The sequence below is a fragment of the Flavobacterium sp. UBA5153 genome (genome assembly GCA_002413745.1).
Taxonomy (GTDB): Bacteria; Bacteroidota; Bacteroidia; order Flavobacteriales; family Flavobacteriaceae; genus Flavobacterium.
In genome coordinates, this window is record DHXP01000031.1 from 19,881 (window position 1) to 135,223 (window position 115,343).

The window sequence follows — 115,343 nt, forward strand, 5'->3', positions numbered from 1 at the left end:
GTTTTTCAGCAGACCCTAAGTAAAGAATAACATTGTCATTACAGAGGTCATATTGAGAAATCTTTCGATATTATTTTTGTAACAATAGCTGCTCTTATTGATCTGTACCTGCAGCATCTCTGTCAGTAAGAAATAACAATTTTCCCTGAGCGGGCTTAATTAATTGCATCGGATATTGCATCGGATTATAGTCGCCATACAAAACTTCCTTTAAGGCCGCTGCTTTTTTTTCACCAAAAGCAACAACAATAATTTGTTTAGCCCTATTGATAATGGGTGCCGTTAATGTAATACGATACATGCTTTGAGAATCCAGATAATATGCCGATACCCATTTTACTTCTTCTTTGAGTACGTCCTGACCCGGAAAAAGTGAAGCTGTATGACCATCATCTCCCATTCCCAATAAAATAAGATCAAATATCCCGTTTTCTCCTGCAATATTTTTAATGAACTCCTCGTATTGCAATGCATAATCCTCAGGAGTACTCTTGTTGTGATACATAGGAAATATGTTGCTTTTTGGTATAGCAACATGATCTAAAAGATAATCGGAAGACATTTTTGCATTACTTCGCTCATCCTCAAGAGCAACCCAACGCTCGTCGCCCCAAAAAATATAGACATGATTCCAATCTATTTTTGCCTTGTAATCCGGCATAGCCAAAAGCTTATAGATATCAGCAGGCGATGACCCGCCAGTCAGTGCTACAACAAACCTTCCATGTTCCTGTATTGCGTTTTGTGCCGCTAATACAAAGATATCAGCTGCCTGGGCAGCGATTTCTGCTTTATTATTAAAAATACTTATCACCTTGAATTTTTTATTTTACATTGTTATACAATATTGGATGCCCAGAAATGACCTTGTCGCGCGAGCAGGTCATCTGCCGCTTGAGGTCCCCAGCTTCCAGCTTCGTATTTATGGAAGCTTAATAATTCATCATTTTCCCAGGCCTGCTGAATGGTATCAACCACGTCCCAAGCCTCTTCAACCTGATCCGAACGCATAAATAAAGTAGGATCTCCCAACAAAGCATCCAAGAGTAGGGTTTCATAAGCTTCCGGTGATTGTGTTGAGCATGAAAAATAATCAAAGATCATTTCTGCAGGTTTCAATGAAAGCGACAACCCTGGTTTTTTTGTCATAAACTGCAACTTTATATCCATTGCGGGTTGAATATTGATGATTAACCGGTTAGGGGTCAAACCATCAGTACCATTAGAAAAAGTAGAATGAGGGACAGCTTTGAACTGAATGATAATCGAAGATTGTTTTTCCTGCATTCTCTTTCCCGTGCGGACATAGAAAGGAACACCCTGCCATCTCCAATTATCCAGGTAAAATTTCATTGCTGTAAAGGTTTCGGTAGTCGAATTTGCCGCAACTCCTTTTTCCTGTGTGTATCCCGTTACAGGCTTCCCTTTTATTGAACCCGTTTCGTACTGGCCTCTCACAGTATAATGATTTACCTCCTGCGGACTTATGCGTCGGATGGCTCTTAAGACATCCGCTTTACGGTTTCGGATCTCATCCGCTTCCAATGAGGTAGGTGCCTCCATGGCAATCATAGACAAAATCTGAAGCATGTGGTTTTGCATCATATCCTTTAATGCACCGGCATCTTCATAAAATCCGCCGCGATCTTCCACCCCAACTTCTTCAGCTACGGTGATCTGGACCGAATCAATAAAGTTGCGGTTCCATAGTGGCTCAAACATGGAGTTCCCAAAGCGGAAAGCTAGGATATTTTGCACCGTTTCTTTGCCTAAATAATGATCTATACGGTAAATCTGTTCTTCTTTAAAGGTTTGGGAGAGTAGCTCATTGAGGAGGACAGCAGAACTTTTATTATATCCAAAGGGTTTTTCAATAATGATGCGGTCTTGCTGCGCATTAGCAGCCAATTCCAGTTTTTTAATATTAACGGCGATCGTTTCAATAAAAGCTGGTGCTATCGACAGGTAAAAAAGACGGTTGGCACGTTCCCCAAAAGTCTCATCAATTTCATTCAAGCGCTGCGCTAACACTTGATAGGATTCTTCCTCATCGATATCATTTTGGAAATACTCTATTTTTGAAGCAAATTTCTGAAAATCTTCTTCAGAAGTTATTTTATTTCTGGAAAATTCGTTGAGATTTTCTCTAACATAGCTGCGAAATTTCTCGTCACTGCTCTCTGCCCGACCTAATGCCATAATGGTAAAATATTCGGGCATGTGACCATCGAGATAGAGATTGAAAAACGCCGGAAAAAGCTTTCTTTTTGCTAAGTCACCTGTCGCTCCAAAGATAAGAATGGTGGTAGGCTTAATATTTTTGACATTCTTCATTTTGCTTGATTTAAATTTTATTATTCATTCCAATTCGTATGAAAGATGCCTGGGGCATCTATCCGTTCGTACGTATGCGCTCCAAAGTAGTCCCGCTGTGCCTGAATAAGATTTGTTGGAAGATTCTCCGACCGGTAAGCATCAAAATAAGCTAAAGCATTCATAAGAGCCGCGACAGGAATTCCCTTTTGCACGGCAAATTGCACAGTCTCGCGTATATCCCTTTGATTATTGTTGATCTTCTGGGCAATCTCAGCATCCAGTAGTATATTCTTTAATTGCGGATTCTTAGCAAATGCTGCCCGAAAGTCTTCAAGGGCTGCAGCCCGAATAATACAGCCGCCACGCCATATTTTTGTCACTGTTTCCAGCTTTAGGTCATAATTATATTCTATTGAAGCTTTGCCCAACAGCGCCAAACCCTGTGCATAGGTTATCAAAGTAGAGAAGTACAAAGCTCCTTTGAGTAATTCAATAGTCACAGGTAGATCGAAACTATCATGTTCCGTATTCCAGACCAATTTTGAAGCGGCCTGAATTCTTTCGGGTTTGTTCTTAGACATATCACGCATCGTTACCGCAGCATCAATGGTCGGTACAGGAACCTGCAGATCCATAGCGTTCTGAGAAGTCCACTTTCCAGTTCCCTTAGATTTTGCCCAGTCCGATATAATGTTGACCAGCCTGATGCCGTCCTGATCTGTTTTTTTAAGAATCTGCCCGGTGATTTCAATAAGGAATGATTGAAGTTCGGTTGAATTCCAGTCTTCAAAAATTTTCTGAATCGTGTCGTCATCCAGATCATATCCTCGTTTCATAAGATCATAAATTTCTGAAATAAGCTGCATGATACCGTATTCAATCCCATTATGAACCATTTTAACGTAATTGCCCGCTGACCCATTTCCTAAGTATTCCACACAGGGATCTGCGCCGGCTTTTGCAGCTATTGCTTCAAAAATAGGGCGAAGTCTCTCATAAGCCTGTTTGTCACCTCCCGGCATCATGCTTGGACCAAATCGGGCCCCTTTTTCACCTCCGGAAATACCCATTCCAAAGAAATGAATCCCTTTGGCTGATAATTGCTCAAATCTGCGGTCTGTGTCAGTAAAGTAAGTATTCCCACCATCAATTAGAATATCCCCTTTATCCAAATACGGCAAAAGGCTCTGAATTGCACTATCGACCGGCTTTCCAGCTGGTACAAGCAGCATGATGGCACGGGGCTTCTTCATAAGGCTGACAAATTCCTCTGCAACTGTTGTTGCCTTGATAATATGTCCTGGATTGGCTTCATGCTCAAGCCAATTGACTTTATCTTTATCTAAATCTAAACCTGCCACGGCAAATTTTTGGTCGGCCATATTTAAAAGCAGGTTGTGGCCCATCACGCCAAGACCAACAATGCCAAAATCAAATGTTTTCATAAATAATTCAATTACTAAATTTATTATTGTTTGTATTCTTTGCCACTGCATGGCACTACGCATGTGCCCCATTTTTTAATCTACGGAGCTACTCCAGGATCTGCATTAAAGCTATTAATTACAGGATTTGTGCAACAGAATCTAGCCGATAATCTGATTTTGTTTTGCCGTTCGTTCTTTTTAAATACAGCCAGACCTGGCAGTATTACATGCAAGTTCTAATGCGCTGCAGCTGTAAAAGATAAAAGGCCGGACCAATGCGTAAAGTCCAGCCTTTTAATGTTAAATATTATAATACTGCAGTAGCACTAATTATTGCTTCTTTTAATGCTTTAGCTGCTGCTGCGGGGTCTGTGGCACCATAAATAGCACCACCGGCAACGGCTACTTCCGCACCAGCGGCAACAACCTCTTTTATGGTATCAATAGTTACACCTCCTGCTATTGAGAATGGGACTTTTGCCTGTTTTCCTTCATTAATTAAAGTCTGTACAGAGTATCCCGGTAATGCTTGTTCGTCAAGCCCAGCGTGTAATTCAACAAAAGCAACACCAAAAAAAATTACTTCTTGTGCTCTTTTTACCCTGTCTTTTACTCCAATGGTATCCACTACGACTTTTTTACCATATTTTTTAGCTGCTTCAACAGCTCCCTTAATAGTAGCATCATCTACAGTCCCCATTACAGTCACTAAATCTGCTCCGGCTTTGAAGGCTATTTCTGCTTCTAAAGCCCCTGTATCTGCCGTTTTCATGTCAGCAAAAATTAATTTGTTAGGGAAGGCTTTTTTCATTGCTGTTACTACACTAAGTCCTTCTGCCTTAATAAGGGGAGTTCCTAATTCAATAATATCTACGTAAGGTGCCACTTTACCGGCAAGCTCTAACGCAGCCTCTGTTGTAAGTAAATCAATTGCGACTTGTAATTTTGTCATCTCTAAAATGTTTAAAAAATTAATTATTAAAAAAAAGTTATTCCGAATTGGCGTGTTTTGGCCATAAGTCCTCTTTGCTCAATCCGGATTCTTGCCATAGGGTCATAAATCCCCTCTATGACAAGTAATGTAAATTCTCACTTATCAAATTATAATTAGTCATCTGTATTTCATTTTTTTATAAGCAGGTCACTCTTGGTGCCGATACTTCAAATTCTTACAGTGGTCATTTAAAAAAGGGCGCAAAAAAAATAGAAAGACTGCTTTTGAGGCTTCCCGGATTATGGAATACCTCTGCAGCAATAAATAGTTTGCTCCTCTTTGAAATAAGATTAATTATTGATGCAAAGATAAAGGAGTCTGGAAGGGAGGATGTTATACAAACAGGATTATGCAGTATAAATTTGCGCCAGCTCGTTCTGAAGTTCCGTCGGCGTTTCTTTGAGTTTTGCTCGCACAAATTTATTGAGTGCAGAAGGGGAACTGAACCCCAGATCAAATGCAATTTCTTTGTGTGAGCGATCGGAAAACAATAATTGGCGCTTGATTTCGGTCAGGATCCTGTTATGAATCGCATTAATTGCCGTTTCGCCACAGTGTTTTTTTGATATTTCATTAAGTTTTTTAGGAGTGATTGTAAGTTTTGAGGCATAATACTGAACGGTACGCTCGCTCTTAAACTGTTGGTTTAGGAGTTTTTTAAATCCAATATATACATGCTGGTTTGTCTTTTGGTGTAATATGGGATGCTGGCCATGTATAGCTTCTATGAGCCCTAGTAGAAATACTTTGATATAAAACCGAGCCTGCTCTTTTTTAACAAGGCTGGGATTGTTATAAATACTTTGGATGTTTTTTACAAGAGCAAGCCCCTGTTCAAATTCCTCATTAGAGAGCGCGGTACAATTAAGATTGGCGGAAAGATTTACATTGTAGGCACTTAATTCATTTTTGAGTATATCAGAACAAAACAGTACTTCTTCAAATAAAATAATTTTGCCCTTTAAATCCTCGCTTTTACTCGAGGTAAAGTGAATCTGTTCGGGAAATATAATGGAAATTTTTCCTGCATTGAGAAAATGTATTTTTTCCTCGATCTGAATATCAATTTTTCCTGCCTCAACGATGATAATGCAAAAATGATCGTTCTTATGAGGTTGCTGATAGTCTTCAATATGTGCTGTATTTAAATCAAAAACCCGGAAAGATAAATTTTTATCTTCCACTTTTCGAATGTTTTTCTTGATCTCTAAACGCTTTAAATCCATCTTATAAATTTCTGATTATTATTGCCCGGTAGTTATTACCTAACTTGAAACATAAGTTTTATTTTGCAATGCTCCTCATCCTCAAAATAAACTAATGTGCAATTGTATTGTTATAGGCCTAATTGGCTTTGACTGCAAATTTAATAAAATTACACCCCCTTTTCCCCGATTCTGGTCAGCAAAGCAACAGCTGAACATTAAAAGCTTGCTGCATTGGGCCGACTCTTTAGAAAAAAGTCTTGTCTGACGCTAATTTGGTATGATATAATACCTCAGGCAAAGGTAATGTTCTTCCGGTTCTCCAACAATAAACAAGTTTAAGAATAAACATTAAAAAGCAATATTATGAGTTTATTTCGCAGCTCTTTTTTTTTATAAAATCTTGTCATTGATCAGTAATTTACATTATAAAATCAATTAAATCTTAAACTAGTTCAATTATTTTTAGTAAAACCTGAAATCCGCAAGACTTTATGATTTCAGGCTTGCGGATTTCAGGTGGAATTGAATTAATCTCCTTTAATTAAAGAGGCAGTATTTCTTTTCCTTTTTAATATTTCTCCACATCTTTTTGACTTGATTCGTTATCAATCGATTGATAATCGCGAACATTAGCCGATGTTACTTCGTATTGGGTTATTATCTTACTTTTAGCGTCAATTTTGATAAGGTTTTTGTCTCCAAAATAGTTTATATTGTTTTTTTGATTCCATCTTGCATCGATATTTTTTTGCTTTCTTTTGTTCAGATTTTCATCAAATGATTTGGGAGTTTCTCCTTTTTTATTTGATTATTTTCGTCTTTGGTATTTCGTTGTTTTGGAACTTCTATGAAACTGGCGTCAATAATTTTCACTTCGTTTACTATCCATACTAGTTTCTCTAATGGGTTGCCAAGTTAACTTAGTTTGGTGAGTTGAATATCTTGATCGAAAAATCCGTAATCTCGGTGTCTTTTGAACGGTTTCATGCTTGTAAGACACAAATAGTCTGCAGTTTAAAAAAACTTATCCGTTTTTAGAGGTTCCCTAAATAAAAAAATCCCGTCCCGAAATAATCGGGACGGGATTTATCTATTTTTAATGGCAAACGTTATTTCTTGCTCCACTCCGCAATACTCTCTTTATTCATTTTTACATAATCTTGATTTTTGGCGATTTCGGCTGCTGCAAGCGAAATTTTCGCAGTTTCGATAGCTCCTTTCTTATCACCTTGTTTGGCTTGAATCAATGATTTTAAACGGAAATAATAATACGGTTTGTCTGTATTCATTTCCAAAGCTTTGTCTATATAAGTTCGTGCTTTAACAATATCTCCGCTAAATTGAAACAAATATTGGGCAGATGAAAAATAATCTCCTGCACTTGGCCCTGCTAATGTTTTATCAATGCTTGCCAATGTGTTTTTTTGCGTTGGAACTTCAAACTTAATGGCAACTAATGTATTTTCCCAAGACATTTCTAAATAGGCAAAATTAGCATCCAAATTGCTGATTCCAATGGTGAAACTTTCAAGTTTTCGATCCAGCGTTTCAGGTTTTGCATTGGTTCGCAAAGCTACTTTTGTTTCATCCCAAGTTGTCGGATTTCCCCAATTATCAGTTTTCGAATAGAAAACTATTTCCCAATTATCGGCTTTTGGAGTAGTATAAATGGCATATTTTCCTTTTGCCAACGTTTTGCCGTCAATAATCACATCATCACTGAATGAAATTGTGGTATTTTCATTGGCTCCAGTTCTCCATAATTTTCCAAAAGGTACCAAATCTCCAATAACAGCTCTGCCTCTAGCGTTTGGTCTGGAATAATTAATTTCCACTTCGGTTAAACCTACAACCTGTGTCAATGTTGACTTAGGACTCTGTTGAGGTGTTTTTACTTGTGCCTCAATAGCATAATTAGCAATCATCATTGCCAAAACAAAAATTATTTTTTTCATAGTATAAGATTTAGATGTTTTTTCAAATTTACAAATTCAATTAATTATATGTACAAATTATTGCATAATTTGAAATCACAACCGAGCCACTTTTTCAAAACTCAACTCATCAAAATGATTAATAACAACATCCGCCAGTGATAAATCCTGCAATTTTGAATGTTCACTATTGTAGCCAATACAAAAAATACCTGCCGCTTTTGCGGCTATAATTCCATTGGTGCTGTCTTCAATAACGATGCAGTTTTCTTTAGAAGCGATAGATAAACCAGCCGCATATTCAAATATCGCTGGATGTGGTTTTGATTTTGGAAAATCTTCCCCGCTAACGATATGGGTAAAATACTGATGCAATCCAAATCGTGTAAAAACACGGTCAATCGTCACTTTCGAAGCTGATGAAGCTAATATTAACTGCATCCCTTTTTGATGCAAATCCTTGATTAATTTTTCTACACCTTCCAATAATTCCAGATCTTCTTTATTGTCAAAAGCGTCATTAAACAAGTCTCTTTTTCTCTGAATTAAATCCTCGACATCGTGGCCAATAGGAAATAGTTCTTTCAATTTTTGAAATGTATTTCGGGTTGAATTCCCCATAAATGAAGTAAACATTTCTTCGGTTACTTCAATATTTAATTCTTCAAAATGTTGAAAATAAGCATAACTATGAACGGGTTCCGTGTCAACAATTACGCCATCCATATCGAAAATTACTGTTTGTATCATTTGGGTGTTGGGTATTATTATTATTTTTTATTTTAGGTTAAAATTTCTATCGTCTACAAACTGTGACTGTCTCTCGACTGCGCTCGAGATGACAACTGATTACTTTTTTTTAAGCAAATATCGAATCACGGTTTCGGCAGCATATAAACCGAATAATCCCGGCATATAACTGTTTGTTCCATAAAAAGATTTCTTGTAATTGGATCCATCGGTCATTTTTAAACTGGCATCATCTTGAATTTCCGATGAAAAAACAACTTTTAATTTATCAATTTTTACTTCTTTTAATCGGCGGCGTATCGTTTTGGCAAGAAAGCAATTCACTGTATTGGTGATATCGGCAACTTTTACTTTGGAAGCTTCCATCTTTCCTCCTGCTCCCATTGAGGAAATAATTTTTACTCTTTTTCTTTTGGCGGCAATGATTAAATTCAGTTTTGGCGTTACGCTGTCAATGCAATCCAAAACATAATCAAATTCTTCCGAAACTACCTCGAAAGCACGTTCTGGCGATAAAAATTCCTGAACTCTGGTCAGTTTCAATTCTGGATTTATATCCATCAATCGGTCGCCAACGATGGTAACTTTGGGTTCTCCCACGGTCGAATGCAAAGCAGGTAACTGTCGATTTATGTTCGTAATATCGACCACATCTCCATCAACAATGGTCATTGTTCCCACTCCGGCTCTTGCCAAAAATTCGGCAGCAAAGGAACCAACGCCTCCAAGTCCTACGACCAAAACATTGGCATTTCTCAATTTCATTAATCCTTCGGCTTTAAATAAAAGTTCCGCTCTTTCTGTCCATTCTCCCATTTTGTCATTGCGAGGAGTTGCGAGGCACGTGGCAAAGCAATCTCATCCTCTTTTTTTTAAGTTCTATGTTTTATGACTGTCCGCTTTGCGGACCATCTCTTTTTTATTCGCCACGAATTTCACGAATTAACACGAATTCAAGTTTAATTCACCTGTTTTTTGATAAAAATTAGTGAAAATTGGTGAAATTCGTGGCAAAAATATTTTTTGGTATCATTAACGGATAGTCATATAATATTTTTTCAGAACACAGATAAAAACGGATTTGCTTCCCTCGACTGCGCTCGAGATGACAAAAACGCGGATTATGCTATGCCTGTTCGACCTACGGTCTCGAGTCCCATATTTTCAAAAACTTTATTGTAATTTTTATTTATAATTTCTTGCAATTCATTTAATTCTAATCCCTTATATCTCGCCGCCAATGCATAAACTTCCTGAATTCCTTCCGCAATCGTATCAGTTTCCAAGAAAAACTTATCGTTAGGAATGCTTTTAAAAACAGTTTCCAATTCTGGATTTCGCAATAAATATTTTCCAACCGAAATGTAAAATCCATTATCAATCAATTGTTTGGCGACTTGTTCGTTTTTTGAAAATCCGTGGATTAGCATTGGAACCGTGATATTCAATTTTTTCTTGATTTCGATGACTTCCTGAAAAGCGGCAACGCAATGGATCACGACTGGCTTTTGGTGTTTTTCGGCCAAAATTAATTGTTTTTCGAAAACCAATTGTTGTAAATCAAACGGAATTTCTATGCGTTTATCCAATCCACATTCGCCGACGGCAAGACATTTTTTTTCCTGTAATTTACTTTCTATCGTTTCCAAATCATTTTCCAACCTTTTTTCATCGATATACCAAGGATGAATTCCGATGGAATAAAACGGAATTGCGGCATCAAATTCCTGCGGATATTGATTGACCAATTCCAATACTTCCGGTTGATTCGTGAATTTGTGAGTATGTAAATTGAAGAATTGCATTGGGCAAAAATAATTTATTAAATACAGATTGCACAAATTTTCACGGATTTTTAAATTTTTTATGATGATTCCTGATAAGTTTAGCCCAGATTAAAACGGCATCCTTTTTTATCCCGATCCTTTTCGGGATAAAAAAGATATAGTGGAAAGCTGGAAATAGCTCCTGAAAAACTTTGTAGATTTGCAAAATAGAAATTCACACAATGCTCAAAACCGCTCTCCGCCGCTACATCAACAACTTCAAAGGCTTTAGACGTGAAGTTTGGATTCTTGCACTTATCACTTTTATCAATAGGGCGGGCACGATGGTTTTGCCGTTTTTGTCCAAATATTTGAAGGAAAATTTACATTTTACTTATGGACAAGTGGGCTGGATTATGGTTTCGTTTGGTATTGGTTCAATGCTTGGCTCTTGGCTGGGCGGCAAATTATCCGATAAAATTGGGTTTTACAAAATAATGGTCTTCAGTCTTTTTACGAGCGGAATTCTATTTTTTGTATTGCAATATATCACCACTTTCTGGGGTTTGTGCTTCGGAGTGTTTGCCATTATGTCGGTTTCGGATATGTTCAGACCAGCAATGTTTGTTTCGCTGGGAGTTTATGCAAAACCTGAAAACAGGGTTCGCGCCTTGTCATTAATCCGGTTGGCAATCAATTTTGGTTTTGCCGCTGGCCCGATGCTTGGTGGCCTTATAATTTTGGGAATTGGATACAAAGGATTGTTTTGGATTGATGGCAGCACCTGTATTTTGGCCATTTTGATATTTGCCTTTTTAGTAAAAGAGAAGAAAAAAATACCGGAACTTCATCAAACATCAAGCGAACCCGTTGTAGTAAAATCAATATTTAAGGACAAACCATTTTGGGTTTTCTTGTTTATCAGTTTCACCAGCGCGATGTTGTTTTTCCAAATTTTCACCACTTTACCCCTATTCCATCACGAGCATTTTGACTTATCCGAATTTAAAACGGGATTATTGATTTCATTGAACGGAATTTTGGTCTTTATGTTCGAAATGCCATTGGTCAGTTTACTGGAAAGAAAACAAATTAACAGAATAAAAATCATATTTTTTGGTTCTTTTCTAATGGCAATCAGTTTTTATATTTTACTGATGGATGCTTGGGCTGGAATTTTGGTTATTGGAATCATAATAGTAACTTTTGGCGAAATATTTTCTTTTCCGTTTTCGAATGCATTCGCTATGGGAAGAGCACCAAAAGGTCAGGAAGGACGCTATATGGCTTTGTACACGATGAGTTTTAGCTTGGCACATATTGTAAGTTCAAAGCTTGGTCTCGAAATCATTGGGCATTATGGTTATGGAACCAACTGGTTTGTGATGGGAAGTTTCGGGATTGTGGCGATGCTATTTTGTGTTTGGTTGCAGCGATTGTTGCGAGCGGAAAAGGAATAATCCCCTTAAAACCACAATTTTTATCCTGAACTTAAATTTTAGTTTAATAACTATAAATATAGTTGTATAACTAGAATAATAGTTGTACGTTTGATTTCAAATTACACAACTATGCAAAAACTCACCAACAAAGAAGAAAAAATTATGCAAATTTTATGGAAGCTAAAAAAAGCTTTTGTAAAGGAAGTAATGGCTGAAATCACCGAAGACCAACCTCATTACAACACGCTGTCTACAATCATTAGAAACCTGGAAGAAAAAGGCTTTGTGTCTCATAATGCTTTTGGTAACACACACCAATATTTTCCTGTTGTGAAAATTGAAGACTACAGAAAGCGGTTTATGAATACGGCCATTGATACCTATTTCGATAGTTCCTATAAAAATATGGTGTCCTTTTTTGCTAAAGAAGAAAAGATCTCAGCCGAAGAATTACGCGAGATTTTAGCCATGATCGAAAAAAAGCAATAGTATGGAAACGCTATTCATTTACCTTGTCAAATCCGGTGGTCTTATTGGAATGTTTTATTTGGCCTACTTTCTTTTGTTACGAAAAGAAACTTTTTTCAATAGCAATCGTTGGTTTTTATTATCTGGATTAATCACCTCGGTTCTTTTGCCATTGCTGGTTTTCAAAAAGATAATCTGGGTTGACCCTAGCCCAGCAAATATTGATTGGTCGAAAATTCCAGTAACAACCACTATCGAAAATGACAATTTTGAAATCAATTGGTATTTAGTTTTTGGAATTATTTACGGAATTGGAATAATAGTATTTTTGATAAAATTCGTTTTGGATTTTTATAGTTTATCCAAGGTTTTAAAAGGCAAAACCATTCAACAACAAGCAGATTTTAAATTTATTGACGTAACCGAAAATATTTCTCCATTTTCCTATTTTGATTATATCGTCTATAATTCATCCTTATACAGCACTACGGAATTAGAAAACATATTGGAACACGAAAAAGTACACAGCTCACAAAATCATACGGTTGATGTACTTATTTCGAGATTGTTTTGTGTCTTTTTTTGGTACAATCCGTTTGTATGGTTGTACAAAAAAGCCATCGTTCAAAATCTGGAATTCATCGCCGACAGTGAAGCTTCTAAAATCATATCCGACAAAAAAGCGTACCAATTCACGCTTTTAAAAATAACGACACACGAGAATTGTGTTGCCATTACCAATCATTTTTATCAATCATTAATCAAAAAACGAATCGTTATGTTAAACATAACTCAATCAAACAAAAGGAATTCCTGGAAGTACGCATTAGTGCTTCCAATATTGGGAGCATTTGTATTTTTCTTTCAGGTAAAAGTTGTCGCACAGGAAAAGCTATCTCAAGAAACCAAAACTATAAAAATTGACGAAATCAATAGAAGTTTTCAGGTTACGAAAGAAACCACCAATGAAGCCATCAATTCTGAAATAGAAATTTTCAAAAATAAATTCAAAACCAACATCCTTTTTTCGGAAATAAAAAGAAATATAAAAGGAGAAATAATTGCTCTGAAAGTTTACATTACATCTCCAAATAAGAAAAAAAACACCTATAAACGTTCCGGCAATGAACCTATAAAACCATTTATGATTTTTATAGGTAAACAAAAAAACAATAATGAAATTGTTGGATTTAGCGTTTCTGGTGAAGCTATGAACAAAGAAAACTGGAAAAAAACCGATCAATTTGACCATTATGATATTCCGCCACCTCCTCCACCAACAACAAAGAGAACTACCAAAATCATTAAAACAAAAATAAATGCTAACAATGAAAAGCCAATCATTATAATTGATGGAAAAAGAGCAAATCCTCAAATAAATATTGATGATATAGACTCAAAAAAAATTGCAGCCATAAACATTTTAAAAGGAATCGATGCCGAAGAAAAATATGGTAAAAATGGAAGGAATGGTGTTATCGAAATTTACACAAAAGAATCGAGAGTAAAATTTGTACCAAAAAACATAAAACAAATCATTATCGTCAACGGGAAAAGGACTAATGCTACTAGGGCAGATTTTGATGATATTGACAACAGTTTAATATTAAGTACGACTTTTTTGAAAGAAAAAGAAGCCCAAGAAAAATATGGGAAAGATGGCGAAAACGGAGCTATCGAAATTAGTACCAAAGAAAATGTTGATTTTTTTAAATTCTCGTCAACCAAAGCAAAAAAGGAAGCAACTCAAGACAAAAGTAAAATAAAAAACGACAATCAAGAAACTGCTGCATCCAAAAAGGAATGGCTAAAAACTTATAAAGTAATTTGGGAAGCTCGAGTAAATTTGGAAAGAATGGAAGCCAAAAAAGAACAAGCAAAAGTGGAACTTGAAAAAGCAAGAGTTGCATTGAAATCAAAATTATTCTCAGAATAAAAAAGAAAAGTCAACTGAATTCAGTAGTTTTTTCTACAATTAAATTACAAACAACACTAAACTATTAAAAAACAACCCTATGAAAAAATCAATTATTTTACTTTTTCTGTTAGTATTCAACTTTTCTTTCTCTCAAAACGGAAAAATTCAACTTAAAAACGCCGACTTCAAACCTGGAGAAGAAAACGGATATATTTATAAATTGACTGATGGAATTGCAATTCCGGATAATTCTTTAGTTGCCATTGTTTTTTCTGGAGGTAAAAGAGGTTCTTTTAAAAACAAATATGTTCCATTGTTAAAAAAGGGAGCAGACTATGAATTTTCTACAAAAATTCCTGATTCAACCAGTGTTTTATTCCTTGCCATTGTTGACAGCAAAAACAAAACCGTTGATAATAATGCCGAAAAAGCATACGTGGTTTATCTAAACACTAAAACGAAAAAAGATATAGAAAAGGCAAAATTATCTCAATTGAGTATTTTTTGGGCCGCTAATTATATGCTAAAAACAAAAATTACTCCAGAGGAAATCATTGCTCAATATGAGGATTTGTTTAAACAAAACCCAAAATTAAAGGAAACGGATAATTATTTGGATTATTTGAATTTGAAATATAAGACAAATAAAGAGGAAACTGCTCCAAAATTGACTCAATATGCTGAAAAATCAGAAAAGAGTAAAGAGGAAAAAGATTTAACAAAAGCTTATTCCATTTATTCGAATTTAAAAAATATTGAAAAAACTGCTGTTTTAGAAAAACAAATTTTAGAGCGTTATCCAACAGGAGAATTAGCTAAAAGTAATTTTTGGTATTCTTATTATAACGATAGAACTAGAACAGCTAACTCAACTTTAGAATCACAAAAAAAATATAATGCAATTTTCAGTGACCATTCTAATCAAACAGATGATAATTTTTATTCTCAAATAATCTCATTTTATGCAAAAAATAGAGATACAATAAACATTGAAAAATATGAAAAATTGATTTCAGATAAATTATTTATAACAGGAATGTATAATAATGAAGCTTGGCAGTTAGTCGGCGAAGAGTTAAATGCACCTGCCAAAGAAATTGATTTTGCAGAGAAAATTTCTAAAAAATCGTTGGATTTTGTTAAGGAAAGTATGAATAACTCTAAAGAGAATGGCAATCAATTTCAACTTCAAGGAAGTTACAATATGTATGCAGATACTTATGCCTTAATTCTTTACAAACAAAAAAAATATGATTTGGCATTTCAACTCCAAAACGAAATTTCGAAACTAGATGGACTTGATACAGGAGGAAAAGAAAGATATGCTGCATATATGGAAAAAGTAAAAGGATTAGAATTTACTAAAGAATATTTAGAAAAACAATTGATTGCAGGAACCGATTCGAAAGTGATGCTTAACCAATTGCAAAACATCTATAAAACCTTAAATCTTCCTGAGAGTGAATTTGAAAAAATAAAAGAAAACACTTCAAAAACTGCTTCGCAAAAAGCAAAAGATGAATTAATAAAAACATTTGGTACTGAAAAAGCAATAGACTTTACACTCTCAAATTTGGAAGGCAAGAATGTAAAATTGTCCGACTATTTAGGCAAAGTAGTGGTTTTAGATTTTTGGGCAACTTGGTGTGGTCCGTGTCGTGCCTCCTTTCCAGGTATGCAAGAATTAATTACAAAATATAAAAATGATAATGTCGTATTTTTGTTTATGGATGTTTGGGAAAAAGGCGAGCCAAAAGAAACACAATCAAAAGTTACGAAGTTCATTAGTGACAATAAATATACTTTTAATGTTTTATATGATTTCAAAGATGAAATCGTTTCAAAGTATAAAATTGAGAGTATTCCATCTAAAGTTGTAATCGATAAAAATGGAAATTTTGTATCTCCCAATTTTCATATTTCTCCTGAAAGTTTGGATGCTTTAATTGCAGAAAGTTTAAAAAAATAGCCTGATTACTCAAACATTTCAGTTATTCTATAATTCGGAATTACTTCGTAAGGGTGATATGTTTGTGTGTATTCTGCACTCACAAACAAAAACAGATAGAAATGTCAAATAACAAAAAACCCACAAGATTTCTCCATAAGTCAACTAGGGTCGAAAAGAAAACCATATTTAAGCAACAAAATAACTCGAATGAAAAATTATATAAAGATTGTTTTTCTATTTTATTCTTTTTTCTCTTATTCTCAAAACACTAAAATTATAATTTTAGATGCTGTGCATAAAAAACCATTAGCAGGAGTACAACTTCTTTCTGAAAATGGTAGCTCTATTGGGAATACAAATTCAAAAGGCGAATTTGAAGTTGAGTCAGGCTTTTTTCAAAAATCAGGTATTAAAAGCATTATGATTTACGATTCTGATTATTTGCCAATTGAGTATAAAATTGATGAAATTCCTAATACTGTTTATTTAGAAAAGAGTGAAAATTATGAGTTGAAACCAGTAATAATAATAAAAAAACTTTCTGGAAAATATTTTACCATAAAAGGATATGTAAGAAGTTGGAAATTAGTAAACAATAAACTTGTGAAATATGGAGATGGTTTAATTGAATACCACATTCCTTATGACACCTTGAAGTATAATGACTTTGTTACTGGGATTAAGAACTTTGCAACAGAATATAGAACTTTCAAAACAGATAGCATTAAACCAAAATCTAGGATAATAAGTATTTCTAGATTCGAAAGTTATTTAAATTATCGTATTCCAAAAAGAGACCTCTTGACAATAGGATGGAAACGATACAAATTAGAATCGGTAAAAGATAATTTGTATTCTGTTTTTAAAAAAGATAAAAATGTTGGCTTTGCTATTAAAGATAAAAACAATAATTCAACTGAAATTAATATTAACGAAAGTTTTGAAGGAGAAGAAACAATAAAATTTCTTTTTTGGAAATTTTCAGGAAGCTATAATGTTATTGAAAAATGGATTGATAATGGAGATATAAGACATTTATCATATTCGTTTTCTAGTGAAAAAACATTGATTAAAACTAAAATTAAAGGAAAATTTAATGCTGTAGAAACAATAAATGAAATTTTTATTGATGACAAAATTATTTATAATGATAAAATACCAGAAAAAAGCAAACCCTATATTGATAAAGACTTAAGTTTTTACAACACAGAATACTGGAAAGAACAAATCAAAAAACATCCTTTGCCAAGTGCTATAAATAACCAATTAATAAATGTAAATGAAAATAAAAACAATTATTAGGGGAGATCTTTTTGTTTCATCCCGATGGCTTGGACACAGATTGCAATTCTGTGTTATCGGGTTAGAAACAGAAACTTACTGAAATTATAAAATAGGTAGTTTTATTTTAAACATTATTAAAAAACAATAAATATGAAAAAAATATTTTTCCTTGTTTTAATTTCTTCGATCCATTTAATGTATGGACAAGAAAAAGTCGCCAAAAAACCTGAATACGTTATTGTCATCAACAATGAAATAGTTTCTATGGAAAACAAGGATATGTTAAATCAATGTCTAAAGGTGTATCAGATGATGAAAGAACAATACTATTTGAGAAGTTTGGCAATAAAATTGGGGATAAGGAATTCGTAATAGTGATTGCTCTATATACTGAAAAAGAAAAAATAGAAAACGATAAAAAAACTAAAACCAAAGTAGTTGAAAATAATAGTTTCAATAAAGATGAAGGATATATTTTAAATATAAATGATCTAGCGAAAGAATTTACGTTAGAATTGATTGATGGAAAAAAAATAAAACTTTCAGACTTGAAAGGTAAAATTGTACTTTTAAATTTTTGGGCAACTTGGTGCGCACCTTGTCTAATGGAATTTTATGATATTCCAGCGAAGATTATCGAGCCATTTAAAAATAATGATTTTGTTTTTTTAGCAATCTCTAGCGGAGAAAATAAAGAAACTGTATTAAAAAAGGTGTTGAAATTGAAAAAGGATGGCATTAATTTTAATATCGGAATTGACCCTGACAAAACTATATGGAATGAATATGCAACTCAATCAATTCCCAAAAATTTCTTAATAGACCAAAACGGTGTAATTAAATATGTATCAACAGGAAATGCAGAAGGCAATTTAGAGAAACTGGCTACAGAAATTAGAAAATTATTACAGAAATAAACTTCACACAATTGTTGCGAGCGGAAAACAGTCTAAATTAATTTTTTTGTTACATTTACAATAAAATTTGATCTATGTTCAAAATCCTAGCCCAAATAAACAAGCTTCTCCTTCCCAGTTTTACCAAAAACCGCTTGGATTTGGCCAAAGCCAAGAAATGGCAAATGGTAATCATCGGTTATCGCTATTATGTAACTGTAAGAGCACTAGATTGTTGATTTAAGTTTTTTGATTCAGTCCCGAGACTTCGGGATAAGATTTACAAAAAAATAGATTTAATTTTGATTTCCCATTTGCAAATTACATAATTATACCTATATTTGCACCCACAAAATAGGCCTTGTGGCGCAACTGAATAGCGCACTTGATTACGGCTCAAGAGGTTACTGGTTTGAATCCAGTCAAGGTCACTTAAGAATGGAAAGCTTACACGATAGTGTAGGCTTTTTTTGTATAAATTTGGTTTTGAGCTCGCTCAAAAAACCAAATTTATACAAAAAAAGTTTTTCAATCAGAGATTGAAAAAACTTTCCATTTCCACTACGGAGCTTTGTCTGGATGTTGTGAAGCAAAATCCAGTTCGAAAAAAATTATTAAATTGAAGTGATTTAAACTTTCAAAGAAAAATGACAGACTATTTCCTTGACATTGAATACAAAGACATCATTTATGGTGAACAAGAAGTCAATTTAAAGGAATTTGAATGTTGCACTTTCAACAATTGCGATTTCTCGCAATGTGTTTTTCTGGCAGTTACTTTTATAGATTGCACCTTTAATGATTGTGTTTTTAGTGGAGCAAAAATAAATTATGTCGCTTTCAGGACAGTGTTTTTTAATCACTGTAAAATTGAAGACGTGAATTTTGCGATGTGCGACAAACTGATTTTTGAAATCCATTTTAAGGAATGCATCCTGGATTTCTCCAAATTTTACACCTTAAAAATTAAAGGAACTACGTTTGTCGACTGCAGTATCATCGCCGTAGATTTTATGAGCGCTGATTTGACCCAAGTAATTTTCGATAATTGTGATTTATATCGTTCTGAATTTGGCAAAGCCATTGCCAATAAAGCTGATTTTAAAACAAGCTACAACTATACCATCGATCCAACGAAAACCAAGATAAAAAAAGCTTTATTTTCGCTTGACGGCTTAAAAGGATTGCTTTACAAACACGATATCATCGTGAAATAAATTACAACTTTTTCTCCATTTTGTAGTCTTCCATCAGATAACCGTTTCCAATTTCTATATTTTCTTCTGCGACGATTTCAAAACCCATTTTTTTATAAAAAGCAAAGGCTTTGTTGAATCTGTTCACATTCAATGAAATTGTTTCTGAATGATTTTCTTTGGCCAAAACCACAATGCTGTCCAATAATAATTTTCCCATTCCTTTGCCTTGAGATTCCGGAAGAAGGTACAATTTATGTAATCTGGTAACGTTTTTATCCAAATAATGATGCTCGTAAGAGGCAAAACCAAGACAAACAGCGTCTTCATTTGCCAATATAAAATGATGCCCTTTATTCGCTACATTATCAATCAAAGTTGCGTCAGAATACATCTTTTCCAACATATAATCCAACTGTGCCTTCGACAGAATTTCACCATAAGTAACCGGCCAAGTTGTATAGTCAATTTCTCGGATTGTTTTGAAATCTGCAACTGTTGCTTCGGAAATTGTTATCATATTTGGATGTTCACTTAAAAATTAAAACACGAATTTCACTAATTAACACGAATAAAATTGGTGAAAATTAGTGAAATCTGTGTTTGAAATATATTATTTTTAGAAAACGAAAATGGCTCTTTCGCTCATCATTTCGTTCACTTCATTGGCCACTTCTTCGATTATTTCCTCGTTGGTGTGGTTCATTAAAACTCTATCAATTAAGGCAACAATCGTTTCCATATCTTCTTCAACAAGACCACGAGTGGTGATTGCAGGAGTTCCCACACGAATTCCAGAAGTCACGAATGGCGATTTATCATCGAAAGGAACCATGTTTTTATTCACGGTGATTTCCGCTTTTACCAACGCATTTTCAGCCTCTTTACCAGAAATATTTTTGTTTCTCAAATCAATCAACATCATGTGATTGTCTGTTCCGCCAGAAATAATGTTATAGCCTCTTTTCACAAAAGCATCTGCCATTGCATTGGCATTTTTTTGCAATTGCAAAGCATATCTGAAAAACTCGTCTGTTAAGGCTTCTCCAAATGCGACAGCTTTTGCAGCAATAATGTGCATCAAAGGACCGCCTTGATTTCCTGGAAAAACGGCTAAATCCAATAAATTAGACATCATTCTGATTTCTCCTTTTGGAGTAGTCAAGCCAAATGGATTTGGAAAATCTTTTCCCATCAAAATCAAACCACCTCTTGGACCACGCAACGTTTTGTGTGTTGTAGTCGAAACAATATGACAATGAGGAATTGGATCATTCAACAATCCTTTAGCAATTAATCCTGCAGGATGAGAAATATCGGCGAAAAGAATAGCGCCAACACTATCAGCAATTACTCTAAAACGCTCAAAATCCATATCACGGGAATAAGCCGAAGCTCCAGCGATAATTAATTTTGGTTTTTCTTTTGTGGCGATTTCTTGAATTTTATCATAATCTAATCGTCCAGTCTCTGCATCAACTCCATAAAAAACAGGATTGTATAAACGTCCTGAAAAATTCACTGAAGAACCGTGAGTTAAATGTCCGCCATGAGATAAATCGAAACCTAAAATAGTATCGCCTGGTTTCAAACATGCAAAATAAACTGCTGTATTTGCTTGAGAACCTGAGTGAGGTTGCACATTAGCATATTCGGCACCAAATAATTCTTTGGCTCTGTCAATGGCAATTTGTTCAATAACATCAACTACTTCGCAACCTCCGTAGTATCTTTTGCCGGGATAACCTTCGGCATATTTATTGGTTAAAACAGAACCAGCTGCTTCCATTACTTCATCACTTACAAAATTTTCCGAAGCTATAAGTTCTAGTCCGTGAATTTGTCTGTCTTGTTCCTCTAAAATAAGGTCAAAAATTTGTTCGTCGCGTTGCATTTCTTTGATTTTAGTTAATTTGATGCAAAAATACAAAAAAACGTTTGGTAAATAGTTAGTTTATAATATATTTGATGTGTAATAATTAACAAAATAATTAACAACACTATGCCAATAACAGCCAACGATACCAATAGAAAATCATGGTTAGAAGTGCCTATCGATAGTGATTTCCCTATCCAAAACATTCCTTTTGGCGTTTTTCTTACCAAAGAAAATGTAGTAACTGTAGGATCTCGAATTGGTGATTGTGCAATTGATTTAGGAGCTTTGCAACAATTGAATTACTTTGATGGAATTGAATTGACAGATGACATGTTTATGCAAGATACCTTGAATGATTTTATTTCAGATGGAAAAAAAACATGGCGATTGGTTCGAAATCGTATTGCCGACATCTTTGACGAAAAAAATCCAAAATTACGTGATAATGCAAAAGACAGGGATATTGTCATCTTCAAAATGAAAGATGTTGAAATGCAATTGCCTGTTCTAATTGGAGATTATACTGATTTTTATTCCAGCAAAGAGCATGCTACCAATATAGGAAAAATGTTTCGCAATCCAGAAAATGCATTACTACCCAATTGGCTTCACATCCCCGTGAGCTACCATGGAAGAAGTTCTACTATTATTCCATCTGGAATTCCTGTACACAGACCCTTGGGACAAACTTTGCCAAATGGTGAAACAACGCCAGTTTTCGGTCCTTCACGATCAATAGATTTTGAGTTAGAAACTGCTTTTATTACTACTGATGCCAATATTATGGGAGAAAGTATTCCTATAAATGAGGTGGAAGACTATATTTTCGGAATGGTTTTAATGAACGATTGGAGTGCCCGTGATATTCAAAAATGGGAATGTGCGCCTCTTGGTCCCTTTTTGGCAAAAAACTTTGCGACTTCAATTTCTCCCTGGATCATCACAATGGATGCATTGGAACCATTTAGAACCAAAGGCCCTAAACAAGATCCGGCACCATTCCCTTATTTGCAACAAAAAGGCAAACACAATTTTGATATTAATTTAGAAGTGGCGATACAACCAGAAAACGCTGATGAAACGATTGTCGCCAAATCCAACTTTAAATATATGTATTGGTCCATGAGCCAGCAATTAGCACATCATACCTCTAACGGATGTCGCGTAAACTCAGGCGACATGATGGGTTCAGGAACAATTTCCGGCCCTACTCCAGATAGCTATGGTTCTATGCTGGAACTGACATGGGGAGGAAAAAACCCCATTAAACTCAACGATGGAACGGAACGCAAATTCATAAACGATGGTGACACCGTCATCATAAAAGGGTTCTGTAAAAACAATGGCGTCAGAATAGGATTCGGAGAAGTATCGAGTAAATTGCTTCCTCCATTTGTGCGAAAATAAAAAAACAACATTTCATTAAAATTTTGTTACAAAACATAAAAACTATGTTGTATAACAAAAATAATTGTAATTTTGCCCCGATGAATAAAACAAGTTTACATATAACTTCTATCTCACGGATAAACAGACCTACGACTTCTCCCGAAGTACGGATGCTATAACTATAGTTTCCAAAAAGTGTTTCTTTATTTTTATTCATTTTTCATTTTTATCATTTTGAAATTATCACAATTATCCTTTGGATTTTTACATCCTGAAAATAGTATCATTTTCTGCATATTGACTTATATCACAATTTTCCAAAGATTGAATAATTTCAATAATTTTTTAACACCAATAAACAGCCTTTTTTTTAACCAAAAATTCAACTCTTGAAATGAATATCTCTATCGTTATAACTCAGGAAGAACATTATAAATATTCGCAAGAAATATGCGAAACCATCGAAACATCTGCCCAATTGAGGGGAACCGGAATCGCCAAAAGAACTCCTGAATACATCCAAAAAAAGATGGAACAAAAAGATGCAGTTATCGCCTTAATTGACGGCGTATTTGCTGGCTTTTGCTATATCGAAAGTTGGCAACACGGCAAGTTTGTGGCACATTCTGGATTAATAGTTCATCCCGATTACAGGAATTTAGGCTTGGCCAAAAAAATAAAATCATTCGTTTTTGATTACTCCTTGAAAAAATATCCAGATGCCAAAGTATTCGGAATCACGACTGGTTTGGCGGTAATGAAAATCAATTCGGATTTAGGGTACAAGCCAGTTCCATTCTCTGAACTGACTACGGATCCAAGTTTCTGGGCTGGTTGCAAAACCTGCACTAATTTTGAAATTTTGCAAAGCAAAGACAACAAAATGTGCCTATGTACCGGAATGCTCTATGATCCAAAAGAAAAACCGAAAGACCCACCAAAACATCCGTTTAACGTCCGGATTTGGAACAGATTAAAAGAAATAAAACAAGCATTGTTCTTGAAAAAATAAATCCCCTCCCCAATCCCGCCACTGCGGGAAGTTGAGCAACAAAATAAAAAAAATAAAAGTTATAAATTATTAAATTAAACAAAAACTCTCCTTTGCCAGTAATGGCTCCCTCTCCTTCGGAGAGTTCCGATAGCTATCGGAATGGGGTGAGAAAAAAAACAAACACAATGAAAAAAGTAGTATTAGCATACAGCGGAGGATTAGACACCTCTTATTGTCTAAAATATCTAAAAAACGAAAAAGGATATGAAGTTCATACCGTATTGATAAATACTGGTGGATTTGATGAAGCTGAATTGGAAGCGATTGAAAAAAGAGCCTACGAATTGGGAAGTGCAAAACACGTAAGTCTAAATATTTTAGACAAATATTACGAAAAAGCCATCAAATTTTTGATTTATGGAAATGTGTTAAAAAACAATACCTATCCTTTATCAGTAAGTGCTGAGCGTGTTTTTCAAGCAATGGAAGCCATAAAATATGCAAAATCTGTTGGTGCAGAAGCCATCGCCCACGGAAGCACCGGTGCTGGAAACGACCAAATTCGTTTTGACCTTATTTTCCAAACCATCGCTCCCGAAATCGAAATCATCACTCCTATCAGGGATTTAAAATTATCTCGTCAGGAAGAAGTGGCTTATTTGCAGGCTAATGGCGTTGAATATTCTTGGGAAAAAGCACAATATTCCATCAATAAAGGATTGTGGGGAACAAGCGTTGGAGGAAAAGAAACCTTGACTTCAAACCTTCCGTTACCTAGCGAAGCTTATCCTTCTCAATTGAAAAAAGAAGGAGAAGAAAAAGTAACTTTAGAATTCGAAAAAGGTGAATTGGTTGCCGTAAATGGTAAAAAAGACAAACCATCCAACAATATTGTGACACTTGAAAAACTGGCAAGTGCTTATGCTATTGGCAGAGATATTCACGTGGGAGACACTATCATCGGAATTAAAGGAAGAGTTGGTTTTGAGGCAGCCGCTCCTTTAATTATTATCAAAGCGCACCATTTATTGGAGAAACACACTCTTGGGAAATGGCAACAATATTGGAAAGAGCAACTAGGAAACTGGTACGGAATGTTGTTTCACGAAGGTCAATTCCTTGATCCTGTAATGAGAAACATCGAAACTTTCCTTGAAGACACTCAGAAAACCGTAAACGGAACTGTAACAGTTTCCTTGAAACCATACCATTTTTCATTAGACGGAATCGAGTCTGAAAATGATTTAATGAATACCGGTTTTGGACAATACGGCGAAATGAACAACGCTTGGACATCAGATGATGCCAAAGGGTTTATCAAGATTTTAGGGAATGCCCAAAACATATTTTCATCCGTAAATCATTTAAGTTATGATTAATATTGGAATAATTGGCGGTTCGGGTTACACGGCTGGGGAACTCATCAGAATATTGATGTTTCACCCAAACGCAAAACTTGATTTTGTTTATAGCACGACCAATGCCGGAAAACCTCTTTCGTATGCGCACCACGACTTAATGGGCGATATCGAAATGAATTTTACCGATACCGTGAATCCCAAGGTAGATGTTGTTTTCTTGTGTTTAGGACACGGAAAATCAATTTCATTTTTGAAAAAAAATCATTTTTCAAGCGATACCAAAATTATCGATTTAGGAAATGATTTCAGGTTGACAAAAGACAAAAATTTCAACGGAAAATCTTTTGTTTATGGTTTGCCAGAATTGAATAAAACGGACATTAAAAACGCCCAATTTATTGCTAATCCTGGTTGTTTTGCAACCGCCATTCAATTGGCATTATTACCATTGGCAGCGAACAGTTTGTTGAATGAAGATGTGCATATCAATGCCACAACAGGAAGCACAGGAGCTGGAGTTACCCCTTCGGAAACCACGCATTTCAGTTGGCGTTCCAATAATATGTCGCATTACAAAGCTTTTGACCACCAACATTTGGGTGAAATAAACCAAAGCGTGAACCAATTACAAGAAAGCTATTCAGATGAATTGATTTTTGTTCCCAACAGAGGCGATTTTGCCAGAGGAATTTTTGCAACTTTATACACTGCGGTTGAAGAAAGTTTAGAAGATTTGGTTGCGAAATATGAAGCCTACTATGCTGACCAACCATTTGTAACCGTTACCACTACTAATATCAATATGAAACAAGTGGTGCAAACGAACAAATGTATTATCAGTTTAATGAAAAAAGGAAACCGATTATTGATTACCTCAGTAATTGATAACTTGGTGAAAGGAGCTTCAGGACAAGCGATTCAAAATATGAATTTAATGTTTGGATTGGACGAAAGCACAGGATTGCATTTGAAACCAAGCGGATTCTAGAAATAATTAAAAGATTGAAGAGTTTAATGATTAAAAAATTATTAGGATTCTAAAAAAAGATTTAGAAAATGCTTAAATCTTTAAATTTTTCAATTTTTAAATCTTTAAATAATTAAAAATGAACTTATTTGACGTTTACCCTTTATATAATATTACTCCTGTAAAAGCATTGGATTGCACGATTACAGACATTAATGGCGTGGAATATCTCGACTTATACGGCGGTCACGGTGTGATCTCCATTGGTCACACCCAGCCGGATTATGTTGCCAAATTAAAAAATCAATTGGACAACATCGGATTTTATTCCAATGCGATCCAAAATCCACTGCAAGTGGAATTAGCCGAGAAACTGGGAAAACTTTCAGGTTTGGAAAATTACTCTTTATTCTTGTGCAGTTCTGGTGCAGAAGCCAATGAAAATGCTTTGAAATTAGCCTCTTTCCATAACGGAAAATCACGTGTAATTGCCTTTGATAATTCTTTCCACGGAAGAACATCTGCAGCGGTTGCTGTAACCGACAACAAAAAAATTGTTGCGCCAATCAATGCCCAACAAATCGTTACCTTCTTGCCTTTGAATAACATCGAATTGGTAGAAAACGAATTGAAAAAAGGGGATGTTTGTGCCGTAATTATCGAAGGAATTCAAGGTGTCGGTGGTTTGGACGAAGGTACAACCGAGTTTTTTCAAGCATTGGAAAAAGTATGCGAGACCAATAATGTGATTTTGATTTTGGACGAGGTTCAATCCGGTTACGGAAGAAGCGGGAAGTTTTTTGCACATCAACATCACGGAATCAAAGCAGATATAATCTCGATTGCCAAAGGAATGGGTAACGGTTTTCCGATTGGTGGAATTCTGATTTCTCCAAAATTCACTGCCAGTTACGGCTTGCTTGGAACCACTTTTGGCGGAAGTCATTTGGCTTGTGCTGCTGGAATTGCCGTTTTGGAAGTGATGGAAAAAGAAAAATTAATGGACAATGTGAATGACGTTTACGCCTATTTCCTGGAAGCCATCAAACAAGTTCCCGAAGTTGTAAAAGTAAAAGGAAAAGGATTGATGCTGGGTGCTGAATTTGCTTTTGATGTTTCTGAATTACGCAAAAAACTGATTATCGACAAACACATTTTTACCGGAAGTGCCAACAATAAAAATTTATTGAGAATCCTGCCTCCGTTGACCATTAAAAAGACTGATATTGATACCTTTATCGTGGCTTTGAAAGAAACTTTGGCGGAACTGAAATCATAAAAATGAACACATTATTATCCATAGAAAAACGAAATGCTGTTTTAAGCCGAATGGCGGAACTTCTGGAACAAGAAAGAGCCAATATTAAAGCAGTGAATCAACAGGATTTAAGTAATTATTCTGGTGATGATTTGGCTATGGAAAAACGCTTACTGGTTGATGATGACAAAATTGACGGAATGATTTTATCCTTGCAACAATTGGCTAGCCAAGAAGATCCTGTTGGTGTGGAACGATTCAATTTCGACCACGCAAACGGAATGAAAATCATCAATAAAACGGCAGCTTTTGGAACGATAATGATTATTTACGAATCCAGACCTGACGTGACGGTTGAAGCTGGCGGAATAGCATTCAAATCGGGAAACAAAATTTTATTGAAAGGCGGAAAAGAATCTTTGTTATCCAATTTGAAAATTGTTTCTCTTTGGCATCAAGCTTTGGAAGAAAATAATGTTGCTACGGATTGGGTTGAATATTTGAATTACAATCGGGATGAAACCCAAGCATTTTTGGAAAAACCAACACAAAAAGTGGATTTAATCGTTCCTCGTGGTGGCGAACAATTGATTGCTTTTGTCAAGAAACACGCCACTTGTCCCGTGATTATAAGCGGTCGAGGAAACAATTTCGTTTATGTGAACAAGGAAGCCGATTTAAAAAAAGCATTGGATATTATCATCAACGGGAAAACATCAAACATTTCGGTTTGCAATGCTTTGGACAAAGTTCTAATTGATTCCAATTTAGAAAATTGGGAAGCTTTCGCAACCAATTTGGTTGCCGAATTACAAAAATACAACGTGACCATTTTGGGTGACGAAAGGTTTTCAAAAACAACAAATGTTCCGCAGATTGAGTCCGATTTGATTTGGTATGAGGAATTTTTGGACTATAAAATTGTCATTGGAATCGTAAATTCTGACGAAGAAGCGATTGCAAAAATCAACCAATATTGCGGTGGACATTCGGCTTCGATTATTACCGAAAATGATATAATTGCCCAAGAATTTATGGAACATGTCGATACGGCAGCGGTTTATCACAACGCTTCGACACGGTTTACCGATGGTGGACAATTTGGTCTTGGAGGAGAATTGGCGATAAGCACGGACAAATTGCACCAACGCGGACCAATTGGTTTGCAACATTTAGTTACTAATAAATGGTATATTTACGGAAATGGACAGGTTAGGTAATAATTGCCCGTAATTTTGCGTCCTGATAAGAGAAAATATATTAAATTGAAAATATACTAAATATGAAAATCTACTTATTAATGTTTTTTAGTTTAATAATCTCAAGTTGTAAACAGAAAGAAAATGTCCAAATATTAAATAAAGATTTAATGCTTTATGTAAAAAGATTTATTGAAGAAATTGACAAGAGTAAATATTGTAAAACAAAATATATTACAATTGAAATAAAACACGATAAAATATACATAAGTAATTACAAACCAACTTTGAGAAAAGATTTTTTAGGATGTATGGAATTTGAAAAATCAAATTTATATTTTTATTCTTCTGATGAATATTCGAATTTTATTACAATAAATAATAACAATTTTAAATCTATAGAGAATAATTACAGTAATGAATGTGAGCCACCCAAAGATAAAATTTTATTAATTGACAAAAAAAACGGAAATGTTTTAAAACCATTAAAACTGAATTTAATGAATTTAAATCATAATAAATAAAACCACTAATCCGTGTTTATCCGTGTTTTTGCATTAGCAAATAGGTGTTTATCAGCGTCCAAAAAGTGAAAAAATGAAAAAAAGAATATTATTAAAGCTCGGAAGCAACACGCTAACCAAAGAAACCAATCACATTTCGAGAGGAAAGATTGAAGATATTGGAATGCAAATTGCCGCTTTACAGGACGATTATGAGTTTATTATTGTAAGTTCTGGTGCCATTGCGGCAGCAAAACAGTTTGTAAAACTAGATAATCACGACAAAGATGTTTTTGTAAAACAAGCTTTGGCTTCTATTGGTCAGCCTCATTTGATGCGGATTTACCACGAAAACTTCAGCGATTTGGGTTTGCATACATCACAGTGTTTACTTTCGTATTCTGATTTTGAAAAAGAAAAAACCAAAGCCAATATCGTCAATACGATAAATGTTTTGGTCAAAAACAGTTACATTCCAATCATCAATGAAAATGACACGGTGGCGACGGACGAAATCCAGTTTGGCGACAATGATAAATTAGCGGCTTTGACTGCGGTTTTGTTGAATGTCGACATTCTAATCATTGCCACCAATACGAACGGAATTTACACCAAAGCATCCATTAATAACAAAGTTCCCGAAACCATTGAATTAGTGACTGATTTACAACTTTTGCAAAAAGAAATTGGCGATTCGAAATCTTCCCACGGAACGGGAGGAATGCAATCCAAAATTGATTCGGCGGGGATTGCCAAAGCAGCAAACATTGAAACTTGGATTATCAACGGACTGGAAGACAACTTTATTTTGAAAGCTTTGAAAAATGAGATTGCGTTTACGAAGATTGTATAGGCATCGAATTCAATGCGTTTGAAGGCTAATTCTAAAAGGGGTCGATTTCGACCCCTTATAAAATAGATAATGATGAGTAAAAAGTTAAGGAAAATAATTGTTGATGGTAAAGAAATTACCATTCAAACTTATGATAAGGAAGATTATATTTCCTTGACTGATATGGCTAAAAGCCAATTGCAGGACGTTGTAATTATTAAATGGTTAAGTTTAAAAAATACAATTGAATATTTAGGTGAATGGGAATTATTATATAATCCTGATTTTAATTATACCGAATTCGGTATAATTAAAAATGAAGCTGGTAGCAATAATTTCGTACTATCCGTGAAACAATGGATGGAAAAAACGAATGCAATTGGCCTATCTGCAACTGCTGGTCGATATGGGTCAACTTATGGTCATAAGGATATTGCTTTTCATTTTGGAATGTGGATTAGTCCAAAGTTTCAATTGTACATAGTTAAGGAATACCAACGCCTTAAAGACTTTGAGAGCAACCAGTATAATCTGGAGTGGAATGTAAAACGTATTTTAAGCAAAGCCAATTATCATATTCATACCGATGCAATTAAGAATTATATTCTTCCTAAATTAAGCATAGAAAAGCAACAGGAATCAATAGTTTATGCCGAAGAAGCCGATATTTTGAATTTGGCATTATTTGGATGCACGGCCAAACAATGGCGAGAATTAAATAAAAATCACAACAAGCAAGGGCTTAACATAAGAGACATTGCAAGTATAAACGAATTAGCCGTATTGAGCAATTTAGAAAATCTCAATGCCGAGTGGATAAAAGAAAATCTTCCGAAACAAGAACGCTTTTTAAAATTAAAACAATTGGCAGTTTATCAGTTAGAAGTTTTAAGCAAACACGATTTTGTGAAAAATTTGAAAAAAGATAATTTGACAACAAACATCCAGAAAAATATTGAATAATGTGGAAATAAATTAATTTTACGGCTATTGCCAAAGCAGCAAATATTGAAACTTGGATTATCAACGGCTTGGAAGACAATTTTATTTTGAAAGCTTTAAAGGGAGAAATTGCGTTTACGAAAATTGTTTAAGCCAAAGTTATAAGAAGATTTATGACAAAAATTACAACCATATTAATAATAATTATATCATTTAATTTGAACGCTCAAATTGATGGTGAATTTCGTCATAAAATATGTAAATATGGTCCAAATTGTTTTGCTTATAAATTTAACCAAAATGGAACTTTTGAATTTGATTATAGCCAAGATATATTAGGTAGTGGTACTTTAACTGGAAAATATTTAAAGGCAAAAGACACTCTTAAATTAACTCCTGATAAAGAATATTTTTCTGCTCCGTCTAAAATTATTGAGACAGACTATAAAGATTTAAAATCAACCAAAATTTCAATAATACTTCAAAGAGCCTGTAAAAAAGGAAAGGAAGAAATTGAAAATATAGAATGGTATGTGTCAATAAATGATGGAGAATATATAAAAACAGATAAAACTGGAATACTAATTTTACCAAAAACTAAAATTAACAAAGTTCAAATTAAGGATTTTTTTGAAATTGAAGTAAAGGCTGACGCATTATATAAACTAACAGAAACTATTTTTTATCCAAAATCTGACAACAATAATATCGAAATTTATGCCTCTGAAAGTGACATTGAAATTAATTCCGCAATGTCAGAATGGATGACAAAATTGTTATTGTTAAAAGGGAGAAAATTATTTCCTATAACCTTTGAACCAGAAGAAGCTTTCCTTGGAAAAGAAAAAACTTATTATGAAAAATTTGATTAAAATCAACATAAATACAAAAAAATGAACTTTACCTCCGTACAAAACATAGATTCACTGCAAGAATGGGTGAAACAAGCGTTGAAAATCAAAAAAAATCCGCTTAAACATAAAAAATTAGGAAAGAACAAAACCCTGGGAATGTTATTTTTCAATCCAAGTTTAAGAACCCGTTTGAGTACGCAAAAAGCGGCCTTGAATTTGGGAATGAACGTGATGGTGATGAATTTCACCAATGAAGGTTGGACACTCGAATTTGAAGACGGAGCGATAATGAATAAAGGCGCATCGGAACATATCAAGGAAGCTGCAGCTGTCGTTTCCCAATATTGTGATATCATTGCCATCAGGGCTTTTGCGGGATTGACCGACAAAGAAAAAGACAATGCCGAAACAGTTTTGGCTGGTTTTCTAAAATACGCAACAGTGCCAATTGTAAATATGGAAGGTTGTACTGGTCATCCGTTGCAATCGCTTGCTGACGCCATTACGATGGAAGAACACAAAACTGCACACAGACCAAAAGTGGTTTTAACGTGGGCACCACATCCAAGAGCTTTACCGCAGGCAGTTCCCAATTCGTTTGTGGAAATGATGCAAAAGCAAGAAAATATGGACTTTGTCATTACACATCCCGAAGGTTACGAACTCAATCCTGAAATCACGAAAGATTCCAAAATTGAATACGACCAAAATAAGGCTTTCGAAAATGCCGATTTTATTTACGCCAAAAACTGGAGTAGTTATAGTGATTACGGAAAAATCATTAATTCCGACCCAAATTGGACGGTTTCTGCCGATAAAATGAAACTGACCAACAATGCCAAATTTATGCACTGTTTGCCGGTTAGAAGAAATGTAATCGTGACCGATGAAGTGATTGACAGCGAAAATTCGATTGTTATAGAACAAGCCAATAATAGAACCTATTCGGCGCAATTAGTCTTGCAAAAAATATTGGAAAATGGAAAATAAAAAGCCACTATCCATCATAAAAATTGGTGGAAACATCATCGATAATCCAACGGAATTATCTCAGTTTTTAGCTGATTTTTCGAAGATTGAAGGAAATAAAATTCTCGTTCACGGTGGCGGAAAGTCGGCTACAAAAATGGCCGAAAGCATTGGGTTAACTCCTCAAATGATTGACGGACGACGCATTACCGATACCGCAATGCTCGATGTGGTCGTGATGATTTATGCGGGACAAATCAACAAAAATATCGTGGCTCAATTACAAGCGAATCACACTAATGCAATGGGGTTTTCCGGAGCCGATGGAAATTTGATTCAATCGACCAAAAGAAACCATCCCACGATTGATTACGGTTTTGTGGGTGATGTGCAAAAAGTGAATACCGCTTTATTGGAAACTTTGATTTCCAACGGAATTGTTCCCGTGTTTTGTGCCATCACGCACGATGCCAAAGGACAATTGCTGAATACGAATGCCGACACGATTGCCAGCGAATTGGCGATTGCCTTATCGGAAGTTTTTGAGGTTACATTAAACTATTGCTTCGAAAAACCAGGCGTTTTATACGATGCCGAAGATGATTCTTCGGTAATTTCAACCATCAATCAAGAATTATATTCCAAATTAAAAGCCGAAAAAGCGATACATTCAGGAATGATTCCTAAATTGGACAACTGTTTCAATAGTTTGTCAAAAGGCGTTCAAAAAATAAAAATTGGGCACCATCGAATGTTGAAAGACTCAAAGGCAATTTGTACCACTATTGAATTATAATTAATTTTCATAAACCCGACAGGTTTTAAAAACCTGTCGGGTTTGAACAAAAACAAGCTAAAACCATTTTGAAAAACATAGCAACCCTTACTCAAGAAGCCATTGCGCTATTAAAATCACTGATTGAAACCCCTTCCTTTTCAAGCGAAGAAGACCAAACAGCGCTTTTAATCGAAAACTGGTTTACTCAAAATAACATTCCTTTCGAGAGAGAAAACAACAACATTTGGGCTTACAATAAATATTTTGACAAGTCCAAACCGACTCTTTTACTCAATTCGCATCACGATACCGTAAAACCAAATCAAGGTTACACGAAAGATCCATTTGAAGCAATTGTAGAAGACGGTAAATTATTTGGATTGGGAAGCAATGATGCGGGCGGTTGTTTGGTTTCGCTTATCGCTACTTTTACTCATTTTTATGCCAATGAAAATCTACCTTATAATATCGTAATGGTAGCTTCGGCAGAGGAAGAAAGCAGCGGAAAACAAGGATTAAATAGCGTGCTGAAACATTTGCCTGAATTGGATTGTGCCATCATTGGCGAACCAACATTAATGCAATTGGCTGTTGCCGAAAAAGGATTATTGGTATTGGATATAATTGTAAAAGGCACTGCCAGTCACGCCGCGCACAACAATCCGGACAACCCTATTTACAATGCAATGCCCGTGATTGAATGGTTTAAAACCTTCGAATTCGAAAAAATATCCGAAGTTTTGGGTCCGGTAAAAATGACGGTAACTCAAATATCAGCGGGGAAACAACACAACGTTGTTCCTGCCGAATGCCATTTGGTTGTCGATATTCGGGTGAATGATTGTTATAACAATGCAGCCATTTTAGCTACCGTAAAAGCAAACGTAGCTGCCGAGGTAACACCACGTTCAATGCACTTGAATGCGTCTTCCATTCCCGTTTCACACGGCCTAGTGCAAGCAGGAATCGCCTTGGGAAGAACGACTTACGGCTCGCCTACCCTTTCGGATCAATCGGTAATTAGCTGCCAATCGCTAAAGTTGGGACCGGGGGAAAGCCTACGGTCACACTCGGCAAACGAATTTATTTACATCAACGAAATCGAAGAAGGAATCGATTTGTACATCAAAATATTGACTGATTTCTTTAAAAATAATTAAAAAATTATCCCTGACAGGGTTCAAAACCCTGTCAGGGTTGTTAAAAATAAAAGATATGAAACTTTGGGAAAAAGGAATACCAACAGACAAACAAATAGAACATTTCACCGTTGGAAACGACCGTGAACTCGACTTGGTTCTGGCCAAATATGACGCATTGGGTTCTATCGCTCACGCCAAAATGCTTGAACAAATAGGCCTTCTGACCGATTCAGAAACGGATTCTTTGGTTCTGGCATTAGAAGATATTATTATTGATGTCGAAAAAGGAGATTTCGAAATCGAAGACAGTTTCGAAGACGTACATTCTAAAATTGAGTATTTATTGACAATAAAACTGGGTGATGCCGGAAAGAAAATCCACACCGCTCGCTCCCGTAACGACCAAGTTTTGGTTGACGTTAATTTATATCTAAAAGATGTTGTAACCGAATTCAAATCTCAAGTCAAAACGCTTTTTGACTTGTTAATGGAATCTGCCGAAAAACATCAAAACGTGTTGTTGCCGGGTTATACGCATCTTCAAATTGCGATGCCGTCTTCTTTCGGAATGTGGTTTTCCGCTTATGCCGAAACTTTGATTGACGATATTACGATGTTGAACGCCGCTTTTAAAATCGTGGATCAAAATCCATTAGGTTCAGCTGCAGGTTACGGAAGTTCTTTCCCCATCAACAGAACATTTACAACGAAAGAATTAGGTTTTGAAACTTTAAAATTCAATTCGGTAGCCGCACAAATGAGTCGTGGCAAATCAGAAAAAACGGTGGCGTATGCTATGAGTAGCGTTGCCGCAACCTTGTCGAAATTTTCAATGGATGTGTGCTTGTATATGAGCCAGAATTTTGATTTCATCAGTTTACCTGCTCATTTGACGACGGGTTCCAGCATTATGCCGCACAAGAAAAACCCTGACGTTTTTGAACTAATTCGTGGAAAATGCAACAAGATTCAAGCCTTGCCTTATGAAATTACACTAATCATAAACAACTTACCAAGTGGTTACCACAGAGATTTACAACTATTGAAAGAAGGATTGTTTCCTGCCATTCAAAACCTGAAAGCCTGTCTGGACATTGCCATTTTTGCCATAAAAGACATCAAAGTAAAAGAGCACATCCTCGACGATCCAAAGTATAATTATTTATTTACCGTTGATACTTTAAATGAAATGGTGGTTGCGGGAATTCCGTTTAGAGATGCGTATAAAACCGTAGCCGAACAACTGGAAAACGGCACTTTCAAATCGCCAAAAGAGACCAAACATACCCACGAGGGAAGTATCAACAATTTGTGTTTGGAACAGATAAAAGCTAAAATGAAGAGTGCATTTTAAGAAAAAATGTATTTTTTTGACCAATTTAACAAAAAGACAAAACCGCAAATTCGCAAATAAAATAATTCAATTTATAATTTGCGAATTTGCGGTAATTTATTTTAAAGCAAACAAGAATCTACAACTTTCCCTTCAATTCCCCGGCATCAATATCGTTATGGGAAACATCATAAACTGATTTTCCTCCTTTAATCAACAACAATTGTGGCGATTGGTGAAAAACATTGAATCGGTTTGCAATCTCGCCAGAAATATCACGATGTTCAATCAAATCCAGAAAATACGGCACAACTTTATCGTCTAAATCAAATTCGTTTTCAAACTGTTTTAAAGCAAATCTGCTAATACTGCAACGGGTACTGTGTTTGAAAATCACCACCGGTTTTTCATTGGAAAGTTTTACAATTTCATCCAACTGACCTAAATCGGTTAATGGTATCCAATTAATTTTGCTTTCTGAAGCATTTTGATTTTCCGAACTTCCAAAAATATTCTTAAAAATATTCATTTTTCTTTTGTTTTTAGGACATTTTGTCGTTTGTAAATCCCTGATTACAGATATTTTGTCGTAATTTTAACATTGAAACAACAGTTGCCATTTATTTTCCAAAGTTACTAAAAAAAATGACTCGAGATTAAGGGTCGGACAGGCTAAGCGAATTTTAAACCATAATTTTTAAATTTAAAAAATATGAACATAAATAAATTTACCATCAAATCACAAGAAGCCATTCAACAATCTCAGCAATTGGCTCAAAGCTTCGGGCAACAACAAATAGAAAACGAGCATGTTTTCAAGGCAATTTTTGAAGTCGATGAAAATGTGGCACCTTTTATTTTGAAAAAACTAAATGTAAATGTTCCGCTGTTCGAACAAATTTTAGACAGTACTATTCAGAGCTTCCCCAAAGTTTCCGGTGGCGAAATTATGCTTTCCAGAACCGCAAACACCACACTCAACGAAGCGGAGATCATTGCCAAAAAAATGAACGATGAATTCGTTTCTATCGAACATTTGTTGTTGGCCATTTTCGCTTCAAAAAGTAAAGTAGCACAAATTCTAAAGGATCAAGGAGTAACCGAAAAAGGGTTGAAAGCCGCCATTGACGAATTGAGAAAAGGCGAAAGAGTAACCTCTGCCTCAGCCGAAGAAACCTACAATTCCTTGAATAAATATGCGAAAAACCTCAACGAACTAGCCAAAAACGGAAAACTAGATCCCGTGATTGGACGTGATGAGGAAATCCGACGCGTATTGCAAATTCTGACCCGTAGAACTAAAAATAACCCAATGCTTGTGGGCGAACCCGGAGTTGGAAAAACTGCCATTGCCGAAGGATTAGCACATAGAATTGTGGATGGTGATGTTCCTGATAATCTGAAAGACAAAATCGTGTTTTCGCTTGATATGGGAGCTTTAATTGCCGGAGCAAAATACAAAGGCGAATTTGAAGAACGACTCAAATCAGTCGTGAAAGAAGTAACCGCTGCCGAAGGAGACATTGTTTTGTTTATTGACGAAATCCACACGCTTGTTGGTGCTGGCGGTGGTGAAGGCGCAATGGATGCGGCGAATATCTTGAAACCGGCCTTGGCCCGTGGCGAATTACGTGCCATTGGAGCAACTACATTGGACGAATATCAAAAATATTTCGAAAAAGACAAAGCACTCGAAAGACGTTTCCAAAAAATAATGATAGAGGAACCCGATACCGAAAGTGCCATTTCTATCCTTCGAGGTATCAAGGAAAAATACGAAACACACCATAAAGTCCAAATAAAAGACGATGCCATTATTGCGGCAGTCGAATTGTCGCAACGGTATATTACCAATCGTTTTCTGCCGGATAAAGCGATTGATTTAATGGACGAAGCAGCATCAAAAATTCGAATGGAAATCAACTCCAAACCCGAAGAACTCGATGTTTTGGATCGAAAAATTATGCAACTCGAAATTGAAATCGAAGCTATTAAACGAGAAAAAGACGAAAGCAAACTCAAAGTTTTGGGAATGGATTTGGCCAACCTAAAAGATGACCGTAATGAGGTATATACCAAGTGGAAATCCGAGAAAGATGTGGTCGATAACATTCAAGCCGTGAAAACCGAAATCGAGGATTTCAAATACGAAGCAGAACGTGCCGAACGCGAAGGAGATTACGGAAAAGTAGCCGAAATTCGTTACGGAAAAATAAAAGAAGCCCAAGAACGATTGGATGCGTTTCAAAAACAATTAGCTGAAGATCAATCTGGAGGAACTTCCTTGATCAAAGAAGAAGTAACCCGTGAAGACATTGCCGAAGTGGTGGCAAAATGGACCGGAATTCCCGTGATGAAAATGCTGCAAGGCGAAAGAGAAAAACTCTTGAAACTGGAAGATGAATTGCATCGCAGAGTGGTTGGCCAGGAAGAAGCCATCGAAGCAGTGAGCGATGCCGTGCGACGAAGTCGAGCCGGATTGCAGGATATGAAAAAACCGGTTGGAACTTTCCTTTTCCTTGGAACAACGGGAGTTGGAAAAACCGAATTGGCAAAAGCATTGGCCGAATATCTTTTCGACGATGAAAACGCAATGACCCGAATTGATATGAGCGAATATCAGGAACGCCACAGCGTGAGCCGTTTGGTGGGTGCGCCTCCGGGATATGTAGGCTATGAAGAAGGCGGACAATTGACCGAAGCCGTGCGTAGAAAACCGTATTCCGTGATATTATTGGACGAAATTGAAAAAGCGCATCCGGACACCTTTAATATCTTGTTGCAAGTTTTGGACGAAGGAAGATTAACCGACAATAAAGGAAGATTAGCCGATTTCAAAAACACGATTATCATTATGACTTCGAATATGGGAAGCCAGATTATTCAGGAAAAATTCGATAATTTAAAAGGAAGTATTGAAGACACCACCGAAGCCGCAAAAGCAGAAGTGCTGGGTTTACTGAAACAAACCGTTCGCCCGGAATTCATCAATCGTATCGACGAAATCGTGATGTTTACGCCTTTGACCAATGCCAATATTGCCAAAATCGTGGGTTTGCAACTGAAAAGTGTCACCAAAATGCTAGCGCTACAAGGTATCACGATGGACGCCACTCCGGAAGCCATTGCCTATTTATCCGAGAAAGGATATGATCCGCAATTTGGAGCAAGGCCAGTAAAGCGAGTTATTCAGAGAGACGTCTTGAATAAATTATCGAAAGAAATCCTTGCCGGAAATATTAAAACCGACAGCATTATTCTACTTGATTCTTTTAATGGGGAACTGGTTTTCAGAAATCAGGGAGAATAGGTGAGTTAAACAGTTCATCAGTAAAAAGCTTTGCCAAAGTTTTGAACTTTGGCAAAGTTGACAGAAAGCAGCAATCGAAAGATTGGTGCTTTTTTTAGGAGCATAACTATGGTTTTTCATAACAACTTCCCTCCCGCTGTACGCTGCAATCCACGCCCAAAAGTTTGAGGTTTTAACTGCAATTGGGGCTTTATATTTTGCATATATAAAGGTGTGAATATTGAAACTTTACCACAAAATTATATAACGACAATACTACTTAATAGTTCCAAATTTGTATTGAAATTATTTCAAATAAAAATAATAAATACTAAAATTATGTACTACGAAAATTATTACTTCGGAATGAATATTATTTGGTGGACAATATGGGTAATTCTATTATTTTGGGTTTTTGCAATCCCTTATGATATTCCAGGTCAAAGACGAAAAAAAGATTCAGCCTATGATGTTTTACAAAAACGATATTCTAAAGGAGATATCACAGAATCAGAATATTATGACAAGAAAAAAATCCTAGAAGAAGAATTTCGTAAATCTTAAATTGTTATAAAATGAAAAATAAAGAAAAATTTCCCAAAGCCGCAAATGAGCAAATAGAAAACAAAGATGGATATCCAAAATATCCTGAAAGTGAAGATATTTATAACAAATATGACAAAGAATTTGATATCGATCCAGAAAATATTTCTAAAAAAAAACCATTTGAAATCGTTGATGAAGATCTAGAATGGAACGAAAGTGACATTGATTTGGAACATCCAGAAGATGATTTAGATGTACCAGGTTCTGACCTTGATGATGAGCAAGAAGACATTGGTAGTGAGGACGAAGAAAATAATTTTTACAGCATCGGAGGAGACGATCATAACGATTTAGAAGAAGATAACCATTAATCAAAACACTAAAAAAAATAGGAATTTGGAGGGATCATTCTAATGACCGATCGCAGATTTACACACGAGCAAAGCGAACTGACGAAGTAATCCGTACCCAAACCAACTTCAAATCAAATCATAAAAAATAAAAACACCAGTATTTCACGATGTTCTTATTATGATAAGCATTTTTACAACAACATAAATATTCTATTAATCGGGATTCCAACTCCTCGTTTTAGAATCACACTTTTGTCGGTTACAGTTCCACACGCTGAGTAAGTACTACAATTCTACAATCCAAAACTGGGAAGACATTCTGGGCTGCAACCTGTGAATCTTGTAACTTTTTTTAAAAGTAATATAAAACAATTCCTAAAAGAGAACCTCACCTTTACATGGCTGTTATCAACAGGCAAACAACGGAAAAAACACCATAAAACCAAACACTATGAACAATATATTCAAAGGATTAATAGCGGGTTACGGTGCCAACAAATTAGGCAGTGGCTGTTTTGGCACTATCATCGTTTTTGTAATTATCTGGTTGCTATTGGGGCAATGCAGTTAAAAAATTAAAATTCATTCATTAAAAAAACAGTAACAATTTAATAAAAACAATTATGAGTACAGGTAAAGTAGTATTAGGAACAATGGCAGGACTTGCTATAGGTGGAATTTTGGGAATTTTATTTGCTCCCGAAAAAGGTTCGGTAACGCGCAAACAAATTGTGGATAAAGGAAATGATTATGCAGACGAACTAAAATCAAAATACAACGATTTTGCAGACACCATTTCAGAAAAACTGCATAGCGCAAAAGAATTTGCACTGGAAATGTCCGAAAATGGGAAAGCGGAGTTGGATGATCTAAAAAATATGGATCATACGGAATCAAAATACAAAATATAAACAGACCTATTATGACTGACAATACTACTCCCATAGCAACGCTTTTTGAGCGGGCGGAAGATTACGGCAAAACAACCCTAAATTTGTTGAAGCTAAACGCCATAGATAAATCGGCCGATGTAGTTTCATCACTAGTTTCGCGACTTGCTGTTATTATGACAGTAGTATTCTCAGTCTTAATTGTTTCCATAGGCCTGTCATTATGGATAGGAAAATGGCTTGGTGATGCCTTTTACGGTTTTTTTATAATCGGTGGTTTCTATGCACTTTTGGCCATTCTTCTTCAGGTATTCCGTCATCAATGGCTAAAATATCCTGTTAGCAATTCCATTATTAAACAAATGTTGAAACAAAAAACGGTATGAAAAATAGAAACGAAACAGAGGCATTAAACGAATTGATTATAGCTGAGGAACTGAAATATACCAATGATTTGGAACAACTCAAGGATCAATTTTATGTTGCTTATGAAAGTATGAGACCCATCAACCTCGTCAAAAACCTATTCCACGAAGTAACTGCTTCGCCCGAAATAAAAAGAGATTTGGTCAGCAATGCTATAGGCCTTGGCACTGGATTTCTTACCAAAACCCTTTTGTTAGGCACTTTACACAATCCTGTCAAAAAAGTATTTGGAACAGTGTTTGAATTTGCAGTAGCCAATCTGGTCTCCAAACATTCTGACGGTATTAAATTAATTGGAGGAAATCTCTTGAAACATTTTTTCAAAAAAAGCAAGAACTAAACAAAGGGTAATCCTTAATTCATTGCAAAGACAGTTCTTCAATTAGGATTTAATTGGTCTGGCTTGCCATTAGCAAAACATTTACAAACACGATTTCTCTTCTTATTAGCTACTATTTGTAAATACAATTTATAAATGGATGCCTTTTGCATTCAAAATTTTGGCTAATATTCCCTGATAGTTAGAACGTCCTGTTTATAAACACTAAAAAAAAATACAAATTCCTAAAACCCACAAACAAAAAAAACAATATCCTTACCTTTGTCCCCCATCCCAAAACAACAATCGAAAACCATATTCTTTCGATTGATTTAAAAAATAAGAAATGAAGTTCAAAGGAGTTATTTTTGATTTAGACGGAACACTCGTAAATTCATTGGAAGACATTGCAGATGCTATGAATAGTGTGCTTCAAGACCTCAACTACCCCACTCACAGCTATGACGATTATCAATATTTCATTGGAAGCGGACTTCGAAATTTAGTGGGCAAATCACTGCCTTCCACCCATAATAATGAAAATCAAATTGAGAAATGCTTAAATTTGATGGTAGAAATTTATCGCGATGCTTGTACGCATAAAACAAAACCGTATGATGGCATTGTCGAATTATTAGACTTCTTAATTTCACGAAATATGAAACTAAGTGTATTCTCCAATAAATCGGATGAACTTACTAAGAAAATTGTAGCGGATTTATTTCCCAACTTTTTTGATGCTGCTGTGGGATTAAGCATTGAATCACTCAAAAAACCCAATCCCTTTGAAGCCATAGAAATAAGCAAAAGCTTGGGATTAAACCCAGAAGAAATTATTTTCGTGGGAGATTCCGGTATCGATATGCAAACGGCAACGAATGCCAATATGTTTGCAGTGGGTGTATTATGGGGATATCGACCAAAAGAAGAATTGATTTCAAATGGAGCAAAATATTTATTAAGCCATCCTTTAGATTTAATTCCCATTTTATAACCAAGGATCAAATGGTTTGAATAGTATAAAAACCCTAAAGTCCAGATTTACTCACGAGCGAAGCGTCCCGAAAGTTTCGGGATGAAGAAGTAATCCGTGCCCTTTTCAATAGGATTTAAAATAAAACGTATGTCAAAACGAGACGAATTACATCAATTGCCATTGTATCAAAAAGCAGAACACATTTTTAAAATTACACAAGGATTAGTAGAAATTGTTCCCATTGACAATGAATTTTTACAAGAAACAACGGTCCGATTTATGTTGGAAAATGCGATGATGATACCGGCTAAAATTGCGGGAGCTCAAGCAGTCGAATTGTACGATTTAAAAATGGAAAATGCAACCATTATTCGGAAAGCAGCAAGAGAACTATATGTTCAAGCAGGTAGTTTGCGCTTTGAAGAAGATATCTTGGACAAAGACTACATCCTTTTATTGAGAAAAGAAATTGATGAATTCCGACTCTTATTTATTGATTGGGTCGCTGGTTTTGATGTGTGGAATTATATAAAAGACGATTGGGGATTGTTTAACCCTCCAGGAGTAAATGCACACGATAAAGACCCCGATGAAGACATTCCTTTTAATCCCGATGATCTTTTTGATTTTGAAGATGAAGGAGATAATGAGAATGAGGAAGATTAATTTTTTCGATAACAACTCTAAAAACTGCTAATTAACTTAACATTGACAGGTCACCACAAACAAACTAAAAGCAACTATGAAAACGAAAGATTTTTTTGCAGAAAAAGCAAAAGACTACGATAATGAAGAATCCAGAACACAAAATGTGAGTACAATTGCACAAACAATTTTAAAGGAAGTATCCTTTTCAAAAGAAATGAGCATTATGGACTTCGGGTCGGGAACGGGATTGTTATTGTCTGAAATTGCACCTTATGTGGGCGAAATTACAGCAATAGATATTTCGTCATCAATGATTGAAGTGCTACAATCAAAAAGGAATGCAATAGACTGCCCGCTTCAAATCGTGCAGATGGATTTAACTACAGCAACGCTGGACAGAAAATTTGACTCTATTATTTCGTCTATGACAATGCATCACATAAAAGATACTTTGGCAATGTTTAAGAAGTTCCATTCGCTACTAAAGGATAACGGGACAATTGCAATAGCAGATCTTGACACAGAGGATGGTTCGTTTCACACCGAAGATACAGGAGTGTTTCATTGTGGATTTGACAGAGATGAATTTGTAAAAAGTGCCAAAAGTGCTGGATTTAAAGACATAAAAATCCAAGATGCAAGTACAGTGACAAAACCAACTGGAAACTATTCTGTGTTTTTATTGACAGGCATAAAGTAAATATGAACTTTAAAAAAGTATTTAATAAGAATGAAGTTTATTCTTTAATATTCTAAAAACGTGGGGTTTTATCCAGATTCGAAGTCTCCTGAAGTAAATCATAAAATACAATAAGAACACCAGCATTGAACTGCCCCCAAAAAGTTAGACACTATTTGGGGGTATTTTTATGGAAAGAAAAATCAAGGAGATGGAGATGTTAAAGTCTAATTAAGATTATCTTCCTGTATAATTTGGGCAACCGAAACATTTAATATCCAGGTTAAACTGGTACGTTAATGACAGTTCATAGATTCCACCTGTTTTTCCAATTTTAGAAGTGTTTAAATCGTATGAGAGCCCTAATCTCAAATGATCATATTGCAATCCAGTAAAAAGATTAACCGATGTGAGTAGATGGCTGTCAATACCATTTTTAGAAGGATTAGTAACAGCAGTAGCTCCAAAAAACATTTTTTCAAATAGGATAGACGTTCCTATATCCAGTCGGTTATAACGTCCTTGTTGCATATAATTAGAGGTTACAAACATTTTAGTTGCATACGGAAAGAATGTAACATCAATATAGTCTGCTAGAAGAAATTCATAACCTGTACTTAAGGAGAAGAAAGTGTCCAAAGGCACGTTTCCGTCAGTACTAAACGAAATATTTGGCTTGTTAAGGTGTTTCATAGATAAGCCAATCCAAATATTTTCAGTATTAAAAACCATACCAGCAGTCACATCAAAAAAAGTAACTTTATCATTTCCTAATAGCGGGTCAATTGAGCTTGTATTTAGGATGCCTGTTCTGATATTAATCTGATCTTTTAGTAATAAATTTTGAAAAGCAAATGATTTGAACCCAAAACCAACTTCTAAGGCGGGTCTAAAATCCCAGTCGTCACTTATTCTTACCTTGTAGGCGTAATTAGCATTGATTTGTGTAAAATTATAGTTGGTTACATTTTCTCTTTGATTTAAAACGCTCATGCCAAAACCACTATTCATACTTTCGCTCCAGGTATTAACAAAAGCATAGTCGGTGTCAATTTTTAAATCTAAATCAGGCCATTGTTCCCGGTGAATAACACCTGTATATGTGGTTTCCATAAAGCCTGAAAAACCAGGATTTAAAGTTTCAGGAATTAAAAAATATTGTGTAAAAACGGGATCTTGTGCTCTTAGTTTTGAGTAAAAGCAACACATAATAATTATAATAAATAGTTTAAATCTCATTAGTTGGTCTGCTGCTTTTATTTAATTAATGTGAAGGCGCCATTTTCAATTATGGTATGATTATAAAATGTTTTGGCGGTAAGTTTAAAATGATAATTACCGTTTTCGGCTGCTAAATCTTTAATTTTTCCATTCCATCCACTTATGGTTACCCCCGTTTCACTATGTATTAAGCTTCCCCATGTGTCATAGATGTCTAAAGTCATTTCTATTAAACCTAAGAATTCAGGTGCAAACGAGTCGTTTATTCCATCGTTATTTGGTGTAAAAGCATTTGGCATTATCAGGCTATATCCTTTTTCAACTTTTAAAGAGGTCGTAAAAGTGTATTGACATCCAAAAGGATAAGTAACCGTTTGCTTTATAATGTAAGTGCCTTCTCTAGTATAAATGTGTTCTGGATTTTCCTCATCCGAAAAATTGCCATCACCAAAATCCCAAGAAATATTTGTAAAATCTCCTGTGGCTAAATTTGTAAATAAAACTGGGTCGTAAATAGAATATAGACCATATACGTTATTACCATAAGAACTTGTGGTGAAGTTGGCTTTACCTAAAACAGGTGTATTAACATTATAAGGAAATTCAGCAGTACAACCAAAGCTATCAGTAACACTAAATATAATTAAGCCATTATTTTCTGTATTCATAATTTCATTATTGGTGCCACTAACAACCCCATCAGACCAGCTTAATTGGTACGGCGGAATACCCCCTTTGACATGACCAACAAATGTTTGATGAACATATTTAGTATCGCAGTTAAAATCCGTTATGACTTCAATAGTAGGGGTAAGTTGCTCAAATCTGGTAATTTTCCATGTTTCTGATTTTTTACAACCATTCGCATCAGTTACAGTAACGGTATAATTATCAGGTGGAAGGTTTTTTAAATCTTCGGTTGTGGCACCATTAGACCAAGAGTATGTTAATGGCGGAATACCACCAGTTGCTACTAAATTAATAGCTCCGGTATTAGCATCGACACAATCTAAAGGGTTTGAAACGTCTGCTCGCAACTCTAATGGCAAGGGTTCTATAATGATGAAAGTCTCTTTTATTTCACATAATTTGGCATCCTTAATAGTTACGGTATATTTTCCAGGACCTAAATTATTTCTTTCTATCCCTGCCTTTGGATCATCATCCCAAATCAAAGTGACAGGGGCTTTACCTCCCACAAGGTTTAATCGGATATGAGCATCTCTTTCGCCAAAGCATGAGATTTGTTTGACATCTGGGTTTATAGTAAAAATTGGAGCATTATCTATGATAATAGTAAATTGTTTTACGCAACCTAAAGAATCGGTAATGGTGATTATATATGTTCCGGCAGATAAATTATTTTGTACAAGCCCGGTACCCAAATTGCTCCATTTTATAATGTAAGGTTCGCCAGTTGTAAAAGGAATTCCTCCAGTAATATTGTTAATGGTAATGGAAGCGTTTGCATCGTTATAACAAGCTATTTCTGTTTTTGTGTATTCCAATTTTATTTCATTGTTTTGGTGCAGTACAACTTCTAATTTATCGGTACAACCCGAATTGTCGGTAACCGTTAAATTATAGGTTCCTGCGGCTATATTTCTTAAATTTTGAAGATTGCTTCTAAATCCGTTTGGTCCTGTCCAACTATAGTTGTAATTATAAACTCCGGGTAAAGTTTCGGTTGCTCTACCGCCAATGGTGTTCACGTTAATTTCTCCAGTAGAATATCCGTAACATAGAATATCCACTTGACTTACTAAGTTCACTTCTAATAAAGGAGGCTCTATAATCGTGTAAGTATCCGTAAGCGTATTACACTTGTTGACTTCCGTAATGGTCACTTCATAAACCCCAGGTTTTAAATTAGAAAGGTCTTCTGTTGAAGCATAAGGGTTTCCGTCTTTTGTCCAAACGTAAGTATAGGGCAGTGTTCCTCCTGAAGTTGTTATGTTAATTCTTCCGTCATTTAAACCAAAACACGTTATGTCATTTTTAGCCCCTGAAAATTGGAATAGACTGGGTTCGCTAACAGTATAGCTCTTTGTAAAAGGACAATTACCATTATCGTTAATACTTAAAAAATAAGTTCCCGGTTTTAAATTAGGAATATCTTCATCTGTACTGGTAAATCCATTGGGGCCAGTCCATAAAATGTTGTTGGGTTTACCTGTCGTAAAAGGGGTTCCGCCGGTTACAGTTATGTCAATTGAGGCGTCATTCGACCCAAAACATGTGCCATTTATTTGATTAATCGCAACTTTTATTAATGGGTCAACCGTTACCGTAATTGTAAAGTTTGGACCTGGACAACTTACAGATATTGGCGACACTGTATAGGTTACTGTTGCGGGATTGGCAGTGTTGTTCGTTAATGTTTGACTAATATTTGTTCTAGGGGAAGATTGTGCAGTTGCTCCACTCACTGCACCCGAAGGGTTAACCTTTGGAGTTGACCATACATAAGTAGTTCCAGATGGCACATTATCTGTTCCATTAGTAACAGGACTAACTTGAAAAGTATCACCACTACAAATTTTTAATGACTTTGGCTTTATGATAGGTGAAAGAACTAAATCGACTGTAAAATTTGCTGTCTTTATAGTAGTTCCACAACTATTGGTCACACTAAAAATAGCTTGATAATTTCCACTGGTAGAATAGTTTATTGACCCAGGGTTTAGTGATGTAGATGTTGAAGGGGTGCCTCCCGTGAAGGTCCAAAGATAAGTGAGTTCTGAGCTTGGAGAACAACTTTCTACCACTGTTCCTATGGGGTTGATTGTTGCAGAATTACAAAAATCCGAAATGGGACTTAAAGTAGTAACAGGTTGTTTCTTTACATCTATTGTTTTTGTAATAGACCGGTCTATCCCACATGAATTTCTCGTTGTTAATCTAAGATAGTATGTTCCGGGTGTTATAAAATTAAAAACAGGATTTTTGGAATAGGAACCAGTACTATTTGCAAAACTCCATTGTGCTGGTTTTTTTCCGCAAAAACCTTCATAATAACTGATGACTTCCCAATAGTAACTTTCAACTCCACAACTTAAACTCGTGTCAGTGGTATTTGTGATTTGTAAATCTGTTGAGGCACACGCATTACTAAAGGTAAAGTTAGGCTGCAATATAGGTTCAACACAGATTGACTTAATAACCGAAGTACCTATTCCACAAGGTGTTTTAGCAGATAATGTAATTTTATACGTGCCTGGTAATGAATACACATGACTAGGGTTAACGTCTCTAGAAGGTGCACTTCCATCTCCAAAATCCCAAGTATAGACATTAAATGTGCTACAATCGTTAGTATATCCAGCAATGGTTGTATTATTGAAATAAACAGAGGTATTGGCACATACAATACTATTTACGTTAAAATTTACTGTCGGCACATCTAAAATGATAATTGGGCCAGCTGTAAGGTAAGTACTCCCGCAGGACGTAGTTATTGTTAAATTAACGGTATTGCCACCTGGACAGTTGAATCTTGTAAAAGTATGCGGTATGGGGAAATTTTGAGATGCTTGCGGATTTGTGAAGTTATAGTAGGGAGAGCTTTCTAATTGTGCTTGGGTGTAGTTTGCAACCGTGCCATCACCATAATTAACCTGATATTTTGCATCGGATGGATTGAGTGCCCACGATCCTATAGCAAAATCCATAGGAGCAACAGGTGTACATAAATTGGTAGTGTTACCTGGAGCTATAAGAGCGCCAATTGGGTTATTGGAGTTCTTAACTACATAGGTAATAGAATTATTGCAACTACTACCACCGATTCCGGTAATAACCATATTAAAAGAGCCTAATTTTGTATAGGTATGCATTTTAGGAAAAGAAATATTAGTATCTACACTACCATCACCCCATTCTACATTATACGATGTGATGCAGGATGCTGAACTAGAATTATTGCCAACATTAATAGTGTATTTAATATCCGAATTATTGTCCCCACATTTTTCAAAAGGGGCACTTGAGCCAACAGGCGCATTTAAGTTTACAAATTTCAAATCTGGTTTTTGTTGTACAGAAATAACTTTTGTTATAGAATTGATTCCTCCATTGGTATCCTTGACAGTTAGTTTTACGTTAAAATTTTGAAAACCACACCCAAGTGCAGTAAAGGTATGTGTTGGATTACTGTTATTAGAATTATTTCCGTCTCCAAAATCCCATTGATAAGTAAAAGGAGCATCTCCACTCACATTTGGAGTAAATGTTATTGGAGTTCTAGAACAAGTGTTATCATTATTAAAATTAAAGTCAACGTTGAGCGGTAAAACTAAGGTTTTATAATTTTCATTTTTAGTGGTTATTTTTTTGGTCGGATTACTTTTATCTGTATTACTATATCCATAAATCGAAGTAGCAATTATTAAAAAAAACAGATGTGCAAGAAAAAAAATCTTCCTCATGTAATATAATTCGTTAATTTTGATGATAAAAGTATATGTTTTTTTCAATTAGGCATTATATCAACTCAGATTATTTGATTTTTATTTATGATATACCACTTATAGGGGATAAAAAGTCTCAAAAACTATATTATCATATGAAAATTGTTAGAATTGGTTGTATTCAAAACGCTAATTACTTTTTATCATAGTTCTTATTCTATATTTTATTAATGAGGTTTAAGGTTTTCAAAAAAAAAGGAAAACCCTTTTTTATTTTTGAAGATATTGGAATGTCGATAACATTTGAAGTTAAAAAACTATAAAACCTTATCTTTTTAGATCTTAACGTCAATTTTTTTAACTAACAAAAACACCAGCCTTTCAGCTGGTGTTTTTGTTATATTTTGAAAAACCTAAAATGTCATAAATATTCTGTTTATCGGGATTCCAACGCCTCGTTTTAGAATCACGCTTTCGTCGGTTACTGCCCAAACCGTGGTTTCCACCATTTTCTTGGATTGGTTGTCTTCAAATAAAATCCAGGTTTTAGAATGCTCCAAATTCCCTAAAGCTTGTGCGCGGGTTTCCCCTCGCCTGCTGATGATTTCATTGAGCTCGCCATCGATATCAACAAACAATTCCGGAGACTCAAAACTTGGGAGTTTTTAATTCCGATCCAGCCAACCTTAAACTCCCTTCGAAAACACAGGCGAACGACCAAGGACAAGCATCATGCTGTTTTAATAATTTTTAGTGGGAATTTTGCAAACTAAAGAAACAATAATGTAACTATCAAAACCTCAGTTTCCTGTAATTTTACTGGGCATAAATTAATATGCAATTAATAAAGTAATACAATGAAAAATGTTAATGTAAGTATCGAAGCGTGTTTGGCCTGTATGGTAGAATGCGAAAAATGTGCAACAGATTGTTTAACAATGCAGGGACACGAGGAATGCGTCAAACTTTGCCGTGATTGTGCCGATATATGTGCACTTTGCGCACGTTTATGTGCCAGAGACTCAAAATTCGCTGATGCACTTTGTACTTTATGCGTAAAATGTTGTGAAGAATGTGCCATCGAATGCAATAAACACGATATGGAATGTTGTAAAAAATGTGCGGATGCCTGCAAAAAATGTGCGGATGCCTGCAAAATGTAACAAAATGAAATTGTAAAAAATGAAAAATAGAATTTTTTCTGCCATAATAGTGGCGCTCCTATTGGTTTCTTGTAACCAAAAAAATAAAAAAGCAACAACAAATAACTCGCACATGATGGATAACAATTCCACAATGATGCACAATGACTCTACAATGATGAATAATGATACAAAAATGATGCACGAGAATTCTAAAACTTATTCTTGTCCGATGCATCCCGAAGTACAGGGTAATTTAAACGCTAAATGTCCAAAATGCGGAATGAAATTGACCGTTCCCGTACCTGAATCCTCAGAAAAAAAATAAATAGTTTACTATTTTTACCTATTGAATTCAAATCAGCCATGCTGTTAAATGGCTATGCATGATTTTAAAACAAACTATGACCCATAGCTGTCCACTCTTTAAGACAGCTATGGGATATCATGCCAAAGTTGGCGCGAGCACCCGATAGCGGATTTGCAATCCGTGCCCTTTTCAATAGGATTTAAAATAAAACGTATGTCAAAACGAGACGAATTACATCAATTGCCATTGTATCAAAAAGCAGAACAAATTTTTAAAATCACACAAGGATTAGTCGAAATTGTTCCCGTTGACAATGAATTTCTTCAAGAAACAACGGTCCGATTTATGTTGGAAAATGCGATGATAATACCGGCTAAAATTGCGGGAGCTCAAGCAGTCGAATTGTACGATTTAAAAATGGAAAACGCAACCATTATTCGGAAAGCAGCAAGAGAACTATATGTTCAAGCAGGTAGTTTGCGCTTTGAAGAAGATATCTTGGACAAAGACTACATCCTTTTATTGAGAAAAGAAATTGATGAATTCCGACTTTTATTCATTGACTGGGTTGCTGGTTTTGATGTGTGGAATTATATTAAAGACGATTGGGGATTGTTCAATCCTCCAGGAGTAAATGCGCACGATAAAGACCCCGATGAAGACATTCCTTTTAATCCTGATGATTTTTTTGATTTTGAGGATGATGAAGACGATGAGAATGAGGACGATTAATTTGACAACCCGCTCACCAGTTGGCGAAGTCTCCCGCCTTCGGAGTGATAAAATCAAACCCTAAATCCTCAAACCCAAATTTGAGTATTTTTTGTATTTTTACATTTCAATAATTTTTATATGCTCGAAAATCAATCTAACATTCTGATATATCAAACTGAAGACGGCGTTACGAAAATAGAAACCCGTCTTCTGGACGAAAGCGTTTGGTTAGCCCAATCCCAAATAGCAATCCTCTTTGACAAAGGTAGATCTACAATTGCAGAGCATATTCAAAATGTGTTCAAAGAAGGTGAATTAATCGAAAACTTGGTGTGTCGGGAATTCCGACACACCACTCAACACGGTGCTATTGTAGGAAAGACACAAGAAAAAACGGTACGATATTATAATCTCGATGTCATTATTTCTGTTGGTTATCGAGTAAAATCACATCGTGGTACGCAATTTCGTATTTGGGCAACACAGCGATTGAAAGAATATATCGTAAAAGGATTCGCGATGAACGACGATTTGCTCAAACAAGCTGGCGGAGGCAATTATTTTGACGAATTATTGGCTCGAATTCGGGATATACGCCCCAGGCTGGCGAAGTCTCCCGACTTCGTGCCCATCACTAAATACCATTCCAACTTTATTAACTCTGATTTCTGAACTGTTTTAGTTGCATTGTGTTGTAGCTACGAAGTCGGGAGACTTCCAGCCAGAGCTAAGGCAAATAAATATAATTTATAAAAGACAAGAACAAGAAAAAACAATATTCATACCTTTGGGCATTATGCCAAAATGATAATCGAAAAGTGTAACCTTTCGATTAATTTAAAAAATAATAAATGAAATTTAAAGGAGTAATTTTTGATTTAGACGGAACACTTGTTAATTCACTTGAAGACATTGCAGATGCTATGAATAGTGTCCTTCAAGGCCTCAGCTACCCAACTCATAGTTATGAAGCCTATCAATATTTCATTGGAAGTGGTCTTAGAAATTTGGTAAGCAAATCGTTACCTTCCACCCATAATGATGAAAAACAAATTGATAATTGTTTCCATTTGATGATTGAAGTATATCGTGATACTTGTACGCATAAAACAAAACCCTATGATGGGATTTTCGAATTATTGGACCACTTAATTTCACGCAATATGAAACTAAGTGTATTCTCCAATAAAGCGGATGAGCTTACCAAGGAAATTACAGCTGCTCTATTTCCTAACTATTTTGATCCTATAGTTGGTTTGACTACTGAATCACTAAAAAAACCCAATCCATTTGAAGCCGTGGAAATAAGTAAAAGCTTAGGATTAAAAGCCGAAGAAATAATTTTCGTGGGAGATTCCGGTATTGATATGCAAACGGCAACGAATGCCAATATTTTTGCAGTGGGTGTATTATGGGGATATCGACCAAAAGAAGAATTGATTTCAAATGGAGCAAAATATTTATTAAGCCATCCTTTAGATTTAATTCCCATTTTATAACCAAGGATCAAATGGTTTGAATAGTATAAAAACCCTAAAGTCCAGATTTACTCACGAGCGAAGCGTCCCGAAAGCTTTCAGGACGACGAAGTAATCCGTGCCCAAAACAACTTCGGAAAAAATCATAAATAACAAATTAATTTTTGCAAGATATTTTTTTACTTTTACAAAAAGTATTCCCATCTTAACTTAGCATTGACAAGTCACTACAAACAAACTAAAAGTAAATATGAAAACGAAAGATTTTTTTGCAGAAAAAGCAAAAGACTACGATAATGAAGAATCCAGAACACAAAATGTGAGTACAATTGCACAAACCATTTTAAGGGAAGTAGCCTTTTCAAAAGAAATGGGCATTATGGACTTCGGTTCTGGAACGGGATTGTTATTGTCTGAAATTGCACCTTATGTGGGCGAAATTACAGCAGTAGACATTTCTTCATCAATGATTGAAGTGCTACAATCAAAAAGGAATGCAATAGACTGCCAACTTCAAATAGTGCAGATGGATTTAACTACAGCAACGCTGGACAGAAAATTTGACGCTATTATTTCTTCTATGACAATCCATCACATAAAAGATACATTAGCCTTGTTTAAGAAGTTCCATTCGCTGCTAAAGGATAACGGGACAATTGCAATAGCAGATCTTGACACAGAGGATGGTTCGTTTCACACCGAAGATACAGGAGTGTTTCATTGTGGATTTGACAGAGATGAATTTGTAAAAAGTGCCAAAAGTGCTGGATTTAAAGACATAAAAATCCAAGATGCAAGTACAGTGACAAAACCAACTGGCACTTATTCCGTATTTTTATTGACCGCTAAAAAGTAATACCGTTAACGTGGTTTTAGTAGTGTCAACAACTTTTATTTATATAACTTTGCTCTCACTAATAGAAAAATATTTTTCTGTTGGTTACAATCCCGATAAGTAGAAAACGGTTTTCATCTCACTTTACTTTACACGAATCGTACAAAGAGCCAAGCAGTCAATGAATCTTACCACTTTCAATTCTTTTAAAAACAAAAATTTCAGATTGTTTTTTTCGGGACAATTCATTTCCTTGTTAGGAACTTGGATGCAAAAAACAGCTGTAAGTTGGTTAGTCTATTCCTTAACGCAATCCAAGTTTATGTTGGGTGTTTCGGTTTTTGCCACCCTTTTCCCAACTGCATTATTTTCGTTGTATGGTGGCATTGTGGCTGACCGATATGACCGCTATAAAATATTATTAATCACACAAATTGTATCTTTATTTCAAGCTATTTTAATGACATTAGCCGTTGTATTTTTTAAAGAAAATATAGTTTGGTGGATTATTTCATTGAGTGCAATGTTGGGAATAATCAATGGTTTTGACATTCCTGCCCGTCAATCTCTGGTACGGGAACTCATTGTTGACAAAACCGATTTGCCTAATGCGTTAGCGTTAAATTCATCGATGGTTAACTTGTCAAAACTAATTGGCCCCGCCATTGCAGGTTTTGTTTTGGAACGATTTGGCGATGCCATTTGTTTTGGCAGTAATGCCGTCAGTTTTATTGCCGTTTTAATATCCTTATTTTTGATGCAATTACCCAAACAAGAAATAAAACCAAAAGCCGACAAAAATCTTAAAAAAGAATTTGCAGAAGCTTTTTTATTTATAAAAAATACTCCAGCAATCAGTTCCGCCATCTTTTTCACGGGGCTGATGGGCTTGTTAGTTTTGCCCTTTTCCACGTTGACACCCGTTTTTGCAAAAGATATTTTCAGAGGTTCTGCCTCAACATTAGGCGTTGTTGATGGTGTTATTGGTTTGGGAGCTTTTCTGGGTGCATTGTTTTTGGCCTCTTTAAAACAAGGAACTAATTTAACTCAAGTTTTAGCTAAAAACACCTTTTTGTTTGGCATTGGACTACTATTATTTTCACAAACAAATTTTTATCCGCTGGCGTTATTGTTTTTACTATTTGGCTCTTTCGGAATGATGTCTGTATGGACGATTACAAACACTATTGTTCAGGTCAATGTTCATAATGAATTTCGGGGTCGTGTGATTAGTATTTATTTAATGATATTAACTGCTACGGTGCCCATTGGCAGTTTACTGGTGGGTAGCGTTTCCCATTATATAGGAGTGCAAACCACCATTTTGATTCAAGCAATTCTTGCAATGATAATCTCGGTTTTTTATATAATTTATCTTCGAAAAAAAGAATAAAATATCCTTTATAAGATACAATTCATTCCTAAACCAAAAAGGCACCAACTATTTTGACTCAATATCTCCATTGAAATTAGAGACACATTTAAGGTCAAAAATCTAGTGTTCTAAACCATTTTTAAAAATAAACCACTATGGACTTAAAGTCCATAGTTTCGGTTTAGCAGACTAAAAGTCTGCACGGCTGAAAAACATAAAAAAATTAAACCGCAAATTCGCAAATTTAAGTGAACCCATAAAAGTAAAAAAAATAATTTGCGAATTTGCGGTAAATGTTTTTAGAACCTGAAAGGTAGATGCACTAAAGTGCATAGTTTTAACTATCTCTGTGACCAATAAAAGCGCTTCAATCTTTAAAAAAATAGACATACTATTACCTATCGAGGTTATTTTAATATGTACCTTTATTCATACTTAAAATTAGCTCCTTCAAAAAGGTAAAATTATAATCTAAATTATTAAAGACTATTCTGTCCCCCGAAATTAAGATAACAAATCAAGACTAATTAAGATAGGAATAAAAACCTTAAATAGTATAAGAATAAAAATTCAAAAAGTAAACCTTCATCGACAGGACGCTACGAAAATTACTGTATTATAGCCCAAAATTGTATTCTATATATTTTTAATTGTAATTAATTTGCAAATGTTTATTTTTTAAATACATTTGTGTAATCGATTGCATTATTATTTTTCAGATTTAAATAGATTACTTTTTTCTATTTCAAACCCAAATAATAAAGGCAATATATGTAAAACGCAATTATTCTAGATTTAAAAATATAGCAAAGAGATGAAATTTAAATCAATTAACGTACTATTTATTGCTTTCGCAGTTCTAATGACTAGCTGTTCAAAAAATATTGTCGCCAATAAATCAGAGTCCAATGAAACTTATAAAAACATTGAATTCAAAATGGTAAAAGTCAAAGAACCATCCATTCCGAACAATATGGTAAACATAAAAGATTTTGGGGCAACAAGTGGAGGATATGTTTTAAACACCAAGGCTTTTGCCGATGCAATTGATGCTGTGTCAAAAAAAGGGGGTGGAAAAGTGATTATTCCTCCTGGAATTTGGCTTACGGGTCCAATTATTTTGAAAAGTAATATCGAATTACATGCAGAAACTGGAGCATTAATAAAATTCTCTACTAACAAAGATTTATATCCAATTATCGAAACAAGTTTTGAAGGATTAAATACTTGGCGTTGCATCTCTCCTATTTACGGTAAAAATATTGAAAATGTGGCAATTACCGGAAATGGTGTTTGGGACGGTTCTGGAGAGGTTTGGAGACTAGTTAAAAAGAGCAAACTAACAGAAAGTCAATGGAAAAAACTTATTGCTTCGGGCGGAGTGCTCAATGATAAAAAAGACAGTTGGTACCCTTCACAGCAGTATTTAAATGCTTCTAAAAATGCAGACCAAAATATTCGTCTTGATTTAAAAACCAAAGAAGACTTTGAAGCAATTCGTGATTTTCTTCGCCCAGTAATGGTAAGTATTCAAAATAGTAAAAGAGTACTTCTTGATGGCCCCGTATTTCAAAATTCTCCTGCTTGGTGTATTCATCCATTAATGATAGAAGATTTAATTGTTCGTAATGTAACCGTTCGCAATCCTTGGTTTTCTCAAAACGGCGACGGTCTTGATGTAGAATCCTGCAAAAATGTTCTTGTTGAAAATTCTAGTTTTGATGTGGGTGATGATGCCATTTGTATTAAATCAGGAAAAGACAAAGATGGTCGAGATAGAGGTATTCCTTGCGAAAACATTATTGTTAGAAACAACATCGTTTATCATGGCCATGGAGGTGTAACAGTGGGTAGCGAAATGTCTGGAGGCGTTAAGAATCTGCATGTATCTAATTGTACTTTTATGGGAACTGATGTTGGATTGCGTTTTAAAAGCAACCGTGGACGTGGAGGTATTGTCGAAAACATCTTTATTTCGGATATTTTTATGACCGATATTCCTTCACAAGCTATTTCTTTCGACCTCTATTATGGAGGAAAATCCATTGCAGAAACTTTGGCCGAAGGAGGGAATCAAATTAGCACAAAAATGGTTCCCGTAAACGAGGAAACCCCACAGTTCAAAAACATTTCCATAAAAAACATTACTATTTCGGGAGCTTATCAAGCCGTATTTTTACAAGGTTTGCCTGAAATGAATCTTCAAAATATTGAAATCTCAAACTTAATTGGAAAAGCAGATAAAGGATTTTCAATCATTGATGCCAATGGAATCAAACTTAGCAATATTAAATTGGACATAAAAGACAGTAATGTATTTGACATCTATAACGGTAAAAACATGTCTTTCAACAACATTGAATTTAATTCAACTTCACCTAAAGCAGTTACAATTAATGGAGCGGCTTGCGAGAATATTGAATTAGTTTCATCACCAACATCGGATTATTCCAAAAAAACAACCATTGGGGAAACTGTTCCTAAAGGAGCAGTAAAATTGTAACCAAAAAAATTAATCTATAAACCCGTTGGGAGTAATAAATTTTAATGATTACACTCAACGGGTTAAAAAATAATTTAAACAATGAAAATGTTCAAAAAACAACCCAAAAGCAGTACACTATTTCTTAGTATAATTCTAACGTCATTTTCATTCGTTTTTTCAATTGCCCAATCCAACAAGAACGATAAAACGATAATTAGCACAAAACCATTTGCTGATGGAGTTAATCATTGGTATTACATTAGTGACGAAACTAATATTGTAAATCCAGTTCCCAATCAGCCAAAATACCCTGAATCTGAATACACAAAAATTGCCGATAACATCTTGTATTTTCAACGCGATAATGGTGGATGGCCAAAAAATTATGATATGAGTGCTATTTTAACCCCTGAGCAAATAAAAAATGTAGTTAAAACAAAGTCCATTTTGCATACCACTTTTGATAATGCTACCACTTATACACACATCTATTATTTAGCACAAGTTTATACCCAAACTAAAACCGAAAAATACAAAGAGGCTTGCTTAAAAGGGATAAATTTTATACTCAAAGCTCAATTTTCTAATGGGGGTTGGCCACAATACTATCCATTAGAAAAAGGGTACAGCCGCCACATTACCTTCAATGACGGGGCTTATATGGGTATTATGGATATGTTAGAAAAAGTAATTAACAACGACCCGAATTTTGCATTTGTAGATACTAAAACAAAAACTAAAGTAGCTTCGTCTTATCAAAAAGGAATAGATTGTATCTTAAAAACTCAAATTATTGATCAAGGAAAACTTACCGCTTGGTGCCAACAATACGATGAAAAAAATTTATCTCCAGCTTGGGCCAGAAAATTTGAACCGCCAAGTATCTGCAATGGAGAAAGTTCTGAAATAGTTTTATTTTTGATGAATATCGATAATCCAAATGAAAAAATAATCAAATCAATACAAGGCGCCGTAAAATGGTTTTCAGACTCCAAAATATATAATACAAGAATAGAAACTTTTGATGCACCTCAATTTGATTCAAAATATAAAACAGTTAGCAATGATCGAAGAGTAGTGATTGATTCTACCGCACCTCCTATTTGGACTCGCTATTATGAATTAGGTACAGAAAGACCATTGTTTTGCGACCGAAATAGTAAATACCTATATTCATTTGCCGAGATTAGCCGAGAACGACGCAGCGGTTATGGCTGGTACACTTATGCACCACAAGAAGTATTAGATAAATATACCAAATGGCAACAAAAATGGGCTCCAACCAGTAATGTTTTAAAACCCTAAAAATAAAATAATTTTTTCATTATCGATTATAATTGATACTACTTGTAAAATTATTCCAACCTGTTTTAAAATTTTAATTCTAAATAATTAGACAGTATACAAATACAAATTATTTCTATTTACAATATTTCCTACTCCTTATAAAATCACTATTTTTGCATTCTAAATTTTGCCCTTATGCCAAATAAAAAATACAAAATAGCGGTTATCCAATTGAATTTGAATGACGTTGCCGAAAACAACCTGAAAAAATGTTTAAACTGGGTTCGTGATGCCGCCAATCAAGGTGCCGAAGTCATTTCGTTGCCTGAACTATACAGCAGCCACTATTTTTGTCAAAATGAAGATGTCGATAATTTTGCCTTGGCAGAACCTTTGTACAGCACTTCGTTTACCGCTTTTAGTGCTTTGGCAAAAGAATTGAGAGTGGTAATTATAGTTCCATTTTTCGAAAAAAGAATGGCGGGAATTTACCATAATAGTGCTTATATTATCGATACCGATGGTTCCGAAGCGGGATTGTATCGCAAAATGCACATTCCGGACGATCCTCATTTTTACGAGAAATTCTATTTCACGCCTGGAGACATTGGCTTCAAAGCCTTTCCAACCAATAAAGGAAAAATTGGAACGCTCATTTGCTGGGATCAATGGTTTCCCGAAGCGGCAAGATTGACCGCTTTACAAGGTGCCGAAGTCTTATTTTACCCAACGGCAATTGGTTGGCACCCATTAGAAAAAGAGCAATATGGCGAGAACCAACACGGCGCTTGGATGAACGTGATGAAAGGTCACGCTGTTGCTAATGGAGTTTATGTTGCTGCGGCTAACAGAATCGGCTTGGAACAATATTTACCTGACACGGCTGGAATCCAGTTTTGGGGCTCCTCATTTATTGCCGGCCCACAAGGCGAAATTTTGGCGCAAGCCTCACACGATAAAGAGGAAATTATTATGGCCGAAGTTGATTTAGACTTACAAGAAAATGTACGCCAAAATTGGCCGTTTTTTAGAGATAGAAGAATTGATGCTTTTGGCGATATTACAAAAAGAGCAATCGATTAATTATGAGTGCAACCACCAGAAGATTCCCGGCAGAATGGGAAAAACAACAAGGTATTTTACTTTGTTTTCCGCATAATGGCAAAGATTGGCCTGGGAAATACGAAGCAGTTCAATGGGCTTTTGTCGAATTTATAAAAAAAGTCGCTACTTTCGAGCAAGTTATTTTGATTGTTGCCAATGAAAATCAAAAAGAAAAAGTGGTTGAAATGCTTGAAACTGCTTATGTACAAATGACCAACATATCTTTTATCATTCATAAGACAAATAGAAGTTGGATGCGTGATTCGGGTCCTATTGTAGTGAAAAACGGAGACGAAAGAGAAGCCTTAAATTTTAATTTTAATGGTTGGGCAAAATATAAGAATTTTCAACTGGATAAATTTGTTCCTTCTAAAGTCGCCAAATTTTTAGACATTCCATTAACCCAGATTTTGCACAACGGAAAACCAGTAATCGTGGAAGGTGGAGCCATCGACACCAATGGAAAAGGTACTTTACTCACTTCCGAAGAATGTTTACTGCATCCCGATATTCAGGTTCGGAACCCCAATTTTACCAAAGCGGATTATGAAACTGTTTTCAAAGAATATTTAGGAATTACCAATGTTATTTGGCTTGGCGATGGAATCGAAGGAGATGACACCCACGGACATATTGATGATTTATGCCGATTTGTGAACGAGGATACTATTGTTACGATTGTTGAAAATGATTCAAAGGATAGCAATTATAAACCTTTGCAAGACAACTTAAAACGTTTGCAAAGTGCAAAACTAGAAAACGGAAAATCTCCAAAAATCGTTGTTTTGCCAATGCCAAAAAGATTGGATTTTGACGAACTTCGTTTGCCTGCCAGTTATGCCAATTTCCTGATTTTGAATAATTGCGTCTTGGTTCCTACTTTCAACGATGCAAATGATAGAATCGCTTTAAACATACTTGCTGGCTGTTTTCCTAACAGAGAAATTATTGGGATTAGTGCTATAGATTTGATTTGGGGTTTTGGCACTTTACACTGTTTAAGTCAACAAATTCCCGAATAATTTTATTTTTTACCTAAATTAAAAAAGCACCAACATTTTGCAAAATGTTGGTGCTTTTTTTATAAACTCGCTTAAAAATTGCTAGTCTTTTTTGAATGGAATTTTTTGACCATTAGATAAAATTATCATATCGAAGCCATTTTTACTTTCATTAAATTCGAATTTGAGTCCAGCTTCTTTAGATTCAAAAGTATCTTTTGCAATAAGTTCTACGGTAAACTTTGGATAATCTGTTATTTCAACATTGACGATTCCTCTCTTTTTCGAAAAAACAATTTTTATTGGAGCATTTCTATTGGAGAAAGTGCCTAAATAACCATCCAAGTTTATGTCTTTTTCAACGATTCCCGTGGCTGAAGTCCAACTATTGTTACTTTCATTACTGTCCGGAAATACGTGATCCGGATCTATAGTAATACTTTCAATTTCTTCGGTAGTATTTTGTTTAAATGCCCATTCCTTGTTTTTTTGCCAAATTTCCACGGGTAATTTGACACGGGTAACTTTTCCGCTTTTTGTTTTAATATCCAAAATTACCGGCATCGCCATTTTTTCGAAGTTTCCAATTGTAATGTAAACCCCTAATTTAGGATCATTTTCTACATATTTTATAGAATTTACACCTTGATCCAATTTCCAATTATTCACAAACCATCCTCGCCAGAACCAACTTAAATCCTCACCCGAAACATTTTCGATAGTTCTAAAAAAATCATCTGGTGTAGGATGTTTGTATGCCCAACGCTCTACATAAGTACGAAATGCCAAATCAAAACGTTCGGGGCCCAAAATCTGTTCGCGCAACATCACTAGACCAGCACTTGGTTTTGAATAACATAAAGTACCAATATTGGCTTCTTTCATATTATCCGGAGAACTCATGATCGTTTCTAAATTTGGGTCAGTATATTTTTTTGCATCCTTATGCAAGTCTAAAGGCTTGTCTTTGTATTCTCCTTTGTTAAAATCAACGGAACTTAACGTATTGATAAAAGTATTGAATCCTTCGTCCATCCATCCATATAAACGTTCGTTAGAACCCACCACCATCGGAAACCAGTTGTGACCAAACTCATGATCAGTAACTCCCCATAAATCTTCTCCTTTTGATTCCCAACCACAAAAAACAATCCCGGGATATTCCATTCCACCTTCATTTCCTGCAACATTCGTCGCTGCTGGATAAGAATATTCGAACCATCTTTTCGAATAATTTTCAATTGAAGTTTTAGTATATTCTGTTGAACGACTCCAAGCGTCATTGCCTGCACTTTCTATTGGATAAGCAGAAATCGCCATTGATTTTTTCCCGCTTGGCAAATTAATCCTTGCAGCGTCCAAAATAAATGCAGCAGACGATGCCCAAGAAACATCACGGGCGTTTTTAATTTTAAAATGCCATGTTTTATTGGATTTAGATATTGCATTGGCTGTAGCCGTAACTTCTTCGCCAGAACGAATTACGACTGTTTTATCACTTTGCGAAGCGTTAACAAAACGCTTTTGTTGCTCGGCGGTAAGCACTTCGGGTGAGTTTGCTAATTCTCCTGAACAAACCACAATTTGGTTTGAAGGAACGGTAATATTTACATCGAAGTTACCGTATTCAAGGAAAAACTCCGAGGCACCCAAATATGGATTTGTGTTCCAACCTCTTATGTCGTCATACACGCACATTCTTGGATACCACTGCGCAATGGTGAAAATTTTACCGTTTTTTGTTTCCAAAACGCCCATTCTATCTGAACCTTCATTTGGAGAAATGAAAGAATATTCAATTTTAATTTTAACGATTCCTCCTTTAGATTTCAACTCTTGAGGAAGAAAAACCTGCATCCTTGTATCGCTGATTACAAATTTGGCATTGGTTTCTTTAGTTTTTCCTTTGCTGGTTGTGATAATTTTCACGGATTTTATTTTATCCCCTCCATCAAAAATTTGCCCTTGGGCACCATTTCTGCTTCCGTTAATAGGAATAACGGCATTGCCGCGAGAATCAGATTTGAATAAATTTTGGTCTAATAACATCCAAAGAAAAGACATTTTGTCCGGACTGTTGTTTGTGTAAGTTAGAATATCGGTTCCCGTGATTTCATTGTTTGCAACATCTAATTTGGCAGACAATTGATAATCAGCCCTGTTTTGCCAATATTCAGCTCCGGGCTGACCACTTGCGGAACGGGTAGTTGTACCATCTTTAGTATAAAAAAACGGAGCAAAAGCATCGTAATAATCATACTTAGAAATTTGTTGATTTGCTGTGGAAACAGGAATTTGTTGTGACCATATAGTCGAAATCCCAAATAATAAAGCCAGTTGAAGTATGGCTTTGAAATAATTATTTTTCATTTTGTAAATTTTCTATTGCAAATTAATGAAAAATAAACATATGACTGAAAATAAATTTAAAATTTTGACAAAAATTTATCAATTATACAATTAGCATCATTTTATTATTTCAAATTAAATTTATGAAATATATTTACGTCTTCAAGACTATCATAACCTAACTAGCAACAATTTTGACTACAACAATATCAAACTCCAATTTAACGGCTCAAATAAATCATTTTGGTGCCGAATTATTTTCATTAAAAAACAGCAAAAACAAAGAATACATTTGGGAAGGAAACCCTGCTTTTTGGGGCAAACACTCCCCTATTCTATTCCCTATTGTAGGCACGCTAAAAAACAATTCCTATCACTATAATGGCGCCGAATATCATTTGTCTAGACACGGTTTTGCAAGAGATACGGAATTCAAATTGATCGAAAAATCTGAAAATAGCGTCACATTTTCATTAATCTCATCGGAGGAAACGAGAAAAGTGTATCCATTCGATTTTGAATTGCAAATTATTTATACGTTGGATGAACGCAGTTTGAATATTGAGTATAAAGTTATCAATAAAAGTAAATCACAAATGCCATTTTCCATCGGAGCGCATCCCGCATTTGCTTTGCCAGGAAATTTTGAAAATTATTCACTTGAATTCGAAAACGAGGAATCTTTGGAATATCATCTTTTGGAAAATGATTTGATTTCGTATAAAACAAAAAAACTCGAAGTCAAGAATAAAATATTGCATCTGAATTATCAACTTTTTGAGAATGATGCCTTAGTTTTCAAATCATTACAATCCAAATCATTGACGATTTTGGAAAATTCGAACCCAGTACTGCGAGTTGATTTCAAGGATTTTTCCAATTTAGGGATTTGGACAAAAAAAGATGCGCCTTTTATTTGTATCGAACCCTGGTTGGGTTATTCTGATACAGAAGAAAATTTCGGAAATCTTTTCAAGAAAGAAGGTATTCAAATTTTGAATTCAGGGAAAAGCTTTAAAGCAAAATTCAACATTGAAATTTTCTAACCAATGAAAACTATTTTCTACATTTGGACGATGAACTAAATATAACTGAAGTTCATAAATAAACTTTTCTTCATTCAAAATCCAACTATGCGCAATTTACTTCTTCTGTTACTCTTTATATTTTTATCATCGGGTTGTTCCGGTTATAAAACAACCGAAGATTATGTTTTTCCTTCCAAAATAGAAAAAGCTAAATATATTAAATCTTATAACCAAACACTGAAATTATGGGATGTTCCGTTTGAAGAAACAGATGTAACAACCAGTTACGGTACCGCACATGTCATCATGAGTGGACCAGAAACCGGCGAGTCTGTAATTTTATTCTCTGGTACGGATGCGAGTTCCACCATGTGGTTTCCCAATATAAAAGAATTCGACAAAGGATATAGAGTTTATGCAATCGATTTTCCTTTAGAAGCCGGAAAGTCGATGTCGAGTGTCATTAAATTGAGCAATAAAGAAATTGGTTTTTTTTATAAAGAGGTTTTTGAGCATTTTCACATGAAAAACATTAATTTGGTCGGAATATCGAGAGGTGGCTGGATAGCTACATTTTTAGCATTACAGCCTGATAATAAAATAAAAAAAATGGTTTTACTGAGTCCGGCCCAAACCTTCGGTGGTATTAATAACATTGTCAAAGTCTTATCTGGATTATTGCTCAAAGTATACCCAAGCCATAAAAATTTAAACATTTTTTTTAACTCATTTTCATACTATCCAGATAAAATTAACGGTCTCTTTAAAGAACAACTTTATCTGGCCTATAAATATGGAAATAGTAGACCCCGATTATTAAAAATGTCACGTTTTTCTGATAAGGATTTAAGGTCATTGAAAATCCCCGTAATGGTTTTAGTTGGTGATCATGATATCATGAATAGTGAAAAAATCCTCGAAAAAGCTCATGAATTAATTCCAAATACAGAAACAGCCGTAATCAAAAATGCAGGGCATTTCTTAAGTATTGATCAATCGGAAATAATAAATAAAAAAGTTGTCGATTTTTTAAATAAGAACTAATAATGTTAACTATAGACTTTACTCCTTTCCCTAATGTTGAAACTGAACGTTTGCAATTAAGACGTGTTGTTAAGGAAGATGTAAACGAAATTTTTGCACTTAGATCTAACGAGCAAACAATGAAATACATTCCAAGACCATTGGCAAAAACCAAGGAAGACGCTCTGGGACATATTGCGATGATTGACGAAAAAATAGAAAATAACGAAGGAATAAATTGGGCAATTACTTTAAAAAACAGTCCGAAACTAATTGGAATCATTGGACATTACAGAATAAAACCGGAACATTATCGTGCCGAAATTGGATACATGTTGCTTCCTAAATATCACGGAAAAGGAATTATTACAGAGGCAATAAATTATGTTGTGAATTATGGATTTGAAATAATGAAATTACATTCAATTGAGGCCATTATTGATCCTGAAAATTTTGCTTCAGCCAAAGTCTTGCAAAAAAATGGCTTTGTTAAAGAAGCCCATTTAAAAGAAAATGAATATTTTGAAGGACGCTTTTTGGATACCGTGATTTATTCAATTTTAAATAATCGTTAATTTTAATTCTCACTTTATATAGTAATTTAATGACAAAATAACAAATTCATCTATTCATTATCTATATATTTGACGCCGAAACCAATTCCTTTATAGAAAAATACTCGAAAATTTATCACATGAAAAAACTACTTATTTTAACTATTCTTTTATTTTCTATTCACTCACAAAGCCAAACCTACGTAAAAGTCAATGCGTTAACAACGCTGTTAACAATCCCAAATGTGGGTATTGAAACCAGCATTGGAAAAAAATCAACATTTCAATTTGACATTACCGCTTCTTTTTGGAAATCCCTAAAAGGCAAACCTATGCAATTTTATATTTTTGTCCCGGAATATCGGTATCATTTTCACGAAAAATATAATGGTTTTTATGTAGGAGCAAATGTAGGAGCAACCATTTTTAATTTTCAAAAATGGAATTATTTGAATACTAATGTATACCAAAAGGGAATTGGGTATGTTATCGGAGCAACAATTGGATACCAAAAAAAGATAAATGATCGATTTCTTATTGATTGTTTTTTAGGAGGAGGCTCGCATCAAGGTTTTTATAAAGGCTATTATATTGGTACAAATACTCGTTATGAAACTGCTGAACATTACAACAAAAGTGGGGAATGGCTACCTTATAGAGGCGGTGTTATGGTTTCGTACCGTTTAAATTAAATCGAAATATTAAAACTTTGTAGAAGTGTTTATATACAATTCTTCGACTTTTTTTCTTGCCCAATCCGTTTTTCGCAAAAAAGTCAAACTCGATTTGATACTTGGATTATCAGTAAAGCATTTAATTTTTATCAATTCTCCCAAAGTGTCAAAGCCATAATAATCGACAAGCTGTTCCAAAATTATTTGAAGTGTTTTACCATAAAGTGGGTCTTTTGATTTCGGTTTTTCCATTCAGCAAATTTAAAGCAATTTTAAATAACTATTGACATTTCGTTGTTTTGTTCCTACATTTGCAATCCTATGCTAAAAACAATAAACATACTTAACAAAAGAGCCCGTTTCGATTATGAAATTATCGAAAAATTTACGGCAGGAATTGTTTTGGCTGGAACCGAAATAAAATCCATCCGTTTAGGGAAAGCCAATATTACCGAAAGTTTTTGCGAATTCAGTGGTAATGAACTCTTTGCAATTAATACTTATATCGAAGAATATTCTTTTGGCAATCAATTCAACCATAAAGCGAGAAGCGAACGCAAGCTTTTACTGAATAAACGGGAATTAAAAGGGTTGCTGAGAAGCGTTCAGGCAAAAGGGTTGACCATTGTTCCCTTGAAATTATTTACCAATGAAAAAGGTATGGCAAAACTTGAAATTGGACTTTGCAAAGGAAAAAAAACCTACGATAAACGCGAATCGCTTAAAGAACAAGACACAAAACGTGATCTTGACAGAATAAAAAAGTCCTTTTAAATCATTAATTGAAGTTAAAATAGTTACACTATTTTTTATTTAAAATTATGACTAAATTAGTCAAGACTTTAAAGATCATTCGTAAAAATGAAAACACAACTCAAAAATGCAAGAGAGCAAAAAGGATTAAAAACTCGAGAAGTGGCTCATCTTTTGGGAATCGATCAAGCCTTAATTAGCAAATTCGAAAACGGATCAAGAAAACCAACCAAAGAACAAGTCGTCAAGTTGGCTTCTTTGTTGGGAATTGACTTTGAAACACTTATGGTTGCTTGGCTGAAAGAGAAAATCCTTTATGAAATAGGTCAGGATGAATTTGCCATAAAAGCAATGAATTTAGTTCTTGAAGAAGTTGAAAATAGTAGTACAACCATCAAAAAAACACTTTCCAAAAACTTGCAGTCGATTCTTGACGAAATAGATGTCTTAAAGTCAAAATTGGATCAATTTCGGAAATTTGATAATTCTAAAATTGAGCAAGCTTTAGAATTGGAATACACTTTTGAAAGCAACCGTATCGAAGGAAACACACTTACACTTCGCGAAACAGATTTGGTCATCAACGAAGGTTTGACAATTTCCGGAAAAAGTATGCGGGAACATCTTGAAGCCATCAATCATCAGGAAGCTATTGCTTACATCAAGCATTTGATGGAGAAAAACACTGCCTTAAATGAGCGAGAAGTTTTGTCCATTCACAACTTGATTTTGCGTGGCATTATGCCCGATGATGCGGGCAGATACCGTCGTGTGCAAGTGATGATTAAGGGCAGTTCACATACACCGCCACAACCATTTTTGGTTTCCAAGGAAATGGAAGATTTTTTCCTTTGGTATGAAACCAATAAGAATAATCTACATCCAATAATCTTGGCAGCAGAACTTCACGAGCGTTTAGTAAATATCCACCCATTTATTGATGGAAATGGTAGAACTTCCCGTTTGGTAATGAATCTTATTCTATTGCAAAATGGCTATGTAATTGCCAATATAAAAGGTGATCACGATAATAGAATGCAGTATTACAATGCACTCGAAACCGCTCAAACAAAAAACAACAAAGAAGATTTTATGCTTTTTGTTGCTCAAACCGAGAAAGAAAGTTTAGAGCGCTATCTTGATAGTATTGGTCAATAAAAAATCCCGCAATAGCGGGATTTTTTATTAATTTTTATTTTCTAATAAAGGCACGAATTTAAAATCTCCAAACTCGTGTTTCTCAAATTGTGTTTCATTTTTCCTGATTAGCAAAGTCATTATTTGTTTTTCTTCGCCCAGTGGAATGACCAGCCTTCCTCCTATTTTTAGTTGTGCCATCAAGGCTTGCGGAATTATTGGCGCGCCAGCCGTAACGATGATACTGTCGAAAGGAGCGTGATTGGGCAAGCCTTTATAACCATCCCCAAAAGAAAGATGTTTGGGTCGGATGCCTAATTTTGGTAACAGAACCGATGTTTGCTTGAACAGTTCATTTTGTCTTTCGACACTATAAACCTTGGCTCCCATCAAACACAAAACTGCGGTTTGATACCCCGAACCGGTTCCTATTTCGAGGATTTTATGGTCTTTTTTTACTTCCAATAATTGACTCTGAAAAGCTACCGTATAAGGTTGTGAAATGGTTTGTCCGGCACCTATTGGGAAAGCTTTATCCTGATAAGCATAATCGGCAAAACTGGAATTCAAAAAAAGATGTCTTGGAATTTTCTTGATAGCTTCCAATACATTTTTGTCAATTATTCCCTTTTCTTTCAAAAGAGTTACTAATTGATTGCGAAGTCCTTGATGTTTGGCGGTATCTTTCAAAGTTTAAAATAATATATTTCGGTAAAAATAAACTTTAATAATTCAAAAATCAAATAACAATTTCCAAAACTTTAAACCCTAAACTTCATACTTTAAGCAAATAAATTATATTTTTGTTAAAAATACATTTTATGTTAAAAGTAGGCGTTTTAGGTGCAGGACATCTTGGAAAAATACATTTACGATTATTACAACAATCCGAGAAATATGAATTGGTTGGTTTTTATGATGAAAATCAAGAAAATGCCGATAAAGTTGCCAAGGAATTTGGCTATAAAAAGTTCTCGACAATTGCCACTTTAATCCACGCTGTCGATGTGATTGATATCGTGACGCCAACGCTTTCGCATTACAAATGTGCCAAAGTTTCCATCAAATCCGGCAAACACGTTTTTATAGAAAAACCCATTTCAAATACTGTTGCCGAAGCCGAAGAAATCATTGCTTTAGCCAAAGAATTTAACGTAAAAGGTCAAGTAGGTCACGTCGAAAGGTTCAATCCTGCCTTCAAGGCGACCAAGGATATGATTGAAAATCCAATGTTTATCGAAACGCATCGTTTGGCAGAATTCAACCCTCGCGGCACCGATGTTCCCGTGGTTCTCGACTTGATGATTCACGATATTGATGCGATTTTAAGCGTGGTAAAGTCTAAAGTGAAATCAATTAATGCCAGCGGAGTTGCAGTAATTAGCGACACGCCAGATATTGCAAATGCTCGAATTGAGTTCGAAAACGGATGCGTTGCCAATTTAACGGCCAGCCGAATTTCATTGAAAAATATGCGTAAATCACGCTTTTTCCAAAAAGATGCTTACATCTCGGTCGATTTCTTGGAGAAAAGATGCGAGGTCGTAAAAATGAAAGATGCTCCCGAAATTCCCGGAGATTTTGATATAATTCTACAAAATGCCGAAGGCGTAAAAAAACAAATCTACTTTTCTAATCCTGATGTGGAGCAAAACAACGCTATTCTTGACGAATTGGAATCCTTTGCCGATGCCATCAACAACGACACCACTCCAGTTGTAACATTGGAACAAGCGACGGAAGCATTGCGAGTGGCTTACCAAATTATTGATTGTTTTAAGAAGTAATTAATGGAAAACAAATTAGAAATCAAGTTTAAAAATCAAAAGCAATTATTTGAGATTTTAGAAGATGAAATAAATGTAGACCTAAACACCGAAAAACATAAAATACAATATAATATTCCATTAGAAGAAATTCAAAAAACACAGTATATTAATAAAAATAAACCAGGGAAAACAACATTAATTTTATTTGCATCTTTACTTATAAACGTTAATTTTATCTTGTTAGCTATTTTCGATTTTTATAAGTTTAATCCTGATTTAGTTCAATATATCCTGTTTACTACTTGCTTATTGTTTTTGGGTATTATAAAAAAATTTCTTGATGGTCATAATGAAAAACACATAGATTCCTCTAAACTTTTATACTTTATCTACACTAAAAATAATGCCGTGGAAGTTGATAAATTCATTCAATTAATCTATCAAAAACAAATCGAATTTTTCAGAAAAAAATATTTTAAAATTGACCCTGTTTTACCCTATAATGTTCAATACGAAAGATATATTTGGCTATACAGTAATAAATATATCAATGAAAATGAATACGAAATAATAAAAGAAGATTTAGATAAATTCTTCAATTTTAATCCAACAGTATAATATGAAAACAATAGCCGTAATTGGAGCGGGAACAATGGGCAATGGTATTGCGCATACTTTTGCACAAAGTGGTTTTGCCGTAAAACTTATCGATGTTTCCGAAAAATCATTGGATAAAGGAATGGCTACCATTGCTGCAAATTTAGACCGAATGGTTGCCAAAGGAACCATCACCGAGGAAGATAAATTCAAAACCATCGGCAATATCATCACGTATACCGACATCAAAGATGGTGTTGTTGGCGTGGATTTGGTTGTTGAAGCAGCCACCGAAAACGTGGATTTGAAACTCAATATCTTCAAGCAATTGAACGAGGCTTGTTCGCACAATACGATTTTGGCAACGAATACTTCTTCTATTTCCATCACGCAAATAGGTGCTGTTGTGGTTCATCCGGAACGCGTTATCGGGATGCACTTTATGAATCCCGTACCCATTATGAAATTGGTCGAAATCATTCGGGGTTACAACACGAGCGACGAAGTGACGAAAATCATTATGGATTTATCTGAAAAACTGGGAAAAACTCCAGTTGAAGTAAATGACTATCCCGGTTTTGTTGCCAACAGAATTTTGATACCAATGATTAACGAAGCCATCGAAACATTATACAACAAAGTGGCCGGCGTTTACGAAATTGACACCGTAATGAAACTCGGAATGGGTCACCCGATGGGGCCATTGCAATTAGCTGATTTTATTGGTCTTGACGTTTGCTTGGCAATCTTAAACGTGATGTATGATGGTTTCAAAAACCCAAAATATGCGCCTTGTCCTTTATTAGTCAATATGGTTCGAGCCGGAAAACTAGGTGTAAAATCTGGCGAAGGTTTTTATGATTATAGCGAAAGTAAAAAGGCGGAAAAAATCTCGAAACAGTTTATTTAATATGTCAATCGCACAAAACCTCCTCAAAATAAAATCCTCTTTACCCGAAAACGTAACCTTAGTTGCGGTTTCTAAAACCAAACCCATTCCTGATTTGATGGAAGCTTATGATGCGGGTCAACGCATTTTTGGCGAAAACAAAATCCAGGAAATGGCCGAGAAATGGGAAGCGATGCCAAAGGACATCGAGTGGCATATGATTGGCCACGTCCAAACGAACAAGGTCAAATTTATGGCACCATTTGTGAGCTTGATTCACGGTGTTGATAGTTTGAAATTATTGGAAGAAATCAACAAACAAGCACAAAAAAACAATAGAATCATCGATTGCTTGTTGCAAATACACATTGCCGAAGAGGAAACCAAGTTTGGTCTCGACGAAGACGAACTTAACGAAATCCTGACTTCTTCAACATTTCAGGAAATGAAAAACATTCGAATTGTCGGATTAATGGGAATGGCGACTTTTACGAATAACCAAGAACAAATCAGGAAAGAATTCACCCATTTGAAAACCATTTTTGATAAATTACGTAATGGTGGATCCGGTAGAGACGCACTGCAGTGCGTCTCTACAAAGTGCGTCTCTACGTTGTCAATGGGAATGTCTGGCGATTATCAACTCGCAATTGAATGCGAAAGCACGATGGTTCGGATAGGAAGTCGTATCTTTGGAGGAAGATAATTGTCCCTCGCCTTTAGCCTGTCTTGAGCGAAGTCGAAAGGCTCGGGATGACAACAACAAACTGAATACTCATTTCTGAACACTGAATACCTATTTTGTACGCAATACTTGACATAGAAACCACAGGAGGACAATTTAACGAGGAAGGAATTACCGAAATCGCCATTTACAAATTTGATGGCCACGAAATCGTGGATCAATTCATCAGTTTAGTCAATCCCGAAATCCCTATTCAGCCTTTTGTCGTAAAACTTACCGGAATAAATAATGCAATGTTGCGCTCTGCCCCAAAGTTTTTTGAGGTAGCCAAACGCATTATAGAAATGACCAACGATTGCGTTTTGGTGGCTCACAATGCCGATTTCGATTATCGAATTTTACGTACCGAATTTCGCCGTTTGGGTTATGATTTTAATGTAAAAACACTTTGTACGGTCGAATTATCCAAAAAATTATTACCTGAACAACCTTCGCACAGTTTAGGTAAATTAGTTCGCGCTTTGGGAATCCCAATGGCAGACAGACATCGTGCCAGCGGCGATGCAATGGCAACCGTGAAATTATTCAAAATGCTATTGGACAAAGATTTAAATAAAGAAATCGTCAAAGAGCTCATCAAATTTGAAATTCAAAAGGGAATAGCTCCTAAATTGATGGATATCGTTGAAAGTTTGCCTTCAAAAACAGGCGTTTATTACATCCATCGTGAAGATGGCAGCCTAATGTTTATTGGCAAAAGCCGAAACATCAAAAAGAGAGTCAATCAACATTTCACAGGAATTACAAAAAGTGCCAAGAAAATTCAAAATGAAGTTTTCACCGTGACTTATGAAGAAACAGGAAGCGAATTGATTGCGCTTTTAAAAGAAACCGAAGAAATCAAAATCAACAGACCCATTTATAATAGAATGTCTCCAAAAAGTAATTTTTCTTGGGCAATATATGCCGAGAAAGATGCCAATGGTTATCTGAATTTAAAATTACAAAAAGCGGACGGCAGGAAAAAAGAAATAAAATCCTATACCTCTTTTCAAGAAGGAAAAGACGCTTTGTTTAGAATAAGTTCTCAATACCAATTATGTCAAAAATTGACTGGTTTGTACCAAACTAAAACGCATTGTTTTCAGCATACTATTAACGAATGTGATGGTGCTTGTGTTGGAAAAATCTCTTCCGTAGAATATAATGAACGAGTCCAAACTTTTATCGACAAAAATCTGTTTGAAAACAAAACATTGGTGATTGTGGATAAAGGACGGACAATTACCGAACGTAGTGCTATTTTGGTTGAAAATGGAGTTTACAAAGGTTACGCCTTTTATGATTTGAATTACCAAATCAATACTATCGAAATTTTGAGAAATATCATTATCCCGATGCAAAGCAATCGCGATACTCGAAATAGTATTCAAGCCTATCTCCGTAAAAACAAGTACTTGAAAGTAGTAAATTTCTAGGATGGCTAAATATCTAATTACGATAGTCGGACCAACAGCCATAGGAAAAACTTCCTTGAGTATTGCTTTGGCACAACATTTCAATTGTGAAATAATTTCTTGCGACAGTAGGCAATTTTTCAAGGAAATGCATATTGGAACCGCTGTTCCTTCAACAGAGGAATTAGCTGGAGCACAACATCATTTTATACAAAATAAATCGATTTTTGAGAATTATACCGTTGGTGATTTCGAGAAAGAAGCTATCGCTAAACTGGCTGAATTGTATTTGAACAATGATTTTGTTGTTTTGGTTGGTGGTTCTGGATTGTATGTTGATGCTGTTTTAAAGGGATTTGACGAGTTTCCCGAAATTGATGTTGCGGTTCGTTCAGCAGTAAAACAGAACTATGAAAAATTTGGTTTAGACTATTTACAAACCGAACTAGAAAAACGGGATCCAAATTATTTTAAAGTTGTTGCCAAAGAAAATCCGCAACGTATGATGCGAGGTTTGGAAGTTTGTATCGGTTCTGGAAAACCCTATTCTTCGTTTTTAAACCAGAAGAAAAATAGTCGAAACTTCACTCCTATTCTTATCGGATTGGATGCCGAAAGAAGCGTGATTTATGATAGAATTAACCAGCGCGTTAATAGTATGATAAACGAAGGCTTATTGGCGGAAGCCATGAAATTATTCCCCCACAAGGACTTGAATGCCTTGCAAACTGTGGGTTATAGAGAATTGTTCAGTTATTTTGACGGCGAAATCACATTGGAATTTGCCATCGAAGAAATCAAGAAAAACACCAGACGATTTGCCAAAAGACAACTCACTTGGTTCAAGAGAAATGAAGACACAAAATGGTTTGATTATTTAACCGATAGAAAGGAAATCATAAAACATATTAATGAAACCGTAACTCGAATTCCGGAATAGATTACTTTGTTCCTAGCAATAACAAAATCCTAATTCGTAAATCTAAAATCCTAATTCAAAAATGCCAATAGCTCCAAATTTCACATCCATACTCAGTAAAGATTGGGAAATCAATTTTAAACAATGTATGCCAAACGAGTATTTAAAATATACTGACTTGTGCAACATTTTGCAGTTGACTGCGGCGGAACATTCAGAAATTGGAGGCATTAGCTTTTCGGATATGCAGAAATTCGATCAAGCCTGGGTTTTGAGCAGAATGCGAGTGGAGATTTCAGAATTACCAAAATGGAAAGACATTGTAACAGTAAAAACCTGGATTAATACACTTGAAAATTCCCGTTCCGTGCGTGCTTTGGAAATGTATGTCAATGGAAATAAAATTGTGGGTTCCGAAACTTTCTGGGCGGTTTTTAATACTAAAACCAGGCGACCGGAAGCATTGGCTTTGCCATACGAACATTTTAATTTATATCCTGAAAATAAAGCAACCCATAAAACTTTTTCCAAAATTAATTTAAATAACGACACAGAAATAGTCTTTGAAAAAACCGTTGCCCTTTCGGATTTAGATATTGTAAATCACGTGAATAACGTAAAATATTTGGAATGGTGTTTGGATTTTGTGAATGTAGAATTGATTCTGAATCGGAAAATTGAGAGTTTTGAAATGAATTTCTTAAAGGAATTATCATTGAAAGACAAAGTTGTTATTCATGAAAATCTGACTTCGGATGCAATGATTTTTAGCATAACAAAAGAGGACAAAACGTGTTTTGCTTTGCAACTGAATTTGAAATAAATATTTAAAAATAAAAGCTTCCGGCCTTTGATTGGCTGGAAGCTCTAAATTTTTTTATATCCTACAATATTATTTTTTAACCACCAATCTAAATCCTTCACCGTGAATATTTAGAATTTCCACATTTGGATCTGGTTTGAGGTATTTTCGTAATTTGGCGATATAAACGTCCATACTTCTTGAAGTAAAGTAGTTGTCGTCTCTCCAAATTTTTGTCAAGGCCAATTCTCTTGGCATTAAATCATTCTCATGAAGAATCAACATTTTTAATAGTTCATTCTCTTTGGGAGACAATTTAATGGGTTCTTCATTGTCAAAAGTTAAAAATCGCAGTTTCGAATTCAAATGAAATTTACCAATATTAAATTCAAATTGTACTGGTTCGGCTTTTGTGGCAGAAGATTTTCTTTGAATTATGGCTCTAATTTTCAATAATAATACCTCTGAATCAAAGGGTTTATTCAAATAATCATCGGCTCCGGCTTTATAACCCTTCAATACATCTTCTTTCATGGATTTAGCTGTTAAAAAAATAATTGGCACCTCTTGATTTTTTTCTCTTATTTCTTTAGCTAAAGTATAGCCGTCTTTATAAGGCATCATCACGTCCAAAATGCATAAATCGTACGGATCTTTTTTGAATTTTTCAAAGCCTTCCATTCCATTTTTTGCCAAAGTGACATCAAAATCATTTAGCATTAAATAATCTTTTAGCACTGCACCAAAATTTAGGTCGTCTTCAACTAAAAGTATTCTTTTATTTACATTTTCCATATTTTTAATTTATTAATGGTATTTTTATTATGAAGGTACTTCCTTTCCCCTTTTCACTTTCTACAAAAATTTGACCATTATGGTCATCTACAATCTTTTTTACATAAGCTAATCCTAATCCGTGGCCTTTAACATTATGCACATCTCCGGTATGTTCTCGATAAAATTTTTCAAAAACCCTTTTCTGGGCAACCTTACTCATTCCTATTCCGTTATCTTTTATTTTAATGATTATGAAATCTTTTACATTTTCTGTAAAAACATCAATTTTGGGAACATTAGGCGAATATTTAATGGCATTCTCCAAGACGTTTACAATAACGTTTATAAAATGGGCTTCATTTACCAAAACACTTGTTCGAACGGCATCAAAATGTTTCGTTATTGTTCCTTGTCTATCTTCTAAAATCAAACTTACATGCTCGATAGCATCTTCTATAATCTCTTGGATATTGCTAGATTCCTTGACAATATCTAATTCTTTTTTTTCTAATTTAGAGATTCGCAATACATTTTCAACTTGGGCATGCATCCGTTTATTCTCTTCCTTAATCATTTGCAAATATTTCAAAACCTTTTCCTTATCATCTATGATCTTTGGATTTCTAATGGCATCCAAAGCCAAGTTTATCGTTGCAATTGGAGTTTTAAACTCATGCGTCATATTGTTGATAAAATCTGATTTTATTTCAGATATATGACGTTGACGGATCAACTGGTTCAATGCACTTGTATAAGCAACAATAATTATCAACGTAAAAATGATTGACAATAGGGTTATTCCGATAAGATCTGTTAACAAGAACTTCTTTTTTTGGGGAAATGAAACTAATAATTGATATTTACTATTTCCTTCATTATCAGAAAATATTGGAATCGAATAAGTTGTATTTTTATCATATTTAAACCCATCCGATTTTACTTTTGTTGCCAATCCATTACTATAAATACCATATTCGAATCGTGTCTTTACACCATATTCTTCTAATTCTTTCTTCAAAAGTTTGGCTAAATTCTCTTTTGAAACTCTTTCTTGTATTGGCATCGTGGAAGCAATATCTTTAAAGAAAATTTCAAACTGGGCATTATCCAAGATATCCAAATTTCCTGATTTTTGGATCTTCACATCGGGTACCAAACTTCGCTGAACACTCGAATTATCGATATTTTTATTGTTGTAAACTTCTGTAACACGCTTAGAATTAAAGCTTTTAAATTTTACACTGTCTAATTTTTTATCAAAGAACGTAGAAGAAATGTCGTAATCTTCAGAAATTATACTGTTTGAATATATGATTGTTTTATTGGTTCTAGGATTTTTTTGAACGTAATAAAACTCTAATAAATCATTTTTTTGGGGAATCTTTCCAGTGCTGTCTTTATAATGATTGTACTTGTCATAAAAACTATATGCTTCTTGTTTTTGAAGTTTATTGGCCACATCTCCTATAACTTGTTTAACATGGAATTTAAATTGTTCGTCGTTATTTTTAAATGAAGTATTAAACCAATACACTTGAACTAAAATTATCCCAATTAGGGATAAACTCATCAGCAATACAAGTATTCTAAAAAATAATTTATTCATCGATACAAAATTAGTATTTTAACAGTATAATTAATAATAAATTAACCAAAGATTAACAACAAAGTCCTGAATTATTGAATATTCAAAATTTTAAGAATTTTATCAACTTCTGATTTCGTAGTTTCAGGATTAACATTTTCAATAACATAATCACTTTTTGATATGCGTTGATTATCATTCCATTGTATATCCATTCTTTTCAAAACATTTTCACGAGTGGTTTTGTCTCGTTGAAGTACTCTCTGAATCCTTGATTCCAGTGGTGCGGTAACCGTTATTATCAAGTCGCAATCTTTATAACTGCCGCTTTCAAATAAAATTGCAGCTTCATAAATAACAAATGGAGAATTTTTATGGTCTAAAATCCAGCCTCCAAAATGTTTTTTTACGGCAGGATGAATAATGGCATTGAGTTGTTTTAATTTATCAGGGTTACTAAACACGATTCCGGCCAGTTTTTCTCGATTTAAGATATCGTTTTCAAAAATGGTGTTGCCAAATGTTTTTTTAATCTCATTTATAATTTCTGCCGATTGCATAATTTTTCTTGCCTCATCATCAGCTATGTAAACAGGAATGCCCGCCGCCATAAAATGATTGGCAACTGTGGTTTTTCCACTCCCAATTCCACCTGTTAAACCAATTATTTTTGTCATATTATTTTTTGAAAAACAACTCTGGAAAAGCTTCTTGCGGTTTTTGTTTCAAAATGACAATCTTTATAAATGATTCCAAAAATCCAGTTCCGTAACCATAAAATTGTTTCCAAACCGCTTTTATCGATAAATAGCCAATTTTCAAACTTTTATTTTGATATGTTGACACCAAAAACAGTACCAAAAAGTAACCAAAATACAATTGAAGCAATAAATCGTGATTGAAAATTAATAATAATAGCGCAACAATGAATCCAATTATAAAAACAGATGGAAAGAAAAAAGTGAGTTTGTTATATTTAGGATACCAACTATTCAAAATTGGTCTGGCCTTGCCAAATTTATTCACCTGAACATAAAATTTTTTCCAGTCGATTCTTCTTTTGTGATAGACGAATGCTTTTGGAAAAAGCTTGGTCTCAAAACCTAAATTCCATAATCGTATTGACAAATCAGGATCTTCACCAGGATGAATATTCCCAAAACCGTTAGACGCTTCAAATGCCTTTCGAGACAAACCCATATTGAAACTTCTTGGCTGAAACTTGTCAATCTTCTCGGATCCGCCCCTAATACCACCAGTGGTAAGAAAAGAAGTCATTGCAAAATTGATTGCTTTTTGTATGTCCGAGAAACTGTCTAACGCCTTGTCGGGACCACCAAAACAATCAACGTAATTTTGTTTTAAAGCTTCGGCAACTTCCGTCAAATAGGTTTTTGGAATAATACAGTCCGAATCGAAAATGATAAAATAATCCCCTTTTGCTTTTTTCATTCCGTAATTTCTCGAATTCCCGGGACCGGAATTATCTTTGTAATAATAGGAAATGGTCAGTTTCTCACGATACTTATGTACCACGTCTTCACACTTCAATGAAGAACCGTCTTCCACGATTACAATTTCAAAATTTTCATTATAATCTAACCGTGATAAACTCTCCAAAAGTTCGTCAACTTCATCTGGGCGATTGTAAACTGGAATGATTAAAGAAAATAACATAATCTTGGATTAAGGTTTATACTTTTACACTTGAAAATTTTAACAAAGATAATCTTTATCCATAAAAAAACCACCACGCTTTGCGTGGTGGTTTTGAAATTTATATGTTTAAAATATACTTATTATTTCATTAAACTATGCTCGAAATACCTATCATTTCGTCAGCATCTGCGTCATAATCCACTCCTTCAAATTCAAAGCCAAAAAGGTTTAAGAAATCTTGCTTATATCCTTCCAAATCTCCTATTTCGTGCAAACTTTCTGTAGTGGCTTGTTTCCATAAATTAGCGATTTTTTCTTGAACGTCGGAACGCATTTCCCAATCATCAATTCTAATTCTACCTTTTTCGTCCGTTGGAATTGGGTTACCGGTATAAAGTCTATCATGAAATAAACGCTGAATTTGTTCGATGCAACCTTCGTGAATTCCTTCTTCTTTCATTATTTTATACAATAACGATATGTACAAAGGAATAACTGGAATAGCTGAACTTGCTTGTGTTACCAAAGCTTTATTCACGGAAACAAACGCTTTTCCACCGATAGATTTTAAACTATCCGTAATGGCAAAAGCTGTGGCCTCTAGATGATCTTTTGCACGACCTATGGTTCCTTTTCTGTAAACGGCTTCGGTCAATGATGGTCCAATATATGAATAAGCCACCGTCATTGCCCCTGGCGCAAGTAGATTAGCTTCTTTTAAATCATTCATCCACATAGCCCAATCTTCGCCGCCCATTACGGCAACTGTATTGACAATATCGTTCTCTAGACAAGGTTCAATACTAATATCGGAAACTATTCCTGTATGAAAATCAACGGTTTTATTGGTATAAGTGGTTCCAATTGGTTTCAATACCGAACGATGCAAAACTCCCGTAATTGGATGCTCACGAACAGGAGAGGCCAAACTATAAATCACTAAATCTATCTGACCTAAATCGGTTTTTATAAGATCTAATGTTTGCTGTTTGATTTCGTTTGAAAAAGCATCTCCATTAATACTTTTTGCATACAAACCCGCTTTATGGGCTTCTTTTTCAAATGCAGCCGAATTATACCATCCTGGTGAACCTGGTCTTCCTTCTAATGGAGGTTTTTCGAAAAACACACCAATCGTTGCAGCATCCGATCCAAAAGCAGCTGTAATTCTTGAAGCTAGACCGAAGCCGGTTGAAGCACCAATCACTAAAACTTTTTTAGGTCCATCAATTGGTCCTTTTGATTTGATATATTCGATTTGATTTTTTACATTTTGTTCGCATCCTTTTGGGTGAGCTGTCAAACAAATAAATCCTCTCATTCTTGGTTCTATAATCATATTTGTAAAGGTTATTCGGTTATTCTATTATTCGGTTTTTGAGTTGACAAATATAAGTCATTTCTTTAGTTCAACAAGGCTTTTGCGTGGTTTAATGCCGAATCAGAAACGACGGTTCCCGATAACATTTGAGCAATTTCAACTACTCGTTCCTCAATGGATAATAATTTTAATTCAGATTGTGTGTCTTCTCCAATTGTTGATTTGGAAACTTTGAAATGTGCCGTACCTTTTGCGGCAATTTGCGGCAAATGAGTAATGGCAAATATTTGCATCTCCTGACTCATTTTCTTCATAATTTCGCCCATTCTTATGGCAATTTCTCCTGAAACCCCCGTATCAATTTCATCAAAAATCAAAGTTGGTAGTTTTGAATATTGTGCCAAAATTGCCTTAACGGCAAGCATAATTCTTGACATTTCGCCGCCGGAAGCCACTTTTTTCAATAATCCAAAATCAGTTCCTTTATTGGCTGAAAACAAAAACTGAAGTTCATCTTTTCCGTTTTCGAAATAAGTTGAAGTGGAATTAATGTCAATTTTAAAACGGACATTAGGCATCCCCAAAGTCTCCAAAATCGCAATCAACTTCTGGGATAAAACCGGAATGGAATTCAATCTTTCCCCATGAATTGTATCCGATAAAATATCCAATCCCTCCGTTTTTTGTTGAATTGAATTTGTCAATTCCAGTATTTCTCCTTCTAAATTCCCTATTTCCAAAAGAGCATTTTCCAACTTGGTTTGGATTTCAATCAATTCATCAACCGAGGAAACTTGGTGTTTCTTTTGCAAATTGTAAATCAACTGCAATTTCTGGCTGATTAAATCCAATTGTTCCGGATCATTGATGAGTTTTTCCGAGCAACGATTCAACTCGTCCGAAATATCGTCAAATTCAATAGTTAGACTAGTAATTCTTTCCAACAAGGAATGGTATTCTTGAGAAAAAGAAGCGATTTTTTGCAACGAAACCTTAATTTCATTCAGATTATGAAGGGCTCCAATTTGCTCTTCATTGGCAATAGCCAAAGATTTATCGATTGATTCCTTTATAATTTCGACATTGTTCAATTTTTCAAAATCAGCTTCAAGAGATTCTTGCTCACCGGATTTCAATTGCGCCGCAACTAATTCGTCCAATAAAAAAGTATTGTATTCCAGTTCTTTTGCGGATTCAAATTGTTTTTTAAGAAGTATATTTAATTTGGACTTATCCGATTTATAACTTTTCAAAAGTGCTTGGTAATCCAAAATAGTCTCTTGATTGTTGGCAATTGCATCAATAATTTCGAACTGGACATTCTCATCCGAAAGTTCTTGTGTTTGATGCTGTGAATGAATATCGATTAAAAACAAACTCAATTCCTGCAATTCTTGGAGATTTACCGGGCTGTCATTGATAAAAGCCCTGGATTTTCCCGAAGGTAAAATTTCTCGTCTAATGATGGTTTCATTTTCGTAATCTAAATCATTCGCCTCGAAAAAAGGAAGTAAATTATACTTTGAAATTTCAAAATGGGCTTCTATGACGCACTTTTCTTCTTTGTTTTTCAAAGAAGTCAAATCGGCTCTTTTTCCTAAAACCAGACCCAGAGCTCCTAATATTATTGATTTACCTGCTCCGGTTTCCCCAGTAATAATTGAAAAACCTTTCGAAAAATCGATGGCTAATTTCTCTATTAAAGCATAGTTTTTTATTGACAGGGAAGTAATCATTTATATAGTTTTTGTGATGAGAGGCTAAAATTAATTTATAAATTGAATAAAATCAATTAATATTTAATCAGCACCCATTTACTGGAGTTCAAAGGAGATGTTCTGTTTAAATTATCGACTAAATCCGTGATTGGAATGCTTGGACCTCCAGAAAAAATGGAGACAATTTCGTCTGATTTTGCATCAAAAAATACTCGTGTCAAGAAAGCATTTGGCCTTGATGCATTTAATTTTCCAAGATCGAGTAATGACTTTTTAATTTTTTCTTTAGCCGCTTTCAGGTCTTGACTCATCAAATCCAATCCTGTATGATAGTTATACATAGTTTGTCGCACCTCGGTAAATGCTGGCGATAGCAAGTCGTTTATCAAAAAATATCGGTTTTGATTTCCGTCGGCTTGGTTCCATCCTTTATATCCACTTTGTTGTGCAACATTTAATATATTTTGGGCCGTTTCAAAATACGTATCCCCCGATTCAGTTAAAAAAGTATCGGCATCCATACCTAAAATTACATAACTATAAAAAGAAATTACGGACACAAGATTTGATTCGAAAGAGGTTGGATTAAAATTTAGACTTTCAAACTCGGCATATTTAAAATTAAAATCTTTATCGTTAAAATTTAATATTGGCGAGGCGTATGACGAATTATATATTGGTCTTGAAGATTGCACTTGGATGGTAGCCACAAATTGATCTGAATTATTCGATGAAATAGTGATATACATCGAACAATTTATTTTTTCGTTTTGTTTAAATGTTTGTCCGGTCCAGTGCGTTTGATTCACAAACTCGCTTAATGACGTTTCCAAGGTTTTGAAAACCTGCTGGTTTGCATTAGTTAGTTTTTGCGCATTCACCGTCACGGTACAATTCAATTCTTGGGCTTGAGTAAAACTGAAAATCAGTACTAAAAATAAACTAAAAATATTACGCATAATGTGCTACTACTTTGTTTAATATATCACTGGCAACTGCTTCTTTCGATTTCAATTCCATAGGCTGGACCTTGAAATTTTTATCAATAAAAGTGATTTTATTGGTTGATTTTCCAAAACCGGCACCTTGATCTTGTAAAGAATTCAGAACTATCAAATCTAGGTTTTTTTTCTGGATTTTCAACTTTGCGTTTTCAATTTCATTTTCTGTTTCCAATGCAAATCCAATTAAAAACTGATTCGTTTTAATTTCTCCCAATGAAGCTAGAATATCTTTCGTTTTTTCGAGCTCGATGGTAAAATCATCGGCCGCTTTTTTTATTTTTTGCGAGAATACATTTTTTGGTTTATAATCTGCAACTGCTGCTGCCGCAATCGCCACATCAACATTGGCAAAATACTGATGGCAAGCATCATACATTTCCTGTGCCGAAACTACGCGAACAACTTTTACCAAACTATTCTCAATAGTACAATGGGAAGGTCCGGAAACCAGGATTACCGAGGCACCAAGATTTGCCGCACATTGCGCAATATCAAAACCCATTTTTCCCGAAGAATGATTCCCTATAAAACGCACAGGATCTATTGCTTCGTATGTTGGGCCGGCAGTAATTAATATTTTTTTTCCTTTGAGAGGCAATTTACTTTCTAAATCGGCTTCCAAAAATGCTACTATATGTTCTGGTTCGGCCATTCTTCCTTCGCCGGATAAACCGCTTGCCAATTCGCCACTTTCAGCAGGAATCATTATATTTCCATATTGTTCCAATGCCTTAAAACTCCCAATTGTAGATGGGTGAATATACATATCCAAATCCATGGCTGGCGCAAAATAAACAGGACATTTTGCCGATAAATAAATTGCAATTAAAAGGTTGTCACAAATACCGTTTGCCATTTTCGACAGTGTATTTGCCGTTGCAGGGGCAACAACCATTAAATCAGCCCAAAGGCCTAATTCGATATGGCTATTCCAATTTTCGTTTTCTTCGTCCCGGTTAAAAAAACTGGAATAAACAGGATTTTTTGATAAGGTAGATAAGGTAAGAGGCGTTATAAAATCCTTAGAAGCAGGTGTCATTATCACTTGGACATGTGCACCTGCTTTTATGAAAAGTCGTACTAATGAAGCTGTTTTATAGGCTGCAATCCCACCGGAAATTCCCAGTAAAATCTTTTTTCCGCTTAAAACTGACATTATATATTATTTATTTGCGTCTCTGTGGTAGATTTTTCCCTCTAACCACTCTTGAACTGCCAAAGCGTGTGGTTTAGGTAATTTTTCGTAAAATTTTGAAACCTCTATTTGTTCCTTGTTTTCAAAAACTTCTTCAAGACTGTCATTATATGTGGCAAATTCCTCCAATTTTTCAGTCAATTCCTTCTTGATTTCAGAATTGATTTGATTTGCTCTTTTAGCCATAATTGTTATAGCTTCATATACATTACCAGTTGGCTCTTCAATAATATTTTTATTATATGTTATTGTATTTACTGGAGCATTTGTCTTTCTTAAATCCATGGCTTTATTTTATTTAGTAAAATTTTGTAATTTTTTTTCAATTTGAACCAACATTTGGTCCGCTTTCTGTTTGTATCGTGTATCGGCTTTAAATTTTATCAAATTATTGTATGCCGTTTTTGCAACATTTAGTCGTTCCTCCATTTTCAAAGGAATACTATTTACTCCCAATTGATAAGCCGAATCCAATTTATAATATAAAGCATCTTCCTTGAAAGATGTTCCGGGATAATCTGCTATGAAGTTATCTAAAGCTACCAATGCCGATTTATAATCCAAAATAGTATTGTATCCCTTTGCATTTTCAAACACTTTCTTCTCTATTTTTTCATTTAATACTTTTAACGTTTTATTGGCCTCAACAAAATATCCCGAATTTGGATACCAATCTATAAATGACTGTAACTTGTCTATTGCCTTGAAAGTATCGGCTTGATCTAAACTATATACTGGCGACAGCATCGAGAAGCTTTTTGCTCCCAAAAATGCTGCTTCTTCAATTTTTTCGCTCTTTGGATAACCCGAAACAAAACTTTCAAACTGGTATCCTGCCAAATAATATTGTTTTGTTTTGTAATAGGATTGGGCAAACATATAAAACAATTTTTCGGCTTGCGGTTTTCCTCTGTAGGCGGGTGTAATTTGTTCAAAAAGTCGAATCGCTTTCGAATAGTTTCCAGCATCATATAATTTAGTGGCCATATCAAACTTAATTGCAACATCTTCGGTTTTCAAAGCCTTCTGATATTCACCACAAGAATAAAAAAGGGTAACAACAAGCAATAGAGATATTATTTTTTTCATTTTTTTTCTTTTTTTATGATTTATTGGTTACTCTCAACTTTCAAAAAATCATACCGAAGTTTAGGTGGCAAATTTAGTTATTAATTTAGCCACTACAAAATATATTTTTTGCTAAAAAAAAGGAGGGTTTTTAAGCTATTTTATTGATTTTTTTAACAAATTGATCAATTCTACCAGCTAAGGATTCGTCTACTTTTACCAATGGCAAACGCACCGTGTTTTCTGTTATTCCCAGTGACTGGAACACTTGTTTGATTCCCGCAGGATTTCCTTGTTCGAAAATCATGTCGATACAATCTGAAAAAAGATATTGTAATTTGTAGGCATCATCAACTTTTCGGTTTAGGCCTAATCGTATCATTTCGGAAAATTCTTTTGGAAAACCTTGTCCAATCACCGATATAACGCCAGAGCCTCCAGCTAAAACCATAGGCAAAGCTATCATGTCGTCGCCCGATATTACAAGAAAATCTTTTGGCTTGTTTTTCATCAATTGCATGGCTTGCACCATATCGCCAGCGGCTTCTTTTATGGCTACGATGTTTTTGAAATCATTCGCCAAACGCAAAACAGTCGATGGCAACATATTGCTGGCCGTTCTTCCGGGAACATTATACAAAATAACCGGAATTGGCGAGGCATCGGCAACCGCTTTGAAGTGTTGATAAATCCCTTCCTGTGTCGGTTTATTATAATATGGAGATACTGAAAGTATAGCAACAAATTGTGACAAATCCCTGGTTTTGAGTTCCTCGACAACTTTTAAAGTATTGTTACCTCCCAGTCCAAGCACCAATGGCAATCTTCCATTGTTGGCTTCGATTATGGTTTGAATAACCAATTCCTTTTCGTCGTGTGACAATGTGGCATTTTCCGCTGTTGTGCCAAGTACCACAAGATATTCAACTCCACCGTCGATTGAGAAATTTACTATTCTTTTTAATGCTTCCGTATCAATTGAAAAATCTTTTCTAAAAGGGGTTACAAGGGCAACACCAGTTCCTATTAATGATTGCATATTGGATTATATTTTGTTTAAAATTTTTAAATACCTGAATAATTCGTGAACAAAAACTTTATAATTTTCGGCATTGGTATTGATCATCAAATGATTCAATCTTTTGTCTACAGATGAAAAACCAACCTTAAATTGTGCTTTTGAATTGTGGGTTATGTTTAGTAAAATTGCTTTTTCCACATCGTAATAACTTATTAATAAATCAAATTTTTCATTGATGAAATCCTTAACCTTTGGGTTGGTAATTTCAGCTTTCCAGCTGAGATGTTTAATACCAAATATTGGTTGCGAAAACAGTTCATTTTTTTTCAATTTATCTTTGTAAACGATAATTTTTATGTTGCTTTCGGAAATTCCATTAGCAATTAATTCTTTTACCAAGGCTTCTTTTTCAAAAAAATAGCTTTCATCAACAAGCAATCCAACCGTTTGTATAGAGGCCGTCAGTGTGCTGCTCTTTACATTGTGCAAACTGTTTTTTAAAATTCTTTTTAAAAAAAAATCCTTTATATAGTTTAAAAACATGTTATTTTTACTTGGTTACAAAATTAATTAATTTAAGTCGCATTACAGATGGTAAATCTAAAAAAGTATAATTGTGTTTTAAAACTTTTTGTTATATTCTTAACACTTTTTTTGACTATTTCTTGCGGCAAACAAAATTATCAGGTCTCCAAAATAGAGGGGAAACAAATAACAATTACCGAAAAGGAAAATCAAGTTCCTGACTCGGGCTCGCAGAGTGAGCAGGCTAGGCAAATCGAAAACTTTATCAAGCCCTACCGAGAACACATCAACAAAGATTTAGACAGTGTCTTGGCCTATTGTCCGGAGACATTGGACAAAAGTATGGGGAAATGGCAAACCACCATTGGCAATTTAATGGCAGATGTCACTTTTGAACTAGGAAATTCAGTTTTTCAAACTCGAGAAAAAAGGAATATCGATTTATGTTTGCTGAATCACGGAGGCATTCGTTCCATCCTTCCAAAGGGGAATGTTACCACTAGAACGGCTTATGAAATAATGCCTTTTGAAAATGGTCTTGTAGTTATAGCATTAAAGGGAGAACAAATATTTGAATTGGTCGACTATTTTATCGCAGCCAAAAAACCGCATCCAATATCAGGAATTACCTTTACCATTAGCAAGGATAATGTTGCCAAAAGCATTTTAATTCAGGGAAAACCAGTCGAAAAAGACGCCGTATATTATGTTGCCACCAACGATTATTTGGCAAACGGAGGCGACAGCATGAATTTCTTCAAAAAAGGAATTGCTACTTATGATTTAAATTACAAATTAAGAAATGTGCTGATTGATTATTTCAAGGAAGTAGATACAATTCCTTTAATAACAGATCAAAGAATTTTTTTTACTTATTGAACTTAACCAATTAATCCCTATTGCAGTGAAAATACCACGCTTTTTTGCGTGGATTGCAACGGAAAGCGGGACACGAGCAACGCGAACTGACGAAGTAAATAGCTTCAAAAATAATAAAAATGAAAAGAAGAGATTTTATAGAGAAAACGGCTGCAAGCACGGCTCTGTTGGGTTTGGGTTTAGCTCCGCTCTGTTCGGCTTCGCCTCGGGTGTCGTTGAGCAGTTTTGAATCGGCAGAAGTAAAACACGTAACGATACTTCACACCAATGATGTACACAGTCATATTGACCCTTTTCCGATGGATGATCCGCGAAATCCCAATATGGGTGGCGTTTCGAGAAGAGCTGCATTGATTGAAACCATTCGCCAAGAAAATCCAAATGTTTTGCTACTTGACGCAGGAGACATTTTTCAAGGAACTCCTTACTTTAATTATTATGGAGGCGAACTGGAATTCAAATTAATGAGTATGATGCGTTATGATGCATCAACAATAGGCAATCACGATTTTGACAATGGTATTGAAGGTCTGTATGCCCAAATGCCTCACGCCACATTTGAATTTGTTTCATCGAACTATGATTTAAAGAATACCGTGATGGATGGTTTTGTAAAACCATACAAAATTTTCAATAAAAACGGAATTAAAATTGGAGTTTTTGGTCTTGGAATAGAACTCGAAGGTCTAGTAGATAAAAAAATGTACCAAGAAACGGTCTACAACAATCCTGTCGAAACGGCACAAGAAATGGTTCGGATTCTAAAAAAAGAACAAAAGTGTGACTTGGTTATTTGCTTGTCACATTTGGGCTATAAATACAAGGAAGATCCAAATAAAATCTCGGATTTAAAACTGGCCGAACTCACAAAAGATATAGACTTGATAATTGGTGGTCACACCCACACTTTTCTTGACAAACCCACTATTGCAAAAAATTTGGATGGAAAAGAGGTATTGGTAAACCAGGTAGGCTGTTATGGCATCAATCTGGGGCGAATTGATTTTTATTTTGATAATAACAAGGCAAGATCGCATGAAGCGAAAAGTATTGTGGTTTAAAGACTTGATTAAATAGACCTCAACCGTTTTGAAATCTTTGAGGTCTATTTTTAAAATTACCCCAACATTGCTATAAAATCATCTTCAGAAATAATCGGAATATTTAATTTAACGGCTTTCTCTAATTTTGCCGGTCCCATATTTGCTCCGGCGACAACGTAATCTGTTTTTGCCGAGATGGAACTTCCCACTTTCCCGCCATTGTCTTCAATTGCTTTCTTCAAATCGTCTCTCGAAAATTGTTCGAAAACACCAGAAACAACAAAGGTTTTACCCGAGAGTTTATCCGTGGCATCGGGGTTAATTATTTCGATGGTTTCAAATTGAACTCCATACCCTTTTAAACGGTCAATAATAATTCTGTTTTCTTTATTTTCGAAGAAATCAATCACACTTTGCGCAATTCGTTCTCCAATTTCGTCCACCAAAACTAAATCCATTAAACTGGCCTGACTTAATGCGTCAATACTTTTATAATGTTTAGCTAATTTTTTGGCAACTGTTTCTCCCACATATCGGATTCCAAGAGCATACAAAACCCGTTCAAAAGAAACTTTTTTAGAATTTTCGACTCCTTTTACCAAGTTTTCGGCCGATTTTTGAGCCATTCTTTCCAAAGGACGAATTTGCTCCACGGTCAAATCATACAAATCTGCATAATTATGAACCAAACCATTGTTGAAAAGCAGTGCCACCGTTTCTCCTCCCAACCCTTCAATATCCATCGCTTTTCGAGAAATATAATGCTGAATTCTACCGATTATTTGTGGCGGACAACCATAAAAATTAGGGCAATAATGATTAGCTTCACCTCCACTTCGAACTAATTCCGTGTTGCATTCCGGGCAGTGTGTGATGTATTTTGTAGGTTCGGAATTGGCTGGCCTTTTGCTCAAATCCACGGCAATAATTTTCGGGATAATTTCGCCACCTTTTTCAACAAAAACGGTATCTCCAATGCGAATATCCAACTTTTCAATTTGGTCAGCATTGTGCAAGGAAGCCCGTTTCACGACGGTTCCTGCCAATTGTACAGGTTCCAAATTCGCAACTGGAGTTATGGCTCCCGTTCTTCCCACTTGGTAAGAAATCGAATTTAATCGTGTGGAAACCTGTTCCGATTTGAATTTGTAGGCTATTGCCCAACGCGGTGATTTGGCGGTAAAACCCAATTCATCTTGATATTGAAATCGATTCACTTTTATAACCACGCCGTCAGTTTCATAAGGTAAATTATGTCTGTGGGTATCCCAATAATCTATATATTTGAAAACTTCCTCTAAACTATGAGTCAACTTGGCTTCTTTTGGCACCTTAAAACCCCATTTTCTCGCGGTTTCCAATCCATCAAACTGCGAATTAAAAGACAATTTATTCCCAATTACAAAATACAGTAAACAGTCCAACGGTCTTTTGGCAACTTCGGCACTGTCCTGCAATTTCAAACTTCCCGAAGCCGTATTTCTTGGGTTGGAATAAGGCAATTCCCCAATTTCGATTAATTCCTGATTCATTTTTTCGAATCCTGCAAATGGCAAAATAATTTCGCCACGAACATCAAATTTATCAGGGAAATCACCTTTCAACTTTAGCGGAATTGATTTTATCGTTTTGATATTATTGGTAACATCGTCACCTTGAACTCCGTCACCACGGGTAAGGGCACGCTTTAGTTTTCCATTTTCATAGGTAATGCTTATTGACGCACCATCGTACTTCAATTCGCAAGTATATTCTAATGGAACATCGCCCAACACTTTTTGAATGCGCTTTTCCCAGTCAACTAATTCTTCTTTCGAATAGGAATTATCGAGCGAATACATTCTGTACTCGTGCTTTACAGTTTCAAAGTTCTTTGTAATTGTTCCTCCCACTCGTTGGGTTGGGGAGTTTTCGTCAAAATATTCCGGATGTTTATTTTCCAGCTCTTGAAGTTGCTTTAGTTTCAAGTCAAATTCAAAATCGGAAATCGTTGGCGTATCTAACACATAATAATTATAGTTGTGTTGATTTAATTCTTCTCGTAATTTTTGAATTGTATTTTGAATGTCCATGGAAAATAAAAATTGGCTATTTTAGTTCTTGAAATAAGGGACTAAAATAACCAATTTAAAAGAAACCCACATCAAAAAAATATTTTTCTTCCGATGAAATGAAAAGTGGGTTCCTGACAACCAAAATTTAAATCTTATTGGGAAGAAATAACGGTAAAATTACGATTCAATAATCGAATTTATTTGCTTGTACAATTGCCCGTCGCTCAAAAATGCCCCTTGTTGAATCAATCCAAAAATTGAAGCGTTGCGATCTTCGGTAAATTCTTTTTTGCCTGTTTTCATTTCGATGGTATCGGTAAACATATTGTCGCTCAACCATTGTAAACCTTCTTTTGTTAGAAAATCAACTTCAGGTACCAATGATTTCAAAACTATTGATTGAACATAGGTTTCAAAACAATGAAAAAGAAAAATATGATTTTTAGAAAAATGTTCTAAATATTCAGTTCTGCCAAGAACACCTTCCCAAACCAAATCGGAAAAAACGTCCAGTTCTTGTTCGGCAACTTCGGGTTTCTCAGTTTTAATCTTGTCCCATTCCGCTTTATCGATGGTTTGTGTAGCAAGAAATGTACTGAATTCCTGATTCATTTCTTCAAATTGTTCTTTTGTTAATCTGGAGTATTTCATTATAATTTGAGGTTAGTATTTTTAAAAAGCGATTTTTTCATCAAAAAAAGCCCTCTCCATGAGAAGGCTAATTTAAAACTTTTCGGATAACTACAAAACATATCTAAAGCAAAATTGTATTTGACATCTTGATGATAAACTAACATCATAATTAACTACTAAAACTAAAAAAGAGCATAAAAGTTACAATTAATACTTTTTTTACACTCTTTTTAAATGGAATCTTACTTATTAATAGGACCTGAATTGCTAACAAAGGCAATAAATTTACTATCAGGGCTCCAAGATGGTGTATTGATAGTTCCTTGACCACCATATAAATAGGCAATTACTTTTGGCGCTCCACCTGAAATAGGCATTAATCGAAGCATCACTCTTTTGTAAAATGGATGATCTGTAGGTTCTACAGTATCTACAAATGACATAAAAGCAATCCATTTATTATCAGGAGATACATGTGCAAACCAGTTGTTGTATTGGTCAAAAGTGAGTTGGGTTTGTTCACTTCCGTCCATTCTCATTCGCCACAATTGCATTGTGCCGCTTTCTGTACAATTGTAATAAATATATTTTCCGTCAGGTGAACATTCTGGACCATCAGCCAAACCTTTGGTAAGATGAGTTAATTGAATTTCCTTACCTCCATTTATTGATTTTTTAAAAATGTTGTAAGTTGACCCACTTTCAGGACGTTGAGCGGTATAAACCACTTCTTTTCCATCCCTTGTCCAACCATGCAAATATGACGGTGTTTTCTCAGTTACCATTTTAGGTTCTCCCCCAGTAATTGGCAAATAATAGATTGTGCTTCCCCCACCAGGCAACTCCTCTCTATGGGATGATATTCCTAATAATTTTCCGTCAAATGAAATAACATGGTCGTTGTTGTTTTTCTTTGCAGAACCAGTATTTATTAGAGTTGGAGTATCGCCAGTAAGCGGAATTGTATAAATACCACCTCCTTGATTGAATACCAATCCTTTGTTATTAGGTAACCAGTTTGGAGCTTCAAAACGGCCTTTGTCTTCGTAAACAATTTTTCTCTTTCCGTCAAAAATATTTATGATTTCCATTTTACTTCCTAAAATTCCATCGGTATACCCATTATGATTATCCGGAACGGTTTGTTCTATACGCACATTCCAAGCTTTTCCTTCTTCAACAACGTCTGGATTATGGCTACACATAAAAATACCAACCAAAACCTCATCGGGCATTACCACTGCATCCGTACGCCCAATTTCTTGCAAAGGTTCTCCTGGATTAGCAATTCTCATGATAAATACTTTACCTAATCGCTCTAATTGAATAATTTCTGTTGATCTCTTTTTTGCAAAAATTTCATCTTGTGGATCTCTCATTAAAGCCCCTTTCATGGTTCTCCACTGTAATGCCATTAATCCATCATCATGAATGGCAGCGGTCATGTGCGCTGCATTTTCATCTTCATTCGCCCTAATCATCCATCCTGTTTTTCTATGAACTGGGCTTGCATTGCTTAGGATTTTAAAGTTTCCTGTAAGTATAAAATCTCCTTTAATTTTGTTGTAAACATATTGAAACTCATCTCTGCCAAACCAAACATTATAACCTGCTCCTTTGAGATTATAACTTTGTTCCTCTTTATTAAATATTGTGCTTCCTGCCAATTTAGGTTTGCCAATATCAGCATGGTTATTAAAAATTCCTATTTGATTCTGTGCCATAATAAAAAATGTGCTTAATAATAAACTGAATTGAATGATCTTTTTCATTAGTATTTGAGTTATGTTAAAACTTTTTTAATTGTTAAAATATTATATAAAAATTCGTATTGATTCTACTTTTAATTTTTAAATAACTCAACCATATAATTGGCTGTTCTTGTTACTATATCCAAAAATACTAATTCTTTATTTTGGATTGATATCGATGTTTTAGGAAAAATATTCTTGGATAATTAAAAATAAGACAATGATTATTTACTTGCAAAAATAATTCACTTCAACTCGAGTCCTAAATTTTCCCAATTTAAAAAAAGAAATAGAATTATTTTTACTGCCAATATTGAGGAATTAGCAATTAATTTACTTCTTGTTATCATGCGGTTTTGATTTATAATCAATATCAAATATATTATTTTTTATAATATCAATTTAAAAAAATAACAAAAAAATCCCGTATTCGTTTTTATAAAACGATACGGGATTTTTTATTTAATAATTTAAAAAAAATTATGCTTTTTCAGCAATGATTTCATAAGGTAATTCAACTACAACATCTCTGTGTAATCTGATGCTTGCAGCATATTTACCAGTACGTTTCACAATACCGCTAGTAATAAATTTACGCTCGATTGCTTGACCCGCTTTTCCCAAAGCTTCTGCAATATCAATATTAGTGATAGAACCGAATAATTTTTCACCTCCCGCTTTCGCGAAAATTTTAATTTCCAATGCTTTTAAAACTTCAGCCAATGCTTTAGCGTCGTTAACAACTTTAGCTTCTTTGTGTGCTCTTTGTTTTAGGTTTTCAGCTAATACTTTCTTTGCAGAAGGTGTTGCCAATTGTCCAAAACCTTGTGGTATCAAAAAGTTACGACCGTAACCATTTTTAACATTTACCACATCGTCTTTAAAGCCTAAATTTTGTACGTCTTTTTTTAATATAATTTCCATGTTGTTGTCCTTTGTTATTAGAAGTTAGGTTTCGATTTATTGAAAACCAACAACTGAGTTTTTTAATATTATTTTAGTAAATCAGCCACATATGGCATTAATGCTAAGTGACGTGCTCTTTTTACCGCAACTGACACTTTTCTTTGGTATTTCAATGAAGTTCCGGTTAAACGACGAGGAAGTATTTTTCCTTGCTCATTTACGAATTTCAATAAGAAATCGGCATCTTTATAATCAATATATTTGATACCTGATTTTTTGAAACGACAATACTTTTTAGTTTTGTTAGTTTCTATATTCAAAGGCGTAAGATATCTGATATCTCCGTCTTTTTTTCCTGAGGCTGATTGTTGTAATGTTGCCATAATGATTAAGCTTTTGTAGATTTTAATTTAGTTCTTCTTCTTTCAGCCCAAGAAATAGCGTGTTTGTCTAAACTTACAGTCAAGAAACGCATTACTCTTTCGTCACGTCTAAATTCGGTTTCAAAAGCAATTAAAACTTCTCCTGCAATTTTGAATTCGAATAAGTGATAAAAACCACTTTTTTTGTTTTGGATTTCGTAGGCCATTTTTTTCAGACCCCAATCCTCTTTTGATACCATTTCGGCTCCTCTAGATGTAAGAAAATCTTCAAATTTGCTTACTGTTTCCTTTACCTGGACTTCAGATAAAACGGGATTTAAAATGAAAACAGTTTCATAATGATTCATAAATATGTATGTATTTGTTAAATTGGCTGCGAAAGTAATCATTTTTTTTTAATAAACAAACCTTATTTAATTTTAATCGTCATAAGGTAAAAAAATACGATGAAAATTAGTTTTAAAAAAAAACAAATACTATTTTTACTATCCCAAATCTTAAATAATAAAAATTATGAAACTAAATTGTGTCGTTGTGGATGACAGTTCCATCCAAAGAATGATAATTGCAAAGTTAGTAAATAATCATCCTAATCTACATTTGATTGGTGATTTTTCCAATGCAATTGAAGCTAAAGGCTGCATGTCTATACATAACATAGACTTGATTTTTTTAGATATTGAAATGCCAGTTATTAGTGGTTTCGATTTTTTGGACGGTTTAAAAACAAAACCCCAAATTATTTTCATAACCTCTAAGGCTGAGTATGCCATGAAGGCATTTGATTATGACGCCACAGATTATCTTCAAAAACCAATCGCAATAGATCGATTTAACGCTTCCGTAAAAAGAGCCCTCGATTTGTATTTACTAAAATCTGAAACTCATGAAGAAGATGGCGAGCACATTTTTATTAAAAGCAATCTTAAAAAACTAAAAATTTTTACTTCTAAAATAAAATGGATTGAAGCCTTTGGCGATTATGTAAAAGTAGTTACCGAAGACGACAGCAACTTGGTCCTTTCTACAATGAAATCTTTTGAAAAAGATTTGTCAAAAGACAAGTTTGTCAGAGTGCACAAGTCCTATATTATAAATATAGACAAGGTAGAACGCTTCAATAGTAGGTTTGCTGAAATCGGAATCACGAAAATTCCGCTTAGCAGACACAAAAAAGAAGATCTGGTAAGGGCGTTGGCCATCCATTAATAAAAATCAACATTTATGGTCACTTTTATTGATCTGTATTGTGCCACTGATTCAAAACTATTCAGCATTTTCTGGATAGTTTTTTTTGTGCCCTGCAATGACTGATTTTGCGGAATTTTTATCATTATCGTTCTAATATATTCATTCCGTATTCTTGAAATTGGCGGTTCTTCCGGTCCTAGAACAGGAATAGTCAAGTTTTGCTGCATCACTTGATACAGCCACATCGATCCTTCTTTGAGTTTATCGAAATCCCGGTGTTTTAAAGTCAACTTTATGAGTTTAAAATAAGGAGGGTATTTATAGATTTGCCTTTCGTATAATTGTTCTTTATACATCCCTTTATAATCATTATGAACCACTTGCTGAATGGTATTATGTTCAGGATCATAAGTCTGGATAATCACTTTTCCACGTTTATCAGAACGCCCGGAACGCCCAGAAACTTGTGTCATCATTTGAAAACTTCTTTCAAAAGCCCTGAAATCGGGATGATAAAGCATATTATCGGCATTCATGATTCCCACTAAGCTCACGTTGTCAAAATCCAAACCCTTGGCAAGCATTTGCGTTCCCACCAAAACATCGACTTCCCGGTTTTTGAAACTATCAATGATTTTCTCGAAGCCAAATTTTCCCCGAGTCGTATCCTGATCCATTCGACCCACTTTGGTATTAGGAAATAATTCAACCAATTCTTGCTGAATTTGCTCCGTTCCAAAACCTTTGGTGGTCAAATGAACGCTCGAGCAAGCGTGGCAATTGGTTGGTTTTGCCATTGAGTAACCACAATAATGACAACGCAACTGGTTTTTGTGTTTATGATACGTCAAACTCACGTCGCATTGCGGACATTGCGGCACGTGGCCACAAGTCATACATTCGACAACGGGTGAAAACCCCCTGCGGTTTTGGAACAAAATAACCTGTTCCCCCAAGGATAAAGCGGTCGTGATTTCCTCAATTAAAGTATCGCTAAAATGACCCGACATTTTTTTGCGAAAGTATTTGTCTTTCAAGTCTACCAATTCAATTTCGGGCATCATGACGTTTCCAAATCTTTCTGAAATTTCGACCAAACCGTATTTTCCGGATTGGGCATTAAAATAAGTTTCAATACTTGGCGTAGCCGAACCCAACAACACTTTTGCTTTGTGACTGTTTGCCAAAACTATCGAAGCATCGCGAGCGTGATAGCGTGGCGAAGGATCTACTTGCTTGAAGGTTTGCTCGTGTTCTTCATCAACGATAACCAATCCCAAGTTCGAAAACGGCAAGAACAAGGCCGATCTCGCTCCGATGACGATTTGGGCCTTTGGTGATTGTGCCAATACTTGTTGCCACACCTCTACCCTCTCGTTGTTGCTGTATTTCGAATGAAAAATGGCTACTTTATTACCAAAATAATCGCGCAACCTTCCCACTAATTGAGTTGTCAATGCAATTTCGGGCAATAGATATAAAATTTGTTTCCCTTCCTTAATGTAATCTTCAATGAGTTTTATGTAGATTTCGGTCTTTCCGCTGGAAGTTACACCGTGCAAGAGACAAACCTCTTTTTGGGTAAAATTATCCTTTATTTCGTCAAAAGCGATTTGCTGGGCTTCGCTTAATTGCAATTGTTCTTCCCTGGTTTTCCCCGAGAAATTGACACGATCAACCTGAATATAATATTCTTCGAAAATTTCTTTGTCGATCAATGCTTTCACGATTGCCGAAGTGGAATTAGCTGTTTCGGTCAATTTTTTTACCGTAATTGGTTTTTTCTCCGAAGCACTTAATTGAAAATAACTCAGGACAACTTCCTTTTGTTTGTTGGCGTTTTTCAAGGTTTCAAGCAATTCGCCCAAGCCTTCACCGGATTCATATTTGGAATGTAATTTAACGTATCGGATGAGTTTAGGGGTATAACTTTCCTGCATTTCTTCCTGGAGTACCAGAATATTTTTGTCCATCAATTTTTGGATAACGGGAAATATATTCTTCTTGTTCAAAATATTTATTATGTCCTGCACTTTCAACGAACTTTGCTGCTGCAAGGCTTCATAAACCAGGAATTCGTCGTCCGAAAGCAGACTTTCATCCACAAAAAAAGTCGGTTTTTGTGAAATAATGGTTTCGCTTTCCAGCAAAAGTGCCGAGGGCATTGCACCACGATACACATCACCAATGGCACACATATAATACGATGCAATCCACTGCCAATGGGCGATTTGGATTTCGGTTACAATGGGATTCTCGTCGAGAATTTGGTGAATTTCCTTGGCTTCGTATAAAGCGGGCTTGTTTTCGTGAATTTCGATAACCAATGCCGTGTAGATTTTACTTTTGCCGAAAGGCACCGCCACCCGCATTCCTTTTCTGATATAATTGTATTCAGTTTCAGAAACGCGATAGGTAAAGGTTTTGGCAAGTGATAACGGTAAAATTACTTCGACGAAATGCATTTAGATTTTGGGTTTTGGACTTTCGACTGCGATCAGAGTGACGGTTGGAATTTATGATTTTTCATCTTTAATTTATTTACGGCTGCATTCAATTCGAATCCGAGGAGCAAAATCACGCAGTTGATCCAAATGTAAAACATCACAATCAATAATGTTCCTATGGAACCATATAATTCGTTGTATTTTGAAAAACGTAGCACCCAAATCCCGAAAATATAGGAATCCAAAATCACTAATATGGTAGTAAATACGGAGCCTATCGAAATAAATGCCCTGCGTTTATCGTGTTTGGTACCGAATTTGAAAAGTATGGATATCGTGACTAAAATCATAAGAATCACGAAGGCATATCGTCCTAAAATGATTAGCGGGATCTGCTCGTCCAACACATCCTGAATCATTGTTTTTTGAATAAAGACTTCAAAAACAACAATTATCGCGACGGTTACCAATAACAAAACCGACAATACTAATGACATGCCCATAGCAACTAAATATTGATGCAGAAACCCTCTTTTGATAAGAACGTGCTTTGAGGATTCGAAACCTCCCAAAATACCGTTCAGTCCGTTTGCCATCAGGAAAATAGACAGTATAAATCCTGTGGACAGTAATCCGGAGTGGCTGTTATTGAGAATATCGCTGATTATTTTATAAATTGCATCATAGGTATTTGGCGGCACTCCCTCTTTCACGAATTGAAGGAAATCCAACTGAAATCCCTCTATCGGAATGTATGGAATGAGGTTTAAAATGAACAGTGCAAAAGGGAACAATGCCATAAAAAAGCTGAATGCAATTGCACTGGCATGATATGTTAACGCCCCTTCGGCAATTCCCAGTATATATAATTCCAATAAATCATAAAAAGACAATCCTTGCAACCACGGCAGTTTTATCCTTTTTAGCGGACGAACTAAATTGCGTAATATTCGGATTCTTTCTATTCTTTCTTCAATTTCTTTACTCATAGCTTTCTAATCTTAAAAGGCTTTCAAGCTTAAATCCATATTATAAATTGAATGGGTCAATGCTCCAGACGATATATAATTAACACCGCATTCTGCATAGCTTCGAATCGTATTTTCATTGATGTTTCCCGAGGATTCAGTTTGGCATTTATTTCCAATCAAGCTTACCGCTTTTCGAGTGTCATCGTAATTGAAATTATCTATCAGAATCCTATGAATTCCTTCGCTTTCGAGAATTTCCTTGACTTCATCGAGGTTTCTTGCTTCGACAATGATTTTAAGATCGAGATTGTTTTCTTGGAGATAGGCTTTGACTTTGGCTATAGCCAAGGTAATTCCGCCTGCAAAATCAATATGGTTGTCTTTGAGCATTATCATGTCATAAAGGGCAAATCGATGGTTTTCGCCCCCACCAATTTTTACTGCCCATTTTTCGCAAGCGCGGAAACCTGGCGTGGTCTTGCGTGTATCGAGAATTTGCGTGTTAGTTCCTTGCAATAAATCGACATAGCTTTTAGTTTTAGTGGCAATAGCGCTCATTCTTTGCATTGAATTGAGCACGAGTCTTTCAGCCTTGAGGATGGACTGTGAACTTCCCGAAACCTGAAAAACCACTTCACCGTATTTTACTGAACTACCATCTGTGATGAATGTTTCCATTTTTAGATTAGAATCTACATAATCGAAAATCATTTTGGCGAAAGCCACGCCTGCAATAATGCCGTCTTCCTTGACCAACAGTTTTGCTTTTCCCATTGCCGAAGCCGGAATACAAGCCAATGAGCTATGGTCGCCATCACCCACATCTTCGCGAATGGCGTTTTGGATAATGAGTTGGAGTTCGTTTTCGAATTGTGCTTTGCTAATCATTTTCTGGTGAAATTTACAGAATGCTAAAATACCATTTTATTTGGTGATTTGAAAATTTGTGTTGTTGGCAATTCAGCAATTTGAATATTTATTTGTTTTTATTTTTTTACCGTATTAACGTCTAAACGATTTTCAGTAATTTTTTTATATGACTGTCCGCAAAGCGGACTATTTTTTTATTCGCCACGAATTTCACGAATTAACACGAATTCAAATTTAATTTACCCCGTTTATTGATAAAAATTAGTGAAAATTGGTGAAATTCGCGGCAAAAATATTTTTTTGGTATCGTTAACGGATAGTCATATTTTTTTAAACACTTTTATGTCCTAAAAAAAGTTGATAAAAATCTGTTAAAACAGTGCCTAAAATCACCGGCAGTTATTTATTACCTCTAAAAGTTTTTTTATACCCTATACCCTAAGTAATTGGAACGATTTGTTGTCGCATTATTAAAAGGGCTTAATTATTTGTTTTTCAAATAATTATCTAAATTTATTTAAAAGTAAAATACGACATTATATCGTTTTTACTACTTAAGCTTTTTTTGTAAAAATAATCTTTGGTTTTTTTTACAAAAAAGCAACTTTATATCCGTTAGATCACACCTATATTTACTTGAAATTAAGTGTGTTTAATGCTGTTTAGGATTTTTCAAACGAAAGTTCAACAAAGGCCGAATTAAAAGTTTTACAAAAAAAGCACTGGCAATATCAACGTTCTTGATTTTTTTATATATTTGTTCAAAACCAAGTCGATTAACGTTATTCCAACGTGGAAAAAGTATTTTTATCGGTTAGCTTCAATCCCATTTCAATGTCCCCCAAAAAAAATTATCCGTTATACTTTTTCCCTATTAAGAAAGCACTTAACATACTGCCTAGACATTTAGTTATTTTACTTTTCATAACTATATCGTTACTGTCGAACCTTCAAAAAGGGTATTCGCAAGAAGCAGTTAAGTTTAACAGGAAAACATCAAGAGATGGTCTTTCGCAAAGCTTTATAAAAAATATAATCATAGATCATCATGGTTTTATATGGATTGGCACAGCAGACGGACTTAATAAATACGATGGCTATACTTTTAAAATCTACAGGAGCCATTCTAAAACAAAAGGAAGTTTAAGCAGCAGCAACATTATGACTACTTATGTTGACAAAAAAGGTGTTTTATATGTAGGAACGGATAATGGCGACTTAAATGTATACGATGATAAACTGGATACGTTTACAATTTACAAACATAATTCCAAAAATTCTGAAAGCATAAATTCTAACCGTGTTACTTGCTTGTTTGAAGATCACAATGGCGTTTTCTACGTTGGAACTGAAGGCGGCGGACTAAACGCCTTCGACCGTAAAACCAAAAAGTTTAATCATTTACATTATGACAATACCGTAAAAAACCATCTTATAAGTCCCGTTATAAGGGCTTTAGACGAAGACAAGGAAGGAAATTTATGGGTAGGTACAGAACACGGTATCACAGTAATTAGTAAAGACCGCAAAACATTTATCGATTACAAGCACACAAAAAATCCTAATAGTTTAAGTATAGATGCTATCAGAACTATTTTTGTTGACTCTGAAGGAAAAGTATGGATAGGCACAGCATTTGGTGGCTTAAACCTTTTTGATAAAAAGACTAAAAGCTTTATTCCTTTTAAAAACGATACTACTGATTTAAATAGCCTTTTAGGTGATTATGTTCCCGGGATATGCGAAGCAAAAGACGGCAAAATATGGGTTGCCACTAATTTCGGCATCAGCGTTTTAGACAAGAAAAACTTCACTTTTACCAACTACATAAACGATGCTTTTGATAGCAATTCGCTTCTGGATAATGGTCTTAATGCCATTTTTGCTGATAAGGAAGATAATATATGGATAGGCAGTATAGCAGGACTTTCCATTAAGGAAGCTACAACTTCAAAATTTCCTAATTTTTCTTATAATCCCGGCAAGCCCGAAAGCTTGGGAAGCAAAGAAGTATTTAGCATTTATCAGGACTCCAAAAACCGTATTTGGCTGGGTTTAAGAAACGGGGTTGATTTGTTTAATCGAGAATCAAGAACTTTTAAACATTATAATACACAACCCAATGGGCTTCGTGTAGGTACTGTTACTTCTATTCTTGAAGATAGGTACAAAAAGTTTTGGTTGGGTACTTTTGAACAGGGTCTGCTCTCTTTTAATGTAGATAAAAACACGTATGAAGTATACGAGGGGATTGACCCGGTAACAAATATAAAAGCGCCGATTCGGGATATCTGGTTTATAAGAGAGGATGTAAAAGGAGAATTATACATTGCTTCCTTCAGCAGCGGGGTATATAAGTATAACAGAAATGACAATCAGTTTTATCGCTTGTATTGGCAGGGAAAAAACATCCCTTATCTGGGTACAAACTGCTTTTATATAGATAGCAAAAACAATTTATGGTTGGGGTCAATTCAGGAAGGATTGATAAAAATAAACAAAGAAAAGGGAATATATAAAATATTTAAAAATGACCCTAAAAATAGCAAAAGCATAAGTGATAATTTAATATCAACTATTTACGAAGACAGAAAAGGCAATTTGTGGGTTGGTACCCAGGCTGGCTTAAATATGCTTAATGCCGACAATACATTTACACATTACTCCGAAAAAAATGGACTAGCCAATAATTTCATTAACGGTATTTTGGAGGATGACAAAGGCTCTTTGTGGTTAAGCACCAATAGCGGAATTTCAAAATTTAATGTTGCTGCCAAATCCTTCAAAAACTTCAACATCAATAATGGGTTTGATGATAATGAGCTTTTATCAAGATCTGCATTTAAGCTTAAAAGTGGCGAAATGATTTTTGGCGGGCTAAACGGATTTAATATATTCCATCCCCAAAGACTTACTATCGATAAACAAATACCTAGCGTTTTAATAACAGACTTTAAATTGTTTAATAAAACTGTAAGTCCCGGTGAAAAAAATTCTCCCTTAAAAGAGGTGATTTATGAAACCAAGGAAGTTACCCTTTCGTATAAACAATCTGAATTTTCTTTCGGTTTTGCCGCTCTAAATTTTTCCAGAACCAAAGAAAATCAATATGCCTATAAACTGGAAGGATTTGATAAGGATTGGATTTATATTGGAAAAAACAGGAATGCTTCCTATACCAATATTCCTCCCGGACAATATACATTCAGGGTAAAAGCTTCTAATAATGATGGAATATGGAATGAAGAAGGCGCATCTGTAAAAATCATTATTGTCCCTCCTTTCTGGATGACATGGTGGTTCAGAATACTTTCGATACTAACCGTTATTGGCTGTGCTGTAGGTTTATATTATTACCGTATCAGCAAAATTAAGTCTCTAGGAACGCAATTGGAAAAACAAGTACTTGAACGTACTCAAGAAGTTGTGCATCAGGCCAAAGAATTAGAAACTCAAACAGAACAACTAAAGAATATAAATGTTGCCCTAGAGGAAGAAAGGGAAAGAGCCGAAAAAGCCAATCAGGCAAAAAGTATTTTCCTTGCAACCATGAGCCACGAAATCAGAACTCCAATGAATGGTGTTATCGGTATGACCTCCCTACTCGAAGAAACACCTCTCAATCATGAACAGCAAGAATACGTTAACACTATTCGGGCCAGCGGCGATGCTCTTCTTACGGTTATCAACGATATTTTGGATTTTTCCAAGATTGAATCGGGCAATCTGGAACTTGAAAGCCACGATTTTGACCTTCGTCAGTGCATTGAACAGGTAATGGATCTGCTTGCCGGCAAAGCTGCCGAGCAGGGACTGGATCTTGTTTACCAGATTGATTATACAGTTCCGATTCAAATTATTGGCGACAGTATGCGTTTAAGACAAATACTGATTAATTTATTGAACAATGCACTGAAGTTTACCCATAAAGGGGAAGTATTTGTTAAAGTGAGTCTTGCGAGCGAAAATAAAGAGAATATTGAATTGCTTTTTGAGGTTATAGATACGGGCATCGGTATTCCTGAAGAAAAACTTCCAAATTTATTTCTTGCATTTTCACAGGTTGATTCTTCAACAACACGCAAATATGGGGGGACAGGTTTAGGCCTCGCTATCAGTCAAAGGCTTATTAAGCTTATGGGTGGGGACATTAGAGTAAGCAGTACGCTGGGTAAAGGTTCTACTTTCAGCTTCACTATTAAAAGTAAGCTTAGCAGGAAATCTCAAAGACGGTATGCTCGTTTTGACACAAGCGAAAATGAAGAAAAAAAAGTATTGGTGGTAGACGATAATCTAACTAACCTGACTATTCTTAAATCTCAGTTGAAGATGTGGAAATTAACTCCTATCCTTGCCTCCTCGGGCAAGGAGGCATTAGAAATTATAGACAAAGGAGTCGAGTTCCAGTTAATCATTACTGATATGAAGATGCCAAAAATGAATGGTGTTGAATTAGCCGAAGCGGTAAGAACAAAGATTCCGCAAGTGCCAATTATCCTGTTAAGTTCTGTAGGAGATGAAACCCGAACCAACCATTCACACTTATTTAACTCGATACTGACTAAACCTGTTAAACAACAACAATTGTTTAATTTAATACAAACTGAGCTGAAACATCAAAGCCAGCCCGGCAAACAGGAAGACAAAAAACCATCCTTATTCTCGGAAGCTTTTGCAAAAACCTATCCTTTAACCATTCTTTTGGTTGAAGACAACCTGATTAACCAAAAGTTGGCAATGAAGGTATTGACTAAGCTTGGTTACCAGCCGGAACTAGCCAATAACGGAAGAGAAGCCGTAGATATGTTTACAGAAAAACCATATCACCTTGTATTGATGGATGTACAGATGCCGGTAATGGATGGGCTGGAAGCCACACGCTATATCAGAAAAAATCTTGAATATCAACCTACCATAATAGCTATGACAGCCAGTGCATTATCCGAAGACCGAGATGCTTGTATAAAAGCGGGTATGAACGATTATATTACCAAACCTGTAAATCTGGAAACTCTTATTAATGTACTGCGGCTTTTTGCAAAAAAAATAAAAGCAGAAGATAATATTCAGTAGAAAAAGAACTTCTATGGTTGTTTTTTTTTAATCAAATAAATTCACCTTCTAATTAACAAAAAATTGTTCGTTTAGAGGTTTTTAGATGAACTGACGTTGTGCACAATACAAAAAAATCAAATCCCTGGATATAAAAAAAATTATTAAAAATGAATTTATCAAAAGAATTAGGTTTTCCCGAAGAAACTAAATTATTAATAATACACGCAGATGATGCGGGATTATCGCATTCCGAAAATATGGCGACTATTCAATTGCTTGAGTATGGAATAGTTAATTCATATAGTATAATGGTTCCTTGTCCGTGGTTTTATGAAATGGCAACATTTGCCAAAAGCAACCCCCATTTTGACAACGGAATACACTTGACACTTACTTGTGAATGGGAAAATTACAGATTTGGACCTGTTTTACCGATTTCTGAAGTTCCAAGTTTGGTGGATAAAAATGGTTATTTCTATAAAAAAAGAGAAGACCTTAAAAATAATGCTTCTATCGAAGATGTAAAAAAAGAACTTCAGGCTCAAATAGAAAAAGCACTTAAATTCGGATTAAACCCTACTCATATCGATTCACATATGTATAGTGTCGGAGCAAGTCCAGATTTTTTTAAAATATACAAAGATTTAGGGAAAAAATATGATTTACCTGTTTTCATAAATAAACAATTTATGGAAATGGTCGGATTAAACCCTGGTCAAAATATTGATGAAAGAGACTTGTTAATTGAAAAAGTTCATTGTGGAAATTTTGAGGATTTTAATACAGGAAAGTTAGGGGACTATTATACAGGGATTTTTGACAATTTAATAGATGGATTGAACATTATTCTAATTCATCCAGCATTTGATGATAACGAAATGAAGGGAATAACGGTAAATCACCCAAATTTCGGTTCTAAATGGAGACAAATAGATTTTGACTCTTTCATAAGTAAAGAATATAAGTCAAAACTCAAAGAAAATAATATTGAATTAATCACTTGGAACGATATAAAAAATATAAAAAGGAAAGTATGACAAAGGCTATAGTTAATACGGGTTTTGTTGTTTAATCCAAAATTCAGAGCTTTAAACCAAGTATGCCAAAACTGAATTGAAAAATTGTATAAATTTAACGAACGATCTAAAATGCAGTCATTGTCAAGTGAGAATAAGACCAACCCTCACGAACACTGAACGCAGGTTAGACGCAATACAAAACCACCATATAAAAACCCACAGTTCCGACTTGAAAAATGAAAATATTTCAATACTATTGCCCTTTAATAATTAAGATTGAAGTGAATGGAAAAGGGTAATATAAAACAAGTTGCGGTCTTATTTTTAAAACTTGGTTTTATTGGCTTTGGCGTTCCTGCTGCCCATATCGCGATAATGCGGAACGAAGTTGTCCTGAAAAGAAAATGGATGAACGAACAACATTTTCTTGACTTAATTGGTGCAACCAATTTGATTCCTGGGCCAAACAGCACCGAAATGGCAATCCATATCGGAAAAGAAAGGGCAGGCTGGAAAGGATTAATTGTGGCAGGACTTTGTTTTATTTTACCAGCGGTTCTAATCACGGGATGTTTTGCGTGGCTTTACAAAGAATATGGGCAATTACCCGAGGCGCAACCATTTTTTTATGGAATAAAACCTGCCATAATTGCCATAATCATTTCGGCAATTTTTCCATTTGCAAAAAAATCTTTTAAAACAATCGAATTAGGTGCCATTGGACTTATTGCCTTACTTCTATCATTATTTAACATCAATGAGATTTTTATAATGTTTGGAGCCGGTTTCTTTTCCTTGTTTTTATCATTTGCCAAAAGCGACGGCTTAAATTCTAAGTCCAATTATATTTTCCCTTTTCTGTCGTTTCAAAATCCAAACTCATTTACCGCAACTAATTTGAATTTATTCTTAATTTTTATGAAAATTGGCGCCATTCTTTACGGAAGTGGTTATGTTTTATTTGCTTTTCTTGACGCTGATCTTGTAAAAACGGGACTTTTATCCAGAAATCAATTGATTGATGCAATCGCAGTTGGGCAATTTACACCGGGTCCGGTTTTTTCTTCCGTAACCTTCATTGGCTATCAAATTAATGGCTTTACGGGTGCAGTTGTTTCAACAATAGGCATCTTTATTCCATCATTTATTTTCGTCGCCCTACTAAATCCATTGGTTAATAAAATGAGAAATTCAAACCTTTTTTCGATATTTTTAGATGCGGTAAATGTTGCTTCCGTTGCCATTATCATTGCTATCTGTTTGCAAATGGGCAATGATTCCATTAAAGACTGGAAAACTATTTTTATCGCTATTACCAGTTTATTGATTGCTTTTAAATTCAAAAAAATCAATAGCGCACTAATCGTTTTAGGAAGTTCAATAACGGGCTACTTATTGACATTTATATGAAGAATCCCTATTTCTGAAATTTAAAAAATAGCCAAAAAAAGTCCCTCAAGCCTTTCGATAAACATGGCAGAGGGACTTTTTGTTAGTTCCGATAGTAGTTATCCGATGATTGCCGGCACCGACCAATGGATTGTGATTCTTCTGGTTTCCTCCGACTAGGTTTAGGATAAGGACCATTTAGTTTTTGTTTAGTCCCTCTTGTCTTTGTCTTTTTTGGAATTTAAAAATTGATTTTTTTAGAAATATTTAATTTTTACCAGTTTCTTCAACCCCATTTTGATCCATCAAATACATCAGGGCAGCCATTGTTGCAGCACCCAATTCCAGTTCTCTTTTATTGATGGCATCAAATTTATCGTTTGCGGCATGATGATAATCAAAATAACGTTGCGAATCTGGTTTTAAACCTGCTTTTACGAGTGTTTTCGATGTTAACGGTTCAATGTCCGAACCGCTGTGACCCATTGTAAAACTATGAATCAAGTACGGTTCAAACAAGTTTTTCCAACCAAGGATTTTATTAAAGTTAGCATCATCACTTTCAAAAGAAAAACCTCTTGGGCTAAATCCTCCCGAATCACTTTCCAATGCAAAAATGTGGTTTTCTTTATTGGCTTGAGCCAATTCTTCATATTTTTTACCACCTTTTCCTCCGTTTTCTTCATTCATAAAAAGCACCACCCGCAGGGTATTTTTTGTCTTGTATCCAATGTTTTTGAAGATATTCATCACTTCCATACTTTCCACGATCCCAGCGCCGTCATCGTGAGAACCATCGGCAAGATCCCAGGAATCAAGATGTCCGCCCACAACCATAATGTTTTCGGGATGTTCACTTCCTTTTATTTCGCCAATGACGTTATAAGATAAAACATCATCCATTTGTTGGCAAGATTGTTTCAGGAAGAACTTTAAATGGGCATTCTTTTTTAAGCTTTTACTCAATAATTCCGCCCCATTGGTGCTAATTGCAGCTGCTGGAATGTATTGTGATTTTGGAATATCGCCATAATTTTGATTACCGGCATGTGGGAAATCGTCTAATCTCAGGTTCATTGAACGTACAATGGTTGCCACGGCACCATACTTTGATGCTTCTTTTGCACCGACAGATCTTTGATCGACGCAGCCTCCGTAAGATTTGAATGTTTCAATATTTTCGGGTTCCATCGGTCTATTAAAAAATACAATTTTGCTTTTTAATTTTTCACCCAAAGCCTCTAATTCCTTGATGCCGGTCACTTCTATCACTTCCGCAGTAATTCCGTTTTTTGGTGTGGCAACAGAACTGCCAAGGGCGCAAACCGGGATATTTGTTTTGGTTTTATTGTCCAAAATATAGGCTGTTTCTTTTGCACCACGAACCCATTTTGGCACCATCACTTCTTGAAGATACACTCGGTCAAATCCCAAGGTTTCCAATTGCGATTTGGTGTATTGAACTGCTTTTTCGGCATTGGCGGAACCTGATAAACGGCCTCCAATAGAATTCGACAAATAATCCAACCAGGAGTAACATTTGGAATTGGTCAAGGCTGATTTGTAGATTTCCTTGATGGTTTGCTCGTCGTTTGTTTGGGCAAAAAGTGTAAATCCCGCAAAAAATAAGGCGGTTAGAAAGACTGTTTTTTTCATAAGTTTGTTTATTTTGGTTTTAATTTATTAGTTCGAAACTGATGGCAGTTCCACCACCTGGTGCTAAAACCAGATTGATTTTTGATTTACTGGTTACTTCAATCGTTTTTATTGTGTAAGCGATTGGATTTTTTTTCCAATCTGCATCTTTTGCATCTTCATATATAATGGCTTTATACTTTTTGCCTTTGGTAAGAAAGTCCAATTTTATTTCTGATTTTCTGGCATTTTCATCAGTGATTGCACCCAGAAACCATTTCTCTGAATTTTTAGCTTTTCTTACAACGGTTAAATAATCTCCAGGTTCTGCCTCAAGATATTTTGAATCTTGCCAATCTACTGCAACGTCTTTGATAAACTGAAATGCATCAGGATATTTCTCATAGTTTTCAGGTAAATCGGCAGCCATTTGCAAAGGCGAATACATCGTTACATACAATGCCAATTGTTTTGCCAATGTAGTATGCACTTGTTCTTTTTTACTCGAATCATACACATTCATTTTAATTTCAAAAATTCCTGGTGTATAATCCATTGGTCCGCCAAGAAGTCTTGTGAAAGGCAAAATCGTTTCGTGCATTGGAGGATTTCCAACGCTCCAAGCGTTGAATTCATTGCCACGAGCAGCTTCGGCGGCAATGTAGTTTGGATAGGTTCTGCTATAACCAGTTGGTCTTGATGATTCGTGAGAATCAACCATCAATTTATAATCGGCGGCTCGTCTGGCAACAAAATTAAAATGGTTTACCATCGTTTGTCCGTCATGAAATTCGCCACGCGGAATAATTTTGCCCACATAACCCGTTTTTACGGCTGGATAACCGTACTTAATCATGTTCTCAAAGTCACGATCCAAATGACGTTCAAAATTAGCCACGGAACCAGATGTTTCGCTATGCATTATCATTTTTACTCCTTTGGCTTTGGCGTAAGCCGACACTGCCTCAATATCAAAATCCGGATAAGGCGTCGTGAAATCAAAAACTTCTTCTTTCCAATTGCCAAACCAATCTTCCCAGCCCACATTCCAACCTTCAACTAGAACGCCATCGAAGCCATTTTTTGCAGCAAAATCAATATATCTTTTGGTGTTTTCAGTAGTTGCTCCATGTTTTCCTGATGGAATTAAATCTTTAGAAAGTGTATTTTGTGCATTTTGCGAACCTGCGTAATCCCAAGTAGATTTTCCAACGTGCATTTCCCACCAAATTCCAACGTATTTCATTGGTTTTATATACGAAATATCGTCTATTTTACAAGGTTCGTTCAGGTTCAAAATCATTTTGGAACCAACTATATCACGAGCGTCATCGCTTATCATAATGGTTCTCCAAGGCGAAACGCAAGGTGCTTGCAAATAAGCTTTGTCACCAATGGCATTAGGGACTAACTGGGCATTTAATTTAAAATTATTTACATCAACATTTAAATGCATCACTGGGTAATTGACAACCGCAGCTTCAAAAATATTGAGATACAATCCCGTTGCCGTTTTCATCATCAAAGGGGTTTGAACGGTATACTTTCCTGCAATAGATTTTACTCCAATTCCATTATTAAGATTTAATTTAGCATTATCTATTTCAGAAATTTTAGTTTCATTATAAGCATATTCCTGACTATCGAAATCTCCAGGAATCCAGAAAACCTTGTGATCACCCGTTAAATTAAACTGGGAAACCTCATCGGAAATGATGAAATAATTTAATTCGCTTTGTTTTGGAAAATCATATCTAAAGGCAACTCCTTCGTCAAAAACCCTGAAAATAATGTTCATTTTCACATGAGTTTCTTTTTGAACAAGGGAAACTGTAAGTTCATTGTAATGATTTATTATGGTAGATTGTTCCCCTAAAACAGGTTTCCAAGATTCGTTGAAAGTGGTTGTTTTTGAAATTTCTATTTCAAAATTGGCATCCAATGCAGGTTTTTCTTTCAATTTTATTCCCAAAGTACTTTCGAGAATTACCGGTTTGTCTTTATAAGTAACCGAGTAAGCCGGTTTACCATCAGCCGTCAATTTGAAATTCACCGAAATTTTATTGGAAGGAGATTGAATGCTTTGCGAATAAGCCATATTTATGGCACAAACAAGAAAAAGAGAAAATAAATATTTCATAATAAGCAGTTTCATTAAAGGATTGTCAAATATAAATAACCTCCTCGTTTAATTATAGGTTTGGCTCTGGAAATTATTTTATTGTTGGAAAAAAACTTGTAGACTTGAGAAAAAAGCAAAAAAAAGTCCCAATAGTAAAAGGGACGTTTCGTATTATTTTCCATCCACATAATCTTGCAGATAGCTGAATCTCGGAGTAAGTTTCCCTTTTTCGGTCATTTTGGCTTGTTGTAAAATTCCATCCTTGTCTCCATTGAAAAAAGCTGGAATCACGTGTTCCATAAACATTTCTCCGAAACCTTCACTGGCATCTTTTGGCAATTCGCAAGGCAAATTATCTACCGCCATAACCACGATTGCTGCGGGATGAAAAACGTCAACTTCCTTGTTTTCGCTGGGAAAATAACCATACAAAGGCTCTGCAATTGTTGATGACCTTAGCGTGCAAGCAATTGGACCATTGACGTCGCAAGATATATCGGCAACGACTTTTATTTTACAATCCTTGGCTTGAAGCATTTCACGGGTAAGGATTTTTGGTGCCTCATTGGCATAAAAATGCCCCGTGATGTATATATCCGAGACTTTAGTGAATCGCTCAAAATCGGATACATATTCTTGTGGATTTTGGAAAAAATCATTAAAATCGAGCACTCTTCCATCTTTTCGTCTGTTATAATCCAATACGTCAATCTGTGTATAAACGGCTTGCGAGTAGTTTTTTGTTAAATAATTTTCAACAGAAACCTCCTTGATTTTGATGGCATCCAGAACTTCTTTTACGCCACTGCCTACCTTACCGGTTCCTGAAACAACAAATTTTAAGGGTGGTAAAACCAAGCGTTTCAAATGTGTGATTAATGCCTCTTTTCCAGAAAGTGTTTCTGCTTTTGGTAACTTGAACAATTCGAATTTTATTCCAAAAGCACGAATACTATTGTATGTTCCCACAAATCCTGCATATTTTCCAAAACCAATTAACCTGCGATTATGGGCGTCAACCAGAGTTTCGTGATCATAAAAATCAATGTTTTTTTCCAGTAAGGCTTGCAACAATTTTCTGTTATGGGGTTGTTTTTTGATGGTATGCGAAAAAAAGAAATAGGATTTATTTGGAATTAAATTTTCTACAGGAACCTCTTTTACACCAAAAAACACATCGCAATCACTGATATCATCAGTGACTTCTATCCCCATATTTCTATATTGCTCGTCAGTAAAAATCCTGATATCAGAACTTTCAACTTTTACGGCAACACCTTGATAAAGCTGTTTAATTCTAGCCAATTCATCCGGTGAAAATACGACTCTTCTGTCAGGTGGATTTTTCCTTTCTTTTATGATTCCAAATTTCATATTTCTTGGGTATTTTATTTTAATATAACTTTATATCTTATTTTTGTTACAAATATAACAATATTAATTACTTTGAGTTTTCTTTACAATATTTTTTTTAATACAAAACCGTTAAAACCTGATTCCTAATATAATGAAAAATCTAGAATTAAAAATAATGTTAAGGTTTTCAAAAAACACAAATGAAAGAGTATTGATTCTATATATTTGCCCTTCTAGCACAATGAAAATGAAATTTATAAAAAAAGCAAATATACTTCAATTAATCATACTGATTTTGGTTTTAAATTCATGCAAAAAAAAGACGGAATTAAAGCCTGTTAGTGTCAATCTTCAAGAGGAAATATTACCTAAAATGAAGCCTTTATCAAACGAAGTTCCTAAATTGACTGCAGAATATGTAAATTCAAAAAAAGGAGCCATTGAAGCTTTTTACAAAAAAAATTGGCCTAATAACAGCCTAAACGGAGGGTTTCTTGTTGCAAAAAATGGATATATAATTTTTGAAAAATATGAAGGTTATTCTAATTTTAGAAAAAAAACTTTAATTACTGCCGATACACCATTACATCTAGCCTCTGTCGGTAAAGTAATTACAGCGACAGCCGTTTTAAAATTAATAAACGCAAAAAAAATAGATTTAGACCAAAAAGTAAATACTATTTTAAAGGAGTTTCCCTACCCTGAAGTTACCATTAGAACTTTATTAAATCACCGGAGCGGAATGAGGAGTTATTCCTATTTCACAGATAAAAAAGATATTTGGGATAGGCATAAAATTTTAACCAATCAAGATATTTTAAATCTAATGGCAACAAAAGACATTGGTTTAGAATCTAAAACTGACACTCGATTTGCTTACTGCAATACCAATTATGCCATTTTGGCTTTGATTATCGAAAAAATAACAGGTCTGACATACAAAGAAGCGATGAAGCAGATGATTTTCGATCCACTTGGAATGAAAAACACCTTTGTAATGGATTATGAAAAAGACAGAAAAACCGTGGCACCATCCTATAAAGGGAACAGGGTTGAGATTGGAATGGATTTTTTGGATGCCGTTTACGGTGATAAAAATATCTATTCGACACCACGTGATTTGTTGAAATTTGACAGGGCAAGAAGTTCTTCCAAATTTTTAGAACCAGAGCTGCTAAGCCAAGTATATACAGGATACAGCAACGAGCATAAAGGTCTGAGAAATTATGGTCTTGGCATTCGGATGACACAATGGAAAACAGGACAAACTTTGTATTATCACAACGGTTGGTGGCACGGGAATACTTCTTCCTACGTAACTTTGAGAAATGAAAATGTTACCATTATATCATTATCGAACAAGTTTTCGAGAAATCCTTATAATATTCGAAAATTGTCGGCATTGTTTGGCGACTACCCTTTTAAGTTGGATAAAGACGAGAAAGAGGAATAAAATAAGTGGTCAATGTTCAGTCCCGAAGCTTCGGTAGCGAAATTGGATTAAAAGGATTATATTTGCAAACTCAATTTTGGAACAGTTTTTGACAATTGAATAACAAAAATGGGGTCGACTGGTTTTGACAGCAAGTCGAATTGAGAAATAAGCACGTCGAGAACTGGGACAATTCTCGTAAATAAAAGGTTTCAAAACACATACACGGCGAAGGAAACTACGCTCTTGCTGCATAATCTG

105 protein-coding genes, 1 tRNA gene, 1 other RNA gene and 1 pseudogene (1 of these 108 only partly in view) are annotated in these 115,343 nt (G+C 35.0%); 66 read left to right on the top strand and 42 right to left on the bottom strand.

Features of this window, described 5'->3' with window-relative positions:
• Positions 1–94: 94 nt before the first annotated feature.
• The 9 genes from pgl to B2145_RS06330 all read right to left on the bottom strand — a co-directional run bounded on the left by pgl (position 95) and on the right by B2145_RS06330 (position 10,434).
• Positions 95–814 carry a 6-phosphogluconolactonase gene (gene pgl, locus B2145_RS06290; protein ID WP_291099788.1) on the bottom strand — a complete coding sequence of 240 codons (720 nt, stop codon included), beginning with the start codon at positions 812–814 and terminating at the stop codon, positions 95–97.
• 23 nt (positions 815–837) lie between these two features.
• Complete coding sequence (gene zwf / locus B2145_RS06295) at positions 838–2,334, bottom strand: glucose-6-phosphate dehydrogenase (RefSeq protein ID WP_291099791.1); 1,497 nt, start codon at positions 2,332–2,334, stop codon at positions 838–840.
• Positions 2,335–2,354: 20 nt separating this feature from the next.
• Entirely contained in the window at positions 2,355–3,761 is a 1,407-nt protein-coding gene (gndA, locus tag B2145_RS06300) for an NADP-dependent phosphogluconate dehydrogenase (protein ID WP_291100199.1), read from the bottom strand.
• 289 nt (positions 3,762–4,050) lie between these two features.
• Positions 4,051–4,695, bottom strand: a complete 645-nt coding sequence (gene hxlA / locus B2145_RS06305; protein WP_291099794.1) for a 3-hexulose-6-phosphate synthase — start codon at positions 4,693–4,695, stop codon at positions 4,051–4,053.
• A gap of 389 nt (positions 4,696–5,084) precedes the next feature.
• Positions 5,085–5,963 carry an AraC family transcriptional regulator gene (locus B2145_RS06310; RefSeq protein WP_291099797.1) on the bottom strand — a complete coding sequence of 293 codons (879 nt, stop codon included), beginning with the start codon at positions 5,961–5,963 and terminating at the stop codon, positions 5,085–5,087.
• A 1,091-nt stretch (positions 5,964–7,054) separates the two neighbouring features.
• Positions 7,055–7,900, bottom strand: coding sequence for a DUF2911 domain-containing protein (locus B2145_RS06315; RefSeq protein WP_291099800.1), 846 nt, complete (start codon positions 7,898–7,900; stop codon positions 7,055–7,057).
• A gap of 75 nt (positions 7,901–7,975) precedes the next feature.
• Positions 7,976–8,629 carry an HAD family hydrolase gene (locus tag B2145_RS06320; protein ID WP_291099803.1) on the bottom strand — a complete coding sequence of 218 codons (654 nt, stop codon included), beginning with the start codon at positions 8,627–8,629 and terminating at the stop codon, positions 7,976–7,978.
• Positions 8,630–8,728: 99 nt separating this feature from the next.
• The gene (locus B2145_RS06325) at positions 8,729–9,445 is read right to left on the bottom strand and encodes a tRNA threonylcarbamoyladenosine dehydratase (protein WP_291099806.1); all 717 of its coding nucleotides are present in this window, start codon (positions 9,443–9,445) and stop codon (positions 8,729–8,731) included.
• Between the two features lie 305 nt (positions 9,446–9,750).
• Entirely contained in the window at positions 9,751–10,434 is a 684-nt protein-coding gene (locus B2145_RS06330) for a TatD family hydrolase (RefSeq protein ID WP_291099809.1), read from the bottom strand.
• Between the two features lie 203 nt (positions 10,435–10,637).
• Here B2145_RS06330 and B2145_RS06335 point away from each other — a divergent pair, with 203 nt between their 5' ends.
• From B2145_RS06335 to B2145_RS06380, 10 genes are all read left to right on the top strand, one after another.
• Positions 10,638–11,855 (top strand): MDR family MFS transporter, encoded by a 1,218-nt coding sequence (locus B2145_RS06335; protein WP_291099812.1) that lies wholly within the window; start codon positions 10,638–10,640, stop codon positions 11,853–11,855.
• A gap of 111 nt (positions 11,856–11,966) precedes the next feature.
• Entirely contained in the window at positions 11,967–12,326 is a 360-nt protein-coding gene (locus tag B2145_RS06340; protein ID WP_291099814.1) for a BlaI/MecI/CopY family transcriptional regulator, read from the top strand.
• Between the two features lies 1 nt (position 12,327).
• Positions 12,328–14,241, top strand: a complete 1,914-nt coding sequence (locus tag B2145_RS06345) for a M56 family metallopeptidase (RefSeq protein WP_291099817.1) — start codon at positions 12,328–12,330, stop codon at positions 14,239–14,241.
• A 79-nt stretch (positions 14,242–14,320) separates the two neighbouring features.
• The gene (locus tag B2145_RS06350) at positions 14,321–16,192 is read left to right on the top strand and encodes a TlpA family protein disulfide reductase (protein WP_291099820.1); all 1,872 of its coding nucleotides are present in this window, start codon (positions 14,321–14,323) and stop codon (positions 16,190–16,192) included.
• Between the two features lie 189 nt (positions 16,193–16,381).
• A complete protein-coding gene (locus B2145_RS06355) occupies positions 16,382–17,476 on the top strand; it encodes a hypothetical protein (protein WP_291099823.1) in 1,095 nt (364 codons plus the stop codon).
• A gap of 132 nt (positions 17,477–17,608) precedes the next feature.
• A complete protein-coding gene (locus B2145_RS06360; protein WP_291099825.1) occupies positions 17,609–17,830 on the top strand; it encodes a hypothetical protein in 222 nt (73 codons plus the stop codon).
• A complete protein-coding gene (locus B2145_RS06365; protein ID WP_291099827.1) occupies positions 17,749–18,375 on the top strand; it encodes a TlpA family protein disulfide reductase in 627 nt (208 codons plus the stop codon). Before B2145_RS06360 ends, B2145_RS06365 begins: the two co-directional genes overlap by 82 nt.
• Before the next feature lie 74 nt (positions 18,376–18,449).
• A complete protein-coding gene (locus tag B2145_RS06370) occupies positions 18,450–18,593 on the top strand; it encodes an SsrA-binding protein (protein ID WP_291099829.1) in 144 nt (47 codons plus the stop codon).
• Between the two features lie 118 nt (positions 18,594–18,711).
• Positions 18,712–18,785 (top strand) — tRNA-Arg (locus tag B2145_RS06375).
• Positions 18,786–19,001: 216 nt separating this feature from the next.
• Positions 19,002–19,571, top strand: a complete 570-nt coding sequence (locus B2145_RS06380) for a pentapeptide repeat-containing protein (RefSeq protein WP_291099831.1) — start codon at positions 19,002–19,004, stop codon at positions 19,569–19,571.
• A 1-nt stretch (position 19,572) separates the two neighbouring features.
• On the opposite strand, the gene B2145_RS06385 is transcribed toward B2145_RS06380, so the two are convergent.
• Together B2145_RS06385 and glyA are read right to left on the bottom strand one after the other, a co-directional pair.
• Entirely contained in the window at positions 19,573–20,070 is a 498-nt protein-coding gene (locus B2145_RS06385) for a GNAT family N-acetyltransferase (protein ID WP_291099832.1), read from the bottom strand.
• A 99-nt stretch (positions 20,071–20,169) separates the two neighbouring features.
• Positions 20,170–21,444: a serine hydroxymethyltransferase gene (gene glyA, locus B2145_RS06390; RefSeq protein ID WP_291099834.1), complete on the bottom strand. Its 1,275-nt coding sequence runs from the start codon at positions 21,442–21,444 to the stop codon at positions 20,170–20,172.
• A gap of 108 nt (positions 21,445–21,552) precedes the next feature.
• Here glyA and fahA point away from each other — a divergent pair, with 108 nt between their 5' ends.
• The 15 genes and pseudogenes from fahA to argH all read left to right on the top strand — a co-directional run bounded on the left by fahA (position 21,553) and on the right by argH (position 35,971).
• Positions 21,553–22,836 carry a fumarylacetoacetase gene (gene fahA / locus B2145_RS06395; protein ID WP_291099836.1) on the top strand — a complete coding sequence of 428 codons (1,284 nt, stop codon included), beginning with the start codon at positions 21,553–21,555 and terminating at the stop codon, positions 22,834–22,836.
• A gap of 376 nt (positions 22,837–23,212) precedes the next feature.
• Positions 23,213–23,830, top strand: coding sequence for a GNAT family N-acetyltransferase (locus B2145_RS06400; protein WP_291099838.1), 618 nt, complete (start codon positions 23,213–23,215; stop codon positions 23,828–23,830).
• 167 nt (positions 23,831–23,997) lie between these two features.
• Positions 23,998–25,191, top strand: a complete 1,194-nt coding sequence (locus B2145_RS06405; RefSeq protein WP_291099840.1) for an argininosuccinate synthase — start codon at positions 23,998–24,000, stop codon at positions 25,189–25,191.
• Positions 25,184–26,161, top strand: a complete 978-nt coding sequence (argC, locus tag B2145_RS06410; RefSeq protein ID WP_291099842.1) for an N-acetyl-gamma-glutamyl-phosphate reductase — start codon at positions 25,184–25,186, stop codon at positions 26,159–26,161. Before B2145_RS06405 ends, argC begins: the two co-directional genes overlap by 8 nt.
• Before the next feature lie 118 nt (positions 26,162–26,279).
• Positions 26,280–27,419 (top strand): aspartate aminotransferase family protein, encoded by a 1,140-nt coding sequence (locus B2145_RS06415; protein ID WP_291099844.1) that lies wholly within the window; start codon positions 26,280–26,282, stop codon positions 27,417–27,419.
• A 2-nt stretch (positions 27,420–27,421) separates the two neighbouring features.
• On the top strand, positions 27,422–28,618 hold the full coding sequence (locus tag B2145_RS06420) for a glutamate-5-semialdehyde dehydrogenase (RefSeq protein ID WP_291099846.1): 1,197 nt from the start codon (positions 27,422–27,424) through the stop codon (positions 28,616–28,618).
• A gap of 62 nt (positions 28,619–28,680) precedes the next feature.
• A complete protein-coding gene (locus tag B2145_RS06425; RefSeq protein ID WP_291099848.1) occupies positions 28,681–29,121 on the top strand; it encodes a hypothetical protein in 441 nt (146 codons plus the stop codon).
• 73 nt (positions 29,122–29,194) lie between these two features.
• On the top strand, positions 29,195–29,953 hold the full coding sequence (gene proB / locus B2145_RS06430) for a glutamate 5-kinase (protein WP_291099850.1): 759 nt from the start codon (positions 29,195–29,197) through the stop codon (positions 29,951–29,953).
• 72 nt (positions 29,954–30,025) lie between these two features.
• Positions 30,026–30,895, top strand: a complete 870-nt coding sequence (locus B2145_RS06435; protein WP_291099852.1) for a KilA-N domain-containing protein — start codon at positions 30,026–30,028, stop codon at positions 30,893–30,895.
• A gap of 11 nt (positions 30,896–30,906) precedes the next feature.
• A pseudogene (locus B2145_RS06440) lies at positions 30,907–31,026 on the top strand (glutamate 5-kinase); the annotation flags it as partial.
• Between the two features lie 21 nt (positions 31,027–31,047).
• Positions 31,048–31,746: a hypothetical protein gene (locus tag B2145_RS06445; protein ID WP_291099854.1), complete on the top strand. Its 699-nt coding sequence runs from the start codon at positions 31,048–31,050 to the stop codon at positions 31,744–31,746.
• Positions 31,747–31,767: 21 nt separating this feature from the next.
• Positions 31,768–32,718 carry an N-acetylornithine carbamoyltransferase gene (locus B2145_RS06450; RefSeq protein WP_291099856.1) on the top strand — a complete coding sequence of 317 codons (951 nt, stop codon included), beginning with the start codon at positions 31,768–31,770 and terminating at the stop codon, positions 32,716–32,718.
• On the top strand, positions 32,708–33,493 hold the full coding sequence (gene argB / locus B2145_RS06455; RefSeq protein ID WP_291099858.1) for an acetylglutamate kinase: 786 nt from the start codon (positions 32,708–32,710) through the stop codon (positions 33,491–33,493). The genes B2145_RS06450 and argB overlap by 11 nt, the downstream gene beginning before the upstream one ends.
• 68 nt (positions 33,494–33,561) lie before the next feature.
• Entirely contained in the window at positions 33,562–34,635 is a 1,074-nt protein-coding gene (locus tag B2145_RS06460) for a M20 family metallo-hydrolase (protein ID WP_291099860.1), read from the top strand.
• Positions 34,636–34,690: 55 nt separating this feature from the next.
• Positions 34,691–35,971, top strand: a complete 1,281-nt coding sequence (gene argH / locus B2145_RS06465; protein WP_291099863.1) for an argininosuccinate lyase — start codon at positions 34,691–34,693, stop codon at positions 35,969–35,971.
• Between the two features lie 118 nt (positions 35,972–36,089).
• Here argH and ytxJ read toward each other — a convergent pair whose 3' ends face one another.
• Positions 36,090–36,479 (bottom strand): bacillithiol system redox-active protein YtxJ, encoded by a 390-nt coding sequence (gene ytxJ / locus B2145_RS06470; RefSeq protein ID WP_291099865.1) that lies wholly within the window; start codon positions 36,477–36,479, stop codon positions 36,090–36,092.
• 183 nt (positions 36,480–36,662) lie between these two features.
• On the opposite strand from ytxJ, the gene clpB reads away from it, so the two are divergent.
• The 9 genes from clpB to B2145_RS06515 all read left to right on the top strand — a co-directional run bounded on the left by clpB (position 36,663) and on the right by B2145_RS06515 (position 44,097).
• Positions 36,663–39,260, top strand: coding sequence for an ATP-dependent chaperone ClpB (clpB, locus tag B2145_RS06475; protein ID WP_291099868.1), 2,598 nt, complete (start codon positions 36,663–36,665; stop codon positions 39,258–39,260).
• Positions 39,261–39,578: 318 nt separating this feature from the next.
• Positions 39,579–39,803, top strand: a complete 225-nt coding sequence (locus B2145_RS06480; RefSeq protein WP_291099870.1) for an SHOCT domain-containing protein — start codon at positions 39,579–39,581, stop codon at positions 39,801–39,803.
• Positions 39,804–39,814: 11 nt separating this feature from the next.
• A complete protein-coding gene (locus B2145_RS06485; RefSeq protein ID WP_291099872.1) occupies positions 39,815–40,156 on the top strand; it encodes a hypothetical protein in 342 nt (113 codons plus the stop codon).
• 605 nt (positions 40,157–40,761) lie between these two features.
• On the top strand, positions 40,762–41,049 hold the full coding sequence (locus B2145_RS06490; protein ID WP_291099874.1) for a YtxH domain-containing protein: 288 nt from the start codon (positions 40,762–40,764) through the stop codon (positions 41,047–41,049).
• A gap of 11 nt (positions 41,050–41,060) precedes the next feature.
• Positions 41,061–41,414 carry a hypothetical protein gene (locus tag B2145_RS06495; protein ID WP_291099877.1) on the top strand — a complete coding sequence of 118 codons (354 nt, stop codon included), beginning with the start codon at positions 41,061–41,063 and terminating at the stop codon, positions 41,412–41,414.
• Positions 41,411–41,794, top strand: coding sequence for a hypothetical protein (locus tag B2145_RS06500; protein WP_291099879.1), 384 nt, complete (start codon positions 41,411–41,413; stop codon positions 41,792–41,794). Before B2145_RS06495 ends, B2145_RS06500 begins: the two co-directional genes overlap by 4 nt.
• A gap of 325 nt (positions 41,795–42,119) precedes the next feature.
• Entirely contained in the window at positions 42,120–42,767 is a 648-nt protein-coding gene (locus B2145_RS06505; protein ID WP_291099882.1) for an HAD family hydrolase, read from the top strand.
• A gap of 129 nt (positions 42,768–42,896) precedes the next feature.
• Entirely contained in the window at positions 42,897–43,415 is a 519-nt protein-coding gene (locus B2145_RS06510; RefSeq protein WP_291099884.1) for a hypothetical protein, read from the top strand.
• A 76-nt stretch (positions 43,416–43,491) separates the two neighbouring features.
• Positions 43,492–44,097 (top strand): class I SAM-dependent methyltransferase, encoded by a 606-nt coding sequence (locus B2145_RS06515; protein WP_291099887.1) that lies wholly within the window; start codon positions 43,492–43,494, stop codon positions 44,095–44,097.
• Between the two features lie 216 nt (positions 44,098–44,313).
• On the opposite strand, the gene B2145_RS06520 is transcribed toward B2145_RS06515, so the two are convergent.
• The 3 genes from B2145_RS06520 to B2145_RS06530 form a co-directional block, all read right to left on the bottom strand.
• A complete protein-coding gene (locus B2145_RS06520) occupies positions 44,314–45,315 on the bottom strand; it encodes a PorP/SprF family type IX secretion system membrane protein (RefSeq protein ID WP_291099890.1) in 1,002 nt (333 codons plus the stop codon).
• A gap of 17 nt (positions 45,316–45,332) precedes the next feature.
• On the bottom strand, positions 45,333–49,724 hold the full coding sequence (locus tag B2145_RS06525) for a PKD domain-containing protein (protein ID WP_291099893.1): 4,392 nt from the start codon (positions 49,722–49,724) through the stop codon (positions 45,333–45,335).
• Positions 49,725–50,119: 395 nt separating this feature from the next.
• Positions 50,120–50,344, bottom strand: a complete 225-nt coding sequence (locus tag B2145_RS06530) for a hypothetical protein (RefSeq protein WP_291099895.1) — start codon at positions 50,342–50,344, stop codon at positions 50,120–50,122.
• Positions 50,345–50,563: 219 nt separating this feature from the next.
• On the opposite strand from B2145_RS06530, the gene B2145_RS06535 reads away from it, so the two are divergent.
• The 11 genes from B2145_RS06535 to B2145_RS06585 all read left to right on the top strand — a co-directional run bounded on the left by B2145_RS06535 (position 50,564) and on the right by B2145_RS06585 (position 61,458).
• On the top strand, positions 50,564–50,869 hold the full coding sequence (locus B2145_RS06535; protein WP_291099897.1) for a four-helix bundle copper-binding protein: 306 nt from the start codon (positions 50,564–50,566) through the stop codon (positions 50,867–50,869).
• Between the two features lie 19 nt (positions 50,870–50,888).
• A complete protein-coding gene (locus B2145_RS06540) occupies positions 50,889–51,176 on the top strand; it encodes a heavy metal-binding domain-containing protein (RefSeq protein WP_291099899.1) in 288 nt (95 codons plus the stop codon).
• A gap of 195 nt (positions 51,177–51,371) precedes the next feature.
• Entirely contained in the window at positions 51,372–51,890 is a 519-nt protein-coding gene (locus B2145_RS06545; RefSeq protein ID WP_291099902.1) for a hypothetical protein, read from the top strand.
• Between the two features lie 120 nt (positions 51,891–52,010).
• Entirely contained in the window at positions 52,011–52,544 is a 534-nt protein-coding gene (locus B2145_RS06550) for a virulence RhuM family protein (protein ID WP_349677741.1), read from the top strand.
• Between the two features lie 179 nt (positions 52,545–52,723).
• On the top strand, positions 52,724–53,371 hold the full coding sequence (locus tag B2145_RS06555; protein WP_291099905.1) for an HAD family hydrolase: 648 nt from the start codon (positions 52,724–52,726) through the stop codon (positions 53,369–53,371).
• Positions 53,372–53,600: 229 nt separating this feature from the next.
• Entirely contained in the window at positions 53,601–54,206 is a 606-nt protein-coding gene (locus B2145_RS06560) for a class I SAM-dependent methyltransferase (protein ID WP_291099908.1), read from the top strand.
• 160 nt (positions 54,207–54,366) lie between these two features.
• On the top strand, positions 54,367–55,578 hold the full coding sequence (locus B2145_RS06565) for an MFS transporter (protein ID WP_291099911.1): 1,212 nt from the start codon (positions 54,367–54,369) through the stop codon (positions 55,576–55,578).
• Between the two features lie 796 nt (positions 55,579–56,374).
• The gene (locus B2145_RS06570) at positions 56,375–58,063 is read left to right on the top strand and encodes a glycoside hydrolase family 28 protein (RefSeq protein WP_291099914.1); all 1,689 of its coding nucleotides are present in this window, start codon (positions 56,375–56,377) and stop codon (positions 58,061–58,063) included.
• Between the two features lie 81 nt (positions 58,064–58,144).
• Positions 58,145–59,350, top strand: a complete 1,206-nt coding sequence (gene pelA / locus B2145_RS06575) for a pectate lyase (RefSeq protein WP_291099917.1) — start codon at positions 58,145–58,147, stop codon at positions 59,348–59,350.
• A gap of 177 nt (positions 59,351–59,527) precedes the next feature.
• Positions 59,528–60,415, top strand: a complete 888-nt coding sequence (locus B2145_RS06580) for a carbon-nitrogen hydrolase (RefSeq protein WP_291099920.1) — start codon at positions 59,528–59,530, stop codon at positions 60,413–60,415.
• A gap of 2 nt (positions 60,416–60,417) precedes the next feature.
• Entirely contained in the window at positions 60,418–61,458 is a 1,041-nt protein-coding gene (locus B2145_RS06585; RefSeq protein WP_291099922.1) for an agmatine deiminase family protein, read from the top strand.
• An 81-nt stretch (positions 61,459–61,539) separates the two neighbouring features.
• Here the strand turns inward: B2145_RS06585 and B2145_RS06590 are convergent, their stop codons facing one another.
• On the bottom strand, positions 61,540–63,807 hold the full coding sequence (locus B2145_RS06590; RefSeq protein ID WP_291099925.1) for a M1 family metallopeptidase: 2,268 nt from the start codon (positions 63,805–63,807) through the stop codon (positions 61,540–61,542).
• Positions 63,808–63,980: 173 nt separating this feature from the next.
• On the opposite strand from B2145_RS06590, the gene B2145_RS06595 reads away from it, so the two are divergent.
• From B2145_RS06595 to B2145_RS06610, 4 genes are all read left to right on the top strand, one after another.
• Complete coding sequence (locus B2145_RS06595) at positions 63,981–64,832, top strand: aldose 1-epimerase family protein (protein WP_291099928.1); 852 nt, start codon at positions 63,981–63,983, stop codon at positions 64,830–64,832.
• Positions 64,833–64,919: 87 nt separating this feature from the next.
• Positions 64,920–65,858 carry an alpha/beta fold hydrolase gene (locus B2145_RS06600; RefSeq protein WP_291099931.1) on the top strand — a complete coding sequence of 313 codons (939 nt, stop codon included), beginning with the start codon at positions 64,920–64,922 and terminating at the stop codon, positions 65,856–65,858.
• Positions 65,859–65,860: 2 nt separating this feature from the next.
• Positions 65,861–66,412, top strand: a complete 552-nt coding sequence (locus B2145_RS06605) for a GNAT family N-acetyltransferase (protein ID WP_291099934.1) — start codon at positions 65,861–65,863, stop codon at positions 66,410–66,412.
• Positions 66,413–66,531: 119 nt separating this feature from the next.
• Entirely contained in the window at positions 66,532–67,083 is a 552-nt protein-coding gene (locus B2145_RS06610; RefSeq protein ID WP_291099937.1) for a DUF3575 domain-containing protein, read from the top strand.
• Between the two features lie 9 nt (positions 67,084–67,092).
• Here the strand turns inward: B2145_RS06610 and B2145_RS06615 are convergent, their stop codons facing one another.
• On the bottom strand, positions 67,093–67,317 hold the full coding sequence (locus B2145_RS06615) for a VF530 family protein (protein WP_291099940.1): 225 nt from the start codon (positions 67,315–67,317) through the stop codon (positions 67,093–67,095).
• A gap of 69 nt (positions 67,318–67,386) precedes the next feature.
• Between B2145_RS06615 and smpB the strand changes: the two genes are divergently transcribed.
• On the top strand, positions 67,387–67,839 hold the full coding sequence (gene smpB, locus B2145_RS06620) for an SsrA-binding protein SmpB (RefSeq protein WP_291099943.1): 453 nt from the start codon (positions 67,387–67,389) through the stop codon (positions 67,837–67,839).
• Positions 67,840–67,926: 87 nt separating this feature from the next.
• Positions 67,927–68,976 (top strand): Fic family protein, encoded by a 1,050-nt coding sequence (locus tag B2145_RS06625; RefSeq protein WP_291099946.1) that lies wholly within the window; start codon positions 67,927–67,929, stop codon positions 68,974–68,976.
• 27 nt (positions 68,977–69,003) lie between these two features.
• On the opposite strand, the gene B2145_RS06630 is transcribed toward B2145_RS06625, so the two are convergent.
• Positions 69,004–69,645 (bottom strand): protein-L-isoaspartate(D-aspartate) O-methyltransferase, encoded by a 642-nt coding sequence (locus B2145_RS06630; RefSeq protein WP_291099949.1) that lies wholly within the window; start codon positions 69,643–69,645, stop codon positions 69,004–69,006.
• Between the two features lie 131 nt (positions 69,646–69,776).
• On the opposite strand from B2145_RS06630, the gene B2145_RS06635 reads away from it, so the two are divergent.
• From B2145_RS06635 to B2145_RS06665, 7 genes are all read left to right on the top strand, one after another.
• A complete protein-coding gene (locus tag B2145_RS06635) occupies positions 69,777–70,742 on the top strand; it encodes a Gfo/Idh/MocA family protein (RefSeq protein WP_291099952.1) in 966 nt (321 codons plus the stop codon).
• Positions 70,743–70,745: 3 nt separating this feature from the next.
• Positions 70,746–71,342: a hypothetical protein gene (locus tag B2145_RS06640; RefSeq protein WP_291099955.1), complete on the top strand. Its 597-nt coding sequence runs from the start codon at positions 70,746–70,748 to the stop codon at positions 71,340–71,342.
• 1 nt (position 71,343) lies between these two features.
• A complete protein-coding gene (locus B2145_RS06645) occupies positions 71,344–72,231 on the top strand; it encodes a 3-hydroxyacyl-CoA dehydrogenase family protein (protein ID WP_291099958.1) in 888 nt (295 codons plus the stop codon).
• A 1-nt stretch (position 72,232) separates the two neighbouring features.
• Positions 72,233–72,916: a YggS family pyridoxal phosphate-dependent enzyme gene (locus B2145_RS06650; protein WP_291099960.1), complete on the top strand. Its 684-nt coding sequence runs from the start codon at positions 72,233–72,235 to the stop codon at positions 72,914–72,916.
• Between the two features lie 95 nt (positions 72,917–73,011).
• Positions 73,012–74,373, top strand: a complete 1,362-nt coding sequence (locus tag B2145_RS06655; RefSeq protein WP_291099963.1) for an exonuclease domain-containing protein — start codon at positions 73,012–73,014, stop codon at positions 74,371–74,373.
• Between the two features lies 1 nt (position 74,374).
• A complete protein-coding gene (gene miaA / locus B2145_RS06660; RefSeq protein WP_291099965.1) occupies positions 74,375–75,292 on the top strand; it encodes a tRNA (adenosine(37)-N6)-dimethylallyltransferase MiaA in 918 nt (305 codons plus the stop codon).
• A 61-nt stretch (positions 75,293–75,353) separates the two neighbouring features.
• Positions 75,354–76,094: an acyl-[acyl-carrier-protein] thioesterase gene (locus B2145_RS06665; RefSeq protein WP_291099967.1), complete on the top strand. Its 741-nt coding sequence runs from the start codon at positions 75,354–75,356 to the stop codon at positions 76,092–76,094.
• 69 nt (positions 76,095–76,163) lie between these two features.
• On the opposite strand, the gene B2145_RS06670 is transcribed toward B2145_RS06665, so the two are convergent.
• From B2145_RS06670 to B2145_RS06725, 12 genes are all read right to left on the bottom strand, one after another.
• Positions 76,164–76,868, bottom strand: coding sequence for a response regulator transcription factor (locus tag B2145_RS06670; RefSeq protein ID WP_291099969.1), 705 nt, complete (start codon positions 76,866–76,868; stop codon positions 76,164–76,166).
• A 4-nt stretch (positions 76,869–76,872) separates the two neighbouring features.
• Positions 76,873–78,456: a sensor histidine kinase gene (locus B2145_RS06675; RefSeq protein ID WP_291099972.1), complete on the bottom strand. Its 1,584-nt coding sequence runs from the start codon at positions 78,454–78,456 to the stop codon at positions 76,873–76,875.
• 71 nt (positions 78,457–78,527) lie between these two features.
• Positions 78,528–79,112: a dephospho-CoA kinase gene (gene coaE, locus B2145_RS06680; protein WP_291099974.1), complete on the bottom strand. Its 585-nt coding sequence runs from the start codon at positions 79,110–79,112 to the stop codon at positions 78,528–78,530.
• A gap of 1 nt (position 79,113) precedes the next feature.
• Complete coding sequence (locus B2145_RS06685) at positions 79,114–80,112, bottom strand: glycosyltransferase (RefSeq protein ID WP_291099977.1); 999 nt, start codon at positions 80,110–80,112, stop codon at positions 79,114–79,116.
• A 130-nt stretch (positions 80,113–80,242) separates the two neighbouring features.
• Positions 80,243–81,433, bottom strand: coding sequence for an enoyl-ACP reductase FabV (fabV, locus tag B2145_RS06690; protein WP_291099980.1), 1,191 nt, complete (start codon positions 81,431–81,433; stop codon positions 80,243–80,245).
• A gap of 65 nt (positions 81,434–81,498) precedes the next feature.
• Positions 81,499–83,151, bottom strand: a complete 1,653-nt coding sequence (gene recN / locus B2145_RS06695) for a DNA repair protein RecN (RefSeq protein ID WP_291099983.1) — start codon at positions 83,149–83,151, stop codon at positions 81,499–81,501.
• Positions 83,152–83,207: 56 nt separating this feature from the next.
• Complete coding sequence (locus tag B2145_RS06700; protein ID WP_291099986.1) at positions 83,208–84,092, bottom strand: DUF4835 family protein; 885 nt, start codon at positions 84,090–84,092, stop codon at positions 83,208–83,210.
• The gene (gene coaBC, locus B2145_RS06705) at positions 84,085–85,293 is read right to left on the bottom strand and encodes a bifunctional phosphopantothenoylcysteine decarboxylase/phosphopantothenate--cysteine ligase CoaBC (RefSeq protein ID WP_291099989.1); all 1,209 of its coding nucleotides are present in this window, start codon (positions 85,291–85,293) and stop codon (positions 84,085–84,087) included. The genes B2145_RS06700 and coaBC overlap by 8 nt, the downstream gene beginning before the upstream one ends.
• A gap of 6 nt (positions 85,294–85,299) precedes the next feature.
• On the bottom strand, positions 85,300–85,617 hold the full coding sequence (locus tag B2145_RS06710; protein WP_291099992.1) for a DNA-directed RNA polymerase subunit omega: 318 nt from the start codon (positions 85,615–85,617) through the stop codon (positions 85,300–85,302).
• A gap of 9 nt (positions 85,618–85,626) precedes the next feature.
• Entirely contained in the window at positions 85,627–86,421 is a 795-nt protein-coding gene (locus B2145_RS06715; RefSeq protein WP_291099994.1) for an outer membrane protein assembly factor BamD, read from the bottom strand.
• Positions 86,422–86,551: 130 nt separating this feature from the next.
• The gene (gene dapA, locus B2145_RS06720) at positions 86,552–87,439 is read right to left on the bottom strand and encodes a 4-hydroxy-tetrahydrodipicolinate synthase (RefSeq protein WP_291099998.1); all 888 of its coding nucleotides are present in this window, start codon (positions 87,437–87,439) and stop codon (positions 86,552–86,554) included.
• 6 nt (positions 87,440–87,445) lie between these two features.
• On the bottom strand, positions 87,446–87,964 hold the full coding sequence (locus tag B2145_RS06725) for a DUF6913 domain-containing protein (RefSeq protein ID WP_291100001.1): 519 nt from the start codon (positions 87,962–87,964) through the stop codon (positions 87,446–87,448).
• 48 nt (positions 87,965–88,012) lie between these two features.
• Here B2145_RS06725 and B2145_RS06730 point away from each other — a divergent pair, with 48 nt between their 5' ends.
• Complete coding sequence (locus B2145_RS06730; protein WP_291100004.1) at positions 88,013–88,825, top strand: 5'-nucleotidase C-terminal domain-containing protein; 813 nt, start codon at positions 88,013–88,015, stop codon at positions 88,823–88,825.
• Positions 88,826–88,944: 119 nt separating this feature from the next.
• Entirely contained in the window at positions 88,945–89,886 is a 942-nt protein-coding gene (locus B2145_RS06735; RefSeq protein WP_291100006.1) for a bifunctional metallophosphatase/5'-nucleotidase, read from the top strand.
• Between the two features lie 56 nt (positions 89,887–89,942).
• Here the strand turns inward: B2145_RS06735 and ligA are convergent, their stop codons facing one another.
• The 6 genes from ligA to rpsF all read right to left on the bottom strand — a co-directional run bounded on the left by ligA (position 89,943) and on the right by rpsF (position 95,942).
• The gene (ligA, locus tag B2145_RS06740; protein WP_291100008.1) at positions 89,943–91,940 is read right to left on the bottom strand and encodes an NAD-dependent DNA ligase LigA; all 1,998 of its coding nucleotides are present in this window, start codon (positions 91,938–91,940) and stop codon (positions 89,943–89,945) included.
• Positions 91,941–92,099: 159 nt separating this feature from the next.
• Positions 92,100–92,573: a DUF6495 family protein gene (locus B2145_RS06745; protein WP_291100011.1), complete on the bottom strand. Its 474-nt coding sequence runs from the start codon at positions 92,571–92,573 to the stop codon at positions 92,100–92,102.
• Between the two features lie 224 nt (positions 92,574–92,797).
• A complete protein-coding gene (locus B2145_RS06750) occupies positions 92,798–94,327 on the bottom strand; it encodes a TolB family protein (protein WP_291100014.1) in 1,530 nt (509 codons plus the stop codon).
• Positions 94,328–94,786: 459 nt separating this feature from the next.
• Positions 94,787–95,230: a 50S ribosomal protein L9 gene (gene rplI / locus B2145_RS06755; protein ID WP_291100017.1), complete on the bottom strand. Its 444-nt coding sequence runs from the start codon at positions 95,228–95,230 to the stop codon at positions 94,787–94,789.
• Positions 95,231–95,298: 68 nt separating this feature from the next.
• Positions 95,299–95,595, bottom strand: coding sequence for a 30S ribosomal protein S18 (rpsR, locus tag B2145_RS06760; protein ID WP_007138295.1), 297 nt, complete (start codon positions 95,593–95,595; stop codon positions 95,299–95,301).
• Positions 95,596–95,600: 5 nt separating this feature from the next.
• Positions 95,601–95,942 carry a 30S ribosomal protein S6 gene (gene rpsF / locus B2145_RS06765; RefSeq protein WP_291100202.1) on the bottom strand — a complete coding sequence of 114 codons (342 nt, stop codon included), beginning with the start codon at positions 95,940–95,942 and terminating at the stop codon, positions 95,601–95,603.
• Positions 95,943–96,108: 166 nt separating this feature from the next.
• Here rpsF and B2145_RS06770 point away from each other — a divergent pair, with 166 nt between their 5' ends.
• The gene (locus B2145_RS06770; RefSeq protein WP_291100020.1) at positions 96,109–96,804 is read left to right on the top strand and encodes a LytR/AlgR family response regulator transcription factor; all 696 of its coding nucleotides are present in this window, start codon (positions 96,109–96,111) and stop codon (positions 96,802–96,804) included.
• Here B2145_RS06770 and priA read toward each other — a convergent pair.
• Genes priA through nadC form a run of 3 tightly spaced genes read right to left on the bottom strand, consistent with a single transcriptional unit; the run spans position 96,801 to position 101,092 of the window.
• Positions 96,801–99,251: a replication restart helicase PriA gene (priA, locus tag B2145_RS06775; protein WP_291100023.1), complete on the bottom strand. Its 2,451-nt coding sequence runs from the start codon at positions 99,249–99,251 to the stop codon at positions 96,801–96,803. The two genes, B2145_RS06770 and priA, sit on opposite strands and share 4 nt — an antisense overlap.
• Before the next feature lie 32 nt (positions 99,252–99,283).
• On the bottom strand, positions 99,284–100,222 hold the full coding sequence (locus B2145_RS06780) for a YihY/virulence factor BrkB family protein (RefSeq protein ID WP_291100026.1): 939 nt from the start codon (positions 100,220–100,222) through the stop codon (positions 99,284–99,286).
• A gap of 12 nt (positions 100,223–100,234) precedes the next feature.
• Complete coding sequence (gene nadC / locus B2145_RS06785; RefSeq protein ID WP_291100029.1) at positions 100,235–101,092, bottom strand: carboxylating nicotinate-nucleotide diphosphorylase; 858 nt, start codon at positions 101,090–101,092, stop codon at positions 100,235–100,237.
• Positions 101,093–101,908: 816 nt separating this feature from the next.
• Here nadC and B2145_RS06790 point away from each other — a divergent pair.
• The 3 genes from B2145_RS06790 to chrA all read left to right on the top strand — a co-directional run bounded on the left by B2145_RS06790 (position 101,909) and on the right by chrA (position 108,558).
• Complete coding sequence (locus B2145_RS06790; protein ID WP_291100031.1) at positions 101,909–106,147, top strand: hybrid sensor histidine kinase/response regulator; 4,239 nt, start codon at positions 101,909–101,911, stop codon at positions 106,145–106,147.
• A gap of 149 nt (positions 106,148–106,296) precedes the next feature.
• Positions 106,297–107,166, top strand: a complete 870-nt coding sequence (locus tag B2145_RS06795) for a polysaccharide deacetylase family protein (protein WP_291100034.1) — start codon at positions 106,297–106,299, stop codon at positions 107,164–107,166.
• Positions 107,167–107,433: 267 nt separating this feature from the next.
• Positions 107,434–108,558, top strand: a complete 1,125-nt coding sequence (gene chrA, locus B2145_RS06800; RefSeq protein WP_291100037.1) for a chromate efflux transporter — start codon at positions 107,434–107,436, stop codon at positions 108,556–108,558.
• 246 nt (positions 108,559–108,804) lie between these two features.
• Here the strand turns inward: chrA and B2145_RS06805 are convergent, their stop codons facing one another.
• The 3 genes from B2145_RS06805 to B2145_RS06815 all read right to left on the bottom strand — a co-directional run bounded on the left by B2145_RS06805 (position 108,805) and on the right by B2145_RS06815 (position 113,668).
• Positions 108,805–110,193 (bottom strand): M28 family peptidase, encoded by a 1,389-nt coding sequence (locus B2145_RS06805; RefSeq protein ID WP_291100040.1) that lies wholly within the window; start codon positions 110,191–110,193, stop codon positions 108,805–108,807.
• Positions 110,194–110,212: 19 nt separating this feature from the next.
• Positions 110,213–112,312 carry a glycoside hydrolase family 97 protein gene (locus B2145_RS06810; RefSeq protein WP_291100043.1) on the bottom strand — a complete coding sequence of 700 codons (2,100 nt, stop codon included), beginning with the start codon at positions 112,310–112,312 and terminating at the stop codon, positions 110,213–110,215.
• A 153-nt stretch (positions 112,313–112,465) separates the two neighbouring features.
• Entirely contained in the window at positions 112,466–113,668 is a 1,203-nt protein-coding gene (locus B2145_RS06815) for an NAD(P)-dependent oxidoreductase (RefSeq protein WP_291100046.1), read from the bottom strand.
• A gap of 223 nt (positions 113,669–113,891) precedes the next feature.
• On the opposite strand from B2145_RS06815, the gene B2145_RS06820 reads away from it, so the two are divergent.
• Complete coding sequence (locus B2145_RS06820) at positions 113,892–115,103, top strand: serine hydrolase domain-containing protein (protein ID WP_291100205.1); 1,212 nt, start codon at positions 113,892–113,894, stop codon at positions 115,101–115,103.
• 110 nt (positions 115,104–115,213) lie between these two features.
• Positions 115,214–115,343: a transfer-messenger RNA gene (gene ssrA, locus B2145_RS06825) on the top strand; it runs 267 nt beyond the window's last position.

Bases quoted from the DNA above. Each gene is read 5' to 3' on its own strand.
- chrA (WP_291100037.1), top strand. From the start codon at position 107,434: ATGGAAAAGGGTAATATAAAACAAGTTGCGGTCTTATTTTTAAAACTT.
- B2145_RS06415 (WP_291099844.1), top strand. From the start codon at position 26,280: ATGAACTTATTTGACGTTTACCCTTTATATAATATTACTCCTGTAAAA.
- B2145_RS06480 (WP_291099870.1), top strand. From the start codon at position 39,579: ATGTACTACGAAAATTATTACTTCGGAATGAATATTATTTGGTGGACA.
- ytxJ (WP_291099865.1), bottom strand. From the start codon at position 36,479: ATGAATATTTTTAAGAATATTTTTGGAAGTTCGGAAAATCAAAATGCT.
- B2145_RS06725 (WP_291100001.1), bottom strand. From the start codon at position 87,964: ATGTTTTTAAACTATATAAAGGATTTTTTTTTAAAAAGAATTTTAAAA.
- B2145_RS06355 (WP_291099823.1), top strand. From the start codon at position 16,382: ATGAAAAATTATATAAAGATTGTTTTTCTATTTTATTCTTTTTTCTCT.
- B2145_RS06780 (WP_291100026.1), bottom strand. From the start codon at position 100,222: ATGAGTAAAGAAATTGAAGAAAGAATAGAAAGAATCCGAATATTACGC.
- B2145_RS06745 (WP_291100011.1), bottom strand. From the start codon at position 92,573: ATGAAATACTCCAGATTAACAAAAGAACAATTTGAAGAAATGAATCAG.
- B2145_RS06805 (WP_291100040.1), bottom strand. From the start codon at position 110,193: ATGAAAAAAACAGTCTTTCTAACCGCCTTATTTTTTGCGGGATTTACA.
- ligA (WP_291100008.1), bottom strand. From the start codon at position 91,940: ATGGACATTCAAAATACAATTCAAAAATTACGAGAAGAATTAAATCAA.
- B2145_RS06360 (WP_291099825.1), top strand. From the start codon at position 17,609: ATGAAAAAAATATTTTTCCTTGTTTTAATTTCTTCGATCCATTTAATG.
- B2145_RS06640 (WP_291099955.1), top strand. From the start codon at position 70,746: ATGGAAAACAAATTAGAAATCAAGTTTAAAAATCAAAAGCAATTATTT.
- B2145_RS06590 (WP_291099925.1), bottom strand. From the start codon at position 63,807: ATGAAAAATAATTATTTCAAAGCCATACTTCAACTGGCTTTATTATTT.
- B2145_RS06325 (WP_291099806.1), bottom strand. From the start codon at position 9,445: ATGGGAGAATGGACAGAAAGAGCGGAACTTTTATTTAAAGCCGAAGGA.
- B2145_RS06650 (WP_291099960.1), top strand. From the start codon at position 72,233: ATGTCAATCGCACAAAACCTCCTCAAAATAAAATCCTCTTTACCCGAA.
- B2145_RS06350 (WP_291099820.1), top strand. From the start codon at position 14,321: ATGAAAAAATCAATTATTTTACTTTTTCTGTTAGTATTCAACTTTTCT.
- nadC (WP_291100029.1), bottom strand. From the start codon at position 101,092: ATGATTAGCAAAGCACAATTCGAAAACGAACTCCAACTCATTATCCAA.
- B2145_RS06540 (WP_291099899.1), top strand. From the start codon at position 50,889: ATGAAAAATAGAATTTTTTCTGCCATAATAGTGGCGCTCCTATTGGTT.
- B2145_RS06580 (WP_291099920.1), top strand. From the start codon at position 59,528: ATGCCAAATAAAAAATACAAAATAGCGGTTATCCAATTGAATTTGAAT.
- B2145_RS06685 (WP_291099977.1), bottom strand. From the start codon at position 80,112: ATGTTATTTTCTTTAATCATTCCAGTTTACAATCGCCCAGATGAAGTT.
- fabV (WP_291099980.1), bottom strand. From the start codon at position 81,433: ATGATTATAGAACCAAGAATGAGAGGATTTATTTGTTTGACAGCTCAC.
- B2145_RS06525 (WP_291099893.1), bottom strand. From the start codon at position 49,724: ATGAGGAAGATTTTTTTTCTTGCACATCTGTTTTTTTTAATAATTGCT.
- B2145_RS06555 (WP_291099905.1), top strand. From the start codon at position 52,724: ATGAAATTTAAAGGAGTAATTTTTGATTTAGACGGAACACTTGTTAAT.
- B2145_RS06570 (WP_291099914.1), top strand. From the start codon at position 56,375: ATGAAATTTAAATCAATTAACGTACTATTTATTGCTTTCGCAGTTCTA.
- B2145_RS06485 (WP_291099872.1), top strand. From the start codon at position 39,815: ATGAAAAATAAAGAAAAATTTCCCAAAGCCGCAAATGAGCAAATAGAA.
- B2145_RS06665 (WP_291099967.1), top strand. From the start codon at position 75,354: ATGCCAATAGCTCCAAATTTCACATCCATACTCAGTAAAGATTGGGAA.
- coaE (WP_291099974.1), bottom strand. From the start codon at position 79,112: ATGACAAAAATAATTGGTTTAACAGGTGGAATTGGGAGTGGAAAAACC.
- B2145_RS06585 (WP_291099922.1), top strand. From the start codon at position 60,418: ATGAGTGCAACCACCAGAAGATTCCCGGCAGAATGGGAAAAACAACAA.
- B2145_RS06550 (WP_349677741.1), top strand. From the start codon at position 52,011: ATGCTCGAAAATCAATCTAACATTCTGATATATCAAACTGAAGACGGC.
- argH (WP_291099863.1), top strand. From the start codon at position 34,691: ATGAAACTTTGGGAAAAAGGAATACCAACAGACAAACAAATAGAACAT.
- miaA (WP_291099965.1), top strand. From the start codon at position 74,375: ATGGCTAAATATCTAATTACGATAGTCGGACCAACAGCCATAGGAAAA.
- B2145_RS06670 (WP_291099969.1), bottom strand. From the start codon at position 76,868: ATGGAAAATGTAAATAAAAGAATACTTTTAGTTGAAGACGACCTAAAT.
- B2145_RS06700 (WP_291099986.1), bottom strand. From the start codon at position 84,092: ATGCGTAATATTTTTAGTTTATTTTTAGTACTGATTTTCAGTTTTACT.
- smpB (WP_291099943.1), top strand. From the start codon at position 67,387: ATGCTAAAAACAATAAACATACTTAACAAAAGAGCCCGTTTCGATTAT.
- B2145_RS06380 (WP_291099831.1), top strand. From the start codon at position 19,002: ATGACAGACTATTTCCTTGACATTGAATACAAAGACATCATTTATGGT.
- priA (WP_291100023.1), bottom strand. From the start codon at position 99,251: ATGCATTTCGTCGAAGTAATTTTACCGTTATCACTTGCCAAAACCTTT.
- B2145_RS06490 (WP_291099874.1), top strand. From the start codon at position 40,762: ATGAGTACAGGTAAAGTAGTATTAGGAACAATGGCAGGACTTGCTATA.
- B2145_RS06320 (WP_291099803.1), bottom strand. From the start codon at position 8,629: ATGATACAAACAGTAATTTTCGATATGGATGGCGTAATTGTTGACACG.
- B2145_RS06565 (WP_291099911.1), top strand. From the start codon at position 54,367: ATGAATCTTACCACTTTCAATTCTTTTAAAAACAAAAATTTCAGATTG.
- B2145_RS06795 (WP_291100034.1), top strand. From the start codon at position 106,297: ATGAATTTATCAAAAGAATTAGGTTTTCCCGAAGAAACTAAATTATTA.
- B2145_RS06345 (WP_291099817.1), top strand. From the start codon at position 12,328: ATGGAAACGCTATTCATTTACCTTGTCAAATCCGGTGGTCTTATTGGA.
- rpsR (WP_007138295.1), bottom strand. From the start codon at position 95,595: ATGGCAACATTACAACAATCAGCCTCAGGAAAAAAAGACGGAGATATC.
- B2145_RS06405 (WP_291099840.1), top strand. From the start codon at position 23,998: ATGAAAAAAGTAGTATTAGCATACAGCGGAGGATTAGACACCTCTTAT.
- B2145_RS06420 (WP_291099846.1), top strand. From the start codon at position 27,422: ATGAACACATTATTATCCATAGAAAAACGAAATGCTGTTTTAAGCCGA.
- B2145_RS06495 (WP_291099877.1), top strand. From the start codon at position 41,061: ATGACTGACAATACTACTCCCATAGCAACGCTTTTTGAGCGGGCGGAA.
- dapA (WP_291099998.1), bottom strand. From the start codon at position 87,439: ATGCAATCATTAATAGGAACTGGTGTTGCCCTTGTAACCCCTTTTAGA.
- B2145_RS06450 (WP_291099856.1), top strand. From the start codon at position 31,768: ATGAACTTTACCTCCGTACAAAACATAGATTCACTGCAAGAATGGGTG.
- fahA (WP_291099836.1), top strand. From the start codon at position 21,553: ATGCCAATAACAGCCAACGATACCAATAGAAAATCATGGTTAGAAGTG.
- B2145_RS06675 (WP_291099972.1), bottom strand. From the start codon at position 78,456: ATGAATAAATTATTTTTTAGAATACTTGTATTGCTGATGAGTTTATCC.
- B2145_RS06500 (WP_291099879.1), top strand. From the start codon at position 41,411: ATGAAAAATAGAAACGAAACAGAGGCATTAAACGAATTGATTATAGCT.
- B2145_RS06710 (WP_291099992.1), bottom strand. From the start codon at position 85,617: ATGGATTTAAGAAAGACAAATGCTCCAGTAAATACAATAACATATAAT.
- B2145_RS06330 (WP_291099809.1), bottom strand. From the start codon at position 10,434: ATGCAATTCTTCAATTTACATACTCACAAATTCACGAATCAACCGGAA.
- B2145_RS06810 (WP_291100043.1), bottom strand. From the start codon at position 112,312: ATGAAATATTTATTTTCTCTTTTTCTTGTTTGTGCCATAAATATGGCT.
- rplI (WP_291100017.1), bottom strand. From the start codon at position 95,230: ATGGAAATTATATTAAAAAAAGACGTACAAAATTTAGGCTTTAAAGAC.
- B2145_RS06445 (WP_291099854.1), top strand. From the start codon at position 31,048: ATGACAAAAATTACAACCATATTAATAATAATTATATCATTTAATTTG.
- B2145_RS06615 (WP_291099940.1), bottom strand. From the start codon at position 67,317: ATGGAAAAACCGAAATCAAAAGACCCACTTTATGGTAAAACACTTCAA.
- coaBC (WP_291099989.1), bottom strand. From the start codon at position 85,293: ATGTCAGTTTTAAGCGGAAAAAAGATTTTACTGGGAATTTCCGGTGGG.
- B2145_RS06625 (WP_291099946.1), top strand. From the start codon at position 67,927: ATGAAAACACAACTCAAAAATGCAAGAGAGCAAAAAGGATTAAAAACT.
- B2145_RS06505 (WP_291099882.1), top strand. From the start codon at position 42,120: ATGAAGTTCAAAGGAGTTATTTTTGATTTAGACGGAACACTCGTAAAT.
- zwf (WP_291099791.1), bottom strand. From the start codon at position 2,334: ATGAAGAATGTCAAAAATATTAAGCCTACCACCATTCTTATCTTTGGA.
- B2145_RS06545 (WP_291099902.1), top strand. From the start codon at position 51,372: ATGTCAAAACGAGACGAATTACATCAATTGCCATTGTATCAAAAAGCA.
- pelA (WP_291099917.1), top strand. From the start codon at position 58,145: ATGAAAATGTTCAAAAAACAACCCAAAAGCAGTACACTATTTCTTAGT.
- B2145_RS06605 (WP_291099934.1), top strand. From the start codon at position 65,861: ATGTTAACTATAGACTTTACTCCTTTCCCTAATGTTGAAACTGAACGT.
- B2145_RS06535 (WP_291099897.1), top strand. From the start codon at position 50,564: ATGAAAAATGTTAATGTAAGTATCGAAGCGTGTTTGGCCTGTATGGTA.
- B2145_RS06425 (WP_291099848.1), top strand. From the start codon at position 28,681: ATGAAAATCTACTTATTAATGTTTTTTAGTTTAATAATCTCAAGTTGT.
- gndA (WP_291100199.1), bottom strand. From the start codon at position 3,761: ATGAAAACATTTGATTTTGGCATTGTTGGTCTTGGCGTGATGGGCCAC.
- glyA (WP_291099834.1), bottom strand. From the start codon at position 21,444: ATGCAACGCGACGAACAAATTTTTGACCTTATTTTAGAGGAACAAGAC.
- B2145_RS06310 (WP_291099797.1), bottom strand. From the start codon at position 5,963: ATGGATTTAAAGCGTTTAGAGATCAAGAAAAACATTCGAAAAGTGGAA.
- B2145_RS06340 (WP_291099814.1), top strand. From the start codon at position 11,967: ATGCAAAAACTCACCAACAAAGAAGAAAAAATTATGCAAATTTTATGG.
- B2145_RS06385 (WP_291099832.1), bottom strand. From the start codon at position 20,070: ATGATAACAATTTCCGAAGCAACAGTTGCAGATTTCAAAACAATCCGA.
- B2145_RS06370 (WP_291099829.1), top strand. From the start codon at position 18,450: ATGTTCAAAATCCTAGCCCAAATAAACAAGCTTCTCCTTCCCAGTTTT.
- B2145_RS06510 (WP_291099884.1), top strand. From the start codon at position 42,897: ATGTCAAAACGAGACGAATTACATCAATTGCCATTGTATCAAAAAGCA.
- B2145_RS06820 (WP_291100205.1), top strand. From the start codon at position 113,892: ATGAAAATGAAATTTATAAAAAAAGCAAATATACTTCAATTAATCATA.
- B2145_RS06790 (WP_291100031.1), top strand. From the start codon at position 101,909: ATGTCCCCCAAAAAAAATTATCCGTTATACTTTTTCCCTATTAAGAAA.
- B2145_RS06635 (WP_291099952.1), top strand. From the start codon at position 69,777: ATGTTAAAAGTAGGCGTTTTAGGTGCAGGACATCTTGGAAAAATACAT.
- B2145_RS06735 (WP_291100006.1), top strand. From the start codon at position 88,945: ATGAAAAGAAGAGATTTTATAGAGAAAACGGCTGCAAGCACGGCTCTG.
- B2145_RS06815 (WP_291100046.1), bottom strand. From the start codon at position 113,668: ATGAAATTTGGAATCATAAAAGAAAGGAAAAATCCACCTGACAGAAGA.
- B2145_RS06365 (WP_291099827.1), top strand. From the start codon at position 17,749: ATGTCTAAAGGTGTATCAGATGATGAAAGAACAATACTATTTGAGAAG.
- B2145_RS06335 (WP_291099812.1), top strand. From the start codon at position 10,638: ATGCTCAAAACCGCTCTCCGCCGCTACATCAACAACTTCAAAGGCTTT.
- B2145_RS06610 (WP_291099937.1), top strand. From the start codon at position 66,532: ATGAAAAAACTACTTATTTTAACTATTCTTTTATTTTCTATTCACTCA.
- B2145_RS06560 (WP_291099908.1), top strand. From the start codon at position 53,601: ATGAAAACGAAAGATTTTTTTGCAGAAAAAGCAAAAGACTACGATAAT.
- argB (WP_291099858.1), top strand. From the start codon at position 32,708: ATGGAAAATAAAAAGCCACTATCCATCATAAAAATTGGTGGAAACATC.
- B2145_RS06715 (WP_291099994.1), bottom strand. From the start codon at position 86,421: ATGAAAAAAATAATATCTCTATTGCTTGTTGTTACCCTTTTTTATTCT.
- B2145_RS06750 (WP_291100014.1), bottom strand. From the start codon at position 94,327: ATGAAAAAGATCATTCAATTCAGTTTATTATTAAGCACATTTTTTATT.
- clpB (WP_291099868.1), top strand. From the start codon at position 36,663: ATGAACATAAATAAATTTACCATCAAATCACAAGAAGCCATTCAACAA.
- recN (WP_291099983.1), bottom strand. From the start codon at position 83,151: ATGATTACTTCCCTGTCAATAAAAAACTATGCTTTAATAGAGAAATTA.
- proB (WP_291099850.1), top strand. From the start codon at position 29,195: ATGAAAAAAAGAATATTATTAAAGCTCGGAAGCAACACGCTAACCAAA.
- hxlA (WP_291099794.1), bottom strand. From the start codon at position 4,695: ATGACAAAATTACAAGTCGCAATTGATTTACTTACAACAGAGGCTGCG.
- B2145_RS06400 (WP_291099838.1), top strand. From the start codon at position 23,213: ATGAATATCTCTATCGTTATAACTCAGGAAGAACATTATAAATATTCG.
- B2145_RS06645 (WP_291099958.1), top strand. From the start codon at position 71,344: ATGAAAACAATAGCCGTAATTGGAGCGGGAACAATGGGCAATGGTATT.
- B2145_RS06435 (WP_291099852.1), top strand. From the start codon at position 30,026: ATGAGTAAAAAGTTAAGGAAAATAATTGTTGATGGTAAAGAAATTACC.
- B2145_RS06315 (WP_291099800.1), bottom strand. From the start codon at position 7,900: ATGAAAAAAATAATTTTTGTTTTGGCAATGATGATTGCTAATTATGCT.
- B2145_RS06600 (WP_291099931.1), top strand. From the start codon at position 64,920: ATGCGCAATTTACTTCTTCTGTTACTCTTTATATTTTTATCATCGGGT.
- B2145_RS06515 (WP_291099887.1), top strand. From the start codon at position 43,492: ATGAAAACGAAAGATTTTTTTGCAGAAAAAGCAAAAGACTACGATAAT.
- B2145_RS06770 (WP_291100020.1), top strand. From the start codon at position 96,109: ATGAAACTAAATTGTGTCGTTGTGGATGACAGTTCCATCCAAAGAATG.
- rpsF (WP_291100202.1), bottom strand. From the start codon at position 95,942: ATGAATCATTATGAAACTGTTTTCATTTTAAATCCCGTTTTATCTGAA.
- argC (WP_291099842.1), top strand. From the start codon at position 25,184: ATGATTAATATTGGAATAATTGGCGGTTCGGGTTACACGGCTGGGGAA.
- B2145_RS06520 (WP_291099890.1), bottom strand. From the start codon at position 45,315: ATGAGATTTAAACTATTTATTATAATTATTATGTGTTGCTTTTACTCA.
- B2145_RS06730 (WP_291100004.1), top strand. From the start codon at position 88,013: ATGGTAAATCTAAAAAAGTATAATTGTGTTTTAAAACTTTTTGTTATA.